At 32.1% G+C, this 115,343-nt stretch carries 103 protein-coding genes, 1 tRNA gene and 2 pseudogenes (2 of these 106 only partly in view); 59 read left to right on the top strand and 47 right to left on the bottom strand.

Annotation, left to right across the window (positions count from 1 at the left end; translation table 11 throughout):
- From pta to priA, 16 genes are all read left to right on the top strand, one after another.
- Positions 1-871, top strand: partial view of a phosphate acetyltransferase gene (gene pta / locus ABEB18_RS01550; protein WP_348797243.1) — the 3' end only. It extends 1,223 nt beyond the left edge of the window; 871 of the gene's 2,094 nt are visible here — the last part of the coding sequence; the start codon falls outside the window, past its left edge; the stop codon is at positions 869-871.
- Positions 872-946: 75 nt separating this feature from the next.
- Entirely contained in the window at positions 947-2,143 is a 1,197-nt protein-coding gene (locus ABEB18_RS01545) for an acetate/propionate family kinase (RefSeq protein WP_348797242.1), read from the top strand.
- A gap of 107 nt (positions 2,144-2,250) precedes the next feature.
- Complete coding sequence (locus tag ABEB18_RS01540) at positions 2,251-4,992, top strand: helix-turn-helix and ligand-binding sensor domain-containing protein (protein ID WP_348797241.1); 2,742 nt, start codon at positions 2,251-2,253, stop codon at positions 4,990-4,992.
- Positions 4,993-5,234: 242 nt separating this feature from the next.
- Entirely contained in the window at positions 5,235-8,240 is a 3,006-nt protein-coding gene (locus ABEB18_RS01535) for a SusC/RagA family TonB-linked outer membrane protein (protein WP_348797240.1), read from the top strand.
- Positions 8,241-8,244: 4 nt separating this feature from the next.
- Positions 8,245-9,699 (top strand): RagB/SusD family nutrient uptake outer membrane protein, encoded by a 1,455-nt coding sequence (locus tag ABEB18_RS01530; protein ID WP_348797239.1) that lies wholly within the window; start codon positions 8,245-8,247, stop codon positions 9,697-9,699.
- An 18-nt stretch (positions 9,700-9,717) separates the two neighbouring features.
- Positions 9,718-10,695, top strand: coding sequence for a LamG-like jellyroll fold domain-containing protein (locus ABEB18_RS01525; RefSeq protein WP_348797238.1), 978 nt, complete (start codon positions 9,718-9,720; stop codon positions 10,693-10,695).
- A 75-nt stretch (positions 10,696-10,770) separates the two neighbouring features.
- Positions 10,771-12,156 carry a glucoamylase family protein gene (locus ABEB18_RS01520; RefSeq protein WP_348797237.1) on the top strand — a complete coding sequence of 462 codons (1,386 nt, stop codon included), beginning with the start codon at positions 10,771-10,773 and terminating at the stop codon, positions 12,154-12,156.
- Between the two features lie 77 nt (positions 12,157-12,233).
- Positions 12,234-14,534 carry a beta-glucosidase BglX gene (gene bglX, locus ABEB18_RS01515; protein WP_348797236.1) on the top strand — a complete coding sequence of 767 codons (2,301 nt, stop codon included), beginning with the start codon at positions 12,234-12,236 and terminating at the stop codon, positions 14,532-14,534.
- A 97-nt stretch (positions 14,535-14,631) separates the two neighbouring features.
- Entirely contained in the window at positions 14,632-15,405 is a 774-nt protein-coding gene (locus ABEB18_RS01510) for a glycerophosphodiester phosphodiesterase family protein (RefSeq protein WP_348797235.1), read from the top strand.
- Positions 15,406-15,424: 19 nt separating this feature from the next.
- Positions 15,425-17,347, top strand: a complete 1,923-nt coding sequence (locus tag ABEB18_RS01505) for a discoidin domain-containing protein (protein WP_348797234.1) — start codon at positions 15,425-15,427, stop codon at positions 17,345-17,347.
- 153 nt (positions 17,348-17,500) lie between these two features.
- Positions 17,501-18,874 carry a M20/M25/M40 family metallo-hydrolase gene (locus ABEB18_RS01500; RefSeq protein ID WP_348797233.1) on the top strand — a complete coding sequence of 458 codons (1,374 nt, stop codon included), beginning with the start codon at positions 17,501-17,503 and terminating at the stop codon, positions 18,872-18,874.
- Positions 18,875-18,968: 94 nt separating this feature from the next.
- Complete coding sequence (nadC, locus tag ABEB18_RS01495) at positions 18,969-19,826, top strand: carboxylating nicotinate-nucleotide diphosphorylase (protein ID WP_348797232.1); 858 nt, start codon at positions 18,969-18,971, stop codon at positions 19,824-19,826.
- A 3-nt stretch (positions 19,827-19,829) separates the two neighbouring features.
- On the top strand, positions 19,830-20,756 hold the full coding sequence (locus ABEB18_RS01490) for a YihY/virulence factor BrkB family protein (protein ID WP_348797231.1): 927 nt from the start codon (positions 19,830-19,832) through the stop codon (positions 20,754-20,756).
- Between the two features lie 109 nt (positions 20,757-20,865).
- Positions 20,866-21,300 carry a DUF2147 domain-containing protein gene (locus ABEB18_RS01485; RefSeq protein WP_348797230.1) on the top strand — a complete coding sequence of 145 codons (435 nt, stop codon included), beginning with the start codon at positions 20,866-20,868 and terminating at the stop codon, positions 21,298-21,300.
- Between the two features lie 18 nt (positions 21,301-21,318).
- Positions 21,319-22,071: a BlaB/IND/MUS family subclass B1 metallo-beta-lactamase gene (gene bla, locus ABEB18_RS01480; RefSeq protein ID WP_348797229.1), complete on the top strand. Its 753-nt coding sequence runs from the start codon at positions 21,319-21,321 to the stop codon at positions 22,069-22,071.
- Positions 22,072-22,079: 8 nt separating this feature from the next.
- Positions 22,080-24,530, top strand: coding sequence for a replication restart helicase PriA (priA, locus tag ABEB18_RS01475; protein ID WP_348797228.1), 2,451 nt, complete (start codon positions 22,080-22,082; stop codon positions 24,528-24,530).
- 10 nt (positions 24,531-24,540) lie between these two features.
- Here the strand turns inward: priA and ABEB18_RS01470 are convergent, their stop codons facing one another.
- Positions 24,541-25,236 carry a LytR/AlgR family response regulator transcription factor gene (locus tag ABEB18_RS01470; RefSeq protein ID WP_348797227.1) on the bottom strand — a complete coding sequence of 232 codons (696 nt, stop codon included), beginning with the start codon at positions 25,234-25,236 and terminating at the stop codon, positions 24,541-24,543.
- Positions 25,237-25,401: 165 nt separating this feature from the next.
- On the opposite strand from ABEB18_RS01470, the gene rpsF reads away from it, so the two are divergent.
- The 5 genes from rpsF (at position 25,402) to ligA (ending at position 29,267) form a co-directional block, all read left to right on the top strand.
- On the top strand, positions 25,402-25,743 hold the full coding sequence (rpsF, locus tag ABEB18_RS01465; RefSeq protein ID WP_348797226.1) for a 30S ribosomal protein S6: 342 nt from the start codon (positions 25,402-25,404) through the stop codon (positions 25,741-25,743).
- Between the two features lie 5 nt (positions 25,744-25,748).
- Positions 25,749-26,045 (top strand): 30S ribosomal protein S18, encoded by a 297-nt coding sequence (gene rpsR, locus ABEB18_RS01460; protein WP_007138295.1) that lies wholly within the window; start codon positions 25,749-25,751, stop codon positions 26,043-26,045.
- A 65-nt stretch (positions 26,046-26,110) separates the two neighbouring features.
- A complete protein-coding gene (rplI, locus tag ABEB18_RS01455; RefSeq protein WP_348797225.1) occupies positions 26,111-26,554 on the top strand; it encodes a 50S ribosomal protein L9 in 444 nt (147 codons plus the stop codon).
- Positions 26,555-26,719: 165 nt separating this feature from the next.
- Complete coding sequence (locus ABEB18_RS01450; protein WP_348797224.1) at positions 26,720-27,193, top strand: DUF6495 family protein; 474 nt, start codon at positions 26,720-26,722, stop codon at positions 27,191-27,193.
- 70 nt (positions 27,194-27,263) lie between these two features.
- Entirely contained in the window at positions 27,264-29,267 is a 2,004-nt protein-coding gene (ligA, locus tag ABEB18_RS01445) for an NAD-dependent DNA ligase LigA (protein ID WP_348797223.1), read from the top strand.
- A 667-nt stretch (positions 29,268-29,934) separates the two neighbouring features.
- Here the strand turns inward: ligA and ABEB18_RS01440 are convergent.
- Both ABEB18_RS01440 and ABEB18_RS01435 read right to left on the bottom strand, forming a co-directional pair.
- The gene (locus tag ABEB18_RS01440; RefSeq protein ID WP_348797222.1) at positions 29,935-30,846 is read right to left on the bottom strand and encodes a bifunctional metallophosphatase/5'-nucleotidase; all 912 of its coding nucleotides are present in this window, start codon (positions 30,844-30,846) and stop codon (positions 29,935-29,937) included.
- A 41-nt stretch (positions 30,847-30,887) separates the two neighbouring features.
- Positions 30,888-31,667, bottom strand: a complete 780-nt coding sequence (locus tag ABEB18_RS01435) for a 5'-nucleotidase C-terminal domain-containing protein (protein WP_348797221.1) — start codon at positions 31,665-31,667, stop codon at positions 30,888-30,890.
- 46 nt (positions 31,668-31,713) lie between these two features.
- Here ABEB18_RS01435 and ABEB18_RS01430 point away from each other — a divergent pair, with 46 nt between their 5' ends.
- The 13 genes from ABEB18_RS01430 to ABEB18_RS01370 all read left to right on the top strand — a co-directional run bounded on the left by ABEB18_RS01430 (position 31,714) and on the right by ABEB18_RS01370 (position 44,404).
- Positions 31,714-32,235, top strand: coding sequence for a DUF6913 domain-containing protein (locus ABEB18_RS01430; protein ID WP_348797220.1), 522 nt, complete (start codon positions 31,714-31,716; stop codon positions 32,233-32,235).
- An 8-nt stretch (positions 32,236-32,243) separates the two neighbouring features.
- Positions 32,244-33,131 (top strand): 4-hydroxy-tetrahydrodipicolinate synthase, encoded by an 888-nt coding sequence (gene dapA / locus ABEB18_RS01425; RefSeq protein ID WP_348797219.1) that lies wholly within the window; start codon positions 32,244-32,246, stop codon positions 33,129-33,131.
- Between the two features lie 129 nt (positions 33,132-33,260).
- Positions 33,261-34,055 carry an outer membrane protein assembly factor BamD gene (locus ABEB18_RS01420; RefSeq protein ID WP_348797218.1) on the top strand — a complete coding sequence of 265 codons (795 nt, stop codon included), beginning with the start codon at positions 33,261-33,263 and terminating at the stop codon, positions 34,053-34,055.
- An 8-nt stretch (positions 34,056-34,063) separates the two neighbouring features.
- On the top strand, positions 34,064-34,381 hold the full coding sequence (locus ABEB18_RS01415) for a DNA-directed RNA polymerase subunit omega (RefSeq protein WP_035634966.1): 318 nt from the start codon (positions 34,064-34,066) through the stop codon (positions 34,379-34,381).
- Between the two features lie 9 nt (positions 34,382-34,390).
- Positions 34,391-35,602 carry a bifunctional phosphopantothenoylcysteine decarboxylase/phosphopantothenate--cysteine ligase CoaBC gene (coaBC, locus tag ABEB18_RS01410; RefSeq protein ID WP_348797217.1) on the top strand — a complete coding sequence of 404 codons (1,212 nt, stop codon included), beginning with the start codon at positions 34,391-34,393 and terminating at the stop codon, positions 35,600-35,602.
- Positions 35,595-36,476, top strand: coding sequence for a type IX secretion system protein PorD (gene porD, locus ABEB18_RS01405; protein WP_348797216.1), 882 nt, complete (start codon positions 35,595-35,597; stop codon positions 36,474-36,476). The genes coaBC and porD overlap by 8 nt, the downstream gene beginning before the upstream one ends.
- A 51-nt stretch (positions 36,477-36,527) precedes the next feature.
- On the top strand, positions 36,528-38,180 hold the full coding sequence (recN, locus tag ABEB18_RS01400; RefSeq protein ID WP_348797215.1) for a DNA repair protein RecN: 1,653 nt from the start codon (positions 36,528-36,530) through the stop codon (positions 38,178-38,180).
- A gap of 74 nt (positions 38,181-38,254) precedes the next feature.
- Positions 38,255-39,445 carry an enoyl-ACP reductase FabV gene (gene fabV / locus ABEB18_RS01395; protein WP_348797214.1) on the top strand — a complete coding sequence of 397 codons (1,191 nt, stop codon included), beginning with the start codon at positions 38,255-38,257 and terminating at the stop codon, positions 39,443-39,445.
- A gap of 89 nt (positions 39,446-39,534) precedes the next feature.
- Positions 39,535-40,341, top strand: a complete 807-nt coding sequence (locus ABEB18_RS01390) for an enoyl-ACP reductase FabI (RefSeq protein WP_348797213.1) — start codon at positions 39,535-39,537, stop codon at positions 40,339-40,341.
- A 112-nt stretch (positions 40,342-40,453) separates the two neighbouring features.
- Positions 40,454-41,452, top strand: coding sequence for a glycosyltransferase family 2 protein (locus ABEB18_RS01385; RefSeq protein WP_348797212.1), 999 nt, complete (start codon positions 40,454-40,456; stop codon positions 41,450-41,452).
- A 1-nt stretch (position 41,453) separates the two neighbouring features.
- Positions 41,454-42,050: a dephospho-CoA kinase gene (gene coaE / locus ABEB18_RS01380; protein ID WP_348797211.1), complete on the top strand. Its 597-nt coding sequence runs from the start codon at positions 41,454-41,456 to the stop codon at positions 42,048-42,050.
- A 59-nt stretch (positions 42,051-42,109) separates the two neighbouring features.
- On the top strand, positions 42,110-43,693 hold the full coding sequence (locus ABEB18_RS01375; protein WP_348797210.1) for a sensor histidine kinase: 1,584 nt from the start codon (positions 42,110-42,112) through the stop codon (positions 43,691-43,693).
- A 3-nt stretch (positions 43,694-43,696) separates the two neighbouring features.
- A complete protein-coding gene (locus ABEB18_RS01370; protein WP_348797209.1) occupies positions 43,697-44,404 on the top strand; it encodes a response regulator transcription factor in 708 nt (235 codons plus the stop codon).
- 243 nt (positions 44,405-44,647) lie between these two features.
- Here ABEB18_RS01370 and ABEB18_RS01365 read toward each other — a convergent pair whose 3' ends face one another.
- Positions 44,648-45,154 (bottom strand): DUF2911 domain-containing protein, encoded by a 507-nt coding sequence (locus ABEB18_RS01365; protein ID WP_348797208.1) that lies wholly within the window; start codon positions 45,152-45,154, stop codon positions 44,648-44,650.
- A 171-nt stretch (positions 45,155-45,325) separates the two neighbouring features.
- On the opposite strand from ABEB18_RS01365, the gene ABEB18_RS01360 reads away from it, so the two are divergent.
- The 5 genes from ABEB18_RS01360 to ABEB18_RS01340 all read left to right on the top strand — a co-directional run bounded on the left by ABEB18_RS01360 (position 45,326) and on the right by ABEB18_RS01340 (position 50,366).
- On the top strand, positions 45,326-47,242 hold the full coding sequence (locus ABEB18_RS01360) for a DUF294 nucleotidyltransferase-like domain-containing protein (RefSeq protein WP_348797207.1): 1,917 nt from the start codon (positions 45,326-45,328) through the stop codon (positions 47,240-47,242).
- Positions 47,243-47,246: 4 nt separating this feature from the next.
- Complete coding sequence (locus tag ABEB18_RS01355) at positions 47,247-47,843, top strand: 3'-5' exonuclease (RefSeq protein WP_348797206.1); 597 nt, start codon at positions 47,247-47,249, stop codon at positions 47,841-47,843.
- Positions 47,844-47,937: 94 nt separating this feature from the next.
- Positions 47,938-49,023 (top strand): DNA polymerase III subunit gamma/tau, encoded by a 1,086-nt coding sequence (dnaX, locus tag ABEB18_RS01350; RefSeq protein ID WP_348797205.1) that lies wholly within the window; start codon positions 47,938-47,940, stop codon positions 49,021-49,023.
- 251 nt (positions 49,024-49,274) lie between these two features.
- Positions 49,275-49,682 carry a DUF8439 domain-containing protein gene (locus ABEB18_RS01345; protein ID WP_348797204.1) on the top strand — a complete coding sequence of 136 codons (408 nt, stop codon included), beginning with the start codon at positions 49,275-49,277 and terminating at the stop codon, positions 49,680-49,682.
- A 126-nt stretch (positions 49,683-49,808) separates the two neighbouring features.
- Positions 49,809-50,366: an acetate uptake transporter gene (locus ABEB18_RS01340; RefSeq protein WP_348797203.1), complete on the top strand. Its 558-nt coding sequence runs from the start codon at positions 49,809-49,811 to the stop codon at positions 50,364-50,366.
- Positions 50,367-50,416: 50 nt separating this feature from the next.
- On the opposite strand, the gene ABEB18_RS01335 is transcribed toward ABEB18_RS01340, so the two are convergent.
- The 19 genes and pseudogenes from ABEB18_RS01335 to ABEB18_RS01245 all read right to left on the bottom strand — a co-directional run bounded on the left by ABEB18_RS01335 (position 50,417) and on the right by ABEB18_RS01245 (position 69,540).
- On the bottom strand, positions 50,417-51,457 hold the full coding sequence (locus ABEB18_RS01335; protein WP_348797202.1) for an o-succinylbenzoate synthase: 1,041 nt from the start codon (positions 51,455-51,457) through the stop codon (positions 50,417-50,419).
- Between the two features lie 33 nt (positions 51,458-51,490).
- Positions 51,491-52,693 (bottom strand): tetratricopeptide repeat protein, encoded by a 1,203-nt coding sequence (locus tag ABEB18_RS01330; protein ID WP_348797201.1) that lies wholly within the window; start codon positions 52,691-52,693, stop codon positions 51,491-51,493.
- 58 nt (positions 52,694-52,751) lie between these two features.
- Entirely contained in the window at positions 52,752-53,429 is a 678-nt protein-coding gene (locus ABEB18_RS01325) for a metal-dependent hydrolase (RefSeq protein ID WP_348797200.1), read from the bottom strand.
- 49 nt (positions 53,430-53,478) lie between these two features.
- Positions 53,479-54,438, bottom strand: coding sequence for a 1,4-dihydroxy-2-naphthoate octaprenyltransferase (menA, locus tag ABEB18_RS01320; RefSeq protein WP_348797199.1), 960 nt, complete (start codon positions 54,436-54,438; stop codon positions 53,479-53,481).
- Positions 54,439-54,539: 101 nt separating this feature from the next.
- Entirely contained in the window at positions 54,540-55,370 is an 831-nt protein-coding gene (locus ABEB18_RS01315) for a 1,4-dihydroxy-2-naphthoyl-CoA synthase (RefSeq protein ID WP_348797198.1), read from the bottom strand.
- A 160-nt stretch (positions 55,371-55,530) separates the two neighbouring features.
- The gene (locus ABEB18_RS01310; RefSeq protein WP_348797197.1) at positions 55,531-56,067 is read right to left on the bottom strand and encodes a hypothetical protein; all 537 of its coding nucleotides are present in this window, start codon (positions 56,065-56,067) and stop codon (positions 55,531-55,533) included.
- Positions 56,068-56,178: 111 nt separating this feature from the next.
- On the bottom strand, positions 56,179-56,715 hold the full coding sequence (locus tag ABEB18_RS01305) for a DUF5009 domain-containing protein (protein ID WP_348797196.1): 537 nt from the start codon (positions 56,713-56,715) through the stop codon (positions 56,179-56,181).
- Between the two features lie 122 nt (positions 56,716-56,837).
- The gene (gene rpsA, locus ABEB18_RS01300; protein WP_348797195.1) at positions 56,838-58,613 is read right to left on the bottom strand and encodes a 30S ribosomal protein S1; all 1,776 of its coding nucleotides are present in this window, start codon (positions 58,611-58,613) and stop codon (positions 56,838-56,840) included.
- A gap of 288 nt (positions 58,614-58,901) precedes the next feature.
- Positions 58,902-59,498, bottom strand: a complete 597-nt coding sequence (hisIE, locus tag ABEB18_RS01295; protein ID WP_348797194.1) for a bifunctional phosphoribosyl-AMP cyclohydrolase/phosphoribosyl-ATP diphosphatase HisIE — start codon at positions 59,496-59,498, stop codon at positions 58,902-58,904.
- A 95-nt stretch (positions 59,499-59,593) separates the two neighbouring features.
- Entirely contained in the window at positions 59,594-60,349 is a 756-nt protein-coding gene (gene hisF / locus ABEB18_RS01290; protein ID WP_348797193.1) for an imidazole glycerol phosphate synthase subunit HisF, read from the bottom strand.
- Positions 60,350-60,382: 33 nt separating this feature from the next.
- Positions 60,383-60,742, bottom strand: coding sequence for a four helix bundle protein (locus ABEB18_RS01285; protein WP_348797192.1), 360 nt, complete (start codon positions 60,740-60,742; stop codon positions 60,383-60,385).
- Between the two features lie 16 nt (positions 60,743-60,758).
- Positions 60,759-61,490: a 1-(5-phosphoribosyl)-5-[(5-phosphoribosylamino)methylideneamino]imidazole-4-carboxamide isomerase gene (hisA, locus tag ABEB18_RS01280; protein WP_348797191.1), complete on the bottom strand. Its 732-nt coding sequence runs from the start codon at positions 61,488-61,490 to the stop codon at positions 60,759-60,761.
- A gap of 53 nt (positions 61,491-61,543) precedes the next feature.
- Entirely contained in the window at positions 61,544-62,125 is a 582-nt protein-coding gene (gene hisH / locus ABEB18_RS01275; protein ID WP_348797190.1) for an imidazole glycerol phosphate synthase subunit HisH, read from the bottom strand.
- Positions 62,126-62,206: 81 nt separating this feature from the next.
- Positions 62,207-63,343, bottom strand: a complete 1,137-nt coding sequence (hisB, locus tag ABEB18_RS01270; RefSeq protein WP_348797189.1) for a bifunctional histidinol-phosphatase/imidazoleglycerol-phosphate dehydratase HisB — start codon at positions 63,341-63,343, stop codon at positions 62,207-62,209.
- Positions 63,344-63,429: 86 nt separating this feature from the next.
- Positions 63,430-63,855 (bottom strand): DUF2846 domain-containing protein, encoded by a 426-nt coding sequence (locus tag ABEB18_RS01265; protein WP_348797188.1) that lies wholly within the window; start codon positions 63,853-63,855, stop codon positions 63,430-63,432.
- 18 nt (positions 63,856-63,873) lie between these two features.
- Entirely contained in the window at positions 63,874-64,920 is a 1,047-nt protein-coding gene (gene hisC / locus ABEB18_RS01260) for a histidinol-phosphate transaminase (RefSeq protein WP_348797187.1), read from the bottom strand.
- A 99-nt stretch (positions 64,921-65,019) separates the two neighbouring features.
- The gene (hisD, locus tag ABEB18_RS01255) at positions 65,020-66,306 is read right to left on the bottom strand and encodes a histidinol dehydrogenase (RefSeq protein WP_348797186.1); all 1,287 of its coding nucleotides are present in this window, start codon (positions 66,304-66,306) and stop codon (positions 65,020-65,022) included.
- A gap of 83 nt (positions 66,307-66,389) precedes the next feature.
- On the bottom strand, positions 66,390-67,247 hold the full coding sequence (gene hisG / locus ABEB18_RS01250; protein WP_348797185.1) for an ATP phosphoribosyltransferase: 858 nt from the start codon (positions 67,245-67,247) through the stop codon (positions 66,390-66,392).
- 317 nt (positions 67,248-67,564) lie between these two features.
- Positions 67,565-69,540: pseudogene (locus ABEB18_RS01245) on the bottom strand (alpha-ketoacid dehydrogenase subunit alpha/beta).
- A 154-nt stretch (positions 69,541-69,694) separates the two neighbouring features.
- Between ABEB18_RS01245 and ABEB18_RS01240 the strand changes: the two are divergent.
- The 5 genes from ABEB18_RS01240 to ABEB18_RS01220 all read left to right on the top strand — a co-directional run bounded on the left by ABEB18_RS01240 (position 69,695) and on the right by ABEB18_RS01220 (position 74,346).
- Positions 69,695-70,645, top strand: coding sequence for an isopenicillin N synthase family dioxygenase (locus ABEB18_RS01240; RefSeq protein ID WP_348797184.1), 951 nt, complete (start codon positions 69,695-69,697; stop codon positions 70,643-70,645).
- A gap of 96 nt (positions 70,646-70,741) precedes the next feature.
- Positions 70,742-71,071 (top strand): translation initiation factor, encoded by a 330-nt coding sequence (locus ABEB18_RS01235; protein ID WP_348797183.1) that lies wholly within the window; start codon positions 70,742-70,744, stop codon positions 71,069-71,071.
- Positions 71,072-71,167: 96 nt separating this feature from the next.
- The gene (locus ABEB18_RS01230; RefSeq protein ID WP_348797182.1) at positions 71,168-72,037 is read left to right on the top strand and encodes a nucleoside phosphorylase; all 870 of its coding nucleotides are present in this window, start codon (positions 71,168-71,170) and stop codon (positions 72,035-72,037) included.
- 107 nt (positions 72,038-72,144) lie between these two features.
- Positions 72,145-73,269 (top strand): SDR family oxidoreductase, encoded by a 1,125-nt coding sequence (locus ABEB18_RS01225; protein ID WP_348797181.1) that lies wholly within the window; start codon positions 72,145-72,147, stop codon positions 73,267-73,269.
- Between the two features lie 144 nt (positions 73,270-73,413).
- Positions 73,414-74,346, top strand: coding sequence for a transglutaminase (locus ABEB18_RS01220; RefSeq protein ID WP_348797180.1), 933 nt, complete (start codon positions 73,414-73,416; stop codon positions 74,344-74,346).
- 21 nt (positions 74,347-74,367) lie between these two features.
- Here ABEB18_RS01220 and ung read toward each other — a convergent pair whose 3' ends face one another.
- Positions 74,368-75,039 (bottom strand): uracil-DNA glycosylase, encoded by a 672-nt coding sequence (gene ung / locus ABEB18_RS01215; RefSeq protein ID WP_348797179.1) that lies wholly within the window; start codon positions 75,037-75,039, stop codon positions 74,368-74,370.
- A gap of 111 nt (positions 75,040-75,150) precedes the next feature.
- On the opposite strand from ung, the gene ABEB18_RS01210 reads away from it, so the two are divergent.
- Both ABEB18_RS01210 and ABEB18_RS01205 read left to right on the top strand, forming a co-directional pair.
- Positions 75,151-77,316 carry an endonuclease MutS2 gene (locus ABEB18_RS01210; protein ID WP_348797178.1) on the top strand — a complete coding sequence of 722 codons (2,166 nt, stop codon included), beginning with the start codon at positions 75,151-75,153 and terminating at the stop codon, positions 77,314-77,316.
- 233 nt (positions 77,317-77,549) lie between these two features.
- Positions 77,550-77,963, top strand: coding sequence for a thiol-disulfide oxidoreductase DCC family protein (locus tag ABEB18_RS01205; RefSeq protein ID WP_348797177.1), 414 nt, complete (start codon positions 77,550-77,552; stop codon positions 77,961-77,963).
- A 216-nt stretch (positions 77,964-78,179) separates the two neighbouring features.
- Here ABEB18_RS01205 and ettA read toward each other — a convergent pair whose 3' ends face one another.
- Together ettA and ABEB18_RS01195 are read right to left on the bottom strand one after the other, a co-directional pair.
- Positions 78,180-79,871 (bottom strand): energy-dependent translational throttle protein EttA, encoded by a 1,692-nt coding sequence (gene ettA / locus ABEB18_RS01200; RefSeq protein ID WP_348797176.1) that lies wholly within the window; start codon positions 79,869-79,871, stop codon positions 78,180-78,182.
- A 367-nt stretch (positions 79,872-80,238) separates the two neighbouring features.
- A complete protein-coding gene (locus tag ABEB18_RS01195) occupies positions 80,239-80,616 on the bottom strand; it encodes a GreA/GreB family elongation factor (RefSeq protein WP_348797175.1) in 378 nt (125 codons plus the stop codon).
- Between the two features lie 500 nt (positions 80,617-81,116).
- Here ABEB18_RS01195 and ABEB18_RS01190 point away from each other — a divergent pair.
- Positions 81,117-81,275: pseudogene (locus ABEB18_RS01190) on the top strand (IS4 family transposase); the annotation flags it as partial.
- Positions 81,276-81,507: 232 nt separating this feature from the next.
- On the opposite strand, the gene ABEB18_RS01185 reads toward ABEB18_RS01190, so the two are convergent.
- The gene (locus tag ABEB18_RS01185) at positions 81,508-81,690 is read right to left on the bottom strand and encodes a transposase (protein ID WP_348797174.1); all 183 of its coding nucleotides are present in this window, start codon (positions 81,688-81,690) and stop codon (positions 81,508-81,510) included.
- A gap of 91 nt (positions 81,691-81,781) precedes the next feature.
- Positions 81,782-81,856, bottom strand: a tRNA-Val gene (locus tag ABEB18_RS01180).
- 209 nt (positions 81,857-82,065) lie between these two features.
- Between ABEB18_RS01180 and ABEB18_RS01175 the strand changes: the two genes are divergently transcribed.
- Positions 82,066-83,853: an ABC transporter ATP-binding protein gene (locus ABEB18_RS01175; protein WP_348797173.1), complete on the top strand. Its 1,788-nt coding sequence runs from the start codon at positions 82,066-82,068 to the stop codon at positions 83,851-83,853.
- A 140-nt stretch (positions 83,854-83,993) separates the two neighbouring features.
- Positions 83,994-85,229, top strand: a complete 1,236-nt coding sequence (locus ABEB18_RS01170; RefSeq protein WP_348797172.1) for an OprO/OprP family phosphate-selective porin — start codon at positions 83,994-83,996, stop codon at positions 85,227-85,229.
- Positions 85,230-85,299: 70 nt separating this feature from the next.
- Here ABEB18_RS01170 and ABEB18_RS01165 read toward each other — a convergent pair whose 3' ends face one another.
- Positions 85,300-86,472: a proline dehydrogenase family protein gene (locus ABEB18_RS01165; RefSeq protein ID WP_348797171.1), complete on the bottom strand. Its 1,173-nt coding sequence runs from the start codon at positions 86,470-86,472 to the stop codon at positions 85,300-85,302.
- A 93-nt stretch (positions 86,473-86,565) separates the two neighbouring features.
- Between ABEB18_RS01165 and aroB the strand changes: the two genes are divergently transcribed.
- The 4 genes from aroB (at position 86,566) to ABEB18_RS01145 (ending at position 90,815) form a co-directional block, all read left to right on the top strand.
- Positions 86,566-87,633, top strand: coding sequence for a 3-dehydroquinate synthase (aroB, locus tag ABEB18_RS01160; RefSeq protein WP_348797170.1), 1,068 nt, complete (start codon positions 86,566-86,568; stop codon positions 87,631-87,633).
- 294 nt (positions 87,634-87,927) lie between these two features.
- A complete protein-coding gene (locus ABEB18_RS01155) occupies positions 87,928-89,325 on the top strand; it encodes a type III PLP-dependent enzyme domain-containing protein (protein WP_348797169.1) in 1,398 nt (465 codons plus the stop codon).
- 108 nt (positions 89,326-89,433) lie between these two features.
- On the top strand, positions 89,434-90,405 hold the full coding sequence (locus ABEB18_RS01150) for a deoxyhypusine synthase family protein (RefSeq protein WP_348797168.1): 972 nt from the start codon (positions 89,434-89,436) through the stop codon (positions 90,403-90,405).
- An 8-nt stretch (positions 90,406-90,413) separates the two neighbouring features.
- Positions 90,414-90,815 (top strand): DNA primase, encoded by a 402-nt coding sequence (locus ABEB18_RS01145; protein WP_348797167.1) that lies wholly within the window; start codon positions 90,414-90,416, stop codon positions 90,813-90,815.
- A 60-nt stretch (positions 90,816-90,875) separates the two neighbouring features.
- Here the strand turns inward: ABEB18_RS01145 and ABEB18_RS01140 are convergent, their stop codons facing one another.
- The 15 genes from ABEB18_RS01140 to ABEB18_RS01070 all read right to left on the bottom strand — a co-directional run bounded on the left by ABEB18_RS01140 (position 90,876) and on the right by ABEB18_RS01070 (position 106,180).
- Positions 90,876-91,307 (bottom strand): hypothetical protein, encoded by a 432-nt coding sequence (locus tag ABEB18_RS01140; RefSeq protein WP_348797166.1) that lies wholly within the window; start codon positions 91,305-91,307, stop codon positions 90,876-90,878.
- Between the two features lie 77 nt (positions 91,308-91,384).
- Entirely contained in the window at positions 91,385-92,257 is an 873-nt protein-coding gene (sucD, locus tag ABEB18_RS01135) for a succinate--CoA ligase subunit alpha (protein ID WP_348797165.1), read from the bottom strand.
- Between the two features lie 86 nt (positions 92,258-92,343).
- On the bottom strand, positions 92,344-92,706 hold the full coding sequence (locus ABEB18_RS01130; RefSeq protein ID WP_348797164.1) for a nuclear transport factor 2 family protein: 363 nt from the start codon (positions 92,704-92,706) through the stop codon (positions 92,344-92,346).
- 2 nt (positions 92,707-92,708) lie between these two features.
- Entirely contained in the window at positions 92,709-93,638 is a 930-nt protein-coding gene (locus ABEB18_RS01125; RefSeq protein ID WP_348797163.1) for a UDP-3-O-(3-hydroxymyristoyl)glucosamine N-acyltransferase, read from the bottom strand.
- A 35-nt stretch (positions 93,639-93,673) separates the two neighbouring features.
- On the bottom strand, positions 93,674-94,240 hold the full coding sequence (gene efp / locus ABEB18_RS01120) for an elongation factor P (RefSeq protein WP_348797162.1): 567 nt from the start codon (positions 94,238-94,240) through the stop codon (positions 93,674-93,676).
- 32 nt (positions 94,241-94,272) lie between these two features.
- Positions 94,273-95,058 carry an acyl-ACP--UDP-N-acetylglucosamine O-acyltransferase gene (lpxA, locus tag ABEB18_RS01115; RefSeq protein WP_348797161.1) on the bottom strand — a complete coding sequence of 262 codons (786 nt, stop codon included), beginning with the start codon at positions 95,056-95,058 and terminating at the stop codon, positions 94,273-94,275.
- Between the two features lie 62 nt (positions 95,059-95,120).
- Positions 95,121-96,509, bottom strand: a complete 1,389-nt coding sequence (locus ABEB18_RS01110) for a bifunctional UDP-3-O-[3-hydroxymyristoyl] N-acetylglucosamine deacetylase/3-hydroxyacyl-ACP dehydratase (protein WP_348797160.1) — start codon at positions 96,507-96,509, stop codon at positions 95,121-95,123.
- Positions 96,502-97,545 (bottom strand): UDP-3-O-(3-hydroxymyristoyl)glucosamine N-acyltransferase, encoded by a 1,044-nt coding sequence (gene lpxD / locus ABEB18_RS01105; RefSeq protein WP_348797159.1) that lies wholly within the window; start codon positions 97,543-97,545, stop codon positions 96,502-96,504. The genes ABEB18_RS01110 and lpxD overlap by 8 nt, the downstream gene beginning before the upstream one ends.
- 127 nt (positions 97,546-97,672) lie before the next feature.
- On the bottom strand, positions 97,673-98,902 hold the full coding sequence (locus tag ABEB18_RS01100) for an HD domain-containing protein (RefSeq protein ID WP_348797158.1): 1,230 nt from the start codon (positions 98,900-98,902) through the stop codon (positions 97,673-97,675).
- Between the two features lie 210 nt (positions 98,903-99,112).
- Complete coding sequence (locus ABEB18_RS01095; protein WP_348797157.1) at positions 99,113-100,114, bottom strand: zinc dependent phospholipase C family protein; 1,002 nt, start codon at positions 100,112-100,114, stop codon at positions 99,113-99,115.
- 106 nt (positions 100,115-100,220) lie between these two features.
- Positions 100,221-101,183, bottom strand: coding sequence for a YeiH family protein (locus ABEB18_RS01090; protein ID WP_348797156.1), 963 nt, complete (start codon positions 101,181-101,183; stop codon positions 100,221-100,223).
- A gap of 70 nt (positions 101,184-101,253) precedes the next feature.
- A complete protein-coding gene (locus ABEB18_RS01085) occupies positions 101,254-102,150 on the bottom strand; it encodes a LysR family transcriptional regulator (RefSeq protein WP_348797155.1) in 897 nt (298 codons plus the stop codon).
- Positions 102,151-102,335: 185 nt separating this feature from the next.
- Positions 102,336-104,363 (bottom strand): hypothetical protein, encoded by a 2,028-nt coding sequence (locus tag ABEB18_RS01080; RefSeq protein ID WP_348797154.1) that lies wholly within the window; start codon positions 104,361-104,363, stop codon positions 102,336-102,338.
- Between the two features lie 88 nt (positions 104,364-104,451).
- Complete coding sequence (gene fabG, locus ABEB18_RS01075; RefSeq protein WP_348797153.1) at positions 104,452-105,198, bottom strand: 3-oxoacyl-[acyl-carrier-protein] reductase; 747 nt, start codon at positions 105,196-105,198, stop codon at positions 104,452-104,454.
- Between the two features lie 127 nt (positions 105,199-105,325).
- Positions 105,326-106,180: an EamA family transporter gene (locus ABEB18_RS01070; RefSeq protein WP_348797152.1), complete on the bottom strand. Its 855-nt coding sequence runs from the start codon at positions 106,178-106,180 to the stop codon at positions 105,326-105,328.
- A 234-nt stretch (positions 106,181-106,414) separates the two neighbouring features.
- On the opposite strand from ABEB18_RS01070, the gene porX reads away from it, so the two are divergent.
- The 5 genes from porX to ABEB18_RS01045 all read left to right on the top strand — a co-directional run bounded on the left by porX (position 106,415) and on the right by ABEB18_RS01045 (position 110,714).
- On the top strand, positions 106,415-107,968 hold the full coding sequence (porX, locus tag ABEB18_RS01065; protein WP_348797151.1) for a T9SS response regulator signal transducer PorX: 1,554 nt from the start codon (positions 106,415-106,417) through the stop codon (positions 107,966-107,968).
- A 156-nt stretch (positions 107,969-108,124) separates the two neighbouring features.
- Positions 108,125-108,532 carry a tRNA (adenosine(37)-N6)-threonylcarbamoyltransferase complex ATPase subunit type 1 TsaE gene (gene tsaE / locus ABEB18_RS01060; RefSeq protein ID WP_348797150.1) on the top strand — a complete coding sequence of 136 codons (408 nt, stop codon included), beginning with the start codon at positions 108,125-108,127 and terminating at the stop codon, positions 108,530-108,532.
- An 8-nt stretch (positions 108,533-108,540) separates the two neighbouring features.
- Positions 108,541-109,017: a GNAT family N-acetyltransferase gene (locus ABEB18_RS01055; protein WP_348797149.1), complete on the top strand. Its 477-nt coding sequence runs from the start codon at positions 108,541-108,543 to the stop codon at positions 109,015-109,017.
- Positions 109,018-109,109: 92 nt separating this feature from the next.
- Positions 109,110-110,303, top strand: coding sequence for an alanine dehydrogenase (locus tag ABEB18_RS01050; protein WP_348797148.1), 1,194 nt, complete (start codon positions 109,110-109,112; stop codon positions 110,301-110,303).
- 36 nt (positions 110,304-110,339) lie between these two features.
- Positions 110,340-110,714, top strand: a complete 375-nt coding sequence (locus ABEB18_RS01045; protein ID WP_348797147.1) for a DUF4258 domain-containing protein — start codon at positions 110,340-110,342, stop codon at positions 110,712-110,714.
- Positions 110,715-110,914: 200 nt separating this feature from the next.
- Here the strand turns inward: ABEB18_RS01045 and ABEB18_RS01040 are convergent, their stop codons facing one another.
- The 3 genes from ABEB18_RS01040 to menD all read right to left on the bottom strand — a co-directional run bounded on the left by ABEB18_RS01040 (position 110,915) and on the right by menD (position 114,846).
- The gene (locus tag ABEB18_RS01040; RefSeq protein ID WP_348797146.1) at positions 110,915-112,528 is read right to left on the bottom strand and encodes a family 43 glycosylhydrolase; all 1,614 of its coding nucleotides are present in this window, start codon (positions 112,526-112,528) and stop codon (positions 110,915-110,917) included.
- Between the two features lie 145 nt (positions 112,529-112,673).
- Positions 112,674-113,015, bottom strand: coding sequence for a DUF2853 family protein (locus ABEB18_RS01035; protein WP_348797145.1), 342 nt, complete (start codon positions 113,013-113,015; stop codon positions 112,674-112,676).
- Between the two features lie 163 nt (positions 113,016-113,178).
- Entirely contained in the window at positions 113,179-114,846 is a 1,668-nt protein-coding gene (gene menD, locus ABEB18_RS01030; protein WP_348797144.1) for a 2-succinyl-5-enolpyruvyl-6-hydroxy-3-cyclohexene-1-carboxylic-acid synthase, read from the bottom strand.
- Positions 114,847-114,941: 95 nt separating this feature from the next.
- On the opposite strand from menD, the gene ABEB18_RS01025 reads away from it, so the two are divergent.
- Positions 114,942-115,343 carry the 5' portion of a GNAT family N-acetyltransferase gene (locus tag ABEB18_RS01025; protein ID WP_348797143.1) on the top strand. It continues 96 nt past the right edge of the window, so the window shows 402 of its 498 coding nt (coding positions 1-402); its start codon is at positions 114,942-114,944; the stop codon falls past the right edge of the window.

Below are 115,343 nucleotides of genomic sequence, written 5' to 3'. Positions count from 1 at the left end.
GGATGTGGTTGATCTTTCGATTATAGGGAATAAAAAACAAATTGAAAATAAAGTTGCCGAATTAGGGTTGGAATTTGATTTTTCTAAAGTTCCTATTATTTCTCCGATTGATTCTGAGCATTACGAAGATTATGTAAATACGTATTTCGAATTAAGGAAAGCTAAAAACGTAACATTAGCAATGGCCAAAGATTTACTCGAAGATGTTTCTTATTTTGGTACAATGATGGTCCATAAAGGTCATGCTGACGGTATGGTTTCTGGAGCTGCTCATACTACTCAACATACTATTTTGCCTGCATTACAATTTATTAAAACCAAGCCAAATTCATCTGTAGTTTCATCTATATTTTTTATGTGTTTAGAGGATAGGGTTTCTATTTTTGGAGATTGTGCAATTAACCCAAATCCAACAGCAGAACAGTTGGCGGAAATAGCCATTTCATCTGCCGATTCAAGTTTAGCATTTGGAATTGAGCCTAAAGTGGCAATGCTATCTTATTCATCAGGTTCGTCTGGTAAAGGTGATGAAGTAGAGAAGGTGAGAGCTGCAACAGAAATTGTTAAACAAAAACGTTCTGATCTTAAAATTGAAGGGCCTATTCAATATGATGCTGCTGTTGATCTTGAGGTTGGACAAAGTAAAATGCCAAACTCAGAAGTTGCTGGTCATGCAAGTGTTCTAATTTTCCCAGATTTAAATACAGGAAACAATACCTATAAAGCCGTTCAAAGAGAAACTGGAGCCTTAGCAATTGGACCTATGTTACAAGGGTTAAATAAACCTGTAAATGATTTAAGTAGAGGTTGTACAATTGATGATATTATAAATACAGTTATTATTACTGCAATTCAAGCACAAGGTCTTTAAATTAATATAAAAATGTAGAGATTGAATGATTTAAAATTGTCTTTTAATTTTTTCAATCTTTTAATAAAATTAAAAATGAAAATAGTAATTATAAATTCGGGAAGCTCCTCTATTAAATACCAATTAATTGAAATGCCAATAGGAGAGGTGATTTGTTCTGGGATAATCGATAGAATTGGTTTAGATGCTTCAAATTTTTCTTATGTCACTCAAACCAATAAGGTAGAAGAGATTTTACCTATTGCAAATCATAAAATCGGCTTGCAAAAGATTGCACAATTCTTAATGGACGAAAAAGTTGGGGTAATACAAAGTACCGAAGAAATAAAAGCTGTTGGTCACAGGGTGGTACACGGAGGGAGTTCTTTTTCGGACACCACATTAATTACCAAAGCCGTAAAAGATGAAATCAGAAAATTATGTGATTTAGCTCCGTTGCATAATCCTGCTAATTTAGAAGGTATTAATGTGGCCGAAGAAATTTTTAGAACTGCAAAGCAGGTAGTGGTTTTTGATACTGCTTTTCATCAAACAATGCCTGTTGAAGCGTATAAATATGCAATACCAAATTATTTGCTGAACGAACATAAAATCAGAGCCTATGGTTTTCATGGGACTTCTCATAAGTATGTTTCAACAAAAGCTATCGAGTATCTAAAAACATCCAACTTGCCTTATCAAAATATAATTTCGATTCATTTGGGCAATGGTTGTAGTATTACTGCAGTAAAAGATGGTAAGTGCATAGAAACGTCTATGGGTTTTACTCCACTTAGTGGACTAATTATGGGGACAAGAAGTGGTGATATTGATGTGTCTGTTATATTTCATTTGATAAAATCATTGAATTATACTGCCGATGAAGTGAATACTTTATTACAAAAACAAAGCGGTATGCTTGGGTTGACAGGTTTTAGTGATTTGAGAGATATTCAAGAGAAGGCTTCCAACGGAGATAAAGATTGTCAGTTGGCTTTGGCAATGAATACGTATCGAATCAAAAAATATATTGGGTCGTATGCTGCAGCCTTAAACGGCCTAGATGCAATTATTTTCACAGCGGGAATTGGCGAGAATTCAGACGAAATTAGGAGATTGGTTTGTACCGATATGGAATTTTTAGGCCTTGAATTGGATGTTGCTAAAAACAAAATTCGTTCAAAGGAAATTCGAGAAATCAATATGCCTCAATCCAAAGCGAAAATCTTAGTTATCCCAACCAATGAAGAGATAGAAATCGCAAACCAGGTATATAATTTGTTATTAAATTAACTGCTTAACCAAACTATTTTAAATGATGATTAGCCTCTGAGTCCAGGGGCTTTTTTTGTGGCTTTTTTTAAAGAAATGTAATTATATTTGATAAAAAAAAATACATTTTGAAAACTAAACTATTTTATATTATTATTTCTGTTTTTTTGACAATCTCTTTGTCGGCTCAAGAATTATTACCTTTTGTAGAGAATTACAACAAATCAAATTACCAAGGAGACAATCAAATCTGGAATATTGTTCAAGGAAAGGACAATGCTATATATTTTGCCAACAATAATTATTTATTGAGATATGATGGTGTAAAATGGGAAAAATATACACTCCCTAATAAAACAATTATACGCTCTATTATGGTAGAGGGAGACAAAATTTATTCGGGCTCATATCAGGAGTTTGGTTATTGGTATCGAAAAGATGCCAAAATGCATTACGTATCTGTATCAAAAGGAAAAGATGTCTTTGATGCTAATAATAATGAGGAAATTTGGAAGATTTTTAAATTTAAAAATAATATTTACTTCCAGTCTTTCAACGGTATTTTTAGATATGATGGTAAGTTAATAAAAGAAATTAAATTACCTTTTCTTATTTCGTATTGTTTTGTTGTCGATAATCAATTGTTGATTGCTTCTGTAGAAAAAGGGGTTTTTAAATTGAATAATGACAAGATTGAAAAAGTAAATGGATTATCACTTTTAGAAAACAATGTAATTCACGCTATACAGAAGTATAAGGACAAAACATATTTTTTTACCAAAAAGCATGGTGTTTTTGTTTTGGAAAACAATGTTTTGAGTCCTTGGCGAAAAGGGTTAAATGAGATTTTAAAATCAGCAAATATAAACGTAGCACAGTTTATCAAAAATGATAAATTGATAATAGGTACAGTAAATGATGGGGTTTATCTTTTGGATTTAAAAGATGATTCGTATAAAAACATTAATAGGAATAATGTTTTAATGAATAACTCAATTTTATGTATTGGTCTTGATAAAGAAAATAATCTTTGGTTAGGGCTCGATAATGGAATTGCTCATATTGAAGTCAATTCACCAATCTCAATATTTTATGATAGTTCAGGGATTTTAGGATCTGTATATTCTGTAGCAAGTATACCTAATGGTTATATGATGGCATCTAATCATGGTGTTTTTAAATACGAAAATAAAAAACTTAAAATGATTCCTGGTACACAGGGACAAGCATGGGATATTAGCGAGATTAAAAATCAGTATCTAATTGGACATAATGAAGGAACGTATGTTTATAAAAATGGAGCTTTTAATAAGTTAAGTTCGATAAATGGTGGTTGGAATTTATCTAAAAGTGCAATTAGTAATACCTATTTACAAGCAACTTACAGTGGAGTTGTGATATATACTAATGCAGATGATTTAAATCAAAAGAATTTTATTACTGGACTATTAAAACCTATTAAGTACTTAGCTCAAAATAGTAAAAATGAAATTTGGGCAGCTGATATAAATCGGGGATTGTATCGGATTGTTTACAACGATAATTATGAAACCAAAGTTGATAATGTTACACAACGTAGCAACATCAAAAACGATTTTGGAGTTAAGATATTTGAGTTTAGAAATGAAATTCTCTTTTTGATTGATAATTCGTGGTATACCTATAACTCAATAACTAATAAATTAGAGTTAAATGAGTTGTTTAATTCTAATTTTAAAAACGTTTCAGATATTGTGGGTATTGATGAAAATCACTTTATGGTTCTTCAAAATGGTCTTCTTTATCATATTTATGCAAAAGAATCGAAATTCATTAGAAATAGTATTCAGGAGAAATATTATAAAGGAAAGATTATCAATAATAATCTAAAAGTTTTTAAGGATAAAAAAAACTATCTATTAAATCTTGATGATGGCTTTATTTCATTAGAATTAAAAGACAATAATAAACAGAAGGCTGATGTTAAGCTTGAGGTTTTTGTTGATAATATTTTAAAGTCAAATTCCGAAAAAATTAAACATGATTCTGAATTGAGAATTGATGTAATTTCAGGTATTTATGGGATTTCAAAACCTGACTTGTTTTTTAGAATTAATGATAAAAAAGAGTTTATTCCAGTAAAAGATGGTGAAATTTTCATGAATACATTAAGTAGTGGTTCGCACAGTATTTCTATCTATAATAATAATGGTTTGTCTTATGATAAAGTAGCAGATTATCAATTTGTTGTAGCAAATCCATGGTATTTTTCGGTCTGGATGATATTGGTGTATCTGATTTTAGTTGCTTTCATATTGTATCTTTATTATAAGTGGAATAAAATGAAATACATTCAGAAATTGAAACTTCAAAAAGAAGAATTAAAGCATCAAAAAGCAATTCTTGAAATGGAGCTAAAGGCAGAAAATGAATTGAATATTCAAGAATATGAAAAACATATTTTAGAACTTGAACTACAGACTAAGTCGTCAGAAGTTGCAGGGAAATCACTTTCTATTGCTAAACAGAGTGAGATGATCGAAAATATTCAAAACATTTTAGAAACAGAATCTGATTTGAATAAGCTGAAAAGCGAGATTAAGAAAGCAATAAAAATAAACGCTGCTAACAAGCACGAATGGGAAATTTTTGAAACTAATCTGAATCAAATTCACAATGAGTTTATTGTTGCACTTTCTAAAAAATTTCCAAATCTTACCCCAAAAGATATTAAACTTTGTGTGTACCTAAAAATGAACTTATCCTCAAAAGAAATAGCTCCATTGATGAATATTTCGTTTAGAGGCGTAGAGTTACATCGTTATCGATTGCGAAAAAAATTAGGTCTTTCTCAGGAAGAAACTCTTTCTAAATTTTTATTATCTATATAATAATGGCTTTTTTTTTATAAAATATTTATTTTTAAACCACTTTTGTTGCAAAATAACAATACATCATTACTACATCATTACTGTTTGAGACACTACTTGTTAATTATTTGCAAACCCTTAATTATAAGGTTTTTTTTGTGCTTTTTTTGACTTTGATGAGTCTATGTAGTAGTGGTAATTCATCAACTACAACGTTGTAATTCTCTAATTTAGCTCCACTAACTAAAACGTTTATCAAACTTATGAGAAATTTTATTTTTAGCTTTTTAGCACTTATTCTACTACCAGCCTACATGTCTGGACAAGTAGTAAAAGGAAAAGTATTGGATCAGGGCGGAATGGGAATACCAGGAGCGTTTATTGTTTCCGGTAATTCATCTGCCGAAACTGATTTTGACGGTAATTTTAATATCAAAGCCAAAGCAGGCGATGTGTTAAAAGTAAGTCTAGTCGGTTTTGAATCTGTGACTGTGACCGCAACAAATGAGCCAATGTCTATAACGTTGTCTGAAGCTCAAGACACCAAACTAGACGAGATTGTTATTATCGGATATGGAACAAGAAAGAAAGTAGATAATACTACAGCAATTTCTTCAATTAAAGCCGAAGAAATCACCAAAACCAAAGTATTGAATGCTTCTCAAGCTATTCAGGGTAAAGCTGCGGGGGTACAAGTTATCGGCTCTGATTTGCCTGGAAGTACTCCATCAGTGGTTATTAGAGGTCTGGGTACGGCATTAGGAGGGCGTAGTCCTTTGTATATTGTAGATGGAATGCCTACCGAAAATATTAATAATATTAATACTAACGATATTACTTCGTATGAGATTCTGAAAGACGCATCTTCTCTTGCAATTTATGGTAATAGAGCCGCAAATGGTGTTATTATTATTACAACCAAAAAAGGAAAAGGAGATAAAATAACAGTAGAGTTGGAAAGTTTTGCTGGAATCCGAAATCCTTTGAAAAAAGTAAAAATGGCAGGAAGCAACAAATATTCGCACTATTCTAATGTGGCTTTGCAATCTACTACTTTTTCACAAGATCAACCCGTAAATACAGATTGGTTTGACGAAATTACAAGAACAGGAACCTATGTTCAAAACAATGCTTCGGTTTCGGGAAGTTCAGAGAATATTAAATACTTTTTTAGTTTAGGAAATTATGACGAAAAAGGAATTCTGAACGGATTAGAATACAATCGTACAACTATTAGAAATAATAATGAATTTAAGATTTCTAAAAAATTAACACTCAATCAAAACCTGAGTTTGACCTCTACAAGATCTACTCCAAAACCTCTTAGTGCATTTACCAATGCTTACAAACAATCGCCGATAGTACCAGTTTATTTTTCAAATGGCGAGTATGGAGTTTCATGGGTTGGTAGCGATGGGTTTGCTGGGGTAACAGGATCATCATTCAATAATGTTGGTAATCCTGTGGCACAACTTGATTATTTTGATGAGCAACAAAAAAGCATCACTCTACAAGGAGGTTTACGATTAGATTATGAAATCATTGAATCATTAAAGTTTACCTCTCAATTTAATGGCGAATATTACAATTGGAAGAACTATAATTTTGAAGCAACTAAATCTATTTGGGAATCTGGTAATAATCCAGGCAATTCAGACATTATTATCTATCCGAGTGATAAGAATCTTAATGTATTGAAAAAAGGAAGAGAGGAATATTTTAATTGGAATTTATCTAATTACTTAACCTATAATAAACTGTTTGCAGATATTCATGATGTTGAAGTAACCGTGGGTATGGAAACATCAGTTAAAGGGGCTAGAGAGAAATTATCTATAGATCGAAAAAATGTAAATACAGATTCAAATTATTGGGCTCTTAAAGATGTTGATTATTCAGGAAATATAATCAGTTACAAAGACGAGGTTTATAATGAAGCTAGATTAGCCTCTTATTTTGGACGTTTTCAATACAAATTGATGGATCGATACTTGTTAACTGGAACATTAAGACGTGATGGATCATCAAATTTTGGTAAAGATTATCGCTGGGGAACCTTTCCTGCTTTTGGTTTAGGTTGGATTCTTACTAAAGAAAACTTCTTGTCAGATTCAAAAAGCATCAATTTGTTGAAATTAAGAGGAGGTTGGGGTAGATTAGGAAATCAAAATGTTCCTCTTAACAATCAAGCCTATACTTCGGGTGTTGATAGTTATTTAGGAGGCTCTATTTTGTATCCAGGAACAACTATTAATTCGCAAATTGATCCAAGTTTGTCTTGGGAAATTACTGAAGAGTTATCTGTGGGTCTTGATTTCGAATTTTTGGATAGTCGATTAAAAGGAACTTTAGATTACTATGACAAAAATACTAATAATGTTATTTTAAATACATTACCATACATAACTTCGGGTATTACTACATCTTCACCTGCACACGTTGGAGAGGTTTCAAACAAAGGTTTTGAAGTGTCCTTGCGTTGGGATGACAAAATAGATGACAACTGGAGTTATTGGATTGGAGGAAACTATTCTAATAACAAAAATGAACTTTCGAGTCTAAAAAATACAACATTAGCTACTCTTAACGGTGGAAGTTTAGGAAATGGTCAAACCACTAAGATATTAGATAACACTTCTATTGGTCAGCCGTTAGGAAGTTTTTATATGTATGAGTATGCAGGTTTTGATCCTACTAATGGTAAAATGTTATACCATACTGCAGCTGGAACAGTTGTTACTCAAGAAGCATTGGATATTAATAAAGACAGAAAATATGTGGGGTCTATTTTACCAACATCAACCTACGGAGTTACTTTAGGTTTGAATTTTAAAAACTTTGATTTTTCAGTTGATGGATATGGTACTGCTGGTGCCAAAGTGTATAACGGAAAAAAAGCGCAACGTTTTACTGGTGAAAATATCGAAGATTCATTGGCAACAGATTTTTGGACAGTAAACAATACTTCAGGTGCTAATCCTGGTCCTTTCAATCAAGTGCCTGTTGCTTCAACTTATTATTTAGAATCAGGTGACTTCTTTAGAATAAACAATATCACTTTAGGATACAAATTACCTTTCAAAGAAGGTGCTTTTGTAAGCTCATGCAGAGTTTATGTAAACGCAATTAACCCATTTATTACTCAAAAATTCTCTGGATTTTCTCCTGAGTTAAATGGAAATGGTAGTCCTTACGAAAGTCAAGGTATTGAGTTGGATGCCTATCCTACTTTGAGATCATTTGTGATTGGTGCTAATTTAAAATTTTAAAACGATGAAAAAGATATATATATCAATGATTGCCTTGACGGCTTTATTATTTACTGCCTGTGGAGATGATTTTTTGGATGTTGATCAAACAGAAACAATCTCTACTAAAGATATAGAAATGTTTAACAACAATGAAGGGGCAGCAACTTTTGTTACGGCTATCTACAATGAGTTTTTGCAATGGGATATGTCTTCTTTTGGATGGATAGGACTTTCAAGTATCACTTCAGACGATGCCGACAAAGGTTCGTCACCAGGAGATACAGGAACTGATAAAGATGTACTGGATGCGTTAACCTACAATGCCTCAAATCCATCTGCCGAAAGTACCTTCAAAGCTAATTATGCTGGAATAAACAGATGTAATCAAGCATTGGATATTCTTCCAAAATTAGACAAAGCCGATGCGTCATTACGTGCTAGGTTAGAAGGCGAAGCAAAATTCCTAAGAGCATTCATGTATTTTACTTTGGTAAAATGTTACGGAGGAGTGCCAATTATAGACCATTTGCCAAATCCTTCTTCAGAAGAGGATAGAATAATGCAATTAACTCGTAAACCAGTTGCTGATGTGTATGCTTACATCGAAAAGGATTTAAATGAAGCTATAGCAGTTTTACCTACAAAAGCATCTTATCCAGCTAGCGAAAAAGCAAGAGCTTCAAAAGGAGCTGCATATGCATTGTTAGCTAAAGTTAGTCTTTATCAAAAAAAATGGCAGGAAGTGATTGATAATTGCAATCTAGTAACAGGTTATAGTTTGGTTACAGATTATGCTTCTATGTTTAGATTAGCAGGGGAGAACGGACCAGAATCTATTTTTGAGATCAACGGTGTTGCAAGCGTGCCTATCAAAGGAATACCTGGATACTCCAATACACAAGGTGCTCGTGGTGCCGGTGGATGGGGATGGGGTTTTAATACACCATCCGAAAGTCTGGTAAACGCTTATGAAGAAGGTGATGTCCGCAAAGACGCAACCATTATTTTTGAAGGAACTACTTTGTATGACGGTAGATTTGTTCCTACATCAGTTGAAAATCCACGATACAACTACAAAGCATATTCATCAACTTTTACGGATGCGTGGGAAACTGATACTAATATCATTTACTTACGATATGCCGAAGTGTTATTAATGAAAGCTGAGGCTTTAAACGAGTTAGGACAAACTTCTCAAGCTATTCTTTTATTAGATCAGATTCGAAATAGAGCTGGTTTAGATGATACTACTTTTAGTTCGCAATCCGATATTAGAACCGCAATTTGGAGAGAGAGAAGGGTAGAAATGGCTTTTGAACATGATAGATTCTTCGATTTAGTGAGAACAGGTCAAGCCAAAACGGCTTTTGAAGCTGATAATAAAGTTTTTACTGTTGGTAAAAACGAATTATTTCCTATTCCAGCATCATTCATAAGAGAAGCAGGTGGATTGTCTGAGCAAAATCCTGGTTATTAATTCCTAAAAAATAGAACAATGAAAAAAAATAAATATATTTTCTTACCTGCTTTAGTGATAGCAACTCAATTTTTTGGAAGTTGTAACGAGGAGAGTATAGATAAACAAAATGATCCAATTCCGTACGAGTCAATCGGTGGTTATGAGAATTCTGATGAAATTGAAGCAGAGCATTTAGTAGCTAAGTTTAGTTTTGAAAATAATTTGACAGATAGTAAAACTAATATTAGTAATGCTACGGGAACAAATATAGGTTATGCTGAAGGGGCAAAAGGAAATGCATATAACGGTTCCAATTCTCAAGAACGTTATTTTGTAGCCGATGCTACAACTGCAATAACTGGCCTAAATAGTTATACTTTTTCCTTTTGGATGAATACAGCTAACACTGTTAATCCTGCAACTCCTGGTCAAGGAAAAGGAGCGCAAGGTATTTTTTCGGTAGTTCGCCCGACTGAGTTTTGGGGAGGCTTAAATGTGTTTTTAGAAAATCCCGATAGTGCATTCCCGAATCGTATCCGTTTGAAATTTAGTATGGAAAATGGTAGAGCAGGAGTTGCTTGGAGAGGACAAGGGGCTATTGTAAATATTGATGGAAACCTTAATAAATGGATTCATGTAGTTTTTTCTTATGATGCTAGTACTAGTATAATTTCAGCTTATATAAATGGGGAATTAGCTACTAATTTAGGAGGTTTCCCTTATGCACCTGCTACAGGTGTAAATGGGACTGCCACTTTATATGCAGATGATCCTGGAAGTTTAGATAATAAAAATGGTGCTCCAAAATATGGAAATCTTGAAATGGTTGGTACTAATGGTAAAATTGTTTTCGGAACTCATCCATTTGAAACAACACCTCCTCAAAATAACGGAAGTCAACAAGATTGGGCTACTAGTTTTGCTGGTTTGTTAGACGAATTTAGAATTTACAATACTGCATTAGCACCAGGAGATGTCCGTTTCTTGTATAAACTAGAAATAGATAATAGATAGAAAATAAAAAGCACACCTGAAAATAATGATAAATCAGGTGTGTTTTTTAAAATCATTAATGCTATATTTTATAAAATGAAAAATCAGCTATTCATATTGCTTTTTTTAGGTTTTTTTCATTCCTGTACTGCTTCGTCTCAAGAGGGCAATAGCGAAGGAACTCCATTGCCTATAACTCCAACTATTCCAAACACACCTTTAACCGATAAAGAAGCAATGGATCAGGTTCAAAAAGATGCTATCAAATATTTCTGGGATTATGCCGAACCAAATTCGAAATTAGGTCGAGAACGCTATCATACTGATAATCCTAGTTTTGAAGCAAATAAAGTTACTACAGGAGGATCTGGTTTTGGATTGATGACTTTGATCGTTGGAATCGAGAGAGGTTTTATCCCAAGAGCCGAAGCGGTTAGCCGAATGACAACTGCTATGAATTTTCTTGAAAAAGCTGAAAGATTCCACGGAGCTTGGTCACATTGGATTGATGGAGCCACTGGTAAAGCGATTACTTTCGGAAATAAAGATGATGGTGGAGACATTGTAGAAACGGCTTTTTTATGCCAAGGTTTAATTGCTGTTCGAGAATATTTCAAGAATGGAAATACTGCCGAAAAAGAATTGGCTACCAAAGCAGATAATTTATGGAAAGGAGTAGAGTGGAGTTGGTACACAAATGGTGAAAACGCTATGTATTGGCACTGGTCACCAACGTATCAATGGGAAATGAAGTTTAAATTAGAAGGCTATAACGAATGTTTGATTGCCTACATTATGGGAGCTGCTTCTCCAACTTATCCAATTCCAAATGAAGCTTATCATGAAGGTTGGACTCGAAATGGAACTATCCAAACTACCAAAACCCAGTATGGGATTCCTTTGGTTTTTAAATATAATACAGTTGGTGGTAATGCTGGACCTTTGTTCTGGGCTCAATATTCTTATTTAGGATTAGATCCCTCTCAATTGTCTGATAAATATGCTAATTATTGGGAATTAACTCAAAATCAAGCCAAAATTATTTACAGTTATTGTGTAGATAATCCAAAAAAATGGAATGGATATTCTGATAAATGCTGGGGTCTCACCGCTAGTTATTCACGAAATACTGATGGCACAACTGGATATTCTGCACACGATACCAATAATGATTTAGGGGTTATCACCCCAACTGCTGCGCTATCTTCGTTTCCGTACACTCCAGCCGAAAGTATGAAATTTTTGCATTATCTATACAACGAAAACAAATCAAAATATGTAGGTATTGCAGGGCCTTACGATGCGTTTTCTCCCCATTACAACTGGGTTACACCTCGTTATCTAGCCATAGATCAAGGTACTATAGCACCAATGATCGAAAATTATCGTACAGGTCTGTTGTGGAAATTGTTTATGAATGCTCCAGAGGTCAAACAAGGCTTGATCAATCTGGGATTTCATTCAGGTAAATACGGATTTTAGAGGTTAAATAAAATAATGACAATTCGAATTGAAAGAACTAGTTTTTTTAATTCGGAAGTCAAAAATACAATACACTTATGAAAAATATAATAGTCTTATTTTTTTTAGGATGCACAGTTTTGGGTTTTGCTCAAAAAAAAGGTGCAAAAAATACAACGAAAATTAAGCCAAAAGCCGAATTTGTAGCTGATTTGCTTTCCAAAATGACATTGGATGAAAAATTAGGGCAATTAAATTTACCAACTTCCGGTGATATTACTACGGGACAGGCCAGTAGTTCAGATGTTGCCAAAAAAATAGCTGAAGGAAAAGTTGGTGGTTTGTTCAATATCAAATCGGTTCAAAAAATTAAAGAAGTACAGCGAATTGCAGTCGAAAAAAGCCGTTTAAAGATTCCATTAATTTTCGGAATGGACGTTATTCATGGGTACGAAACCACATTCCCAATTCCGCTTGGTCTGTCCTGTACTTGGGATATGAAATTGATTGAAAGAAGTGCTCAAATAGCTGCTCAGGAAGCAAGTGCTGATGGTATCAATTGGACTTTTTCGCCAATGGTTGATATCTCTCGTGATCCTCGCTGGGGAAGAGTTTCTGAAGGTTCTGGTGAAGACCCGTATTTAGGAAGTCAAATCGCAAAAGCTATGGTCGAAGGGTATCAACAAAAAGATCTTTCTAAAAACAATACAATTTTGGCCTGTGTAAAGCATTTTGCGCTGTACGGTGCTCCAGAAGGCGGACGTGATTACAATACGGTTGATATGAGTCATATCCGAATGTTTAATGATTATTTTCCTCCTTACAAGGCTGCTGTCGATGCGGGTGTAGGATCAGTTATGGCTTCATTTAATGAAGTTGATGGGATACCGGCTACTGGAAACAAATGGTTGATGACGGATGTATTGAGAAAGAAATGGGGATTCGACGGATTTGTAGTTACCGATTTTACGGGTATTCCAGAAATGATAGCTCACGGAATGGGTGATTTGCAAACCGTTACTGCCTTGGCTCTTAATGCAGGTGTCGAAATGGATATGGTTGGCGAAGGATTTACAACTACTTTAAAAAAATCATTAGACGAAAAGAAAGTGACAATTGAACAAATCAATCATGCTGTTACATTGATTTTGAATGCAAAATATGATTTGGGTCTATTTGAAGATCCGTACAAATACTGTGATGATAAAAGAGCCAAAACTGAAATTTTCACGTCAGCAAGTAGAGATGAAGCCCGAAAAATAGCTGCCCAATCATTGGTATTGTTAAAAAATCAAAATCAATTATTGCCCTTAAAAAAATCTGGAACAATAGCGCTTATTGGACCTTTGGCAGATGCCAAAAACAATATGTCAGGTACTTGGTCAGTTGCGACTAATGGCGAAAAATGTATTTCATTATTAGCAGGAATTCAAGAAGTAGCTGGGAAAAATACAAAAGTGCTTTATGCAAAGGGTAGTAATCTTGATTATGATGAAACTCTTGAAACCAACGCAACCATGTTTGGAAAAACATTAAACAGGGACAAACGCTCTAAAGAGGAAATGTTAGCAGAGGCCTTAAAAGTTGCGAATCAATCTGATGTTATTGTGGCTGCACTTGGTGAATCTGCCGAAATGAGTGGCGAGAGTAGCAGTCGTACGAATTTAGAAATTCCTCAAGCTCAAAAAGATTTATTAAATGAATTGCTAAAGACAGGTAAACCAGTTGTACTTGTGTTATTTGATGGGCGTCCATTAATTTTGAATGATGAAAATGCAACTGTCCCAGCTATTTTAAATGTCTGGTTTGCTGGTAGCGAAGCTGGATATGCGATTGCTGATGTTTTGTTTGGTGATGTAAATCCGTCTGGTAAGCTAACCACAACTTTTCCAAGAAGTGTTGGTCAATTACCTATTTATTATGCGCACAAAAACACTGGAAGACCGCTAATGAATACAGAAGGAAAATTCGAAAAGTTTAGATCTAATTATTTAGACGAAAGAAACGAGCCGTTATTTCCATTTGGGTATGGGATAAGCTACACTTCGTTTGAATACTCAAATCCTAAGATTTCATCTGATAAAATGACTTCTAACGAAAAATTAAAAGTAAGTATAGAGGTTGCTAATACAGGTAATTATGACGGGAAAGAGGTTGTGCAATTGTATATTAGAGATGTTGTAGGATCAGTAACAAGACCTGTTAGAGAGCTTAAAGGATTTCAAAAAATAATGCTCCAAAAAGGAGAAAAACAAACCGTGACTTTTGAAATAAGTGTTGAAGATTTGAAATTCTATAATTCTGATCTGCAATTTGTTGCAGAACCTGGGGAATTTGAGATTTTTATAGGAGGCAATTCAAATGCAGATAAAAAAGTTAATTTCAATTTAGTAAATTAAGTTTGGTTAGTAATTTGGTTAGCCCTTCGTTTTGGTTAGACGAAGGGTTTTTTTAAATTTTTTTATTGGTAAAAGGATGAGCATAAAAAACCTTTTTTTGAAACTTCTTGTTTTAATTGTAGCGATTGTTTTTGTATCGTGTACTGTAAAAAGAAATGGCATTGTTGCTCATAGAGGGGCATGGAAGAAAAATAATTTACCCGAAAATTCTATTGCAGCTTTGCGACATGCGATCGATTTAAAACTTCCTGGTTCGGAATTTGATGTTTGGAGAACGGTTGATGATTCACTTATTATCAATCACGACTCGCATTATAATAAAATGCTTATCGAAACAACTAATTATAATGATTTGGTTCGGTTTACACTTTCAAATGGGGAAAAACTTCCAACATTATACGAATATATTTTAGAAGGGAAACGAAACAACAAACATACTCTTTTGGTTTGCGAAATAAAACCTTCCGAAATAAGTAAAGAACGCGGAAAAGAAACGGCTTTAAAAACAGTTGCGCTAATCAAAAAAATGAAAGCCGATAAAGTGACTTGTTATATAAGTTTTGACTACGGAATTCTGAAGCAAATTAGAGCAGTTGACTCTAAAACTTCATTGCAATATTTAGAAGGAAATAAGTCTCCCAAAGAAATCAAACAAGACGGGATTTCAGGTGTCGATTATCATTATTCAGTTTTCAAGAAGCACCCAGAATGGATTAAGGAAGCCAAAGAAAAAGATGTGATTTTAAATGTTTGGACTGTTAATGATGTAGTGGATATGGATTGGGTTATTCAGCATGAATTCAATTATATAACTACAAATGAACCTGAGATTTTAAAGAATAGAATAAAGCATAAAAAGCAAATTAACTAATTTTATATCTCTATCAATTATGAAAGTAATATTCAAAATAAAAATATTGCGAGTTCTTTTGGTAATGATATTTTTTAATTGCCATCTTACTGCGCAAAATTCTGGAAAAACAGACTGGTTTGATTCAAATAAGCCTGCTACTACATATTGTAATCCGATTAATATAGGTTATAATTACACAACGTATAACCATAACGGAATTCCTGAATCTAGACGTTCTAGTGCTGATCCAGTTATTATTACTTATAAAGGGGAATATTATTTATTTGCTACAAATCAAGCTGGTTTTTTTTGGAGTAAAGATATGTCGGATTGGAATTTTGTTTATGGCAGTTTTCAACGAAAACCAAGCGATGATGATCAGTGTGCACCAGCAGCTTGGGTGGTCAATGATACTTTGTTTTATGTGGGTTCTACTTGGAAAAAAGATCACCCTATCTGGAAATCAGCTGATCCTAAATCCGGACGATGGACACGACATGTAAATACTGCAATGTTACCGACTTGGGATCCTGCTATTTTTCAGGATGATGATAAAAAGGTTTATATGTACTATGGTTCAAGCGGAAAACTACCTCTTGTTGGAGTCGAAGTTGATTATAATACTTGGCTTCCTAAAGGCAATCAAGCTGATTATTCCAAATTATATTCTGCTACCGAAGTTGAAGATATTCAGCAACCTTACGGGCAAGCAAAAGCAGTAGTTGGTTTGGATCCAAAGTTACATGGTTGGGAACGTTTTGGTCCCAATAACGACATGGAACCAGCGCCTTGGGGCAATTTTATAGAAGGGGCTTGGATGACCAAATACAATAGTAAATACTATATGCAGTATGGGGCTCCCGCAACAGAGTTTAAAGGGTATGCCAATGGAGTGCATGTAGGCAATAATCCTTTAGGTCCTTTTATGTATCAAAAACACAACCCAATATCGTATAAACCAGGTGGTTTTGTAATTGGGGCTGGGCACGGAAATACTTTTAAAGATGTTTTTGGTAATTACTGGAATACAGGAACTTGTAAGATTTCAATTAAAGATCGATTCGAACGTAGGATTGACATGTTTCCTGCTGGATTTGATAGCGATGATATTATGTATTCGATTACTGCTTATGGAGATTATCCTACAATACTTCCAGCTGATAAGAGGAATCATGCTCAAGGGGCTTTTTCAAATTGGATGTTGCTTTCTTATAAAAAACCTGTGATAGTTTCTTCTTTTGAAGAATGTAAAGAGGTAGAAACTCATAGGATGGATAATGGTGGAAAAAAAGTATTTGAGAAATTTTGTTACGATGCTTCAAATCTAACCGATGAAAATATTCAGACATATTGGTCAGCAACAACTGATAATCCTGGTGAATGGTTGCAACTTGATTTGAGTAGAAAAATGGAAATTCGTGCTTTACAAATTAACTATGCCGATCATAAAGCAACGCAATATAATAAAGCAATGGATATTTATTATCAATATAAAATTTATATGTCTGATGATGCTCAAAATTGGACATTGGTTGTGGATAAATCTCAAAATGATAAAGATGTTCCTCATGATTATGTCGAATTAATAAAACCGATTAACGCTCGTTATATAAAAATGGTTAATATTCATAATGCATCAGGTTTATTTGCTATTTCGGATTTTAGAGTTTTTGGTAATGGATTGGAAGAAAAACCTAAGTCAGTATCTGATTTTAAAGTTAAAAGAAACGCATCAGATGCACGAAATGCTGTTGTTTCATGGAAAAAAACACCTAATGCAATTGGTTATACCATTTATTATGGAATAGCTCCAGATAAACTATACAACAATATAATGGTCTATGATGATAATTCATATGATTTTAGAGGTTTGGATAAAGAAACTCAATATTATTTTGCAATCGAAGCATTTAACGAAAATGGAATTGGTTCAAGAAGTAAAATTCTTTCGGTGAAATAAAACAACTCAGTAAAAGCAATAACTAAGAAAAACTTTTTTTGAGCTTTTTTTCAAAAGGGAAAGGAAAAATTTCCGAGTTGAAAAGATTTTTGTTCCTTTGTATTGAAGCTGAAAACGGCTACTAATACTAATTCAAAAACGACCTCATACCGTATGAAAAAAAGATTTCTTTTAACCGCTTTGATTTTAAGTGGATTATCTACAGTTGCGCAAACTAATGAAGAAAACAATATCAAATTATTTTATAAAAAAGCCTTGACCGAATCAAAGTGTTATACTTGGTTAGAATATTTATCAAATGATATCGGAAGTCGTTTGTCTGGTTCTGACAATGCAGCAGCAGCCGTTCAATATACCAAATCGCAGTTAGAATCATTAGGATTGGATAAAGTGTATTTACAAGAAGTAATGGTACCGCATTGGGTTCGTGGCGAAAAAGAAATCGCATATATTCTCGATGACAAAACAAAGACCGAAGTTCCTATTTGTGCCCTTGGTGGTTCTGTGGCAACTGCAAAAACAGGGCTTACTGCCGAAGTTATTGAAGTCTTAGGAATTGATGAATTGAAACAGTTAGGCGATAAAGTAAAAGGTAAAATTGTGTTTTTTAATAGACCAATGAATCCAGAAAATATTGAGACTTTTAAATCTTACGGAGCTTGTGTAGATCAAAGATTTGCAGGTGCAAAAGAAGCTGCTAAGTTGGGTGCTGTTGGAGCTATTGTGCGTTCTATGAATTTACGTTTAGATGATTTTCCTCATACAGGAGCTCAAAGTTATGGCGACTTACCTAAGGAACAATATATTCCAACAGCTGCCATTAGTACCAATGGTGCTGAGTTATTGAGCAAATCGTTACAAAATAATCCTGCTTTAAAATTTTATTTCAAACAATCCTGTGAAACTTTGCCAGATGTTTTATCTCACAATGTAATTGGAGAAATTACAGGAACTGAACATCCGGAAAATATAATGGTTGTGGGTGGTCATCTTGATTCTTGGGATTTAGCCGATGGTTCACATGATGACGGAGCAGGTGTTGTACAAAGCATGGAAGTAGTTCGTATTCTTAAGAATTTAAATTATAAACCCAAAAATACGATTCGTGTTGTTTTGTTTATGAATGAAGAAAACGGTGGAAAAGGTGGAGCAAAATATGAGGAAGTTTCCAAACAAAAGAACGAAAACCACATTTTTGCTTTAGAGAGTGATTCTGGAGGTTTTTCTCCCAGAGGTTTTTCAATTGATGCTGATGATCTTAATTTTCAAAAAATAAAAGGCTACAAATCTTTATTCGAACCGTATTTGGCAGATAGTTTTACTATTGGTCATGCTGGTTCAGATATTACACATTTAACTTCTAAAAAAATTGTAAAAGCGGGGTTAAAACCAGATTCTCAACGTTACTTTGATTATCATCATGCTGCCAATGATAAATTTGATGCTATTAATAAAAGAGAGCTCGAACTTGGAGCTGCTACAATGACTACCTTGCTTTATTTGATTGACCAAAAGGGAATCGAATAAACTATAAGATTAGCATAGATATAGCGATTGATTTTTAAATTTTTTTAATGCTCAAAATAAATTTATTTTAGCGTCTCATTTAAAAAATAAAACAATGATTACTGAAGCTCAGTTTCAAAACGAATTAAAACTATTAATTGCAAATTCTATTCGAGAAGATGTAGGTAGTGGTGACTACAGTTCGTTGGCCTGTATTCCTGAGAGGGCTAACGGAAAAGCAAAATTATTGGTAAAAGAAGACGGCATAATTGCTGGTGTTGCTTTTGCAAAAATGATTTTTGAGTATGTAGATCCAAAATTACAAATTGAAACTTTTATTGAAGATGGTGCAGTTGTCAAAAAAGGAGATGTCGTTTTTCATGTTTCGGGAAGTTCACAGTCTATTTTAAAATCAGAAAGAGTGGTGTTAAATTCTATGCAGCGTATGAGTGCTATTGCAACAAAAACAAATAGTTATGTGCAGTTGTTAAAGGGAACTCAAACAAAGGTATTAGATACTCGAAAAACAACACCTGGATTTCGTGTAGCCGAAAAATGGGCTGTAACAATTGGTGGTGGAGAAAATCATCGTTTCGCTTTGTATGATATGGTGATGTTAAAAGACAATCATATTGATTTTGCTGGGGGAATTACATTGGCAATTGCTAAAACCAAAGCTTATCTTAAAGCAAATAATCTGGATTTAAAAATTATAGTTGAAGCTAGAAATCTTGCAGAAATAGAAGAAATTTTAAAGAGCAATGGTGTTTATAGGATTTTAATTGATAATTTTAATTATGAGGACACTCGTACTGCTGTTGCTTTAATTGGCGATAAATGCCAAACTGAATCTTCAGGAAATATTAATGAAACAACTATGCGTCATTATGCCGAATGTGGGGTAGATTATATTTCTTCGGGTGCCTTAACTCACTCTATTTACAATATGGATTTAAGTTTAAAAGCAATTTAAAAGATGACTTTAAAAATTGAAAGTAAACTCGAAAATATTCCTGTCGTAAGAAACTTTATGCATGTTCTAAGAAAAGTAAAATTGCCTGGTTTGGGCGGTTTTTCTCTTTATGATTTATTAGAAATGTATTTTAAAGGGATTCTTGAAGGGGCATTTTCGTATCATGCTAGTGCTGTAGCTTTTAGTTTTTTTATGGCTTTATTTCCATTTGCCTTATTTATTTTAAACTTAATTCCTTACATCCCAATCGAAGGGTTTCAGAATGATTTTTTGCAGTTTGTCAAAGAAGGGGTGCCACCAAATACTTATGATGCTATTGCGACAATTATCAACGATATTCTCAATAATAGTCATTCGGGGTTGGTATCTTCTGGGTTTTTATTGTCAATTTTTTTAATGGCAAATGGAATCAATGGTATTCTGGGTGGATTTGAATCTTCTAAACATGTTTTGGTAAAAAGAGGTTTTCTTAACCAATATTTGACAGCATTGTGGATTTCTTTGTCGTTGTCTATTCTGTTGCTTCTAACGGTTGCTATAATTGTTGTTTTTGAGGTCGCTATTCAAAGTACAATGATTCAAGATGTTTTGAGTGATCAAATTCCGTTAATTATTTTAGGAAGATATGCTTTTGTTATTCTGATGATTTTGATAACAACTTCAATATTATTGCGCTACGGAACAAAACAATCTCACAAGCCTCCTTTTATAAGTATTGGTTCAGTTTTTACAACCATTCTAATTATTGTTTCTTCTTATTTTTTTGGAATATGGGTTATCCGATTTTCAAAATATAACGAATTGTACGGTTCTATCGGAACTTTATTAATCATGATGTTCTATATCTGGATCAATTGCATGATTTTGTTATTAGGATTTGAATTGAATGCTACAATTCATAAATTAAAAAAGAGCAAATCGAAGTATTAAAGTTGGTTTTGAAATCTTTTTTAATTGAAATTTCGTATTCTTGTCTTAAATAATTTTAGTATTGTGTTTTTTGAATAATAAAATTTTAGCATCAATAATTTAGTAAAAAATGAAAAAAGGTATCGTATTTAGTTTGGTTGTGTTCTTTTTGATAATTTTTAATGGACAATGTCAAACGGTTTTGGGTAAATGGAAAACGATTGATGATGAAACAGGACAAGCTAAATCTATTGTTGAAATTTATGAGAAATCAGGGAAGATTTATGGCAAAATTATCGATATTGTAAATGTTGAAAAGCGAAAAGCACTGTGTACTAAATGTTCTGGAGACGATAAGAATGCGCCAATTTTAGGATTAATAGTTATTAAAGGGCTTGTAAAAGACGGAGATGAATACAACGGCGGTAGAATATTAGATCCAGTAAATGGAGAAGAGTACAAATGTTTAATTGCTCTTGAAGGCAAAGATAAACTTAAGGTGAGAGGTTTTGTAGGCTTTTCTTTAATTGGAAGAACACAATATTGGTACAGAGTAAAAAATTAATTGATAAAATATTCAATGATGAGAAAAGCAATATCCTTTTTATTCCTGATTGCTTTGTCAAGTGTTTTTGCACAAACTAAAAATTCGTTATTACAAATAAGTCATCTTACGGGTGACTTTTATATTTACAGAACATTTAATAAATACAAAGGGAATTTGATTTCGGCAAATGCGATGTATCTCGTGACCCAAAAAGGTGTGGTTTTGTTTGATTCACCTTGGGACAAAAACCAATTTCAACCTTTGTTAGATAGCATAAAAGCAAGGCATGGAAAAGAAGTATTAATGTATTTTGCTACACATTCTCATGATGATCGAGCTGGAGGATTTGATTTTTATAGAAAAAAAGGAATTAAAACCTATTCGATACAACAAACAGATGAGATTTTAAAAACAACTAACAAACCTAGAGCTGAAATTGTTATCCGCAATGATACTGTGCTTAATATAGGCGAACATAGTTTTAGAATTTTTTACCCAGGAAAAGGACATGCTCCCGATAATATTGTAGTATGGTTTGATAAAGAAAAAGTACTTTATGGCGGGTGCTTTGTAAAAAGTGTTTTGGCTAAGGATTTAGGTTATTTGGGGGATTCGGATGTTGTAGAATGGGAAAAGTCAATAAAAAATGTTCAAACTAGTTTTTCCAATCCTTTATATGTAATCCCAGGACATGGTGATTGGGACAATGTTAAATCGCTAGATCATACTTTACAATTAATTCAAGAATATAATAAAAGCAATAGGTCTGATCAATCAGATAAAAAGTAAAAAAACGAATGTATTTCATCGAAGTTATTTTACCACTTTCTCTCGCTAAAACTTTTACTTATAAAGTTTTCGAGGCTGAATTCAATTTCCTTAAAAATGGAATGAGAGTAACAGTGCCGTTTGGAAAAAATAAAATCTATACTGCTTTGGTTGTTGAAACTCATAATAATGAGCCCGCTTTATACGAAGCCAAAGATATTCATGAGATTATTGATGTGTTACCAGTTGTTACTGAAATCCAAATCAATCATTGGTTTTGGATTGCCGAGTATTATATGTGTGCCATTGGTGATGTGTATCGCAATGCTATGCCAAGCGCAATGTTGTTAGAGAGCGAAACCATCATTTCTCGTAAAAATGATTTGATAATAGATGATACCTTGTTGTCTAACGATGAATATTTAATTTTTGAGGCTTTACAAACACAGAGTTCCTTGAAGATTCAGGAAATTATTTCAATATTGAATAAGAAAAATATTTTGCCTGTTATTCAAAAAATGATAGATAAGAATATTTTGGTTTTACAAGAAGAAGTTCAGGAAGTGTACAAGCCAAAGTTGGTAAGATATGTTAGATTACATTCTAAATACGACACAGATCAAGGACTTAAAGATTTATTGGGGATTTTAAAAAATGCTAATAAGCAAAAGGAAGTTGTGTTGAATTATTTTCAGTTAAGCGCTTCCGAAAAAAAGCCAGTTACAGTTAAAAAACTGATAGAAACGGCACAATCATCTTCGACAATTGTAAAAACATTAGTGGATAAAGAAATTTTTGAAGAATATTTTTTACAAGAAGATAGGATCAATTTTGCTGGAAAAGCAAGCGAGAATGAATTGCAATTAAGTTCAGATCAATTGCAAGCTTTGGTATCGATAAAAGATAGTTTTAATGAAAAATCAGTTTGCTTACTACATGGAATTACTTCGAGTGGAAAAACTGAAATTTATATTAAACTCATAGAGGAGTATTTAGCAACAGGAAAGCAAATACTGTATTTATTGCCGGAAATTGTCCTGACGACACAATTGGTATCAAGATTAAGGTCGTATTTCGGGAATAAAATTGCTGTTTTTCATTCAAAATATAGCAATAATGAAAGGGTAGAGGTTTGGAATCAAGTTTTGTTGAATGCTTCAAAAGCTCAAATCATAATTGGTGCCAGATCGTCTTTGTTTTTACCTTTTCAGGATTTAGGTCTCATTGTGATTGATGAAGAACATGAACAAACCTTTAAACAATCTGACCCAGCTCCTCGATTTCATGCTCGTGATGCAGCAATTGTTTTAGCAAATTTACATCAGGCAAAAGTGTTATTGGGCTCAGCAACTCCAAGTATAGAATCATATTACAATGCTATGTTGCAAAAATTTGGTTTTGTGCAAATTACCAAACGTTTTGGTAATGCAGTTTTGCCTGAAATTTTGTTGGTAGATTTGAAAGATAAATATTTTCGAAAAAAAATGAATGGTCATTTTAGTGATGTTTTGATTGAAGAAATTACAACGGCATTATCCGCAGGAGAGCAAATCATTTTATTTCAAAACAGAAGAGGGTATTCTCCTGTTGTAGAGTGTATCACTTGTGGTCATGTACCACATTGTCAATCATGTGATGTGAGTTTAACTTATCATAAATATAAGAATCAATTGCGTTGTCATTATTGCGGATATTCTATTGCTAATCCTACACGTTGTCATTCTTGTCATGGAGTCGATTTGACTACGAAAGGATTGGGAACTGAGCAAATCGAACAAGAACTGATGACTATTTTTTCAAATGCTAAGATTGGCAGAATGGATCAAGATACTACTCGTGGGAAATTTGGCTTTGAGAAAATTATTGATGGTTTTAAAAATCGGGAAATCGATATTTTGGTTGGAACACAAATGCTAGCTAAAGGATTGGATTTTCAAAATGTTAGTTTAGTGGGTATTATGAATGCTGATACGATGTTGTATCATCCTGATTTTAGAGCTTTTGAAAGAAGTTTTCAAATGATGAGTCAAGTAGCTGGACGTTCCGGAAGATCTGAAAAAAAAGGAAAAGTCGTTATTCAGACCTATAATCCAAGCCATAATACTATTCAGCAAGTTACAAATTCAGATTATTTGGGCATGTATAAAGAGCAGTTATACGATAGGCAAATCTATAAATATCCGCCCTATTTTAGAATTATAAAGATTACTTTGAAACAACGTGATTTTGATAAATTAAAAGAAGGTTCTATGTGGTTATATCAAGTGTTGAGTCAGAATTTATCTATGCCTGTATTAGGACCTGAAGAACCAGCAATTAATAGAATTAGAAATGAATATATACGAACTATCGTTGTTAAAATTCCACAAAATATTTCAGTTGCAGGAACAAAAAAAACTATCCAGAAAATACTGAATAGTTTTGAAGCTGTTCCTCAATACCGTTCTATAAGGTTAACGGTAAATGTCGATTTTTATTAAAGTATTTTTTTTAAGAATAGGCAAGTGCTTTTACTAAATCTTCTTTTTTATTTCGACTCAAAGGAATTTTTGTTACTCCGATTTCGGCAAATTTGCTGTTAAATCGGTCAATCTTATCAATATTAACAATGTATGATTTATGTACTCTTATAAATTTATCTTTTGACAGGTCATTTTCAAAAGATTTCATTGTCGAAAGGACAAGATTGCTATCATCTTCGGTTACAACTTTTACGTAATCCCCAAAAGCTTCAATCCATTTTATTTTAGAAGTAAATATCTTTAGCTTTTTTAAATTACTTTTAATAAAGATATGTTCTCCTTCGTCTTCTTTGTTTTCTTTTTTAAGAAGAAAGTGATCAATCGCTCTGCGAACAGAAGCATTAAATCGTTCAATAGAGATTGGTTTTTGTAAATAATCGGTTGCGTCATAATCAAATGCTTTCATTGCATATTCAGCTTTTGATGTAATAAAAATAATTTGAGGTTTGGTTTTTAAACCGTCAAGAAAATCAAAACCGTTGATAACTGGCATTTCAATGTCAAGAAATATCAAATCTACGGTATGAACAGTCATGCAGCTTTTGGCCTCAATTGCATTCGAAAAATCACCTACCAAGTTTAAGTTCGTGTGATTATTAACAAGCTTGGCAATAATCATTCTTTGTATTGAACTATCATCAACAACAACACAGTTTAATTTCATAGTATCAAGTTTTTGATTCGGTAAAGTAAAAATAAGTTTTTTTTTCGATTAATTTGAAAAAACGATTTTTTTTTTCGTCGTTCATCGAATAAGATCAAGTAATACTTGTAGGTTCAAAAAAAATGATTACTTTTGCACCCAATTTAACAAATAAATAAAATTTTTATGAATCATTATGAAACTGTTTTCATTTTAAATCCCGTTTTATCTGAGGTTCAGGTAAAGGAAACAGTAAGCAAATTTGAAGATTTTCTTACTAGTAGAGGAGCTGAAATGGTATCGAAAGAAGATTGGGGTCTTAAAAAAATGGCTTACGAAATTCAAAACAAAAAAAGTGGTTTTTACCATTTATTCGAATTTAAAGTTCCAGGAGAAGTTCTTCTTGCTTTTGAAACTGAATTTAGACGTGACGAAAGAGTTATGCGTTTTTTAACTGTAAGTCTTGACAAACACGCTATTGCTTGGGCTGAAAGAAGAAGAGCAAAACTTAAATCTCAAAAAGCTTAATTATCATGGCAACATTACAACAATCTGCTTCAGGAAAAAAAGACGGAGATATCAGATATCTAACGCCTTTAAACATAGAAACTAACAAAACTAAAAAGTATTGTCGTTTCAAAAAATCAGGCATCAAATATATCGATTATAAAGATGCTGATTTCTTATTGAAATTCGTAAATGAGCAAGGAAAAATTCTTCCTCGTCGTTTAACAGGAACTTCATTAAAATACCAAAGAAAAGTGTCTGTAGCTGTAAAAAGAGCTCGTCATTTAGCTTTAATGCCATACGTGGCCGATTTATTAAAATAACATTATTAATCTAGTTGTTGCCTCGCATATGCGGGCTAACTTCTGAAAATTAAAAGGACAACAACATGGAACTTATTTTAAAGAAAGACGTTCAAAATTTAGGATTTAAAGACGATGTGGTAACTGTAAAAAACGGATACGGTCGTAATTACTTAATCCCACAAGGATTTGCTCAATTAGCTACTGCTTCTGCAAAAAAAGTATTAGCTGAAAACCTAAAACAAAGAGCGCATAAAGAAGCTAAAATCGTTGCTGATGCTAAAGCTTTAGCTGAAAACTTAAAAGCTTTAGAAATTAAAATTACTGCTAAAGCTGGTGGTGAGAAATTATTTGGTTCGATCACTAATATTGATATCGCTGATGCAGTTGCTAAAGCAGGTCATGAAATCGATAGAAAATTCATCACTTCTGGTGTTGTAAAACGTATCGGAAAATACAACGCTTCAGTAAGATTACACAGAGATGTTATCGTTGAGTTAACTTATGAAATTATTGCTGAAAAAGCATAATTTTAAAGTTTATAATTTAAAATCCCGATGTAAGTCGGGATTTTTTTGTTTAATTGAATTATAGATTTTTTTAAAATAGAAGCTAAGGTTTTTTGTAAATAGCAAAGAAATATGGTTAAGTTTTCTGAAATCTGACTTATAACTTCTAAAAAATTAACTTTTAAAATGAAATACGCTAGACTTACAAAAGAACAGTTTGAGGAATTGACGCAAGAGTTTACAAATTTTCTAGCAACTCAAGCTATTGATAAAGCCGAATGGGATCAAATCAAATCTGAAAAGCCTGAAGTAGCTGAGCAAGAATTGGATGTTTTCTCTGATTTGATTTGGGAAGGAGTGTTGTCTAAAGCAACTTATTTAGAGTTTTTTTCTAAAAATCATGTTTTTTTGTTTCACTGTTTCGATACTTATGTAGAATCAATTGTTTTAAAATCTTTGAATACAGAAATTGATTTCTTAAGTAAAGAAGGATTGCACTGGCTTAGTGATAATATGTTTACAGACAATATTGAAATGAAAGTCGGAAAAAAGGACTTTACAGAAGAGCGTAATCTCTCAATTTTTCAATTGATTCAACAAGGATCATTTTTAAGTGATGGTCAATTATACAATCAAATTAATACGATTATTAAGTCATAAATTTGATTTTTAATATAAAAAATGGTTATTTTAGTAGATTATTTAATTGACTAGAATAGCCTTTTTTTTTATGAATATATTGCAATCCATTCAAACTCTAAGAGAAGAACTTAATCTTCATAATTATAATTATTACGTATTAGATACACCTAGCTTATCTGATTATGAGTTTGACATGAAATTAAAAGAACTTCAGGATTTAGAAAATAAACATCCTGAATTTTTTGATTCTAATTCACCAACACAAAGAGTAGGAGGTACAATAACCAAAAATTTCAATACTATTCAGCATGAAAATAGAATGTATTCTTTGGATAATTCGTATTCAGAAGAAGATTTGATAGAATGGGAAAAGCGTATTCAAAAGGTTTTAGGTGATGTAAATTTGCAATATACTTGTGAATTAAAGTATGATGGTGCTTCTATAAGTATAACTTATCAAAACGGGAAATTGATTAGTGCAGTTACTCGTGGTGATGGTTTTCAAGGAGATGATGTTACCAATAATATCAAAACAATAAAATCTATTCCGTTGCAATTGAAGGGTAATTTCCCTGATAAATTTGCTATTCGTGGCGAGATTATTTTGCCTTTGGCTGGTTTTGATAAAATGAATCAGGAGTTAATTGAAATTGGAGAAACTCCTTATTCTAACCCTAGGAATACTGCTTCAGGAAGTTTAAAATTACAAGATAGTACCGAAGTAGCTAAACGCCCTTTGGACTGTTTGCTTTATTCGTTAATTGGTAGTGACTTACCCTTTAGCACACAATTTTCGGGTTTAGAATCGGCAAGAAAATGGGGATTCAAAGTTCCAACTCAAACCAAACTAGCTAATAATCTTAATGAAGTTTTTGAGTTTATTAAATATTGGGATATACATCGTCATGATTTGCCTTATGAAACAGATGGGGTAGTAATTAAAGTGAATGATTTTCAACATCAAGATGAATTGGGTTATACAGCCAAGTCTCCTCGTTGGGCTATAGCTTATAAATTTAAAGCAGAGCAGGTTAGTACCCGTTTAAATTCTATTTCATATCAAGTTGGACGTACCGGAGCAATTACACCTGTAGCTAATCTTGAACCAGTGCAATTGGCTGGGACTATTGTAAAAAGAGCTTCTTTGCATAATGCGGATCAAATTGAAAAGTTGGATATTCGAATTGGAGATACAGTTTTTGTTGAAAAAGGTGGTGAAATTATACCTAAAATTGTTGCAGTTGATTTAACTAGGCGTTCCGATAATTGCAAATCAACAAAATATATCACACATTGTCCTGAATGTAATACCGAATTGATTCGAGTTGAGGGTGAGGCGAACCATTATTGCCCTAATTATTGCGGTTGCCCTCCGCAAATTATAGGTAGAATTCAACATTATATTTCTCGAAAAGCAATGGATATAGAGGGACTTGGAGGAGAAACTATTGCGTTGCTATTTCATAACGGACTTGTACATAATTATGCAGATTTATATGAATTAAAGGTTGAAGATATTCTCCCTTTAGAAAGAATGGCTCAAAAATCTGCCGAGAATTTAGTAAAAGGTGTTTCGAATTCTAAAAATATCCCTTTTGAGAGCGTTTTGTTTGCTTTAGGAATTCGTTTTGTAGGTGAAACGGTAGCGAAAAAATTAGCCAAACATTATAAAAGTATAGATGCTTTACAACAGGCTTCACTTATGGATTTGATTTTGGTTGATGAAATTGGAGAACGTATTGCTAAAAGTGTTATTGACTTTTTTGAAAATACCGAAAATCAAAACATTATTCAAAGGTTAAAAAATTACGGAATACAATTTGAAATTATAGAACATATCAATCCAAATGCAACAGATAAATTTAATGGTAAAACTTTTGTTGTTTCTGGTGTTTTTTCAACTTTTTCTAGAGATGAATTAAAAAAAACAATCGAAGATAATGGAGGTAAAGTTGGAAGTTCAATATCGACAAAAACTGATTTTGTAGTTGCTGGAGATAATATGGGGCCAGCAAAATTGGAGAAGGCAAACAAGTTGAATATTGCAATTATTTCAGAAAATCAATTTATAGAAATGTTAAATGAAAGTTAGTACTCCATCGCTTATTTTGTTTTTCATTACTTCAATCTTAGCGATTGTATTTAAATTGTTAGGTTATGACGTATGTGTATTATACGCAAAATCAATTATTATCCCTTCGTTGTTTATTTATTATTTGGTTTGCAACAATTATAAAATATCAGCTTTTAATGTGCTGATTTTTATATTATTTTTTGCGAGAGATGTTTTTAATACCCTGCAAATAAGTCAATCGGCTATCGGTTCCTTTTTGTGTGTTTTAATGGTCTATATATTATTGTTGTATGCAGCTATACGAGATTTGATTTGTATAAAATTTGATTATAAAGATTTCATTTCGATTTTTATTCTTGTTTTTTCAATAGGAACTATCTGTTATTCGGTATTAAATTTAAAGCTTGAAAATTTAGAATTGGATTTTTGGCTCTATGTTTTTTTTGGTATAATCCTAAGCGTTTTAAGTATAGTTTCAATTATTAATTATATCAAAAGCGGAAGCTATGCTTATTTTAATAGCATGCTGATGTGTATATGCTTTATTATTACAGATATTTTTTTTGTATTGTATAAGTTTTATTTTTACAATTACATGTTTACCTTCATTAGTTTAATTACTCAATTTTTATCTTATTTCTTTATGGTTAGTTATTTCTTAGAAGAAAACAATACTAACGAAGATTTAGATAATTATTGATTTTCCCTGTGTTGTTTTTTGTTTGTTTGAGTCAAAGTAAAAATCAATTCGACCGAGATTTAAGCCATAACAACCAACCTGATTTATTAAAACCTCTTTTTGATCTAAATTCTTCATTATTGTAGGTTTATCTAAAAAAGTATGTGTATGCCCTCCGATAATTAAATCAATATCTTTGGTTTGAGCTGCTAATTTTACATCACAAATTTTATTGGGATTGGTTTTGTAATCATAACCTAAATGAGACAGGCAAATAATTAAGTCGCATTTGTTTTCTTGCTTTAGGATGCGAACCATTTCTTGTGCAGTTTCTATCGGGTCATTGTAAATAGTTTCTTTGTAATTTATTTTATCTACTAAACCTGCTAATTCGATTCCTAGACCAAAAACACCAACTTTTATTCCTTTTTTATTAAAGATTTTGAAAGGTTTTACATAATCATCCATAAGGGTATTTTTGAAATCATAATTAGATGAAATAAATTCAAAAGTTGCATGAGGCATTTGCGCAACAAGACCTTCTAATCCATTGTCAAAATCATGATTACCAATTGTGGAAGCATCATATTTCATCATGCTCATTAATTTAAATTCTAATTCTCCTCCGTAGAAATTAAAATATGGGGTTCCCTGAAAAATATCGCCGGCATCAAGTAGTAAAACATTAGGGTTTTCCATCCTGATTTTTTCTATCAATGCTGCTCTTCGTGCGACTCCTCCTTTATTAGGGTTCCTTGGATGATTGGGCGGAAATGGATCTATGTAACTATGAACATCGTTAGTGTGTAAAATTGTTAATTGTTCTATAGTAGAATTGTCAAAGCTACTTAGGGACAAACCTAAGCTTAATAAGGCGGTACTCGATGCTGTTTTTTCTATAAAATCTCTTCTATTCATTTTGTATCTTGTTGAAAAGCTTCCTATAAATCGGCTGAAAATTATTCTTTGATTATCCTGATGTCATTTTTGATTTGCACGGTGTCAACATCAACTAGATAATCGATTAATATGTTTCTTAATTTGTAATCCAAATCAATTCTTTGATTTCCTTTTTTAAAGAAATCCATTTTATCGCCGCCATTGGCAAGATAGTCGTTTGTGGCAACGTAGTAAGTATTGTTGTATTCTAAGGGTTTTCCTTGAATCAAAATATTTTTAGCTGAATTGTTAGTACTAATTACAAATGTCATTCCTGATATAGGGTGAGGCTTTTTGTCTGTTATAATAAAATTTGCCATTTCTTGAATTTGCTCACCTTTTAAGGCAACAACGACTAAACTGTTTTCAAAAGGCATTATTTCAAAAGCATTTCTAGAACTTACATTACCTTTGGGTAAAATAGAGCGAATACCACCGTGATTAAGTAAACAAATGTCAATGTTTTTATTTAACCGTTTGTTTAACACAGGATTTCCTTTGGCTAAGGTAATGTCTGCTAAAAAATTACCAATATTTGTTTGCCATTCACCTTTACTTTTATCCAGCGATTCTGGGTTATAGGCAAGGATTTTGTCTAATTCAGAGTTGATTTTTTCTCTGTAAGGTTTTATGAAGTTATCAATTTCAGAGTTTTGAATCTGATTTTCTGCGATAAGAGTATTTTTCCCTTCAATTTTTGTGATTGTGTATTTTTTTGAATTGCAAGAAATGCAAAAAAACATTGTTAAGATTGTAACAAAAAGTTTTAAAAGTACAATATAGTTTTTTAGATTTGCCATCTTTATGTGACTTAAATAAGTAAATTTGTAACCTTGTAAAAGTACTATGTTTTTAAAATATACAAAGGATTTTATATTAAAAAAAGGTTTAAAAAAGAGTTTACTTGATGTTAAGAAAGAGACTCTCGAATCTGCTATTACAAAGGTTGGTTTGATCGTAGATGAAACAAAATTTAAAGAGACAGAATTATTGAAGCAGGAAATTGTTTCAAACGGAATTGCTACAAACAAGATAAAAACTCTGGTGTTTTCAAATGAGAAAAAAAGAAATGAAACGGTATTAAATTCTGTCTTTGGATACAAAGATTTGAGTTTCAAAGGGGAATTTAGAGAGCTGTCCTCTGTAAAAGTTTTTTTAGAACAAGAATTTGATTTATTGATTAATTATTATGACAATCAGGAACCAATTTTAATGTTTGTAACAAACAATGCTAAATCGAAATTTAAAATTGGTTTTTCAAGTGTTGATAAAAGATTGAATCATCTCTTTATAAATATTGGGCTTGAGGATTATCGAGGTTTTACTCACGAATTATTTCGATACTTAAAAATATTAAATAAAATATAATTTAAATTATGCAATCATTAATAGGAACAGGAGTTGCTCTTGTAACACCGTTTAATAACGATTATACAATAGATGTTGAAGCATTAAGAAGAATAGTTAATTTTTCTATAGATGGAGGAGTGGAATATCTTGTTGTATTAGGAACAACAGCCGAAACAGCAACATTAACAGCAGAGGAAAAAGAGTTGGTTATAAATACAGTCGTCGAAGTAAATGCAGGTCGATTACCATTGGTTTTGGGAGTAGGGGGTAACAATACTTTGAAAGTTGTTGAGGAATTAAAAACAAGAGATTTGAGTTCGTTTGAAGCTATTTTATCGGTTTCACCATATTATAACAAACCAACTCAGGAAGGAATATATCAACACTTTAAAGCAATCGCTGAAGCTTCTTCGATACCAGTAATTTTGTACAATGTCCCAGGCAGAACATCAAGCAATATGTTGCCTTCGACCGTTATTCGATTAGCAAATGATTTCGAAAATGTTGTAGCTATAAAAGAAGCATCAGGTGATATAGTGCAAATAATGCAGCTTATCAAAAATTGCCCTAAAGATTTCTTGGTGATTTCTGGCGATGATATGATTGCGTTACCAGTTGTTTTAGCTGGCGGTGCAGGTGTAATATCTGTAATCGGTCAAGGTTTTCCAAAAGAATTTTCAGAATTGATTCGATTAGGCTTGAATAGAAAAGTTGATGAAGCTTTCAAGCTTCATTATGCATTGTATGATTGTATTAATATGATATTCGAACAAGGAAACCCAGCTGGTATAAAGGAAGTGTTTAAAACACTTAATATTTGCGAAAACACACTTCGTTTGCCATTAGTAACTGTTGATGAATCATTATCGAATAGATTAGAAAATTTTGTTAAAAAAATGGTGAAAAATTCTTAAAAACATATCGTTTTTTTTAACAAAAGAAATATTTTGTAAAAGCTAAATTAATAACTAAATTTGCCACCTATCACAGGTGGCTTTATTGTGTTTCATAGCTAGTGATATAACTAAAATTCGTTTGATATAATGAAAAAAATAATATCTGTATTACTTGTAGTTTTCTTTTTAAGTTCTTGTGGAGAATATCAAGACGCATTAAAAAATGAAGACGTTGCAGTAAAATTTGACTTAGGGACAAGATTATATGATGCAGGTAAATATTCAAAAGCGATACGCCTTTTTGAACAATTAGCTCCATCTTATCGAGGTAAGCCTCAAGGAGAAAAACTGTTTTATATGTATTCTCAATCATTATACAAAACAAAACAATATTATCTTGCAGGTTACCAGTTTGATAGTTTTAATTCGGGCTATCCAAGAAGTGAAAAAGCAGAAGAATGTTCTTTTTTAGGAGCCAAAAGTTATGCGAAACTTTCTCCTGTTTATAGTATTGATCAAACAGATACCTATAAAGCTATTGAGAAAATGCAAGCTTTTATAGATCGCTATCCAAATTCTCAATTTATTGAAGAAGCAAATGAAATTTCAAAAAATCTGAATGGAAAGATTGAGCGCAAAGTATATGAAAATGCTTTAGAATACAATAGAATTTCCAATTACAAATCGGCTTTGATTGCTTTTGATAACTTTATAGCTGATTATCCTGGAACTCCTTTGAAAGAAAAAGCGCTATATTATAAATTAGATTCTGCCTATTTATTAGCTATAAATAGTATTTATATTAAAATGGAAGAACGTTTGATTGTGGCTAAAACCTGCTACAATAATTTAATTAAGTTTAAGCCAGATACTGAATATAGAAGTAAAGCAGACGAAATGTTAGCTAAAATTGATGTTGAATTACAAAAGTTTAATAAATAAAAAAAGTCATGGATTTAAAAAAGACAAATGCTCCAGTAAATACAATAACTTATAACAAAACAGTTATTGAAGAACCTACTGGAAATGTGTATGAGGCGATAACAATTATGGCTAAAAGAGCAAATCAAATCAATTCTGAAATTAAAAAAGAATTGACTGAAAAATTAGAAGAATTTGCCACATATAATGATAGCTTAGAAGAGGTTTTTGAAAATAAAGAACAAATCGAAGTTTCTAAATTTTACGAAAAATTACCTAAACCACACGCCTTAGCTGTGCAAGAATGGTTAGATGGTAAAATTTACCATAGAGAAGCAAATAAATAATATACTAAAATGTCAGTTTTAAGTGGAAAAAAAATTTTGCTGGGTATTTCTGGCGGAATTGCTGCATATAAAACGGCTTCATTAGTTAGACTCTTTATAAAAGCAGGTGCGCATGTCCAAGTGGTAATGACACCTGCTTCTAAGGATTTTATAACTCCACTTACCCTATCTACTTTATCTAAAAACCCTGTTTTTTCAGAATTTTATAATAATGATGAAAAAAATGAACAGTGGAACAATCATGTAGAATTAGGTCTTTGGGCAGACTTAATGATTATTGCCCCAGCTACAGCAAGTACTTTATCTAAAATGGCTAATGGATTATGCGATAATTTGTTAATTGCATGTTATTTGTCAGCAAAATGTCCTGTTTATTTTGCCCCTGCCATGGATTTGGATATGTATACTCATCCTTCTACAATAGAAAGTTTTACTGCTCTAAAAGCATTTGGAAACATAATGATTCCTGCCGAAAAAGGAGAGTTAGCTAGTGGTTTATCAGGTGAAGGTAGAATGGCTGAACCAGAAAACATTATTTCTTTTTTGGAAAAGGATTTAGAAAGTAAATTACCCTTAAAAGGAAAAAAAATATTAATTACTGCAGGCCCTACATACGAAGCTATCGATCCTGTTCGTTTTATAGGAAACCATTCATCTGGAAAAATGGGGTATGACATAGCTCAAAGTGCTGCCAATTTTGGCGCTACTGTGATATTGGTTTCGGGCCCAACACACTTTAAAATCAATAATTCATTAATACAAGTGATTCCTGTAGTTTCTGCGCAAGAAATGTATGATGCCTGTCATGACTATTATCAAGTTATGGATGTAGTAATCGCAGCAGCAGCGGTTGCAGATTATAGACCCAAAAATATTGCCCAACAAAAAATAAAAAAATTAGCTGATGATTTTTCAATTGAGTTAGAAAAAACACAAGATATTTTACTTTCTTTTGGAGAAAATAAAAAAAATCAGTTTTTAATTGGTTTTGCATTGGAAACTGAAAATGAAATTGAAAATGCAAAAGCAAAAATTCAGAAAAAAAACTTAGATTTGATAGTTTTAAATTCACTACAAGACGAAGGCGCAGGTTTTGCCACAGCAACAAATAAAGTAACTTTTATAGATCGGGATTTTAATATTGAAGCATTGGAGCTAAAGTCAAAAGAAGCTGTAGCGGATGATATTTTGAATAAAGTAATTGCACATTTTTATGATTAGATTAGTATTTTTTTTATTTTTTGGATGTGGTTTTTTGCAAGCCCAACAGTTAAATTGTACTGTAACTTTGAACACTCAAAAAATAAGCAATGCTAATCAACAAGTTTTTAAAACATTACAAACAGCGATTAGTGAATTTGTAAACAAAACGGATTGGACGGGGCAGATATTCTCTCAAAAAGAAAAAATAAATTGTTCAATGTTTATTACTCTATCTAATTACAGTTCAGATCAATTTGTTGCCAATATTCAGGTTCAATCTTCAAGAAATATTTACAATTCTACTTATTCATCACCAGTTTTAAATATAAATGACAAAGATTTTACATTTAACTACACTGAGTTCGAAAATCTAACCTACAATCCAACGAGTTACAGCTCTAATTTAATTTCTGTTTTATCCTTTTATGTGTATGTAATTTTAGGAATGGATTCTGATACTTTTGTACCACTTCTTGGAGATCGTTATTTCAAAGAAGCCATGAACATTGCCAATCAAGCGCAACAAGGAGGTTATAAAGGTTGGAATCAGTCAGATGGGCCATTAAGTAGGTATTTTTTGATATACGACTTATTATCACCAACATATTCCGAGATTAGACAATCCAGTGCTCAGTATTATGCAGGCCTTGATACGATGAATCAAGATTTGAAAAAAGCCAAAGAAATAATAAAAGGGTCTTTAATGAATTTGGCAAAACTTAATGAAACTAAACCAAATTCATATTTGTTGCGTATTTTTATGGATTCAAAATCAGACGAAATTGTTTCTATTTTTACTGGAGGTCCAAGTATTCCTATAAACGATTTGGTTGAGAGTTTGAACAGAACTTCTTCTTCAAATGCTACTAAATGGCAACTGTTAAAATATTAGTTCCATAATTATTTTTCATTCAAAATCTATCAATATTTTTATTTTAAATTAATGATAACTTCACTAGCTATAAAAAACTATGCTTTAATTGAAAAATTAACCATCGATTTTTCAAAAGGTTTTTCAATCATTACAGGAGAAACAGGTGCTGGAAAATCGATAATTTTAGGTGCTTTGGGTTTGGCTTTGGGAAAAAGAGCAGATTTAACTTCTTTAAAAAACAAAGAAGAAAAATGTGTAATTGAAGCTCATTTTGAAATATCAAAATACAATTTAACTCCTTTTTTTGAAGAAAATGATTTGGATTATGAACACGATACTATAATTCGAAGAGAGATTTTGCCTTCAGGTAAATCTAGAGCTTTCATAAACGATAGCCCTGTTAATTTGCAAGAATTACAAGAATTAGGTTTGCATTTAATTGATATTCATTCTCAACAACAAACTCAGGAACTATCGGATGAGGAAGTGCAATTCAAGATTATTGATGCAATCGCTAATAATTTTGAAATCATTAATGATTATCAATTAAGATTAAAAAAATACAAAACAAACAAAAATAAATTGACTGTTTTGACCAAAAAAAAGAACGAAGCATCAAAAGAGCAAGAATATAATGGTTTTCTGTTAGAAGAGTTACTGTCAGCAAAACTAAAAACAGGTGAACAGGAAATTCTCGAAGAAAATTATGAACAGCTCAATAATGTTGAAATTATAAAAGAATCACTTGATAAAGCTTTGTCAATTTGTGTTGAAGAGCAAATTGGAGTATTACATAATTTGAGTGAAATTAAAAATACAATTCATAAAGTTTCTAGTTTCTCAAACGAATATAATTCCTTGTATGAAAGATTAGTGAGTTTGAAAATAGAATTTGATGACATTACTACTGAACTAAATCGTTGTTCTGAAAAACTAGTTAATGATCCAGAGCAATTGAGTTATGTTGGTCAAAAATTGCAGTTGATTTATAATTTACAAAAAAAACACCAAGTGGGGTCTGTAGAAGAATTATTAGTGATTCAAACTAATTTAGAAAACACAGCACTCGAATTGGATAATATAGATGAAGAAATTGCAAATTTGACAATATTGGTTAGTACAAGTGAAGCAGAACTGGATGAACTTTGTGATGAAATCTATAAAAATAGACTTGAAGCGATTCCGCAATTAGCACAAAAATTGATTACTATTTTGGAGACTTTAGGAATGCCTAATGTGAGATTTAAAATGGTTTTAAATTCAACTTCGACTTATTTAGCTAACGGAAAAGACGAATTGCAATTTTTAATTTCGGCCAATAAAGGTACCGATTTTGGTTTGCTAAAAAAAGTTGCTTCGGGTGGTGAAATGTCAAGAATTATGCTGGCTGTAAAAGCAATTTTGGCTCAATATTCAAAATTACCTACTTTGATTTTTGATGAAATTGATACTGGAGTGTCTGGTGAAATTGCAAATAAAATGGGCGAAATTATGAAGGAAATGAGTCTGCAAATGCAGGTATTTGCAATCACGCATTTACCACAAATTGCTGCCAAAGGGAATGAACATTTTAAAGTTTTTAAATCGACTATTGGCGATGATACATTGTCAGAATTGAAGTTACTCACTAAAGAAGAGAGAGTTATAGAAATTGCCCAAATGTTATCTGGAACAGTTGTTTCTGATTCTGCCTTAAATCATGCAAAAGCCTTGTTGAACTAAATAATTGGATTATATTTGTCAATCAAATTTGTTTAAAAAAAAAGATATAATATAAATTAACGTACATAAAGAATATGATTATTGAACCAAGAATGAGAGGATTTATTTGTTTGACTGCCCAACCAAAAGGAAGCGAACAAAGTGTAAAAAATCAAATCGAATATGTAAAATCAAAAGGAAGTATTGAAGGAGCAAAAAAAGTACTAGTTATTGGTGCATCTACAGGATTTGGGTTAGCTTCCAGAATTACAAGTGCTTTCGGTTCTAATGCTTCTACAATAGGAGTATTTTTTGAAAAAGAACCTGCAGAAGGAAAAACGGCTTCTCCAGGTTGGTATAACTCAGCTGCTTTTGAAAATGAAGCGCATAAAGCTGGTTTATATGCTAAAAGTATTAATGGAGATGCTTTTTCAAATGAAATAAAAAGACAAACATTAGACTTAATCAAAGCTGATTTGGGTCAGGTTGATCTAGTTATATATAGTCTTGCTTCGCCAGTTCGTTTAAATCCAAATACTGGAATTTTGCACCGTTCGGTTTTGAAACCAATCGGAAATACTTTTACTAACAAAACAGTTGATTTTCACACAGGAAAAGTTTCTGAAGTTTCTATTGCACCTTGCACAGGTGAAGATATTGAAAATACAGTTGCCGTAATGGGAGGTGAAGATTGGGCTATGTGGATTGATGTATTAAAAGCTGAAAACCTTTTGGCTGAAGGAGCTACAACAGTTGCTTATTCTTATATTGGACCTTCATTAACAGAGGCAGTTTATAGAAAAGGTACTATTGGGCGCGCCAAAGATCACTTAGAAGCAACGGCATTTTCTATTACTGATAGTTTAGCCGATATTAATGGAAAAGCTTTTGTTTCGGTAAATAAGGCATTGGTAACTCAAGCTAGTTCTGCAATTCCAGTAATTCCATTATATATTTCTTTATTGTATAAAACAATGAAGGAAAAAGGAATTCACGAGGGCTGCATAGAGCAAATTCAGCGTTTATACCAACAAAGACTATATACAGGTCGACCTGTAATTACTGATGACAAAGGCAGAATTCGTATTGATGATTGGGAAATGCGTGAGGATGTTCAGGCTGAAGTTGCTAAGCTTTGGACAGAAGCAACAACAGAGAATTTAGCCGAAATTGGAGATTTAGAAGGTTATAGAACTGATTTCTATAATTTGTTTGGATTTGGATTTGACGGTGTCGATTATCAAGCAGATACAAATGAAATGGTCGCTATACCAAGTATATCATAATTAGATATCATTTTTATATTTTAAAACACCTTATTCTTGAAAATGAAAGATCAAGTAATTAAGGTGTTTTTTTAATTTTTATAATGCTTATGTATAATTTATTAAAAGGAAAACGCGGAATTATTTTTGGTGCTTTAGATGAAAATTCAATAGCATGGAAAACCGCTGAACGTATTCATGAAGAAGGCGGTGTTTTTGTATTAACAAATGCTCCTGCAGCAATGCGATTAGGAAATATTGATTTGTTAGCAGAGAAAACGAGTGCTCAAGTTATTCCTGCTGATGCAACTTCCGTACAGGATTTAGAAAATTTGGTTGATAGTGCTGTTGAAATTCTTAATGGCAAAATCGATTTTGTTTTACATTCAATTGGGATGTCCGTGAATGTTAGAAAAGGCAATCATTATACAAATCAGAATTATGAGTTTACTGAAAAAGGATGGAATGTTTCGGCTGTATCTTTTCATAAATTAATGCATGTTTTATATAAAAAAGATGCGATGAATGAGTGGGGAAGTATAATCGCATTGTCGTATATGGCAGCACAACGTGTTTTTCCAGACTACAATGATATGGCCGATAATAAAGCCTATCTAGAATCTATTGCTCGTAGTTTTGGCTATTTCTTTGGAAGAGATAAAAAAGTGAGAGTCAATACCATTTCGCAATCTCCAACAGCAACCAGGGCAGGGCAAGGAGTCAAAGGTTTTGGAGGTTTTATTGCTTTTGCTGAAAAAATGTCTCCTTTAGGTAATGCAACAGCTTCTGAATGTGCTGATTATGTTGTGGTTATGTTTTCTGATTTGACTAGAAAAGTAACACTTCAAAACTTATTACACGATGGAGGTTTTTCTAATATGGGAGTGAGTCAGGAAGTAATGGAAATGTTTGAATAAAAGAAAAAAAACTATTTATTTACTATAAGAAGCCATCAGAATTATTTGATGGTTTTTTTATTGATAAAGAGTACCTTTGCCGAAAATTTAAAAAAAATCAATTCTATATATTATGTTGTTTTCATTAATCATTCCTGTTTATAATCGTCCCGATGAAGTTGATGAGTTATTAGAAAGTTTATCTAAAACCAGTTACGATAAAATTTTTGAAATTGTATTAGTTGAGGATGGTTCTACGGATAGATGTCAAGATGTTGCTGAAAAATACGGCGATAGACTTGATATTTCATATTATTATAAAAAAAATTCAGGCCCTGGTGATTCTAGAAACTATGGAATGGAAAAAGCTAGAGGTGATTATTTTTTAATTTTCGATTCTGATTGTATTATACCAAGTAATTATTTAAACGAAGTTGAAAAAGCATTGGCTGAGGATTATGTAGATTGTTTTGGAGGTCCAGATAAAGCATTAGATAGTTTCTCTGATATCCAAAAAGCAATTAATTTTGCGATGACTTCTTTTTTAACAACAGGAGGAGTAAGGGGAGGATCTGAAAAAATTGGTAAATTTCAACCAAGAAGTTTCAATATGGGATTGTCAATTAAAGCTTTTAAAGCTTCAAAAGGATTTGGAAATATTCATCCTGGTGAAGATCCTGATTTAGCTATTCGTTTATTGAATCTTGGTTTTGAAACCAGACTTTTTCCAAATGCATTTGTATATCACAAAAGAAGAATAGATTGGGATAAGTTTACCATACAAGTAACCAAGTTTGGTAAGGCTAGACCTATTCTAAATAGTTGGTATCCAGAACACAATAAATTAACTTTTTTCTTTCCTACTTTTTTTATTGTAGGATTTTTTATATCTTTAGTATTATTAATTTTTAACCAAGATATACTTCTTAAATTTTATTTTGGATATTTTGTGGCATTATTTTTGATATCTTCTATTAAGAATAAGAGTATTAAAATTGGTTATTTATCGATGATTGCTGTTTGGAAGCAGTTTTATGGTTATGGTTTAGGTTTTTTAAAATCGTATATCAAAGTGATTGTTTTAAAGCAAGATCCCAAGAAAGCATTTCCGGAATTATTTTTTAAAATTTGATATGTCTAAAATAATTGGTCTAACAGGAGGTATTGGAAGTGGAAAAACTACAGTAGCCAAAGAATTTGCCTCTTACGGGGTACCTGTTTATATTACAGATTTAGAAGCAAAAAAATTAATGGATTCCCAATTTGTCTTAGAGCAAATTAAAAATGAATTTGGGAATGAAGTTTTTGAGAATGAAATCTTGGTTAGATCAAAATTATCTGAAATCGTTTTTAATAATTCAGAAAAATTAGCAAAACTCAATAAAATAGTACATCCTGCCGTTAAATTACATTTTAAGCAATGGCTTTTAGATCATCAAGAATTTCCTTTTGTTATTTATGAGAGTGCAATTTTATTTGAAAGTGGCAGTTATAAAGAATGTGATTTTTTGATTACAGTAGTAGCACCTCTTGAAATGAGAATCGAAAGAGTTATTGCAAGAGACAATACAACTCGTGAAAAAGTTTTAGCAAGAATAAAAAATCAATGGAATGATGAAGATAAATCATCAAAAAGTAATTTTATCATCAATAATATTAATAGGAACTCAGTTAAGTTAGGAATTGTTAAAATTCTTAAAATTTTAGGAATACAACAAACGAAGTCTTAAATGTTAATCTTTGGTTAATGCTTTATTGACTATATTGTTAAAATATTAATTTTGCTTGAATGAATAAACTATTTTTTAGATTACTTGTAATGTTAATGAGTTTGTCCCTAATTGGGATAATTCTTGTCCAAGTATATTGGTTTAACAGTTCATTTAAGAATAACGATGAACAATTTAAATTTCATGTCAAACAAGTTTTAGGTAATGTTGCTCAAAAGCTTGAACAACAAGAAGTTTATAAATTTTATGACAAAATCAATAAAAAAATTGATAGTACAGGAAAAGCACCTGTAGAAGAAGATTTATTAGAGTTTTATTATGTTCAAAAAAATCCAATAACAAATAAAACTATTGTCTATTCTAATAATGTTAAATCAAAAAATTATAATTTTTCGATTCCGTCATTTGATAAAAAACTTGATAGTAATAAATTCATAAGTTTTAATTCACGTAGAACAACAGAGATTTACAATAACAATTCAATAGATAATTCTTCTGTAAATCAAAGTTTAGTCCCTGATATTAAAGTAGAAAAAATAGGAAATCTTGGTGTATTAAGTAAAGTTGTTTTTGAAATCTCGAATAAAGACATTTTATCAGCCATGCCTCTTGAAGAAAGGGTTTCAAATGACAAACTGAGTAAATTAATAAAAAAAGAATTAGAAGAATACGGTGTTAAGACCAAATTTGAATTTGGAATATTAAGTAATGGACTTGTAACCAAAATTAAATCTGGAAATTTTAAGTATGATAAAGATGCCACTTATTCAATACCAGTATTTACAGATAATGAGGGGAATGAAAAATATAAATTATTAGTTGCTTTCCCTCACAAAAAGAAGTTTTTATTATCGCAGTTGGTCAGTATTACCGTATTGTCAATCATTTTTACATTGATTATCATAGTCGCTTATACAAGTGCTTTGAATCAATTAATCCGTCAAAGACAAATTTCAGAGATTAAAAATGATTTTATTAATAATATGACTCATGAGTTTAAAACGCCAATAGCAACTATAAATTTAGCTTTAGACGCAATTAGAAATCCAAGAATTATTGACGATAAAGATAAAGTTCTTAAATATCTAGATATGATTCGAGATGAAAATAAAAGAATGCATGCTCAAGTTGAAAACGTTTTAAGAATATCTAAATTAGAAAAGAAAGAGTTAAATATAATCAAGGAATCAAGTGATATTGAAGAGGTAATAAATGATGCCATTGAACATGTAAGCTTAATTCTTGAAGACAAAGAAGGAACAATAACAACTCAATTTGGAGCGGTAAGAAAAGTTGTTTTATTGAATGATGTTCATTTTACCAATGTGATTGTGAATGTTTTAGAGAATGCAATAAAATATACACCAGGAGTGCCAAAAATTGAAATTTTCACAGAAAATGTCAAAGATATGGTTCTTATAAAAATAAAAGACAATGGTGTAGGTATGAGTAAAATAGCTCAAAAAAGAATATTTGAGAAATTTTACAGAGAACATACTGGAGATATACATAATGTAAAAGGCCATGGTTTAGGTCTGGCTTATGTAAAAAGAATTGTAGATGACCACAATGGTCAAATATTTGTAGAAAGTGAAAAGGGAAAAGGAAGTACCTTCATTATAAAATTACCTTTAATAAATTAGACTATGGAAAACGCAAATAAAAAAATACTATTAGTAGAAGACGACCTTAATTTTGGCGCTGTTCTGAAAGACTATTTAATGCTAAATGATTTTGAAGTAGTATTAGCTAAAAATGGTATGGAAGGTTTTGAGAAATTTAAAAAAGACATATACGACTTATGTATTCTTGATGTGATGATGCCTTATAAAGATGGTTATACATTGGCAAAAGAAATAAGAGAAAAAAATGATGATGTGCCAATTATTTTTCTTACAGCAAAATCAATGAAAGAAGATGTTTTGAAGGGGTATAAAGCTGGAGCTGATGATTATCTAAACAAACCTTTTGATTCAGAGGTTTTATTAATGAAAATTAAAGCAATTATCCAAAGAAAAGCATCTGATGTAAAAACTGAAGTTGTTCAATATGAATTTAATGTTGGTAAATTTCATCTGAATTCTAAACTTCGTTTCTTGACTTTTAAAGATGAAGAGCCAATTAAATTGTCGCCCAAAGAAAATGAATTGCTTAAAATGTTAATTCTACATGAAAATGATTTAATGCCTAGAGAATTAGCCTTAACAAAAATCTGGAGAGATGATAATTATTTTACTTCAAGAAGTATGGATGTTTATATAGCAAAACTTAGAAAGTATTTAAAACAAGATGAAGATGTTGAGATTTTAAATATTCACGGTGAAGGTTTCAGATTAGTAGTTAAAGCTAAATAGACTAATTTAAAAATTTACAAATACAAGCCATCATAATTTTATCAAAGGATGATTTTATGATGGTTTTTTATTGCATTTTACGAAAATTTTACAATTATACATTTGAACTATAATTTATATTATGTAAAATAGATTTTTGAAAACTCTCTATAAATTACAATTATTTTAAATAATTAGGAATTTGAAATTCTATAAAGAAATTTAAATTTTTAAAGCAAATAAAATTTCTTTATAGAATTCTTATTATTTAACCTCGAAACCAATATTCCAAGTATCCCAACTTAAATTCACGTTGTCGTTGTTAATCTTATAGACTAATTTCTCAACACTTGTTTCTGTAATTTGAGTTTTTACAACTACACGAAGTTGATCTTCTTTGTCGTTATATTTATAAGCTCCCCATTGTTTTGCAATTTTATTGAAAATGATAACAGATTCGCTCAAATTCGGAATTACAAAAAATGAATATTTACCTGCTGGTAATTTAGATCCATTAATAGTGATTTCTTTACTGGTTTCAAAAGTTGTTGCGTCATTTGCGCCAGCTCGCCATACTTGTCCAAGTGGCACTAATTCACCCCATATTTTTCTCCCTTTTACAGATGGACTACTGTAATTAATTTCTATCGTAGCACCATTTATTGTTCCTATAGTCTTTTCAGGTGGACTTTTTGGTTTTTCTTGAGCGCTTGAGATTGTTATTGCAAAAAATGTAAGCAATACAATTGAAAAACTTTTAATAAATTTCATAACTTCTTATTTTTTTGGATTAACTAAATAGAAATTTACGATTATTAGTGTGCTATTACATAGTTATTTATGAAATTTTTAACTTTTGAAAATATAGGTAAATTAAAGATTAATACTTTTATTTTAAATCCTATTTTTATTATTTTTACAAAACTACTTTTCAACTAAACTATGAATACAATCGCAGAAAATATAGCTGACTTTCTAAAAGAATACCCCCCCTTTGATAATTTAACCTTCCAAGAGCTTTCTGTCATAGCAACTAATATTAGAGTGCTAAATCTGGAAAAAAATGAAACATTGTTTCAAATTGATGATAAATTGCATGATAGTTTTTATGTAGTGGCTTCGGGTACAATTCATTTATCTGTAATCGCAGATGCAGAAGAGACACTTTTGAACAAATGCCATGCTGGAGATATTATGGGGTTGAGACCTTTTTTTGCTAAAAACAATTACATGATGACTGCAAAAGCTCGTGAAGACAGTATCATATATGGTATTCCAATTATTACTTTCAGGCCTTTTGTTGCTAATAATCCTAATGTTTTAAACTTTTTATTAGAGAGTTTCGCTACTAATACATGGAATTCAAAGGAAAAAGACAATCTAAGAGGAAAATTAGCAAACGATAATGTCTTTCATTTTGATAAAAAATCGGAAATGCAATATTTTCAAACTTTATCTTACAATAGATCTCCCCTTGTTGCCACTATTAATGATACAGCCAAAAATGTTGCTGTTTTAATGAGTGAAAACCTAGCTACAAGTGTTATTGTTTGTGATAATCATATTCCAATTGGTATTGTTACAGCAACAGATATGTGTTCTAAAATTGCTACAGGACAATTTCCTTTGACAATTACAATGAAAGCAATAATGTCTTCTCCTGTCATTACTGTTGTAGAAAATATTTCTTTGGCTGAGGCGCAACTGATGATGCTGAAGAATAATGTTACTCATCTGTGTGTAACTCATGACGGAACTGATAAATCTGTAGTAAAAGGGGTAATTTCGGAGCATGATTTGATAATCGCTCAAGCAAATAATCCAGGCGTTTTGATTAAAGAAATAAAACGGGCTGAAGGTGCTAAAGAGCTAAAAACCATTAGAGAAAGACTTGCAGAGTTAATTCAAAATTCGATTCATAAAAACATACCACTTTCTAATATCAACAATATTGCTAGCGAAATAAATTTAGCTATTTTGAAACGTGCAGTCGAATTGTCTATTTTAGAATTAGGCTCCCCTCCTGCTCGATTTGTATGGTTGAGTATTGGAAGTCAAGGAAGAAGAGAGCAACTATTACTTACAGACCAAGATAGTATGCTAATATTTGAGGATGTATCTCCTGATAAATATAGAGATGTCAGAGATTATTTTGTCAAATTAGGTAAAAAAGCCACAGGAGTACTTGAAAAAGTAGGTTATGAATTATGTCCAAACGGTCATATGGCAAGTAATATGCTTTGGTGTAAATCATTGACTGATTGGACAAAACAGTATAATAGTTGGATGAATACTCCAGGTGAAAACAGTAATGATTTGAGCAGTATTTTCTTTGATTTAGAATTTGTCTTTGGAGAGAAAAAAATACATGAAGTCATTGAAAATGTAATAGAAAAAGATTTGGATAATAATTCTTTGTTTTTCGATTTCTTAGGAAATGATGCTTTAAGAAAAAATTCACCTCTTACCTTTTTCAAAAAATTTGCTTTAGAGGATGACGAATTGCACAAAGATTCTTTTGATATTAAAACCAGAGCTTTAATGCCATTAATCGACGGTGCTAGGCTGTTTGCTTTGCATTTCAAAATCAAAGGACTTAACAATACGTATTTACGTTTTAAACAATTAGCAATAATTGATTCTAAAAACGCTGATATCTATTTAAATTGCGCCGAAGCTTTTCTAATTTTATCTAAATTTAGAGTGCAAGAAGGTTTGAAAAATGAAGATTCTGGTCAATTTATTAATCTAGAAGAATTAACAAAGTTTGATAAAGAGAAGCTTAAGAATGCGCTAGCTCCAATGAAAGAATTGGAGGAATTAATTAAAAGTAATTTTAAACTAACTCAATTTTCATAGAGAGATGCTTGATTGGTTGAAAAATATAAATAAAGAATACCCAGAGTTTTGGAAAACTTATTTGAGTAAGTTTGATCAAAAATCTAAACGTTATGTGGTTTTTACAACTGAAACTTCTGGATTGAATCCCGAAAAAGACGTTATTTTATCTATTGGAGCATTTGCTATACTGAATAATAAAATTCATATTGGAGATAGTTTTGAATCTACTTTATTACAGTACAAATATTTTCATGATAATGGATTGTCGAATGAATTTATTTTGGAGAGCAAAATGAAAAAATTAAGTGAACCAGAAGCAATTCAAGCTTTTATAGATTATATAGGTAATGCTGTTTTGATTGGTCATCATGTTGATTTTGATGTTGATATGATAAATGTCGCATTGATGCGTTTAGGTTGTGGAAGATTGAAAAATGAGGCTTTAGATATTGATGTCATGTACCGAAAACTAATTGATATTAATGATAAGCAATTTTCATTAGATGAATTATCTGAGATTTTCAAACTACCCAAAAACTATCGTAACTCTCCTCCCGAGAACGCATACACTATGGCATTGTTATTTCTAAAATTGAAAAAGAGATTAGGAATCAAATAGTTAATTTTGAAGAAATCAAGATTAAAAAATTAAAAATCTTGAGCTTGTTTTTTGTGTTTTCAAAACCTATATTTGCTTAGGAATAATAAAATTTATGGAACAATTTGTAGTATCGGCACGAAAATATAGACCTCAAACATTTAAAGATGTTGTTGGGCAAAAAGCGATTACCAATACCTTACTCAATGCCATAGAAAACAATCATTTAGCATCGGCGCTTTTGTTTACAGGACCACGTGGTGTTGGTAAAACGACTTGTGCTCGAATTTTAGCAAGAAAAATTAATCAGCCAGGATATGATGATCCTAATGAAGATTTCGCTTTTAATGTTTTCGAATTGGATGCTGCTTCAAATAATTCGGTTGATGATATTCGAAATTTAATTGACCAAGTCCGCATTCCACCGCAAACAGGACAATATAAAGTATATATTATAGACGAGGTTCATATGTTATCTTCGGCTGCATTTAATGCTTTTTTGAAAACTTTAGAGGAACCTCCAAAGCATGCCATTTTTATTTTAGCAACAACAGAAAAACATAAAATAATCCCGACTATATTATCTCGTTGTCAAATTTTTGATTTCAAAAGAATTACGGTAAAAGATGCTAAAGAGCATCTGGCAGAGGTTGCAACAAGTCAAGGAGTTTCATTTGAAGATGATGCATTGCATATAATTGCACAAAAAGCTGATGGCGCAATGCGTGATGCGTTGTCAATATTTGATAGGGTTGTTTCGTTTTGCGGAAACAACTTAACCCGACAGGCTGTAACTGAGAACTTAAATGTATTGGATTATGAAACTTATGTTTCTGTTACCGATTTAATTATTGAAAATAAAATACCTGATTTATTAATCGCTTTTAATGAAATTCTAGCAAAAGGATTTGATAGCCATCATTTTATTTCGGGCTTAGCAAGTCACTTTAGAGACTTGTTAGTAAGTAAAACTCCGTCAACAATTGTTTTATTAGAAGTTGGTGAACATGCACAAAAACTTTACGGGATTCAAGCTCAAAAATGTAATTCAGAATTTCTATTAAAAGGTATTGAAATTGCAAATGATTGTGATTTAAAATATAAAGCCAGTCAAAATCAACGATTACTTATTGAGCTTTGTTTGATGCAACTTGCCTCTATCAATTTTGATGGAGAAAAAAAAAAGTTGAACAATTTATAATTCCACCCACTTATTTTAGGAAAACCGATTATTCTATTGTAGAGGTTATAAAGAATGTTGATCCTCAAGAAAGTTCAAAAACTGAAATTATAAAGACAGAAATAGCTAAACCTATTGAGTCAGTTGAGCCAATCCAAATAGAAAACACTAAAATTCAAAATCCTACTGCAATTAATACGCAAGGAAATGAGACTAAATTTTCTGCACTATCTCTAAGTAGTATTCGTGCCAAGAAAAATCTTGAGGAGAGTTTGAAAGGCGTTGTAAAAGAAGATCATACAATTCTTCCTTCTGAGGCTTTTACTGAAACCCAAATGATGTTGTATTGGACTAAATATGCAGAACGTCTAGGTAGTAAAGGTTTAAAAATTATGGAATCATTACTTTTGATTAATGATCCTAAATTAGAAGGGACTAAAATAACTTTTGAATTACCCAATGAAGGTTCTAAATTGGATTTTGAAAAAGAAATGATAGGTCTTTTAGGGTATTTACGAGGACATTTACACAATCATGATATCGTAATTGAAGTCAATGTAAATGAAAGTATCGAGATTAAAAGAAGTTTTACCGACCAAGACCGCTATAATCGTCTTTTGGAAATAAATCCAAATATTGAATTACTAAGATCTACTTTTGGATTAGATTTGGATGCTTAGAAAAAATAACTCTGTTTTGTTTTTTTGTTAAATAATCAATTTTGTTACAAAAAAAAGTTTTTAGTAGTTGAGACAATCAACTATAACGTTATATTTAAATTCTATTAACAATCAAAAACAAAAAAAATGGAGAACAAAATTGCAAATCCTGCACCTTTAGGCCTTTTAGGCTTTGGAATGACTACTATTTTATTAAACATCCATAATTTAGGATTTTTTCCTGTTAGCGCTGTGATTATTTCAATGGGGATTTTTTATGGAGGAATAGCTCAAATAATTGCAGGTTTATTATCTTACAAAGCTGGAAAAACATTTGCTGGAACCGCATTTACATCATATGGTTTTTTTTGGCTTACACTGGTTGGAGTATGGCTTTTTCCAAACACTGATTTTGAAATGGCAGGAACTACACCAGCTCCATTTGTGGGGTGTTATTTGACTCTTTGGGGGATTTTTACTGCTTTTATGTGGTGGGGAACTTGGGGAGGCAGCAAAATGTTGCAATTTGTTTTTTTGACATTAACAATTTTGTTTTTTGTATTATCTGTAGAAAAACTTACTGGCAATTTAGCATTAGCACCTGTAGCTGGGGCAATTGGAGTAATCTGTGGTGGAAGCGCATTTTATTTGGCAGTTGCAGAACTATTAGAAGAACAAAAAAACAAGAAGGTTTTACCTTATTAATGATATATATGCTATCTAGTCTTGATTTACAAGACTAGATAGTTTTTAGTTTAGATCAAACCATTGGTATTCCAATCAGTTTTGGGATCGTATCTCAAATGTCCTTGAATAACTTGCAAAGGACAATCAAAATTATTTGTGTATAAAGCTCCTGTCCCAAGACCTTGAGGCATTGGATTATTGAGAGTGTAAGTCCATTGTGCAATTGCGTTTAATCCAATATTGCTTTCTAAAGCCGAAGTGATCCACCAACCAATATTGTGTTTATTTGCTAAGGTAATCCATTCATATGAACCTTTAAATCCACCTATAAAACTTGGTTTTAAAATAATGTATTGAGGTTTAATTTTAATTAGCAATTTTTCTTTTTCGGTCTTTGTAAAAACACCTATAAGCTCTTCGTCTAATGCAATAGGAAAAGGAGTTACTTTACACAATTCTGACATACTGTCAGGTTGTTTTTGTTTAATAGGTTGCTCAATACTATGTATTTCTAAATCAGAAAGTTGATTCAGTTTAATTAAAGCTTCTTTGTAAATAAATGCTCCATTTGCATCTACTCTAATTTCAATTTGTTCAGACGTGAAATTTTGCCTGATAAAACGTAGTAATTGAAGCTCTTTGTTAAAATCTATAGCACCTATTTTGAGTTTTACACATTTGTACCCATCTGCTAATTTCTCTTCTATTTGTTGTTTCATAAAGGACTCTTCACCCATCCAAACTAGCCCATTTATCATTATAGATTGAGTTCCGCTTGTAAAATCAGTAAGAAATAACACAAATGGATTTTTACTTGCTAATGACAAAAAAGCCATTTCTATCCCAAACTGTATTGAAGGAAATTCTAGCAAAGCTTCCCAAAGTTTGTCTTTTCCAAGAGCTATATTAGCACAAACCCACTGGAGTTTTTCTTCATAATCAGGCCTGTCATCAATGCTTAATCCTCTCAAAATTCCGCACTCCCCTATTCCTTTTTTGCCGTTTTGTTCTAAAATGATAAACCAAGTTTCTTTTTCGGTCATTATACCACGTGAAGTCCCTGATGGTTTTTTGAAATTTAGAACGTATTTATGATAACTTGCTTTCATAATTATTAAATATTTACACCAGATACCACAAAACTATTCTTTAAATAATTTTAATACGCGTTCAAAATCATCATTCTGAATTCCTATTTTCTGAAAAGTTTTAAAATCCTGTTCTGTTTTTTGGATCCAACTTAAGCTATCGGTTACATTTTGATGTTGATATTTATTATAAATCTTCTTTGCTTCTTTGTAGTTGTCGTTTAATAAATATGAATGTGCTAAATTCAATTGAAGTAACAACTCTGAAGAGTCATTTTTTTCTCCTTCAAGTAAAAATCTTAATGCTTTACCATACTGTTTAGTTATCAAATAACAATAGCCAATATTACTATAGTCTAAGACTAATGCTTTATTACTATTAATGATTATCGCTAATTTATCTATTGCTAAACCGTATTTGCCATTTTTCATCAAAATGGAAGCTTCCTTGCGTAAATCAGTTGAGTTTGCAATTGAGGCATTCATTTCGGCTAAACAAGTATCACCTGCATCTTTAAAACTCTTATTTCTTTCTATTTGCAATAGTTTTTGAAATTCTTGAAATTTGTATTTGGTTTGAATTTTATCCAATACACAAACGCAAAAAACATCAGAGTTTCCCATTTTTTGCGCTAAATTTGAAGTATTACATTGTTCAATGATAGCTTTTCGGTTTTCTAAAGTCCAACCTCGATTAAGTTTTTTGTCAACCCAAGGAACAACTTCTAGGATTATTTTTTGACTCATAATCCAGTTTTTACTCTCAAAACCAAACCACAACGAATTATTGCTATTATTTAAGCAACTTGACTTATCGATTGAAAGACGCTTCGCATCTTTACTAACTGGCTCGTTTTGAATCAAACAGGATTCTAAAGTTTTACCCGAGTTTTTATATTGAGTTGCTAATTCTTCTTTTGAAAAAATAGCATACGTACATTTATCATCTCCAGATATTTTGGATAATACAAAAACTGCTCCCGCTGAACCTTGGCTAATACCTGTTGGATCAGGAATTGATTTTAAAACAGAAACTAAACTACTAGCGAGTTGTTGATTTTCATCTAAAAGAGTGATTCTGTAAACAATCTCGGTTGTACCAATTGGTAAATCATCAATCTTGATAATGATCCTGTCACGAGCAGAAACTTTGATTTCTTTTGAGGTAGAACGCTCTTTATCCCAATAACCGTCTTGTTGAGCGAAAATTGATGCTGAAAATAGTAATACAAATAGCGTGAATAACTGTTTGTTCATTATAAAATAACAGGTCTGATTAAAATGAAAACAATAACTTAAATTCCGAAAATCTTATTTACAATTCAATTGATTCTCCAATTTCTAACAACATCAAATCTTTCCCTTTGTCAAAGAATTTTTTGATGGACTCTTCGTGATTAATTTCGATGTATCCAAAAGTGTCATAATGATACCCTAATATTTTATCGCATTCTACAAAATCAGAAGCAATTATTGCGTCTTCTACATCCATAGTAAAATTATCTCCTATTGGAAAAATTGCCAAATCAAGTTTGGTTCTCAACGGAATAAGCTTCATATCCATTGTTAATGCTGTATCTCCGGCTATGTAAATATTTTTGTGTTCCCCTTCGATTACAAAGCCACCAGGGTTTCCTCCTCCTGTACCATCTGGGAAAGTACTTGAATGAATTGCATTAACGTATTTAATTTTTCCAAAATCGAAATTCCAACTTCCACCATGATTCATTGGATGTGATTGAAAGCCTTTGTTGGCATAGTAAGTTGCAATTTCAGCATTTGAAACAATAATAGCATTTGTTCTCTTAGCAATGGTTTCAACATCTAAAATATGATCACCATGAGCATGAGTCAATAAAATATAATCAGCTTGCAAAGTATTGATGTCAATTTGAGAAGCTTTGGGGTTTGCAGAGATGTATGGGTCAACAATTATATTTTTGTCACCTACTTTTATTCCTAATGCGGCATGACCGTAGAATGTTATTTTCATGTTTTAATTATTTTAAATTGTCGATTATAGCTTTTATCGATTACTAAAATTATCTTCCCCCTAAAAATACATTTACAAATATGTCAGATATTAATGAAATCATACATACTGATAAAAGTATTGAAAGTAAAAAGGTGCTTAATGCTACTTTTTTTAATTCAGGATCAAGAAGTTTGGGATCTTGGTTTTTAGATACTGTAATCAAGTGTTTTGTTAGTGGAATATATGCCAGTAAAAATAAGTATTGATCGAATCGAAAATCTTCTAGTATCGCAAAAACAATTACCGAAATCATAGCTCCAATAACCAGAAAATAATGATATTTTTTTGCCTTTTCTGCTCCAATTTTCACAACAAGAGTATTCTTGTTTGATTTTGCATCCGAAATTTGATCTCTCATATTATTTAGGTTTAAAACGGCTACGCTTAATAATCCTATTGCAATAGCAGGCAAAAGCAGTGTGTAGTCAAATTGTTTGGAATACAAAAAGTTTACTCCTAGTGTACTTACTAATCCAAAAAACACAAATACAAAAATATCACCGTATCCTTGATATCCATAAGCTGATTTGCCTACAGTATACCGAATCGCTGAAATGATTGCCAAAATTCCTAGTATCAAATAAAATAAAGAGTAAGCTAAATTATCAGCTCCAAATGCTACATAAATCAAAAGAATAGCTGAAAATAATGTCAAGCCAGAAGTGATAAACAAAGCTCTCTTCATAGATTGTGGAGATATCAGGCCACTTTGAATAGCACGTTTGGGGCCTATTCTATCATTGTTGTCGGTGCCCTTGACTCCGTCACCATAGTCATTAGCAAAATTTGAAAGTACTTGTAATCCTAATGTTGTTAATAATGCAAATCCAAAAATAGTCCAGCTAAAAACTTCTGTAGGAGTGTCTATACTGTCTGTTGCTCTTAGGGCATACATACTCCCTACTATAATTCCGGAAACGGATAATGGTAAAGTTCTTAATCTGGCTGCTTCAATCCAATTTTTCATTTTTTGTGTCTGATTTTATATTACAAAGTTTAATTGTTTTATAATTGAAGTTTTAATTGTTACTTAAAAATATAAACTTTAATTACACTCTAAACTTTTAATTATGGTAGCCATTTTTTTTCAAAATTTGGCTTGCGTTTTTCAAGAAATGCATTTCTACCTTCTTTTGCTTCTTCAGTCATATAGGCCAAACGAGTTGCTTCGCCAGCAAATACTTGTTGCCCTACCATTCCGTCATCAGTTAAGTTCATAGCGAATTTTAGCATTTTTATTGATGTCGGAGATTTAGCCAAGACTTCTTGAGCCCACTGGTAAGCTGTATTTTCTAATTCATCATGCGGAATTACTGCATTTACCATTCCCATTTCAAAAGCTTCTTGAGCTGAATAATTTCTACCTAAAAAGAAAATTTCACGAGCTTTTTTCTGTCCAACCATTTTAGCAAGATATGCAGAACCGTATCCTCCATCAAAACTAGTTACATCAGCATCTGTTTGTTTGAAAATTGCATGTTCTTTACTCGCCAAAGTCATGTCACAAACAACATGTAAACTATGCCCGCCTCCAACTGCCCAACCTGGAACTACTGCAATTACTACTTTTGGCATGAAACGAATTAAGCGTTGCACTTCAAGAATATTTAGACGATGTTGTCCGTCATCGCCAACATAACCTTGATGACCACGAGCATTTTGATCGCCACCACTGCAAAATGAATAAACACCATCTTTGGTTGATGGACCTTCAGCTGAAAGTAACACAACTCCTATTGAAGTATCTTCTTGTGCGTCGTAAAATGCTTGATACAATTCGGATGTAGTTTTGGGTCTAAATGCATTTCGAACATTTGGTCTGTTAAATGCAATTCTAGCAACACCATTACATTTTTTATAGGTTATATCTTCAAATTCTCTGGCGGTAATCCATTCCATCATCTGTGTTTTTAAAATTATTTTTAGTGTAAAAATAAGTCATTTTTTTGCATTTCTAAAGTAAAAATATTTTTAGCATTAGGTAGAATTTCCAAATGACACAATTCTAAAAGGATATAACTTTGATAAATATTAAATCTGCAAAGTTGTTTAGGGATCTTTACAAGTGTAATTGAATTTTATATTTATTACATACTTTCATTATCCATAACATTATGGTTGAAAATAAAAATGCCCATAAAATACCAAGAATACCAGAAGTCATATAGTCTGGTAAAAAGTGTATGTTGAAAATAGCTGAGAAATAATATAAAACCCCAGGTAAAATACAAATCAATAATGGGTTTGATGCAGCTGGCATGAAAAAATTAGACCATTTGATTTGTTTTTTTATTTCCATTAACCAGTATAAAAAATAAAATAAAAGATAACAAATAGCGGCAGAATACATTGTCCAAGACGGCGTTCCTTTTATTTTTGATATTCCAAAATACGGACGAAGTAAATACCCTGTTATTAAAAAAAACAAAAACAAACCTATTATTTTCCAATTGAATTCAGGTGAAATTTTTTGATCAAAAAAGAGTAACGAAGTTATGATTCCTGCTGTTACCAAAGTCGCATGAGTTAGATGTCCAGCAACAAAACTTATAATAGGATTAGTAATTCCGTTTTCGATAAGATTAAAAGAGTTCATAATGATGCAAATGAATAAAAAAAGAATCATTGCCCATAACTTTCCTGAAACTAACCAATAGTATAACGCTGTAAACAGATAAGCCCATCCAATAAGTCCTAATATCCCCCATCACTTTGGAGTAATGCCAATTTTTCCTGTATCTTGAATATAAAGAAAATAAAGTGAAATCAGGATTAGTATTCCGCTATATTGCAAGATGTTTTTTTTCCAAATCGAAAAATCATTAGGATATTTATTCCAAATGAGTATTGGTGTAAAATATGCAAAAAATCCCCAGATGGCAGGAGTGATAAGCATTTTAGATGCATCATATCCATATTCTGCATTAACCATAAAAACACCTATAACAACAAGGCTGAATGTTCTTTTAAAAGTTTGAAACCAAATAGTAATAGGGCTATCTCCTTTGCTTAATCGTGTATTTATAGCGAAAGGTATTGACATTCCAACTATAAATAAAAAAGCTGGAAAAACGACATCTACAAATGTCATTGCATCAGCATTTGCAGGCATATGTTTCATCCATTGGGGAACACTTTTAATACTTGCCAATTCATTGACAAAAATCATTACAAAGATTGTGATTCCTCGTAATGCATCTATTGAAAAAATTCTTTTATTCTGTAGGTTTTCTTTTATTTGCATTCTAGTTCTGTTTATTTTCTTTATCAAATATAAAATAACTAACAAAACTTTGTAGAATTTTTAATGTTGCAAAAAAAAAGTCCCGACGAATCGGGACTTTCTATTTATAAAAAATCTAAGAATTATTTTTTCTCAGTTTTTTCCATTTTAGCTTTCAAAGCAGCTAACACATCATTGTTGTCACCTAAAGTCGCAGCTGGTGCGTTAGTAGATGCAGCAGCAGTGTTTTCAGCAGCAGCTTTTACGTTTTTCTCTTCTTCTTCACGGAAGATAGCTGTATGAGAAGCAACTACTCTTTTGAATTCTTTGTTGAATTCAATTACTTTGAAATCAGCTGTATCACCTTTTTTCAATTTCTTTCCGTCTTCTTTTTCAAGGTGACGAGTAGGAATGAAAGCAACGATATCATCTCCGAATTCTACAGTAGCTCCTTTGTCCACGATTTCAGAAATCTCACCGTTGTGGATAGTTCCTACAGCGAAAGAATCTTCATACTGATCCCAAGGATTAGCAGTAGTTTGTTTGTGACCTAAAGATAATTTACGTCCTTCAACATCTAATTCTAATACTACAACATCAAGTTTTTCACCAACGTTTACAAACTCAGATGGATGTTTGATTTTCTTAGTCCAAGATAAGTCAGAGATGTAGATTAATCCATCAATTCCTTCTTCTAATTCTACGAAAATTCCAAAGTTTGTAAAGTTTCTAACGATACCTGTATGTTTAGAACCTACTGGGTATTTAGAAGTAATGTCAGTCCATGGATCCTGAGTCAATTGTTTGATACCTAATGACATCTTACGATCTTCTCTGTCAAGAGTTAAGATAACTGCTTCAACAACATCTCCAACTTTCACGAAGTCCTGAGCAGAACGTAAGTGAGTTGACCATGACATTTCAGAAACGTGGATTAAACCTTCAACACCTTCAGCAACTTCGATAAACGCACCGTAATCAGCGATTACAACTACTTTACCTTTTACTTTATCACCAACAGTTAAGTTAGCATCTAAAGCATCCCATGGGTGAGCGTTTAATTGTTTCAATCCTAATTGGATTCTTGTTTTCTCATCATCGAAATCAAGGATTACAACGTTTAATTTTTGGTCTAATTCAAGAACTTCAGATGGGTGGTTGATTCTTGACCAAGAAAGGTCAGTAATGTGAATCAATCCGTCAACACCTCCTAAGTCAATGAATACTCCGTAAGAAGTGATGTTTTTAACAACACCTTCCAATACTTGACCTTTTTGTAATTGACCGATAATTTCTTTTTTCTGTACTTCAATATCAGCTTCGATAAGAGCTTTATGAGATACAACAACGTTTTTGAATTCGTGGTTGATTTTTACCACTTTGAATTCCATCATTTTGTTTACATATACATCGTAATCTCTAATTGGCTTAACGTCAATTTGAGATCCTGGTAAGAATGCTTCAATTCCGAAAACATCAACGATCATACCACCTTTAGTTCTGCATTTAACAAAACCATTAACGATTTCTCCTGTTTCGTTTGCAGCAATAACTCTATCCCATGATTTGATAGTACGTGCTTTTCTGTGAGATAATACTAATTGACCAGTTTTGTCCTCACGGATGTCAATTAATACTTCTACTTTGTCACCTACTTTTAAGTTTGGGTTGTAACGGAATTCGTTTAATGAAATAACACCTTCCGATTTTGCATTGATATCAACGATAACGTCTCTATCTGTGATTCTCACAACTACTCCTTCTACTACTTCTTCTTGATCCGTAGCGATAAAAGTTTTTGATACTAGTTCTTCGAATTCCAACAAGTTTTTCTCATCTACTGCATCGATACCTTCTTCAAAGTTATGCCAGTTGAAATTTGCTAAAAACTCTTCTTGTGATTTTAATTGTTCAGACATGCTGATTTAATAATTTGTATTCTGTTTTTTTCATGAGTTTCTCCATACAGAAGAAAAATACAGAAGTTGTTTTACATAAATAGTTGATACCTAAAGGAAACTCTTATCTGTCAAAAGGTTTGCAAAATTAATTCTTTTTTATAACATGACAAAATATTTACTATAAGATATTTAGATATATAATAGAATATTTTTTTTAATTCAAGAACATAGAAAATTTGTAAAATTATTTATATAAAAAAACATCATTTCCAACTGGAGATGATGCAAAATATTTGTTGTTGTTTTTTACTTCTGACGTGCTTTCAAAACATTGACAATGTCATTTAATTGATATCCTTTTGCTTGAAGCAAAATCAAATAATGAAACAGTAAATCGGCACTTTCGTTCAAGAATAAATCATCGTTGCTGTCTTTGGCTTCAATCACCACTTCTACCGCTTCCTCTCCCACTTTTTGAGCAATTTTATTGATACCTTTTTCAAATAAAGAAGCTACGTAACTTTTCTCTGAATCGGCATTTTCTCTGCGCTTTTTGATTGTATTTTCTAATTGAGAAATAAAACCAAAATTCTGTTTATTAGGTTCTTGCCAGCAGGTATCTGCACCTGTATGACAAGTTGGACCAACCGGTTTTGCCTGAATTAGAAGCGTGTCACCATCACAGTCATTTTTAATATCGACTAATTCCAGAAAGTTACCGCTCTCCTCGCCCTTTGTCCAAAGTCTTTGCTTAGAACGACTGAAAAAAGTCACTTTTTGTGTTTCAATTGTCTTTTGTAGTGATTCTTCGTTCATATATCCCAGCATTAAAACGTTTTTGGTTTCTGAATCTTGAATAATTGCCGGAATCAATCCGTGGGCACTTTTGATATCTATATTCATTCTTTTTAAAGTATTAAGTTGTAAATATTAAGCATTAAGTGGAAATTAAGAGGATTTTATAAAATACTTAATCCTTCATAATTCATACTTACTCCTTATATACGTACTTCGATATTATTATTTCTAAGTTCTTTTTTCAATGTTTTGATTTCAATTTCCTTGAAATGAAATACGCTCGCTGCCAAGGCCGCATCTGATTTTCCTTCGACAAAGGTATCTACAAAATGCTGCATATTTCCGGCACCGCCCGAAGCAATGATTGGAATGTTTACTAATTCTGATAATCTTGCTAAAGCTTCATTGGCAAATCCGCTTTTGGTTCCATCATTATTCATAGAGGTAAACAGAATTTCTCCGGCTCCTCTTTGCTCTACTTCCTGTGCCCAATCAAATAATTTAATTTCGGTTGGCACTTTTCCACCTACTAAATGTACGATCCATTCGCCGTCAATTTGTTTCGCATCAATCGCCACAACAACGCATTGCGAACCGAATTTATTAGCCAAATCATTAATTAATTGTGGATTTTTGACTGCTGATGAATTGATGGAAACTTTATCAGCTCCATTTTGCAATAAGACTTCAACATCTTCAACCGCTGAAATACCACCTCCAACCGTAAACGGAATATTAATCGTAGCGGCTACTTTTCGAACTAAGTCTACCAGAGTTCTTCTTCTTTCCTCGGTAGCCGAAATATCAAGAAAAACCAATTCATCAGCACCTTCATCTGAATAGATTTTGGCTAATTCTACTGGATCTCCCGCATCTCGCAAATCTACGAAATTAACGCCTTTTACGGTTCTTCCGTTTTTAATATCCAAACAAGGGATTATTCTTTTTGTCAACATTTTCTCTAAGTATTAATTAGTAAGGATGAAGTATTAAGTTTTCTTCTGATTATTTTTAGAAGTAATAATTATACTTTTTATTAATTTCAAAACTTCCACTCCATCACTATTTAAGCTTAAAAATTCTTCATTTGAAAGATAATTAGTTGCTTGTAAAAGTTCTAGCCAATATAAAGTTTCGTCAGTCTCTTTTTGTGAAATTCCCATTTTATGAATAAAATCTGCTTTACTTTCTGCATTCTTTGCTTCACGGATATTTGCACCAATCGAAGTGCCTGATCGTAAAATTTGTTTACTCATCACATATTCATTTCTTGAAACTAATATTTTATACAAATTCACTATTCGAATTGCAAAAGAGAAACTTTTTACTTTTATAATATCTTCGCCCATACTTACAACTTCATGCTTATGACTTACTACTTAAAACGTAGTTTTCCAATTGTTTCAGCGAGATTCTACCTTCGTAAATCGCTTTTCCGATAATTGTTCCTTCACAACCTATTTCGGCTAATTTGGGCAATTCATCAAAAGTTGAAATTCCACCGGAAGCGATTAATTTCAGTCCTTTTGCTTGTTCTAAAATTTTAGCATATAAATCAAAACTTGGGCCTTGTAACATTCCATCTTTGGCAATATCGGTACAGATTACATACTCAATTCCTTTACTTTGATAGTCTTCGATGAATGGAACTAAATCTTCGTTAGATTCTTCCAGCCAACCTGAAACGGCCACTTTTTCGTTATTGGCATCAGCTCCCAAAATAATTTTTTCCGAGCCATATTCAGCAATCCATTTCTCGAAAATCGGACGATTTTTTACCGCAATACTTCCACCTGTAATTTGGTTTGCCCCTGATTCAAAAGCAATTTTCAAATCCGAATCGGCTTTTAATCCTCCACCAAAATCAATTTTTAAACTGGTTTGTGAAGCGATTTTTTCTAATATTTTATAATTGACGATTTTGCTTGATTTAGCACCGTCTAAATCTACCAAATGTAAATATTCTATTCCATGTGCCTCAAATTCTTTGGCTACTTCAAGCGGATTTTCGTTGTAAATTATTTTGGTATTATAATCGCCTTTGGATAAACGAACACATTTTCCTTCAATGATGTCTATGGCTGGTATTATTCTCATTTTAATTAGTCTTAAAGTTTGAAAGTTTAAAGTCGTAAAGTCCTTAACTTAAATTATAATTCAAGAAAATTTGCTAGAATTTTCTCCCCCACATCCCCACTTTTTTCAGGGTGAAATTGAGTTCCGAAAAAATTCTTATTTTCCAATGCTGATGAATATTCTACTTCATAATCGGTTATGGCTATGGTTTCAGCGCAAATTGGCGCATAAAAACTATGAACCAAATACATATATTCTTTTTCGGCAATTCCCTTGAACAAATCGGATTTTAGATTATAAATGACATTCCATCCCATTTGTGGTACTTTTACTTTTGGAGAAAACTTGACAACATTCACATCAAAAATCCCTAAGCCTTGAGTATTGCCTTCTTCCGAATGATTACACATTAATTGCATTCCTAGGCAAATTCCCAAAACAGGTTGCGTCAAAGTTGGAATCAAAGTATCCAAACCACTTTCTTTTAGCATTTTCATGGCATAACTCGCCTCTCCAACTCCCGGAAAAATCACTTTATCTGCCGATTTTATTTCGTCAGGATTATTGCTTAAAACCGCTTTGTATCCCAATCTTTCGATGGCAAACATAATGCTTTGAATATTTCCTGCTCCGTAATTTATAATTACTATTTTCACTTCTATAAGTTTTAAGTTTTAAGTCGTAAGTATTAAGTTTGAAAACTACTTAAACCTTACTAATTACGCCTTATGCCTTAATTAAAGCATTCCTTTCGTACTTGGCAAAATCATTTTCTCTGTATCACGTTTTACAGCTACTTTAATTGCTTTCGCAAAAGCTTTAAAGATGGCTTCAATTTTATGATGTTCGTTGTCACCTTCGGCTTTTACATTCAGATTTGCTTTGGCTCCATCTGTAAATGATTTAAAGAAGTGGAAAAACATTTCCGTTGGCATTTTGCCTACCATTTCACGTTTGAATTCCGTTTCCCAAATCAACCAATTTCTACCGCCAAAGTCAATCGCCACTTGTGCCAAACAATCATCCATTGGCAAACAGAAACCGTAGCGCTCAATTCCTAATTTATTCCCTAATGCTTTAGCAAAAACTTCACCCAAAGCAATTGCAGTATCTTCAATCGTATGATGCTCATCAACTTCTAAATCACCTTTGACTTTGATTTCTAAGTCCATTTGTCCATGACGAGAAATTTGGTCTAACATGTGGTCGAAAAAAGCAATTCCTGTATCGATTTTGCTTTTTCCTGTTCCATCCAAATTCAAATTGATATAAATATCGGTTTCGTGTGTTTTTCTGATAATCGAAGCAGTACGAGCTTCCAACTTTAAAAACTCATAGATTTTCTTCCAATCCATAGTTTGTAAAACGATAGTTGCATCCAATTCTTCTCTTTTCGAACTAATTTCATTGCTTCCAGCACCGTCTGTTGTGTTTAGGAAAATCGCTTTTGCGCCAAGGTTTTTAGCCAATTCTACATCGGTAAGTCTATCACCAAGCACAAAAGAATTAGCCAAATCGTAATTTGGATTGTCGATGTATTTGGTCAACATTCCTGTACGTGGTTTGCGAGTTGGTGCATTGTCTTCTGGGAAAGAACGATCGATAAAAATATCATCAAATAAAACACCTTCGTTTTCAAAAGCTCTCAATATGAAGTTTTGTGTTGGCCAAAAGGTATTTTCTGGAAAACTGTCAGTTCCCAATCCATCTTGGTTGGTTACCATTGCCAATTCGTAATCTAGTTCGTTGGCAATTTTAGCCAAATATTGAAAGGCTTTTGGGAAAAACTCCAATTTTTCCAAACTGTCTAACTGGTATCCTTCCGGTTCTAAAACAATCGTTCCGTCACGATCTATAAAAAGTACTTTTTTCATTGTTTATATTTTTTCAACACGAATTTCACCAATTTACACGAATTTGAAATTACTGAAATTCTAGCTGTCATATTTTATAATATTATTTAGTTACAGTCAGTGTCTTCTTTCATCTGCTCCATTTTATTTTTAGCAGTATTCTCGGTAATTTCTTCACAATAAACATTGTTTACCCATAAACCTGTTTCGAATACAATTTGAACATAAGTTATTTTTCCAGGAGCAACTTCAACTTCAAATTTTTCAGCTCCTTCTTTTGATTTTTGCCCGCCAAATTGAACTGAGCATGTATGCTTTCCTGCTGGAACTTCATGAATTGAATATTTTTTATTATTCAATTTACAAACAAATTTTTCGTCAATAAAAGTTTTGAAAGCCTGAGCTGATCCTGCAAAACCAGTTGAACGCAAAAAATAAATTTTACCTGTCTCAACTTTTTGCTCACTTTCTTGGGCTTTACTTACAGATACAATGGATAACGCTAATACAAATGCGAATACTATTTTTTTCATTATTGGGGCTTTTATATTTTAACTATTTTTTTTTAACGCTTCAATTAAACTCTGATTTTCCTCTTTCGTCCCAATAGTCAAACGCAAGGTGTTTTCGCAAAGTGGTTGTGTCGTTCTGTTACGAATTACGATCCCTTTTGAAATTAGTTCATCATAACGTTTATTGGCATCGTCTACTTTTATCAAGATAAAATTAGCTTCTGTAGGATAAATTTTTTCAACAAAATTTACTTCATTTAAAACTTTAAGTAAAGACTCTCTTTCTACCAAAATAGAAGTAATTTCACTCTTAATCTTAACTGTATCTTTAAGTCTTTCCAAAGCCCTTTGTTGAGTCAATTCGTTTACGTTGTAAGGTGGTTTTATTTTATTCAGAACTGCAATTATTTCGGCAGAAGCATAACAAATTCCCAAACGAATTCCTGCCAAACCATAAGCTTTTGACAATGTCTGTGTAATAATCAAATTTGGATATTGATTCAGTTTTTCTAACCAACTTACTTTATCTGAAAAGTCAATATAAGCCTCGTCAATCACCACAAATCCGTTGAATTTTTCCAATAAAGTAGTTACACTTTCTGCGGTAAAAGAATTTCCTGTTGGATTATTTGGTGAACACAGAAAGATGATTTTGGTATTTTCATCAACAGCTTCTAAAATCTTTTTTACTTGAGGCTGAAAATCTGTAGTTAATAAAACTTCTCTGTTTTCAATATTATTCAGGTTTGACAAAACACTATACATTCCATAAGTTGGAGGCAAAGTGATTACATTATCAATTTTAGGTTCACAAAAAGCTCTGAACAATAAATCCAGTACTTCGTCACTTCCGTTTCCAAGTAAAATTTGGTTTTGATTTACATTATTATTCTTTGCCAAAACCGCTTTTACACTGCTTTGTTGCGGGTCGGGATAACGGTTTACGCCATTTTGATACGGATTTTCATTGGCATCCAAAAAAATCATATCGGCAGTATCAAAATCCTCAAATTCATCACGTGCCGATGAGTACGGTTTCATCAGCTTTACGTTTTCACGGACTAAATTATTTATATCGAAATTCATTGTTTATTTTTTAAGAAGAAAATAGAAAAAAGAGAATAGAATATAGACTTAAAAACTAGTTCAAATCATCTTCAATCAATTTTCTATATTCTTTGTTCATTACTCTCCTATCTTATTCAATCTCAAAGTAACAGCATTCTTATGTGCCTGTAGCCCTTCAGCCTCAGCCATAATTTCAATCGCATTTCCTATATTTTGAATACCTTTTTCGGAAATTTTTTGAAAAGTCATCGACTTCATAAAACTATCCAAATTCACACCGCTGTAATTCTTAGCATATCCATTGGTTGGTAGCGTATGATTAGTTCCCGATGCATAATCACCAGCACTTTCTGGAGTGTAATTTCCAATAAAAACAGAACCTGCGTTGCCAATATTATTCACATAGAAATCTTCGTCTTTGGTACAAATGATAAAGTGTTCTGGACCGTATTCGTCGATTAAATCTAAAGCAATTTTATCGTTTTCTACATAAATCAATTTCGAATTTTCAATAGCTTTCTCGGCGATGGCTTTTCTTGGAAGAACCTCCAATTGAGCCTGCACTTCTTTTTCTACTTCATCGATCAAACGTTTTGAAGTAGAAACCAAAATCACTTGGCTATCTGTTCCGTGTTCTGCCTGAGATAACAAATCGGAAGCTACAAATGAAGCATTAGCTGAATCATCCGCTACAACTAACAATTCTGAAGGTCCAGCAGGCATATCAATTGCTACTCCAAATTGAGTCGCCAATTGTTTGGCTACTGTTACAAATTGGTTTCCTGGCCCAAATATTTTATACACTTTTGGGATAGTTTCGGTTCCGAAAGTCATTCCTGCTATGGCTTGTATCCCCCCCACTTTAAGGATTTTAGTTACACGACATAAATATGCTGCATACATAATTGCTGGATTTATGTTTCCATTTTTATCTGGAGGCGAACACAAAACTACTTCTTTGCAACCTGCTAAATTTGCTGGAACAGCTAGCATCAGAACTGTTGAAAACAAAGGCGCTGTTCCGCCAGGAATATATAAACCAATTTTTTGAATTGGTCTTTTTTCTTGCCAACAGTTAACTCCTTCGGTTGTTTCAATTGCAATTTTATTGGTTTTTTGGGCAGCGTGAAATTTTTCGATATTGGATTTTGCCAATTGAATAGCTTCTTTCAATTCTTTAGAGATCGAAGCGATGGCTATGGCGATTTCTGTTTGTGAAACCTCTAAAACAGGAACCGAAACTCCGTCAAAAAGAGAAGTATATTTTGCTACAGCGAAATCCCCTTTGGCTTGTACTTCCTTAAAAATTCCTTTCACAGTAGCTTCAATATCGTCAACAGTTTTGGTGGGTCTTTCTAAAAGGGCAGACCAAGTTTCGGGTTTTGGATTGTATATTTTGTTCATAAATTTTAGTTTAAAAGTTTAAGGGTTCAAAGTTGTTCAACTCTAAATACTTACTACTTATTACTTACTAATTCATCCTTAAATTAAAGCACCATTTTTTCGATTGGGCAAACCAAAATTCCTTCGGCTCCAACTTCTTTCAACTGGTCAATTACTTCCCAAAAAGTATCTTTGTCTATTACAGAGTGTACACTACTCCACCCTTCCTGAGCCAAAGGTAATACTGTTAAACTTCGTAAAACTGGGAGGATTTTTCCAACCTCCTCTATTTTATCATTAGGAACATTCATCAATATATATCTTGATTTTCTGGCTCTAAGAACAGACTGAATTCTAAATTTTAAGGTATTTATCAGTTTTTGATTTTCGGCATTAATTTTTGGAGAAACAGCTAAAACAGCTTCACTTTTCAAAATAACTTCTACTTCTTTTAAGTTGTTTTTGAATAAAGTACTTCCGCTAGAAACAATATCAACAATACCGTCGGCCAATCCAATATTTGGAGCGATTTCTACCGAACCCGAAATTTGATGAATATCAACAGTCATTCCGAATTTATTGAAATAATCGATTACGGTATTTGGGTAAGATGTCGCAATTCGCATTCCATCAAGGTCTTTAATAGAATTATATTGAAAAGTTTTTGGAACCGCAACCGATACCCTACATTTTGAAAAACCAAGTTTTTCGACAACTTGAATTCCTTTTCCTTTTTCGACCAAAAGATTGTCTCCAACAATGGCTGCATCAACAACACCATCTATCAAATATTGAGGGATATCTGAATTTCTAAGAAATAGAACTTCTAATGGAAAATTGGTTGCTTCGGCTTTCAATTGATCATTTCCGTTGTCAATTGAGATTCCACAGTCTTTAAGGATTTGGATACTTTCTTCGTTTAAACGTCCTGATTTTTGAATCGCAATTTTAAGTGTACTCATTGTCTGTTTCTTGTTTGTGGTTTTAATTAATAGTTTGAGTACAAAGAATTAGGTAATAAAAAACCCGTTTGATTGTACTCAAACGGGTTTTAGATTATTGTGATTTACACGCATACCATTAACACATCGCTTGAGAGCAATTATGTAAATGATGATGATGTAATTGATTTGATAACATAATTTTGTAAAAATTAGATAACTCTTTGTTTCTTTTGCAAATATAGAGTATAAATTTCTTAAAATCCAATTTTTATTTTAACATAACGATATGTATTTGTTAAATTTAAAATTCAACTCTAAGGAATTTGAGTCTCAATTTAATAACTCAATAAAGATTTTAATTCTAATTCGAATCTATTTTTAGGTAAAAATTGATCTTCTAAAGCTCTAGAAAAAGGAATGGGCGAATCTAAACTGGCGATACGTTTGACTGGGGCGTCTAAATATTCAAAACAGTTTTCCATTATTAAAGCCGAAATATCACTAGCAATACCACCAAACAAAGTGTCTTCTTGATAAATTATTGCTTTTCCCGTTTTTCGAACCGATTTGTATATTGCTTCGGTATCCAAAGGTTGTAATGTTCTTAAATCTAAAACATCAGCATTGATATTTGGATTTTCGTTTAAAGTTTCTAAAGCCCAATGCACAGCAGCTCCAAATGCGATTATTGTAATACTTTCCCCTTCTCTTAATAAGGCCGCTTTACCGAATGGAATGGTATAATAATCTTTCGGAACTTCTTGCATTAAACTGCGATATAATTGTTTGTGTTCGAAAAAAGAACGGGATTTGGGTCGTTGATGGCGGTGTTGAGTAAACCTTTTGCATCGTAAGGAAATGTAGGATACACGACTTTTAAACCTGGTGTTTTGGTAAACCAAGCTTCATTAGTTTGAGAATGAAATGGTCCTGCTTGAGTACCTGCTCCACAGGGCATTCGGATTACTACATCGGCTTTTTCTAACCAACGATAATGAGATTTGGCTAATAAATTAACGATTGGGTTGAATCCTGTAGAAACAAAATCAGCAAACTGCATTTCAACAATTGACTTAAAACCATTAATTGACAATCCCATAGCAGCAGAAACAACAGCACTTTCGCAAATAGGTGTATTTCTAACTCTATTTTTACCAAATTGTTCTACAAAACCATCGGTGATTTTAAATGCCCCTCCATATTCAGCAATATCTTGCCCCATGATAACTAATGTTTCATGTTTCTCCATCGATTGACGTAAACTGCTGGAAATAGCATCTATAAATCGAATGTTTTCAACTTCTTGAGATGGTTTAAAGTCCTCATATTCATACGGTTTGTAAACATCATTTAATTCTTCTTCGTACGATGGAATTATTTCTGGTTCTTCGTTTGTTATTGACCAAGATTCGTCAATTTCATTCTTTATTTCTTCTTTTATTTGAGCATCATATTCTGAAGTGAGAATGTCATTTGCAAGCAAATAATTTCTATAATTTTCTACAGGATCTTTGCTTGCCCATTCTGTTATCAATTCCTGAGGGACATATTTTGTACCGCTTGCTTCTTCATGTCCTCTCATTCTGAAAGTTTTAAACTCTAACAATACTGGTCTTGGATTCCGAGATACTGATATTTTTAATTCAGATATTAAATTATACACATCCAGAATATTGTTTCCGTTTACAATATAGCTTTCAATTCCGTATCCAACTCCTTTGTCGGCTAGATTCTGACAGCGATATTGTTCATGAGTTGGTGTAGATAATCCATAACCGTTATTTTCGATGACAAAAAGAACTGGTAAATCCCAAACGGCAGCAATATTTAATGCTTCATGAAAATCGCCTTCGCTAGTTGCTCCTTCTCCAGTAAAAACGGCGGTTAATTTTCCGTTCTTTTTTAGTTTGTTGGCCAATGCAATTCCATCAGCGATACCGAGTTGGGGTCCAAGATGCGATATCATTCCTATAATATTATACTCTTGAGTACCAAAATGAAAACTTCTGTCTCTTCCTTTTGTAAAACCATTGGCTTTGCCTTGCCATTGTGAAAACAATCGGTTCAAAGGGATATCTCTACCAGTGAAAACACCAAGGTTACGATGCATTGGCAAAATATATTCATCGTGATCTAATGCGGCTGTAATTCCAACTGATATCGCTTCTTGTCCAATTCCAGAAAACCATTTGGAGACTTTTCCTTGGCGAATGAGAATTAGCATTTTTTCTTCGACCAATCTTGGCTTAAGAATTCTTTCATATAAATCTAATAGTGCTTCGTTGGATAGGTTTTTTCGATCAAAATGCATTTGAATTTTTTTTGGTTTCTCAAAGATAAAAAATACAACAATATCTAATCCTAATGTTGTATTTTTTTGAAAACTAAAAAAATATATGCCTTATTTTTTTATATTTGTTCTCTCGAAGTTTAAGACTTCATAAGTATTAAATACATTCATAAATATGCAAAACATTCCTAGTGTTGACTTGCGTGATTTCCTTTCGGACGACCCGAAACGTAAACAAAAATTTGTAAATGAAATCGGAAGTGCATTCGAAGATATAGGCTTCGTAGCGCTCAAAGGGCATTTTTTAAACGATCAATTAGTTGATGAGTTGTATGGCGAAATTAGAAAGTTTTTTTCGTTGCCATTAGAAACAAAACACAGCTACGAAATTCCTGACATTGGAGGACAAAGAGGATATGTTTCCTTTGGAAAAGAACATGCTAAAGGCCGAAAAGAAGGGGATTTAAAAGAATTTTGGCATTTTGGTCAATATGTAGATTCTGATTCAAAATATGCCAAAGAATATCCAGAAAATGTTCAAGTAAAAGAATTACCACGCTTTAATATTGTGGGCAAAGAAGCATACCAAATGCTTGAAAAAACGGGTGTTTATGTCCTGAGAGCTTTGGCTTTACATCTTGGATTGGATGAATTTTATTTCGACCAATATGCCAAAGATGGAAATTCGATTCTAAGACCAATACACTACCCTCCTATTACATCAGAACCAGAAAATGCAATCAGAGCAGCTGCTCATGGTGATATCAACTTAATCACTTTGTTGATGGGTGCTCAAGGTAAAGGATTACAGGTTCAAAATCATAATGGAGATTGGATCGATGCGATTGCTGAACCCGATGAATTAGTCATTAATGTTGGCGATATGTTATCAAGACATACGAATAACAAATTAAAATCGACTATTCATCAAGTAGTAAATCCTCCAAGAGAATTATGGGGAACATCTCGATACTCTATTCCATTTTTTATGCATCCTGTGAGTGATATGAAATTAGATTGTTTAGAAAATTGTATCGATGCTGAAAACCCAAAAAAATTCGATGATATTACAGCAGGTGAATATTTATACGAACGATTGGTCGATTTAGGTTTGATTAAAAAATAAAATCTTTCAAAGAATAACTAAAGATTCCAAATATCAATACTATAAATTGGTATTTGGAATTGTTTTTTAAATTTGGTTTCAAAATAAATTATAAAAATGGATTTAAAAGATCAATTAAAGAATCTTTTTCCTGACCACGAGATGGCTCCAGAAGAAGAGATAGAACAAGAAGCACATCAGTTATATGTTCAAAAAGAACCTATGATTTGTAAATACGAAAAGAGAAAAGGAAAAGCCACAACAATCATCGAAGGCTACGAAGGAACTGATGAAGATTTTAAAATTTTGGCCAAAGAAATCAAAACTAAACTAAGTGTTGGCGGGACTTTTAAAGAAGGTTCTATTATCATTCAAGGGGATTATCGTGATAAAATAATGACTATTTTAAAGGACAAAGGCTTTAAAGTAAAACGTGTTGGAGGGTAAAAAAGTTTAACGTTTAAGGTTTGAAGTTGTTTTAAAATAAAGACAACTTTTGAACATTAAACAATATTAAACTTAAAACAATATTAAACTTAAAAAATGATTCAACAATCCGAATTAATACTCAATCCTGACGGGAGCGTGTATCATCTTAACCTGAAACCCGAAAATATTGCCCAAGACATTATTTTTGTTGGGGATCAGGATAGAGTCGAAAAAATTACTAAGCATTTTGATTCGATTGAATTTTCTACTCAAAAAAGAGAATTCAAAACCCAAACAGGCACTTACAAAGGGAAACGCCTAACGGTACTATCAACAGGAATAGGCTCCGATAATATTGATATTGTTCTCAATGAATTGGATGCATTGGTCAATATTGATTTAGAAAACAGAAAACCAAAACAAGAATTAACCTCATTGAATATCATCAGAATCGGAACATCAGGTTCTTTGCAAGCCGATATTCCTGTAGATAGTTTTGTGATGTCGCAGTTTGCTATCGGGCTTGATAATATGCTTCGCTCCTATTTGGTTCATGAAGTTACTAATAAGGAAATTGAAAATGCATTTATGGAACAAACCAATTGGGATTTACGAAAAGGAAGACCAACCGTTGTTTCGTGTTCTTTAATTTTAGCTCAAAATATTTTTAGTGATAAAATATATAAAGGTATAACGGCTACAGCAGGTGGTTTTTATGGTCCTCAAGGAAGAATTTTACGGTTGAATATTCAAGATGAAAATTTAAATTCAAAAATGGATAATTTTCTTTTTGAAGGTAATCGAATAACAAATTTAGAAATGGAAACATCAGCCATATATGGACTATCGGCTCTTTTAGGACACCAAGCATTATCATTAAATGCTATAATTGCTAATCGATCAAACGGTACTTTTAGTCATGATCCGAATAAAGCTATAGAAGAATTAATTCTATATACACTCGATAAAATTTCCTCAAAATAATTATTTTTTTCATTGAATTAGCAACAAAGTTCCCTTTTTAAGTTCTTTTTTTAATGGTGTGGCTATGCTATAAAATTTATATTTGCATTTAAAAAAGTAAATCAACAATGAAAATAATTCTTACCGGTGCTACTGGAGTTTTGGGTTCACATGTAATGTATGAGTTTCTAGAACTATTTGTTAAACAAAATAATGGTGATAAACTGTTTATTCTTGCAAGAAGCAAAGGAAATACAACTGCAATCGAACGCATCAATGAATTATTGACTAGTGATTACACTCCTTCTATTTTGAAAAAAAGTGGTTTAGAAACACTTTATCATTATATTGAAATTATAGATTCAGATTTATCTAATCTTCAGGGTACTTTTTCTGAAAAAATAAAAGGAGCATATTTTATTCATTCGGCAGGGTATGTAAATTTATCTACTGATGAAAAATTGAGAAAGAAAATTTTTGATCAAAATGCCAAAATTACTCAATCTCTTTTCAAAACGTTTCATCCTTTTATTACAAAATTTATTTACATCGGGACAGCATTTTCCTCTGGAATTCGAAAAGGATTGATTGATAATGATTTTCATAATTTAGGTTTTACACCAAAACATCGTAATGCCTACGAAAATGCCAAATTTCATTCTGAAAATTTCATTGCGCAAGAATGTAGAACGTTAGGTTTACCTTTTCAAATACTGAGACCAAGCGTAATTGGTGGAAAAATGTTGGGGAATGAAAGTCTTTATTTTATTCCAAAATATATGGTTTTTTATCTTTTGGCCAAGTTTTTTCACTTTACATCCCAACGCAAAGGCAAACAGGAAAATGTACGTTTTATTATCAATGAAGAAACAGGTTTGAATATTATTCCAGTAGATTATGTTGCCAAAGTAATTGTAAACACTTTTGAACGTAACGATATCGAACAATTAAACATCGTTAATAATAAGAGTTTTAATATCGTAAAAGGTTTACAGCTAATCATGAAAGAAGTAGGTTATACCAATTTTACTTTGATAAAAAATCCATTGGATTTTAAATACACAAACACCATCGAAAAGTTGTACTATGAAAGCATTGGAAAGCACTTAAAACCTTATTTTGTAACCAATGCCAACGAATACGATACTACATTATTGAATTCAATTCTTGAAATTCCAAAGCTGGATAACGAAGCTTTTTCTAATATGATTCGATATGCTATTGCCAATGATTTTAAGGATATAAATGTTTAGTTTTTTTCTGTTTTTAAAGGACTTTTTCCATAAAAGTTTAAGTGTTTCTCATTCAAAAATATTTCAAAACAGTAATTTGAATTAGAAATTATCGCTAAAAAACGGTACTTTTACAAAAAAGCAATCTTCCCGTTTTTGGGTATTATGACACAATTTAGCATAACTAATTTTCAAAATCTAAAATCCAAGTTTCAATTGAAAAAACCTTGGGATAGTTTTGTTATCTTGTTTTTAAGTATCCTTATTACAATACCTTCATTTATTGTTTTTCATCAAAATTTAATAGATCCCCAATGGTACTTCGGATTGGATCGAGTACTATTATTTCTTCTAGTTTTGGGTGCAGTTTATGGAATTTTATATTTATTAAGAACCATTATTATCATTTGTTTGGCACTTTATTTTTTGGTGTTAATATATGGCAGTTTTTTTGGGAATTTTGGTTTCAATTCTGTCTATGATGATTACAATGCCATGTTGTATTCTATGAATAATAATCCGTTTCCTCAGGATATAATTATTGCTAAGTTATTGCCTTTTCCTAACAAAAGTGAAATAGTAAGAGCTATTGAATATAAGAGTCCAAAAGTTCGGAATTTTGCAATAATGGCAACAGTAAAACATTTTAAAGATGTAAAAGGATATCCAGAATATCGAAATTTAATTCAATGTTTTGCAGTTTTCAAAGAAATAAATAGCCGTTGGCATTATGTAAACGATCCTAAAAACGATGATTATATTGCAACTGCCCAAGAATCTTTACATTATTTTTCTGGAGATTGTGACGATCATTCGATATTGATGGCAGCTAGTATCAAATCTATCGGAGGAATGCCAAGGCTTATCCATACCAAAGGGCATATTTATCCAGAAATTTTAATTGGAGGTATTAATGATCTTGAAAAAATAAATTTTTTAATCAAAAATGTCTTGTTTGTTAATGAAAGCCGAAACAAACAACTTAATTATCATATAGACGAACACAATCAGGTATGGTTGAATCTTGATTATACAGCCAAATATCCTGGAGGGCCTTTTATGTACGAAGAGATATTGGGGGCTTTGACTTTGGATTAAAAAAATTATAAAAAATATGGATTAGATCCAATCAATTTTCTTAAAATTATGTTTTTCTAAATATAGATTTGCTTGGCTAAAATGTTTGTTCCCAAACCACTTTCCCTGATTGGCACTCATAGGCGAAGGATGTCCTGATTCTAAGACAAGATGTTTGTTTCTATCAATTTTTACTCCTTTTTTTTGGGCAAAACTACCCCAAAGCATGAAAACAACATTGTCTTTTTTATCCGAAATTTTTTGAATCACAGCATCTGTAAACAAATTCCATTTGAGATGTTTGTGGCTATTTGGGATGTCTTTTCTAACAGTCAATCCAGCATTAAGTAGTAGAACACCTTGTTTGGCCCAATTTTCTAAATTTCCAGATGTAGGCATAAAAATAGAATCCAAATCATCGTTTATTTCTCTAAAAATATTACGTAATGAGGGTGGAATTTTGACAGCATCATTTACCGAAAAGGACAACCCATTGGCTTCTCCAACTCCATGATAAGGATCCTGACCAATGACAACAACTCGCACAGAATCAAAAGTACAGCTATTAAAAGCCGAAAAAATTAACTCTTTTGGAGGAAAACAAACAGTAGTTCGATATTCTTCATCAACAGTTTTTATCAAATCAGTAAAATAAGGTTTAGCTATTTCATCTGATAAAACAGATTGCCAGGAAGAGTTCAAATTGAGATTCATAAAGTATATTTTACCGTAAAGTTCGTAAAGTTTTTGTAAAGACAGCTAAGAAAATGGTTTTTGACTTTTTTACTTTGTAACTTTGAAGCTTTGATTTTGATTTAAATTTAAATGATATCCATTACCGAAAAAACATTACAAGACTTACAATTTCCAACAGTTTTAGAAACCATTTCCGAAATTTGTAATACCGACATTGGAAAACAAAAAGCCTTAGAAATAACCCCGTTTCGAGACAAAGAAACTTTGATGAGTGCATTGTTGCAGACTTCGGAGTATGTCTCGTCTTTTCAAAATAATAATGCAATTCCAAATCATAGTTTTGATGCTATTAGTTATGAAATAAAATTTTTAGCCATCGAAGATAGTTTTCTAGAAGTGGGAAGTTTCAGGAAAATCGCCAATATTTCAGAAACAACAAATGTACTTTTGACTTTCTTAAATAAATTCAACGACTATTATCCTAGTCTTTACACCAAAAGCTCAACTGTAGAGTTAACCAAAGATATAGTCAAATTTATTGATGTGGTGGTTGATAAATACGGAGAAATAAAAGACAATGCTTCTCCTCAACTATCCGAAATTAGGAAAAGTATGAATCTGGTTCGAGGAAAAGTGAATCAGAGTTTTGGAGTTGCTTTGTCTCATTATAATTCATTGGGTTATCTAGATGACATCAAGGAAAGTTTTGTCGAAAATCGTAGGGTTTTAGCAGTTTTGGCTATGTATAGGCGAAAAGTAAGAGGTTCTATTTTGGGGAGTTCTAAAACAGGAAGTATTGCCTATATGGAACCCGAAGCTACTTTGAAATATTCTCGTGAGTTAAGCAATTTGGAATATGAAGAAAAGGAAGAAATTACCCGAATTCTAAAACAATTATCCAATCAAATTCGACCTTTTTTATCTTTGCTCGTTCAATATCAGGATTTCTTGAGTGATATTGATGTAGTGGCTGCCAAGGCAAAATATGCCAATAAAATAAATGGAATTTTACCAACAATTACCGATGAAAGAAGATTGTTTTTTAGAGATGCCTTTCATCCTATTTTGTATTTAAACAACAAAGAAAAAAAGGAAATCACTTATCCGCAAACCATAGAATTAAGTCAAGACAACAGAATTATTGTGATTTCTGGACCTAATGCTGGTGGAAAAACCATTTCGATGAAAACCGTAGGATTACTTCAATTAATGTTGCAGTCTGGGATGTTAATTCCTGTTCATGAACGAAGTGAAACCTTTTTGTTTGATAGAATTTTAACCGATATTGGAGATAATCAATCTATTGAAAATCACTTAAGTACATATAGTTACCGCCTTAAAAACATGAATTACTTTTTGAAAAAATGTAATCGCAAAACGATGTTTTTAATAGATGAATTTGGAACTGGTTCTGACCCTGAATTAGGTGGTGCATTAGCTGAAATTTTCCTTGAAGAATTTTACCATAGAGAAGCTTTTGGGTTAATTACTACTCATTATTCCAATCTGAAAATTCTAGCTAACGAACTACCTTATGCTACCAATGCAAATATGTTGTTTGATGAAAAATCGTTAGAACCCATGTATAAATTGGTTTTAGGACAAGCAGGAAGTTCATTTACTTTTGAAGTAGCTCAGAAAAACGGAATCCCTTTTGGTTTAATCAATCGGGCAAAAAAGAAAATCGAAGTGGGGAAAGTACGCTTTGATAAAACCATTGCAAATCTTCAAAAAGAGCGTTCGAAGCTAGAAAAAACTTCTCTTAATTTAAAAGAAGAAGAAACCCGTGCTCGTGAAGAAAGCAAAAAGATGGAAAACATCAATACAAAAATTCAGCAAAAACTGGAAAGCTATCAAGAGTTATATGATAGTAATCAGAAAATAATTTACATCGGACAAAAAATTGATGATATTGCTGAGAAATATTTTAACAACAAAAACAAAAAAGAACTCATTGGTGAATTTTTGAAAATTGTAGAGATCGAAAATTCGAAACGCAAAAAAATAACTCCTAAAGAAATCAAAGCCAAAGTAGAAAAGAAAAAGGAAATTATTAAAGAAGTAGAAATTAAAGTTGAAGAAATCCGAAAAGAGAAAAAGGAGAAAAAATTAAAACCTGTTGTGGAAAAACCAAAGCCAATTCTAAAAGTAGGAGATCGTGTCCGAATGCTGGATGGAAAATCTGTTGGTAGCATTGATAAAATTGAAAAAAATAAGGCTGTGGTAAATTATGGCTTGTTTACCTCAAAAGTAAGTTTGGAAGAATTGGAATTAGTAGAAGCAGTCAAAAAATAATTTTCAGTCTTCAGCTTTTTGCGGTTAATTATGATTATATTGTTGTAAAAAAATCAAAAATTAAAATTAAGCGATTTAAGTATTGATTTTTAAAATTTCTACTAAGAACATCACAGATTTAAAATACGTCCTTAAAATTGATTTATGAAAGCTGTTTTTATTTAAAAAATTTATACTGAAATTTATTTTGATAGAGAAAATAAATGACGTATTTTCATCTCAATAAAATTAAAATGCTTAATCTTCCACCAAATAAAAAAATAATCCTCTTCGATGGTGTTTGCAATTTGTGTAATTCGGCTGTGCAATTTGTAATTCAGCATGATAAAAATGATATTTTTAGATTTGTAGCATTACAATCTGAATTGGGACAGGAAATTTTAAACTATATCGGAATTGATTCAGCCAATATTGATAGTATTATTTTGTACGAACCTGGAGTTGCTTACTATTATAAATCATCTGCCGCAATTCAAATAGCCAAACATCTTGGTGGGTTTTGGCATTTCGGAACCGTTTTTAAAATCATTCCAAACGGAATCAGAAATTTACTTTATGATTATGTGGCTAAAAATCGTTACAAATGGTACGGTAAAAAAGAAAGTTGCATGATTCCAACTCCTGAATTGAAAGTGAAGTTTTTGTAATTTCTGCACGCAGATTTTAACAGATTTAAGCAGACTTTTTACTGAAAAATTTATTTTGAAACCGAAGCCCTTAGCCCTGATGGGAACGGCATCCTTTTTATTTTTTCTTTAAAAATAAAAAGATACAGTGTACAGCAGGAAATAGCTCCTGAAAAACATAAAAAAGCCTCAAATTTTAATAGAATCTGAGGCTTTCTGATTTATAAAAATCAATTATTATCGAATCAATTTTCTGTATTTGATACGTTTTGGAGTCAAATCACCACCTAAGCGTTTCTTTTTATTTTCTTCATATTCGGTGAAACTTCCTTCAAAGAAATATACTTCAGAATCACCTTCGAAAGCTAAAATGTGCGTACAGATTCTGTCCAAGAACCATCTGTCGTGAGAGATTACAACGGCACATCCTGCAAAATTTTCTAAACCTTCCTCTAATGCTCGAAGTGTATTTACGTCCAAGTCGTTCGTAGGCTCATCTAGTAACAATACGTTTCCTTCTTCTTTCAAAGTCATGGCCAAGTGCAAACGGTTACGCTCACCACCCGAAAGCATTGAAACTTTTTTGTTTTGCTCACCGCCACCAAAGTTGAAACGTGATAAGTAAGCTCTGGAGTTTACTTGTTTACCTCCCATCATGATTAACTCCTGACCGTCTGCGAAGTTTTCCCAGATTGATTTATTTGGATCGATATTAGCGTGTGATTGGTCAACATAAGCGATTTTTACAGTTTCTCCAACAGAGAATTCTCCGCTATCTGTAGCCTGCTCTCCCATAATCATTTTGAAAATAGTCGATTTACCAGCACCGTTAGGCCCTATAATTCCAACGATTCCAGCTTGTGGTAAAGTGAAGTTTAAGTTATCATACAACAATTTATCTCCAAAAGCTTTGGCAACATTTTTCGCTTCGATAACATTAGTTCCCAAACGAGGACCATTTGGAATATAAATTTCTAACTTTTCGTCTAATTGTTTTTGGTCTTCATTCAAGAGTTTGTCGTAGTTCTGCAAACGTGCTTTTTGTTTTGTCTGACGACCTTTAGCTCCCTGACGAACCCAATCTAACTCTCTTTCTAATGTTTTTCTACGTTTTGAAGCTACTTTTTCCTCTTGCTCTAAACGTTTTGATTTTTGATCCAACCAAGAAGAATAATTTCCTTTCCACGGAATACCCTCTCCTCTATCCAACTCTAAAATCCAACCCGCAACGTTGTCTAAGAAATAACGGTCGTGCGTAACGGCAATTACCGTTCCTGCATATTGTGCCAAGTGCTGCTCTAACCAAAGTACCGACTCTGCATCCAAGTGGTTGGTAGGCTCATCTAGAAGCAATACATCAGGCTGTTGTAACAACAAACGACACAAAGCTACACGGCGACGCTCTCCACCCGAAAGGTTTTTGATTGGTGTATCACCATCTGGAGTACGCAACGCATCCATGGCAATTTCTAATTTGGTGTCGATTTCCCAAGCACCCAAAGCATCAATTTTGTCTTGCAAAGCTGCTTGACGCTCCATCAATTTATCCATTTTATCTGGATCTGAATAGTTTTCTTCAAGACCAAATAAATCATTGATTTGGTTGTATTCATCCAAAACAGCCATAGTCTCTGCTGCTCCTTCACGAACAATTTCGATAACTGTTTTTGATTCGTCCAAAATTGGTTCTTGCTCCAAATAACCTACTTTGTATCCTGGCTGAAAAACAACATCTCCCTGGTAGTTTTTGTCAACTCCAGCAATAATTTTTAAAAGAGAAGATTTACCTGAACCATTTAAACCTAAAATACCAATTTTGGCTCCGTAAAAGAAACTCAAATAAATATTCTTAAGTACTGGTTTATCGGCTCCTTGATAGGTTTTGCTCAATTTTTGCATTGAGAAAATGACCTTTTTATCGTCTGACATATCTTATGTATTTTAATTTTTTAAGAATACAAATGTAGTTAATTCCGAAATTTATTTAATATGGTTATTTTAAAACATTTTTACTTTATTAAGAACGGTTTTGTTTTAACTCAAAATTTTAAAAATTTAACACGTTTATAGACAAAAAATGATGCAATAAAGATTTGTTAATTGTTGAGTAATTTTTACAATCATAATCTTTTTTTAAATTGAGAAATGGACAAAAATTATTATAGAATAACTACGTGAAGAACGCTAAAAACTCCAAAAAGCATTCAATATAAAATTAAAAAATAATGATTTAAATACAAAAAGACCTACTCAAATCCATGAGTAGATCTTTATATAGTATCAAAACAGCTTTAAATTAAGCTAACTCTTCTACCTTTAAAATCTCAAGTTTTAGATTTCCTTTTTTAGAGGGCCAGTCTATAAGATTCCCTACTCTATACCCAACCATTGCAATACCCTCGTCAGAAAGTATTGATATCTTACTTTTACTAACTTTCGATTTTTCAGGCCCAACAAATACAACTGTCTTTTCTTCGTTGGTTAAATAGTTTTTGTAGGTTACTTTTCGATTTACAGTAACAATATCATTAGGTAAATCCCTACGTCGTACCTGTGAAGCTTTTTTAAGCTCAGCAATAAGCAAATTTTCTTCCTCTCTCGTTACTCGATTTCTCCTAATATGATCTTTTATTAAATCATATATTCCTGTTGTTAAAATGATATTTTGTAACATAACTTTCTGTTTATACCATTTTCTATAGGTTAGAGCAATTACTCTTCATTAAAAATGACGTAGCACTATGATTTCAATTTAATGAGACCATAACCCAAATGAAAACGGATCGATAAATAAAATTGATTAAGCTACTGTGTAAATTCCCTGTCCAGAGTAATGACAGGGCTTACTAAATAAACTCTTTTGAGTGTTTTAAGAAAGCATCATCATGCAAGTACAATAATGTTTGCATAAGGCAAATCAAACGATTATTAAGTAAATAAAAATTGGAGATCGTCATCAGTACAACTGCTTTTTATGAACTCCTAATATACGCCTTTTTATAGATAATAAGGCTCTAAGATGTTGAAAAAGTTATATAGAAACAAGGTCTAAGATAATAGAGAGAGTAAATGAGTAAATTAAATACTTTGTAGAAACAAAATAATAAGAAAATAAACTCTAAATACAGAAAGTGTAATGGTCATGATTTTTACTAAGAATTTATCAATTACTTATACAAGACTTACGATCATTTTGTGGCCTTAACTTACGGACAGCTCAATAAATGCTATACTTTGAACGATATTTCTACCGGAATCGGTGTTAATGAGACATTTATAGGGGATTTAGGATTATTGCAAAATCCGGCGCGAACCACAATGAGTGATGGTAATCTATTGCTTGCTTTGATAAATAGAACAATAGCAAAAAAGACAAAATCATTCTCTTCTTTAGTTGAAAAAATCAGGATATGCTTAACTTATTACTTGAGTTTGAATTATGTCTGCAATCAAGTTGGTGATGGTGCAAAAAAAATAAGCCCAGAACCAAAATTACAATTCAATTCGGACTTATTTTCAGGATAATTTATATGTCGTACCCTGTTTATAAGGGCTACAGACATTTTTATATAATTATGTAAAACTTTCGGATAGCTGTGATTTTTGCATTAAAAGATTCAGCAGAAGCATTAGTACTTCTGTTGTCAAAATAATTCAAGATTGTTTGATAGTGATCCTCTATAGATCGTGAGATTGTATTAAAGGATTTAAATTTCCCCACAAGTTTTCGTGTTGATCCTTGATCCATTGATCCTAAATAATTCGATATATCCACAAAAGCAAAAATCCGATAAATCTTAAGATTTATCGGATTTCAAAACCATTTGCTGTTAAACTTGTGGGCGATGAGGGGTTCGAACCCCCGACCCCCTCGGTGTAAACGAGGTGCTCTGAACCAGCTGAGCTAATCGCCCTATTTTATTAGGTTGCTATCATTTCGTGATTGCGAGTGCAAATATACAACTAGAACTCGTAATTGCAAGCACTTTTTGAAAAAAAATGACTTTTTTTTTAAAAAAAATCTTTAACACCTCATTATAAGATCATTAATAATTATTGATCCGAATAGTTTTTTTTGCAATCATTTTATATAGCCTTACATTTGTGCTATAAAATAATTACAATGGCACGATTTCAAGAAAATGATTTACCCAAATCTAAAATAACAGCAAGTTCTCTTCAAAAAGCAATTCTAATTTTTAAATACGCAAATAATCATAAATGGAAATTTTATTTAGGCTTACTCTTTTTACTTCTTACTAGCGTTACTGCATTAGCTTTTCCAAAATTTATGGGAATGCTTGTAGATTGTGTTCATAAAAAAGATGGGCATTTAGCCAATCAAATTGCTTTAGGGTTAGGTTTGGTACTACTATTACAATCTTTGTTTTCATTTTTCAGACTTTCATTATTTGTAAATTTTACCGAAAACACATTAGCTAATGTTCGATTGGCTTTATACACTAATTTAATCAAACTACCAATGTCTTTCTTTTCGCAAAAACGTGTAGGCGAATTGAATAGCCGAATAAGCAACGACATTACACAAATTCAAGATACTTTAACAACCACTATTGCCGAATTTTTGCGCCAATTTATCTTAATTATCGGAAGTTTTGTAATGCTAGCCAGCATCAATATCAAATTGACGATTATGATGGTTTCTGTCGTTCCGTTGGTAGGTGTAATTGCTGTAATTTTTGGGCGCTTTATTCGAAAATATTCAAAAAAAGTTCAAGATCAAGTCGCCGAAAGCCAAGTGGTAGTTGAAGAAACCATGCAGGGAATAAGTATCGTGAAAGCTTTTGCCAATGAATGGTATGAGATTGCCAGATACAAAGAAAAAATTAAAGAGGTTGTTAAAATCGGCATTAAAGGGGGGCAATTTAGAGGCTACTTTGCTTCATTTATTATTGTTTGCTTATTTGGGACCATTGTAGGTGTAGTATGGTATGGCGTACAATTGAGTATTGATGGCGAAATTACCGTGGGTGAGTTATTTACTTTTATACTATACTCAAGTTATGTAGGTGCTTCATCGGGAGGGATAGCTGAATTGTATGCTCAAATGCAAAAAGCCATTGGCGCAACTGAAAGGGTCTTTGAATTACTTGATGAAACCCCTGAAAAAATCAATACAACTACTTCGGCTTCTTCTATTACTAAAATAAAAGGAGAAGTTAGTTTTAAAAATGTTGCTTTTAGCTATCCCTCAAGAAAAGAAATTCAGGTTTTGAAAGACATTAATTTCAATGCCAATTTTGGACAAAAAATAGCTCTTGTTGGCCCTAGCGGAATGGGAAAATCAACTATCGCTTCATTGCTATTACGTTTTTATGATATCGATAACGGTCAAATTATGATTGACGGAAAAAACATATACGATTACAATATTGAAGAACTTCGAGGCAATATGAGTATTGTACCTCAAGATGTCATTCTTTTTGGAGGAACCATTAAACAAAACATTGCATACGGAAAACCAAATGCCACTGATGAAGAGATAACAATAGCGGCTAAACAAGCTAATGCTTTAACTTTTATTGAAGGTTTTCCAGAAAAATTTGAAACAATTGTTGGAGAAAGAGGTGTAAAACTTTCAGGAGGACAAAGACAACGAATTGCTATCGCTAGAGCATTACTTAAAAATCCATCTATCTTAATCCTGGATGAAGCCACATCTTCCTTGGATAGCGAAAGTGAAAAACTAGTTCAAGAAGCTTTAGAGATTTTAATGGAAGGCAGAACAAGTATAATCATTGCGCATCGTCTTTCTACCATTCGCAGCGCCGATCAAATCCTAGTTCTTGATAATGGAAAAATTAGCGAACAAGGAACCCATCAAGAATTAATTAACCTAGAAAACGGTCTATATAAAAACCTAAGTAACCTACAGTTTACCAATAATTAATTCTTAAAAAAATATTCTGTAAAATTTTCTTTATAAGAAAAAACAAAAATAACCTAACAAATACTTAAATTTGAGTGTAATAGACAGAGTTATTACACTCTTTTTTTATTAAAAAAAATCAATTTATTTTTTTAAAATTTATGAATTCATCAAGTGTTTTTTTTACTCTCCCAATAAAAATCAACTTAAAATCCTACTTAAGCATTACTCTACTATTCATTTGTCTTTTTACTAATGCCCAACAGGAAAAAGATACCACTAAATTAATGAATGTACGATATGGTAAAAAAGGAATTGAATTAGAAACCAAAGACAAAAAATTTCTTTTTCAATTACAAAGTAGATTGCAATTTCGTTTTGCTACTCCATACGATGTAGATCCGGTAACATACGATGATTATAGCCAGGAAAAACAAACTACTTTCAAAATCAACAGAGCAAGATTAAAAATAGGAGGACATGCTTTTGAACCATGGTTGAAATACTATTGGGAATACGAACTCAGTCAATCTAACTTATTAGATTTTAGAATAATGATTGAAAAATGGGAATGGTTGAGTTTTAAAGTGGGCCAATGGAAAACAGAATACACTCGAGAGCGATTTATAAGCAGTGGCGAACAACAAATGGTTGAGCGATCTATAATAAACAGACCTTTTACCGTTGATAGACAATTAGGGGTCGAGGTGTACGGACATCTCAAAGGAAAAGGGATTGCAGATTTTAATTATTGGGCAGCCGCACTAACAGGTACAGGAAGAGGAAATAGTAAAAACGACGACGAACATTTAATGTATTTCGGTAGAGTGCAATGGAATTTTTTAGGAAGAGAGCTTGATTTTGAAGGCGGTGATTTAGAGTTTCACGAAAAACCAACTGCAATTATCGCATTAAATGCCGTTACCAACCGAAGCCCTTATACTAGATTTTCTCAGTCTGGCGGTGGTTCTTTAGAAGGATTTGAAGACCAAAATATCGGTCAATACAGGGTAAATCAATACAATTTTGAAACTGCATTTATGTATCGTGGTTTTTCTTGGCAAAGCGAATGGCACAATAAAACCATTATCGATAAATACAACAATGACCAATCTACTCATTTACGTGGATACTATGTTCAGGCCGGATATTTTTTCCATACCATTTGGGATTGGGTTCCTGAACGTTTAGAAATTGCAGGAAGACATGCAGAATATCATCCTGATAAGAACCTGAAAGACAATTTGCAAACAGAATCATCGTTGGCTTTTAATTATTTTTTTAAAGGTCACAAAAACAAATTAACCGCAGAGATTAGCCATGCCGAATTTCAGGATGAAGCATTGCCTTATGCAGATGGTTGGCGTTTTAGAATTCAATGGGATATTTCGCTTTAAATCCTAAAAAAAGCCATTTGTTTTATAAACAAATGGCTTTCAAAATCTTTCAATAGCTATTGCCAAAAAATTAGATTTTTCCTTTTCTTCTGTTGCGTTCCGCTTTAATCATTGACAACTCACGACTTGTCTGACCAGCAACCGAAGTATTTTCTTCGGCACGACGAATCAAGTAAGGCATAACATCCTTAACAGGTCCAAAAGGTAAATATTTTGCAATATTATATCCATTTGCAGCTAAGTTATAACTGATATTATCGCTCATTCCATATAATTGACCAAACCAAATTCTGTCATCACTTGAAGAAATCCCTTTAGCTTTCATCAACTCCATTAATTTATAAGTACTCAACTCATTATGAGTTCCTGCAAAAATAGCCATTGTTTCTAAATGTTCGACCATATAAGAAACTGCCGCATCATAATTAATATCCGAAGCTTCTTTTGAAGCACAAATTGGAGTTGGATAACCTTTTTCTTCTGCACGAAGATTTTCTTTTTCCATGTATGCCCCACGAACCAATTTCATCCCAATGAAAAATCCTTCTACTTTTGCTTGCTCATGTAATTTTTTTAAATAATCCAAACGATCCCAACGGTACATTTGAAGCGTATTAAAAACAATTACTTTTTCTTTATTGTATTTTTTCATCATTTCAGTAACAAGATCATCAGCAGCATCTTGCATCCAACTTTCTTCTGCATCAATTAATAAAGCTACATTTTTCTTGTGCGCTTCACTACAAACATAATCAAAACGAGCTAATACCCTATCCCATTCTTCTTGTTCCTTTGAAGTTAACACTTGTTTTTCACCTACCTTCTCGTATAACTCCAAACGTCCTAATCCTGTTGGTTTAAAAACTGCAAACGGAATAGCTTTACGCTCTTTAGCAAATTCAATTGTTTTTAAAGTCATCTCTAAAGCCGCATCAAACTGGTTTTCCTCTTCTTTTCCCTCAACAGAATAATCCAATACCGAAGAAACTCCTTTGGTAAACATTTTATCAACCACCGTCAAACAATCGTCTTCATTTACACCTCCGCAAAAATGATCGAATACAGTTGCACGAATAAGACTCTCAACAGGAAGATTAGCTTTTATTGCAAAATTTGTAACCGCTGTCCCTATACGAACCAATGGCTGACTATTGATTAATTTAAAAAGAAAATAGGCTCTGTCTAACTCCGTATCACTTTTTAATGCAAATGCAATTTGTGAATTATTAAAAATATTATTCATTTTTTGTTATATTTTTTTTGCAAATATAAAGAGAGTAAATCATAATAATTAGCAAATTTTCCCTTATTTTGCGGTTTAAATTAAAATAAAACGATGCTAACTATCCAAGCCAATAATTATCCTGTACATTTTAATGAAACTGGATATGAAAAATTAAACCAACATTTAAGAGAAAATAAATACTCTAATATTTTCATTATTGTTGATAGTAACACCAACGAATATTGTTTACCTAAATTCCTCCCATTATTAGAAACCGATTTGACAATTGAAATTATCGAATTTGAAGCTGGAGAAATTAACAAAAATATTGAAACCTGTATCGAAATTTGGAATGTTTTAACGGAGTTAGGTGCCGATAGAAAAACCTTAATCATCAATGTTGGTGGTGGAGTCGTTACTGATTTGGGAGGTTTTGTCGCTTCTACTTTTAAAAGAGGAGTAGATTTTATCCATGTACCTACCACATTACTTTCGATGGTTGATGCCTCTGTAGGCGGAAAAAACGGAGTTGATTTAGGAAATTTAAAAAATCAAATTGGCGTAATCGTTACTCCAAAAATGGTTTTGGTTGATACCAATTATCTCGAAACTGTTCCTCAAAACGAAATGCGATCTGGCCTTGCCGAAATGCTAAAACACGGATTGATATTTGATAAAGAATATTGGGAATTATTTTTAGACATAAAAGCGATCGATTTTGATCAATTGGATAATTTAATTCATCGTTCGGTAGAAATAAAAAACATAATTGTGATGCAAGATCCTACTGAAAAAAATATTAGAAAATCATTGAATTTCGGACATACCTTAGGACATGCAATTGAAGGTTATTTTTTAGAAAATCAAAATAAAACCACCTTATTACATGGCGAAGCAATTGCTGCTGGAATGATTTTGGAAAGTTATATCTCATTACACAAAAAACTAATCACTGCCGAAGAATACAAGCAAATAAAAAGTACATTAAAATCTATATATGATGATGTAGTTTTTGAAGAAAATGACATAGATCCTATTCTAGAATTACTAATTCACGATAAAAAAAACGAATACGGAACTATACAATTTGCATTAATTGAAGGTATCGGACAAATAAAAATCAATCAAGATGTTGAAAACGAATTGATTCTAAACGCTTTTAAAGATTATAAATCTTAGCTATTTTTTAATAAAAAAGGATTGCTTTGCGTTTATATTATTTTTTACATTTGTGCCAATGAACGAAAACAAAAATACCAAGATATTTTCTAGCAAGAAAACCAGAAGCAATAGAGCTTTTCTAAGCTTATTGAAACGTTTTTTTGGTATAAAAGGTAATTTTAGTTTTGATGTATTTCAATATTTTAAGGCAGATTTTGAAGAATTACAAATTATATATGCCAACATTAGAGTTTGAACTGCAGTTAATTTTATTTTACAAATACAATTAAACTCTAAAACTCTAACAAACAAATGAATACAAAATATTCTGATCTAATCAATCAAACATATTATTTTCCACAAGAAGAATTCAAACTAAACAAAGACAATCTGCAGTTTCACAATATCGATTTAATGAAATTGGTAGAAACTTACGGAACTCCTCTGAAGTTTACATACTTGCCACAAATTTCCAACAACATTAACAAAGCCAAAAGTTGGTTTCGTAAATCGATGGAAAAAAATAAATATGAGGCAAAATATTTTTATTGTTATTGTACCAAAAGTTCACATTTTGAGTACGTAATGAATGAAGCTTTCAAAAACAACATTCATGTTGAAACTTCATCTGCATTTGACATCAATATTGTTGAGAATTTATTAGAAAACGGAAAAATAAACAAAAGCACTTATATTATATGTAATGGTTTCAAAAGAGATCAATATATAGAAAACATTGCTCGTTTAATAAACAACGGACACAAAAATACTATTCCAATTATTGACAATTATGAAGAACTTGATTTGTTACAAGAACAAATCAATGGGAAATTTAAAATTGGAATTAGAATTGCTGCCGAAGAAGAACCTAAATTTGAGTTTTACACCTCAAGATTAGGTATTGGATACAAAAACATTGTTCCTTTTTACAAAAGAGAAGTAAAAGAAAATAAAAATTTGGAACTAAAAATGTTACACTTTTTTATTAATACAGGTATCAATGACAATGCTTATTACTGGAACGAATTAGTAAAGTGTATCAAAGTCTATGTTTCCTTGAAAAAGGAATGTCCTACTCTTGACAGTTTGAACATCGGCGGAGGTTTCCCTATCAAAAATTCATTAGCATTCGAATATGACTACCAATATATGATTGATGAAATTATCAATCAAATTAAAATCGCTTGTGATGAAGCCGAAGTTGATGTACCTCATATTTTTACAGAATTTGGTTCGTTTACAGTTGGTGAAAGCGGTGGAGCCATCTATCAAGTATTGTATCAAAAACAACAAAACGATAGAGAAAAATGGAATATGATTGATTCCTCTTTTATTACAACTTTACCAGACACTTGGGCAATAAATAAGCGTTTTATCATGTTAGCAATAAACAGATGGAACGATACATATGAAAGAGTATTATTAGGCGGAATGACATGTGATAGTGATGATTATTACAACTCTGAGCAAAACATGAATGCAATCTATCTACCTAAATATAATAAGGAAAAACCATTATATCTTGGCTTTTTCAACACAGGAGCTTATCAAGAAACCATTGGCGGTTTCGGAGGATTACAACACTGCTTGATTCCACAACCCAAACATATTTTGATTGATCGTGACGAAAATGGAATATTAGCAACTGAAGTTTTCTCTGAGCAACAAACAGCTGAGGATGTAATGAAAATTTTAGGCTATAACAAATAATAAGTATAAATTAGGTTTAATGAAGTTTGATATTTATAAATTTCTTTTATTTGTAAAATTCAAATCTCATCCAGCCTTTTTGAACATTAAATAAAAAAAAGAAAAAATATGAGTAAAGGACCAATCAGTCAGTTTATTGAAAAGCATTATTTGCATTTCAATTCTGCATCTCTGGTTGATGCTGCAAAAGCTTATGAGCAGCAATTAGCTAATGGTGCCAAAATGATGGTAAGCATGGCTGGTGCGATGAGTACCGCTGAAATTGGAAAGATTTTTGCCGAAATAATTCGTCAAGATAAAGTTCAAATAATTTCTTGTACAGGAGCTAATCTTGAAGAAGATATTATGAACTTAGTTGCACATTCTCATTACGAAAGAGTTCCTCACTATCGTGATTTAACTCCAGAAGACGAATGGGCATTATTAGAAAGAGGACTAAACAGAGTTACTGATACTTGTATTCCAGAACACGAAGCATTCCGTCGTCTTCAAAAGCATATTTATAAAATTTGGAAAGATGCTGATGAAAAAGGCGAAAGATATTTTCCTCATGAGTTCATGTACAAAATGTTGCTTTCAGGAGTTCTAGAAGAGTATTACGAAATAGATTTAAAAGACAGCTGGATGTATGCTGCTGCTGAGAAAAATTTACCAATTATTGTTCCAGGTTGGGAAGATAGTACAATGGGAAATATTTTTGCATCATACGTTATCAAAGGAGATTTAAAAGCTTCTACAATGAAATCAGGTATTGAATACATGACTTTCCTAGCTGATTGGTATCCGAAAAACAGTTCTAATGGAATTGGTTTTTTCCAAATCGGAGGAGGTATCGCAGGAGATTTCCCAATTTGCGTAGTACCAATGCTGTATCAAGACATGGAAATGCATGACGTTCCTTTTTGGAGTTATTTTTGTCAAATATCAGATTCAACAACAAGCTACGGTTCCTATTCAGGTGCGGTTCCAAACGAGAAAATTACTTGGGGAAAACTTGACATCAAAACACCAAAGTTCATTATAGAATCCGATGCTACGATTGTAGCACCATTAATTTTTGCCTATTTGTTAGATTTATAAGAATTTTTATGAAAAGAATAATAGTTGATTACGCCAAATTGACCAACGAAATTTTAAATCTATTGGTTGATAAATTTCCTGATGGTTATGATGATTCTGACATCATTAGATTTAGAAATGCCAAAAATGAATTAATTGAAGCTGTTGAAGTTAGAACCGAAGACACTATCTATTTAGTAAAAGTAAGTACTAAATTAGCTGACAGAATTGGTAATTATGATGATGATGATGAAATTGACGATGTGGTAGAACCAATCAGCGGATTAGAATTAGATGTTGACGATGCTGATGATGACGATGACGAAGATGAAAAAGTTGACAAACCAGATTTAGATGATGAAGACGATGAGGATGATGACCGAAACACTGGAGATGCTGACGATGAAGATGACGAAGATGATGAAGATTAAAACATAAAAAAAAAGGAACTCAAAATTTGAGTTCCTTTTTTTGTACGTATTCAAAAAAGATTAAAAAGCAATATTCCATTTTGGCAATTTACCGTTTTCATCTAAAAAAGCTTGTAAAACTTGTCCTTCTACTGAGGTTGGAATTTCTTTTTTTGACTCATTAAATGTTTCAAACCAATGAACTTCTAACATTTCAATACTTTCCTTTTTCATTTGTGTTGGCCATGAATATTTTCTTGCTGTTTTTGCAAATTGATGGCCATTTACAATTTTATCATATAGTCCACCATTTTTGCTCTTTAAAGTTCCATCATTCTGAACAGTTCCTGTAGAACCAACCATAAGTAATTCTTTTGCACCATTTTCTACTACAGCAAAAACAAGAAAAATTCCGCTTGCAGTTTCTGAAGCATTACATACAATTTCTAAATTATCTTCTTGCGAAAATTTAAAATCTCCTTTTACCGTAAATTTTTCTAACCCTTTATACATAATTTATCTATTAATTAAAATGCCCCACAAAATCGTGAGGCATTTTGAAAATTTATAATCTAAAAATATCTAGGAAATTATCCTAATACTTCTTTTACTTTTTTTCCAATTTCAGCTGGAGAATCAACAACATGAATTCCGTTATCTCTCATAATTTGTTTTTTGGCAGCTGCAGTGTCATCAGATCCTCCAACAATAGCACCAGCATGTCCCATTGTTCTTCCAGCAGGAGCAGTCTCTCCAGCGATAAATCCTACAACTGGTTTACGGTTTCCATCGGCTTTTATCCATTTAGCAGCATCAGCTTCTAATTGTCCACCGATTTCACCAATCATAATGATACATTCAGTTTCTGGGTCATTCATTAATAATTCTACAGCTTCTTTTGTTGTTGTTCCAATAATTGGATCACCACCAATACCAATAGCTGTAGTGATTCCTAATCCTTGTTTCACAACTTGGTCAGCAGCTTCATACGTTAAAGTTCCTGATTTTGAAACGATACCAACTTTTCCTTTTTTGAAAACAAAACCTGGCATAATTCCAACTTTAGCTTCACCTGGAGTAATAACACCTGGGCAGTTTGGACCAATCAATCTTGCATTTCTTTCTTTAACATAATTATTAGCAGTGATCATGTCTGCAACTGGAATTCCTTCAGTGATCGCAATGATAACCTTAATTCCTGCGTCTGCTGCCTCCATAATTGCATCTGCTGCAAAAGCTGGTGGTACAAAAATAATTGATGTATCAGCACCTGCTTGCTCTACTGCATCTTTCACTGTATTAAAAACAGGAAGCTCTAAATGAGTAGATCCTCCTTTTCCTGGAGTAACACCACCAACAACATTTGTACCATATTCGATCATTTGAGTAGCGTGAAATGTTCCTTCACTACCAGTAAATCCTTGAACAATAATTTTTGAATCTTTATTAACTAAAACACTCATGATATATTTTTTATGTAGTTTTTAAAATTGTTACGCAAAAATAAGCCTTTTGTATTTATTTTATGTTTTTTTTTAACTAAAAAATATCACGAAACTTGACTAATTTGATAACCTCTGTATAATTTATTATCCTTTAATTCCCAAATAACCATCATATGAGCCAAAAACATTTCCTCTCTTGGATTTTCGATAGTTTTTACAAAATGATCAAATCGAACAGAAACCATATTACCTTCTTCCAAAATGTGGCTTATCCTTACCTTAGATCGAACGTAAGCTCTACTAATTTCATTTGTTAAATCTAAAATAGCATTGTAATCTCTCTGAATTAATCCTACACTACTATTCCAATCTAAAATGCAATCAGGATGCAAATACTCTTTCATTATTTCAGGATTTAGGAAAGCATCTGATTTGTAAAAGCTTTTTATAATTTCTTTTGCAGACATAACTATTTCAATTTATTTAGAATTCCAGGGATTTTCTTAACATTAGCTAGTTGTTTTAACTTTTCTCTTGATTCTTCAATTGGTGTACCAAAATAGCTTTTTCCTCCTTCAATAGATTTTGTTACACCTGTTTGTCCCATTATTACAGCTTTTGCCCCAATTGTAATACCACTTGTAGTTCCTACTTGTCCCCAAATAGTAACTTCATCCTCAATGATAACACAACCTGCAATACCTGTCTGAGAAGCAATGAGACATTTTTTACCAATCACAGTATCATGACCAACATGTACTTGATTATCTAGTTTACTCCCTTCTCCAATTATTGTATCACCTGTAACACCTTTATCTATTGTACAAAGAGCTCCAATTCCAACATTGTTTTCGATGACAACACGTCCTCCTGAAATTAATTGATCAAATCCATCTGGACGTTTTTTGTAATAAAAAGCATCTGCCCCAAGTATTGTTCCTGCATGAATAATAACATTATCCCCTATTAAAGTATGATCGTAAATCGTAACATTTGGGTGAATCAGACAGTTTTTACCAATTACAACATTGTTTCCAATAAAACAATTTGGCTGAATTATTGTTCCCTCCCCTATTACAGCAGTTGTTGCAACAGCAATTTTTGCAGATTCAAAAGGGCGAAAGTGTTTGGTTAAAATATTAAAATCTCTAAATGGATCATCAGAAATCAACAACGCTTTTCCTTCAGGACAATCAACTTTTTTATTAATTAAAATTATAGTTGCGGCCGAATTTAAAGCTTTTTCATAATATTTGGGATGATCAACGAAAACTATATCACCAGATTCTACGACATGAATTTCATTCATCCCTAAAACCTGAAAAGAAGCATCACCAACATATTCACAGTTGATGATACTTGCTATTTCTTGTAGAGTTTGTATTTGGGAAAATTTCATAATTGCAATTTTGCTGTATTCAGTTTGATTGCAAACTATTCTTTTACACGTTCCATATAAGAACCTGTAGCGGTGTCTATTTTGATTTTATCTCCTTCATTAATAAACAAAGGAACATTTACTGTTGCACCTGTTTCTACAGTTGCAGGTTTTGTAGCATTTGTAGCTGTATTACCTTTTACACCTGGCTCGGCATACGTAACCTCTAAAATTACTGATGGCGCCATATCAACTGATAATGGCAAATCTGTTTCGGTATTGATTTGAATCATTACATTTTCACCTTCTTTCAACAAATCCGGAGAATCTAATACATTTCTGTTTAGTGTGATTTGCTCAAAAGTTTCAGCATTCATAAAATGAAAATCATTTCCTTCTGGATATAAAAATTGAAAAGTGTGTGTTTCTACACGAACAACATCAATTTTGTGTCCAGCAGAAAAAGTATTATCTAAAACTTTTCCGTTTGTCAAAGATTTTAATTTAGTTCTTACAAACGCAGGCCCTTTCCCTGGTTTTACATGAAGAAATTCGATAATTTTATAAATATCATGATTATGTTTAATACAAAGACCGTTTTTAATATCTGATGTAGATGCCATTTTTAAAATAATTTAGTAATTCGTTTTTTTTTTTAATAATTTCCTGTATAACCTTTCATTACTCCACGAGATGAATTTCGAATAAAATCTAATATTTCATCACGTTCTGGAGTAGCTTCCATTTCAGCTTCAATAATCCCAATTGCTTGAGTTGTATTGTAATTTTTTTGATAAAGAATTCTGTATATATCTTGAATTTCTCTAATTTTCTCAGTCGTAAACCCTCTTCTTCTTAAACCAATTGAATTAATTCCAACATAAGACAGAGGTTCTTTGGCTGCTTTGGTATAAGGTGGCACATCTTTTCGTAATAATGAACCTCCAGAAATCATTGCATGATCTCCAATACTAATAAACTGATGAACAGCTGATAAACCACCAATTACGGCAAAATTCCCAACAGTTACATGCCCTCCTAATAAAACTCCGTTTACAATAATAGCATTGTCTCCTACGTGACAATCATGAGCAATATGAGCTGCTGCCATAATTAAACAATTGTTTCCTATAGTTGTTTGTCCTGAAGCAATTGTACCTCTATTAATTGTAACACATTCTCTAATCGTACAATTATCTCCAATTATAGCGAGAGATTCTTCTCCGCCAAATTTCAAATCTTGTGGGACAGCAGCAATTACAGCACCTGGAAAAATATTACAATTTTTCCCTATCCTAGCCCCTTCCATTATTGTAACATTAGAACCTATCCAGGTTCCATCTCCAATAATAACGTTATTATGTATAGTTGTAAAAGGCTCAATTACAACATTTTTAGCGATTTTCGCATCTGGATGAACGTATGCTAACGGTTGATTCATCTACTGTTTTTAATTAAATTAATTAATTATGATTCAATCTATGCAGAAAGATCATGTCGTTTTTATTGTTTTCTAGCAATTTGAGCCATCAATTCAGCTTCAGCAACTAACTTACCATTTGAATAAGCATTTGCTTGCATGTGACAAATACCTCTTCGGATTGGCGTTATCAAATTACATTTAAAAATCAAAGTATCCCCTGGTAATACTTTATGTTTGAATTTAACATTATCAATTTTCATAAAATAAGTCAAATAATTTTCTGGATCAGGAACAGTACTTAAAACTAAAATTCCTCCTGTTTGCGCCATTGCCTCAACAATTAAAACTCCAGGCATAACTGGCGCATTAGGAAAATGTCCTACGAAGAAGCTTTCGTTCATCGTTACATTTTTCATACCTACTACATGACTATCGGACATTTCAATTATTCTATCGATCAATAAAAATGGAGGTCTATGTGGCAACATTGACATAATTTTATGAATATCCATCAATGGTTCTTGATTCAAATCATAAGTAGGAACGTAATTTCTTTGTTCACTCTTAATAATTTTAGCCATTTTTTTGGCAAACTGTGTATTTACAAAATGCCCTGGTTTATTAGCAATAATTTTTCCTTGAATTTTTGTACCAATTAAAGCTAAATCTCCTATTACATCTAGAAGTTTATGTCTAGCTGCTTCATTAGGATAATGTAACGTAAGATTATCTAAAATTCCATTAGGCTTTACTGTAATTTCTTCTTTACCAAAAGCTTTTTTCAAACTTTCCATTGTAGTTTCGGAAATTTCTTTATCTACATAAACAATAGCATTATTTAAGTCCCCCCCTTTTATTAAACCATTCTCTAATAATGCTTCTAATTCGTGCAAAAAACTAAATGTTCTTGCATTTGAAATTTCATCTTTAAAATCATGAATAGTTTTTAGAGTGGCATTTTGTGTGCCCAGAATTTTAGTTCCAAAATCGACCATAGTCGTGATACTATAATGATCACTTGGCATTACCATTATTTCACTTCCAGATGCTTCATCTGTATAAGAGATAACTTCTTTTACAACATATACATTACGATTGAGTTCTTGTTCTTCAATACCCGCTTTTTCTATTGCTTCAATAAAAAACTTTGATGAACCATCCATAATCGGAAGTTCAGAAGCGTCTAATTCTATAATAACATTATCCAAATCAGATCCCATCAATGCTGCCAAAACATGTTCAGGTGTTTGAATTTTGACACCTAATTTTTCTAGATTAGTACCACGTTGTGTGTTAACTACATAATTAGCATCAGCCTCAATAACAGGGTGTCCTTCAAGATCTACTCTAACAAAGGTAAAGCCATTATTAACTGGAGCAGGTTTAAAAGTCATTTTTACTTCTTTCCCTGTGTGTAATCCAACTCCTGTTAGTGAAATTTCTGTTTTGATGGTCTTCTGTTTAACCATTGTTTCCATTTTTTTGGTTTAATATTTGTTTTTTTAACTCTTCTATCTCTTTCAACATTTTGGGCATATTCTTAAAATGAACATACGATTTACTAAAATCTGAATATCCAAATGCTGGAGTTCCTTGTATAACTTCATTATCTTTAATGTTACTAGCTACTCCCGATTGCGCTTGTATTCGAACACTATTCCCTATTGTAAGATGTCCTACAATTCCAACTTGACCTCCAATCATACAATTTTCGCCAATTTTTGTAGAACCCGCAATTCCTGATTGAGCTGCAATCACGGTGTTTTTACCAATTTCGACATTATGAGCAACTTGAATTTGATTATCTATCTTTACTCCAGTTCTGATAATAGTAGAACCTAATGTGGCTCTATCTATTGTTGAATTGGCTCCAACATCAACATTATCTTCAATAATTACATTCCCGATTTGAGGAATCTTATTAAAAGTACCGTCTTCATTTGGTGCATAACCAAATCCATCTGCTCCGATAATTACTCCTGAATGTATAGTACAATTGTTTCCTATAACAGTTTCCGAATAAATTTTGGCACCGGCAAAAATAATAACATTGTTACCAATACTTACATTGTCTCCTATATAACTTCCTGGATATATCTTAACATCATCGCCCAATTTCACATTATCTCCAACATAAGCAAAACTTCCTAAATATAAATTTGAACCATGCGTAGCACTTTGAGATATAAAGGATTGTGGTTCGATACCTGTCTTGTTTAATTTTACTTGATTGTAAAACTCTAATAATTTAGAAAATGCTTTGTAAGCATCTGGCACTTTAATAAGAGTTGTTTTAAGTGGAGATTCTGAAACAAAAGTTTCATTTACAATTGTGATGGATGCTTTTGTAGTATATATGAAATTAGTGTATTTTGGGTTGGATAAAAAAGTAAGAGATCCTTCAGTTCCTTCTTCTATTTTAGACAAACGAGTTACTTCAACATTGGGATCACCAACAATATTCCCCTCTAGTACCCCTGCTATTTGTTCAGCTGTAAATTTCATCTTAGTGTATTGTATTTTTAAACGTTTAAATGAAACGCTTTAGAATTAGCTTTCAAATAAAAATTTAAAAACAGATTGACATATTTAATCGCAACAAAAATATAAAAATAGATTTTAAATATTAATTTTAAAGTAGTTGTTTTGGAAAACAAATATAATACTTAGTAACTAATTTTGATAATGATTTCAAATTCAGCTGATCAGAAGCTTCAACAACATCCTCTATTGTTTTATCTTTATTCAAAATTCGTATCGGTTCTGCAATTTTACTATAGGCTTGACTCTTAATTTTTCCTTTGAAAATAAAATAACTTGACTCTGCCAATGAAATTTGATTTTGAATTGCGAAACGTTCCTTTAAAAGTTGTAATTCTTCAAGTGGTACTTTTTCGCCAGTGAGTTTAATTTTTAATAAATCTCTATTAATAATCATCTTACTTAATGAAGAGAGAATAAAATCATCTTCATTTTCCCAAGCTTTCAAAGCACTTATGACATCAAAATCATCTAGCTTTGCAAATAGATTTAGTGTTTTAGAATCAAATGTTTCAAGCGTTACTTTGTTTTGCATAAAAAACATTAACGGTTTACTACACGGTAAAACAACTCCTCTTTCGGTCAATTCTTTGGCTCTTTTTAAAACTTTTGTCAAAATTAATTCGGCAACCAAACTTGTTTTATGCAAATAAACTTGCCAATACATTAACCTTCTAGACATTAAAAACTTTTCGACAGAGTAGATCCCTTTTTCTTCGATAACCAAAACATCATCTACTACATTCATCATTTGAATCAATCTTTCGGAATTAACATTTCCTTCGGAAACACCCGAGTAAAAACTATCCCGTTTTAAATAATCCATTCGATCCATATCCAACTGACTCGATATCAGTTGCAACATAAATTTCCTATGATATTCACCTTGAAAAACTTTTATAGCGAGACTTAATTGTCCATTAAACTCCAGATTAAGCTGATTCATTAACAATAACGATATTTGCTCATGATGCACGTCTTCAACAATACTACTTTCCATAGCATGCGAAAAAGGGCCATGACCAACATCATGTAACAATATTGCAATGTATAATGCATTTTCTTCCTCAATGCTTATATTAACTTCTTTAAATCGTAATACTTCAACCGCTTTTTGCATTAAATGCATACATCCCAAAGCATGGTGAAATCGGGTATGATTTGCACCTGGGTAAACCAAATAAGACAATCCCATTTGCGAAATTCGCCTTAACCGCTGAAAATAAGGATGCTGAACTAAATCGTAAATTAAAGCATTAGGTATCGAAATAAATCCATAAATTGGATCGTTGAATATTTTTAATTTATTTATTTGAGACACTGTCAATTATTTTTAAGTCAACAAATATACTTAAATATGTATATAGTACTAAAAACGATTTAATATTCTCACAACAAATAGTTCTATCGTTTTTATAAAAAAAACTTTAAAAGCTAGAATCAAAAAAAAATGTATTGTATAGTATATACAAACAATAAAAAAGCCTGCATTATGTACAAATACAGGCTTCCTACTTTGTTAAGAACAACACTAAAAATCATTTTCGCTTTCTAAACCAAATAATTTTCCTTTTTTCCAAAGTTTCAAATCATTTTTTAAGTTCTTTTTATTACGGTTTGTCAATTCTTTTGAATCCAATTCATTCAAATTTGGCTTACCTGCATTTACCCAAGCTGTGTACCAATAATTCGATGTTAGCACAATTGCTTTACGAATCTGTCTTTCAACCATGCCATTCAATGCAGTATGCAATTGAGTAATATATTCTTCAGAATAAATCATGTCACCATATTTACCTTTAGCAACATTTCCTTTTTCATCTTTCACATAAATCTTTTCAGGATCAAAGCTTTCACGAAGTTTTTTATCGGTTTGCAAAAGTAGATCTACCTGACTATGAGAATCATTCAGCATATCCCAAGTAGCGTTCTCTACATTATCAATATATTTAGCTTCACCAGTATAAAAATTATAATTTGCTCCGAACATTTCAGGCATACGCGATTCAAACATTGCGTGTATCCCTTTTTGATTGGTAAGCTGACCATCATGGTTAACCGAAGTATGCAAAGGCATGTTGGCATCACCGATATAATGAGCTAAATCGGCTGCTAAAAGTAAAATTTCTGTTTTTCTTTTTTCTTTCATGGCTTTAGTCAACTTGGCCATAATTTCATTAATATACCAAGGCAAAACACCATTATCATTCAAAAACTTTTCTTCATATTTTTTCTTTGCTTCGTCAAATTGAAGCGGAACAGATTCTTGAGTTCCAAAATTTTCAAAATCAAAATAATGACGTGGCCCTTCGGCTTTATCACGCAAAGTATATTTTCTTAAATCTGGTACAGTTGCTTCCTGAGTTATAAAATCAATATGATTATAAAAAAAGGTTTGTAGTGGTTGCGGCAAAGCCATTACAGCTGAATTGTTAATATGTTCGTGACCAAAAATACCCCAAGACATTGATACAAAAGCGATACCGATCACCGAAAAAGTTAAAGCAATTCTGTTTAATTTTATTTTTTTCATTATATATAATTTATCGAACTGCAAATTTACTTTTTTTAAAAATAATTCAAGCAAATTGACATTATTAATGCATTAATTCAAAACAAAACAACCAAAAAGACTAATCTTAAAGAAACAGAATAGCCAATAAGGACAAAATTGAAATACCAACCCAAAGTATCACCCCTTGTGCTAATGGTAAAATTCCAACTGTTCTTAAAACATTTCGACTTAACCCTGCCCCAATCAAAAACAAAGTAACGGTAAGTCCTGTTTTGGCAATTGTAAGCAAATGAGGCGCAACAATTTTTATTGGAGAAAAATAAGTATTACAAATCATTGCCAACACAAACAATCCAATGAAGTAAGGAATCTTAATTTTACTAGAATTATTTTTAAATGCAACAGTAGTAAATAAAGCAACTGGAACAATCCACAAAGCCCTCGCTAATTTAACGGTTGTAGCCACTTGTAAAGCTTCTGCTCCATATTTATTTGCAGCTCCAACTACCGAACTCGTATCATGAATAGCTATCGCACACCACATACCAAAATCGACTTGAGACATTTTTAACCAATATCCAATGTAAGGAAAAACAAACAAAGCAATAGAATTTAGAATAAAAACCACTCCCAAAGCAACAGAAGTTTGCTTCTCATCGGACTGAACCACTGGCGCTATTGCAGCAATTGCACTACCTCCGCAAATGGCCGTTCCGCACGAAATAAGATGAGAAGTCTTTTTTGGAATTTTAAACCATTTTCCTAACAAAACACCCAATAAAATTGTTATTACAATAGAAGCAATAGTTAAAAGCAACCCATTTTTCCCTACGGCTAAAGCACTATGTACATCCATTCCAAACCCTAAGCCTACAACAGAAATCTGCAACAATAGTTGAGTTGCTTTGTGATTTAAATGAAGATAAGGATGTCCAGAAAGATTAGCTACCATCAATCCCAATACTAATGCGACTACTGGAGAAATGATCGGAAACAAGCAAACGCATAAAAACAAAACAAAAATACCTTGCTGTACGGTTGTATTTACTTTTATTAAAACAGGTGTATTGCTACTTTTTGTACTCATGAGGACTTTACTTTTACACGACAAAGATCGTTTTAAAAGAATCCCCCTACTAATCGAAAAAAATAATCCACTATAACTTTAAGTTATAGAAAGAAGAAATGTTTTTTATAAACAATTCTGATAAAGAATCAGATTTTCCCTGAAGCGTAATAATATAAAAAAAACGTTCAATAATTAAATTATCTACGTCAATAATTTGCAATTCCATGTTTTTCAACTCTTTACTAATTGCATGCACAGACATAAAAGCAACACAATTAGAACTCATTAAGTAAGCTTTAATACTTTCAGTACTCCCCAATTGCATTTCGACTTGTAATTGATCTATTTTAATCTGAAAAGGTTTTAATGCATACTCAATAACTTCAAGTGTTCCAGAACCTCTTTCGCGCATTACAAAACGTAACGATTTTAAATCATCAGGAACAAGCTCTTTTTTTCTTACTAGAGAATTATTAACATTACAAACTAGAACCAGCTCATCCTTAATGAATTGCTCATACTTAATAGCCTGATTTTTAGATTGTCCCTCAACAATACCGATTTCAATTTCTTTATTCAATAAAGCATTTTCAATTTGCTCAGTGTTTCCATTAAGCAAACTTACTTTTACGGATTCTAATTTTTGGTGAAAATGAGCCAATAATGGCGGAATAATATATTGTGAAATTGTAGTACTTGCTCCGATACGTAACAATCCTTTTCGTTCGTTGTGAAAAGTACTCATATCAAAGTCGATTTCCCTATAAATCTCCAAAATGTTTTTAGTATGACTCAATAAAACATCACCAGCATTTGTCAAGGTTACTTTAGAACCATTTCTCTCAAAGAGTTTGATTTTGTATTCCTCTTCAAGTTCGTGAATATGCTTGGAGATTGCAGGCTGAGTAATAAATAATTCTGCAGCCGCTTTCGTAAAGCTTAAGCGTGTTGCAACAGTAAAAAAAACTTTGAGTCTAAAATCCATAGGTTGCATTTTTTTCAAAAATAACGAATATTTTCTTTATCCATTAAATTATTTTCAACAAAAATGAATTTTACACCCACAAAAATCTAAAAAACACTACAAAAAAACTTTTAAAAATTATACCAACGAAAAATCAATCACATCAACAGTGCAAATTATTCCTAACACCATTTATACATGTTTAGTTACAGCATTCCATTGTACTTTCTAACAAACCATTCTGCAGATAACAATAAAACAATTACAACCAATAACCATTTCCAGTCTATCAAAGGAGATTTTGTAATTACATCTTTTTGAACTGCTTTAAATTCATCATTCTCAAGTAATATTTTAATTAAATCACTAACTTGATTGGGATAAAAAACAGAACCTTTGGTTTGAGAAGCCAATTGTTTCAGCTTCTGAACATCTGGGTTTACAAACTGTTTCTCGATATCAAACTCTAGAATTTCAAAATGACCAGAATAAGATTCTTTCGATTTCAATTCTTTTACCAAAAAATTATAACTACCTGCAGCAAGTCCGTCTAGATTTACTTTATAAATATTATTACCTTTAAGAAGATTGTAGTTTTTAACTTGTTTGGTTTTACTATTCGTTACAGCTATAGATAAATGAGCCTTTTCATCAAAATCAAAGTTTTTATTGAAATACTGAGCGGTAATCTCTAAGGATTCTCCCGAATTGTAAAAACTTTCATGATTAACAACCAATGATTTTTTAGCATTATTAGAGGCTAAATATTGAATAATCTTATTAACAAACACATCGTATTGCTCAAATGATTTTGTATCAACATGACTTTGCAAACTCCATTTCCAACTGTTTTCACCAAACAAATACACTGATCTTTTTCCTTGTTGTTCAGCAAAAGCCAATAATGGAGATTTTGTCTCAATATCTCTAATTTTTGAATAAAGCATCACACTCACTTCTCCATTTGGAACTATTGTGCCGAAATCATTTTGTAGTGGTGGAAATTTTTCAAAACCAATATTGTCAATTGCAAATAAATCAAACTGAGAATCAAAATTTGCCAGAAAATCTTCTTCTTGACGACTCATTTTAAAAACAAAATTATTCTGAACTTGGTTTAAAAATGAGAAATCCGTACTTGTTCCAGTAACTATAAAAGTATTTAAATTAGCTTTTACGTTGGTTTCAAAAACAGATTTAAAAGCCGCTGTTGGTTGATACAAAATAAGAACATTGTAATCTTGTAACGAATTGATTTCATTAGGTTTAACCAACACAACCTTATGTTGTAAATTAGATTCAATTGCCCTCTTAAAAACAGCAACATCCGGATGATTAACAGCTGAAACAATAGCCACATTTTTCTTTTGATCAATAACTTCAACAGCAAAATTTTTAATGTTATTGAAACTATTTTTCTCACTTACCGATGATGTGATTTTAGCCTTATAAACCTGCAAACCTACCTTATTTGCCGGCAACAACATATTTACTACAGCTGTTTTTTGAGATTGAGAAAATTGAACAGATTGTTTTCCTAAAACCTCATTTCCTTGTGTAATACTAAAACTAGCCACTACACTTTTAGAGCCTGAATATTGCAAAAACACTTCGACAGGAAATTTATTTTTCAAAAAAGCATACTTATTTACATTTAATTGATTGATTTTCAAATCCAACACCTTAGTCGTATCACCCAAAATCAAAGGATAAACCTTATTATTCTCATTAAAACTATAAACATAATCCTCTCCCGAGGTCTGATTTCCGTCACTAATAATCACTGTTGGATAAAATGCATTCTTATAAATGCTTTTCAAATTTTTAGCTACCAAATCTAAATTTGTCTGACTCCCTTTGAAATTTAAACTATCCGATTGTCTAAAATCAGAATCCAACAAATACGATTGCACTTCAAATTTATCTTGAATTTCTTTATTAGAAATCAATTCTCGAAACAATTCTACTGCTTTTTTATCAGCATTCAGAAAAGCGACAGAACTAGAATTATCAACTACAATTGGCAACGGAGTCTTTACGATTTCAAGCTTATTAGTTGTTATTATTGGATTTATCAACAACAAAAGCAGTAAAAAAAAAGCCAAAAAACGCAAAAAAGTCAAAAACAAAATCAACTTTGATTTGTTTTTGACTTTAAATAAATATTGAAAAAAAGACAAACAACCAGCAATTACCAATGAAAGTATAATTAATAAAATTGTGCTTGTTGTCATTTATTCTAATTTAAAAATTGAAAAATTCTTTTTTATACGAATATATAAATGTTTAAATTCTTAAATTATTAAATCTTTCAATAAAATTCTAAGTTAACATTCCCCCGCAAACATTCAACACTTGTCCAGTTATATAAGCACTCATATCCGAAGCCAAGAATAAACACGCATTAGCAACATCTTCGGTAGAACCTCCACGTTTCAACGGAATTCCCTCTCTCCATCCTTTTACAACATCTTCACTTAATTTTGCAGTCATTTCTGTTTCAATAAAACCAGGAGCAATTGCATTGCAACGAATATTACGAGAACCCAACTCTAAAGCAACAGATTTTGTAAACCCAATAGCACCTGCTTTTGAGGCTGCATAATTTGTTTGTCCAGCATTTCCAGAAACACCAACCACCGAACTAATATTAATAATAGAACCCGAACGCTGTTTCAAGAAGGTTTTCTGAATAGCCTTAGTCATGTTGAAAACTGACTTTAAATTAACATCGATAACTTGGTCAAAATCAGCCTCAGACATTCTCATCAATAAATTATCCTTGGTGATCCCAGCATTATTAATCAAGATATCAACAGTTCCAAAATCAGCCAAAACTGAATCAACAAAAGTTTGCGCTTCATCAAAATCAGCAGCATTCGATTTATATCCTTTAGCTTTAATTCCTAAAGCATTCAACTCATTCTCTAAAGCCTGAGCAGACTCTACAGATGAACTGTAAGTAAAGGCAACATTTGCACCATTTTTAGCAAAAACTTCGGCAATCCCTTTCCCAATTCCACGACTTGCACCTGTAACAATCGCAACTTTTCCTTCTAGTAATTTCATAAGTTAATATTTAATATTCTTTATTGCTATATGCAATTTGCATACTTTTTTTTAACAAACACAGCAATCAAGATTGATTACGAACGCCAAATATACTAATAAAAACAAATAGCAAAAAAATGTATTTTTAATACAATTGAGACACTACAATCAAAGCAATAGCTAACAAAGCCAATAATAACCCTACAATATTGCGTCTAGACATTTTTTCATCAAATACAAAAACTCCTACAATACACCCCAACACTACAACTCCCATATTCATACCAGCAAAAACAGTCGAAGGATTATCCGAAAATACTTTATGCGCTTTTAAATAAAACAATATATTACAAAAATTAAAAATACCAACCAATCCACCAAACAAGATACTTTTAGGATTAAAACACACTTTCTGAAAAATCAACTCATATCCATTACAAATCAACATTACAAAAAGAGCAATAAAAAAAACCACTAATAAAGAAGTCGTAAAAGACACATTCGAATTCAATGCAATTTGTTTAAACAAAAGATCAATAACGCCAAAACCTATCAAAACCAACGCTGGATAACCCCACTTATTTTCGGCATTAGAACTAGGTTTATCTAAAACAAGTATCAAAGCTGGAAATCCTGATATAAAAGCCATTAGCTTAATCAGACTAAACTCTTCCTTAAAAACAAACCAAGCTCCTAAAAGCGAAATTACCAAAGATAAACGCTGCGCAATATCAGTTTTTACAATACCCATGTGTTTTATAGAAGCCGCCAAAAAAAGAAAAACTATCGGCAATAAAACCCCTAAAACAATAAAAACACCCCAAGGCGACGAAGCATCTAAAACGGTTAAATCTGGTTTAAAAAACAAATAACACAAGGCTACAGCAAACACATAATTAAAAGCTACAATTTGCGTACTAACCACTTGATAGTTTCTAGCAATTTTAAAAATAACACCTACCGTAACACTACAAACCACACTTAGAATAAGAAACAACATAATCGCTTTTTTAGTTGGACAAAAATACTCTTTTAAACATTATTTTTTTTCTCAAAAACACTACCTCCTCCATATCTTTTTATCCAAACAAACATGACCGCTCTAAATCAGCCACAAGGATTCTTTTCTACCAATGATTTTTTGAGACTGTTGCAATTTTTTTTAATTCAATTTTATACTATTTTTAATATTTATTAAGTTCTATAAAACTAAATTGCATTAAAATAAATCAATATGGATACTATAAAAATACTTTGGGTCGATGATGAAATCGATTTACTAAAACCACATATTTTATTTCTCGAGAAAAAAAACTACAGCGTAACCACATGCAACAACGGTAGAGACGCTTTAGATGTTTTTGAAGAAAAGAATTTCGATATTGTTTTTCTTGATGAAAATATGCCTGGAATGAGCGGTTTAGAAACATTATCTGAAATGAAAGAAAAAAATTCTTCTATCCCAATGATTATGATTACCAAGAGTGAAGAAGAGTATATTATGGAAGAAGCTATTGGTTCTAAAATAGCTGATTATCTTATCAAACCAGTAAATCCAAATCAGATCTTATTAAGTTTAAAGAAAAACTTAGACAATTCACGCTTGATATCTCAAAAAACAACTTTAGATTACCAAAAGGAATTCCGAAAAATTACTATGGAAATGGCCATGGTAAACTCCTATGAAGATTGGGTTGAATTGTATCGAAAATTAATCTTTTGGGAACTAGAACTCGAAAACATCAATGATCAAGGAATGATTGAAATTCTAGAATCTCAAAAAGTTGAAGCTAATTCTCAATTTGGAAAATACATTGAACGCAATTATGAAGATTGGTTTTTACCAAAAGCCGACAGACCAATACTTTCCTATGATGTATTTAAAGAATTAGTAGTGCCAGAAATTCAGAAAAAAGACAAACCTGTTCTTTTTGTAGTAATAGACAATTTGCGCTATGACCAATGGAAAGCCTTTGAGAGTGTGGTAGGAAATTATTACAAACTCGAAAAAGAAGTTCCTTATTTCTCTATACTCCCAACCGCAACTCAATACGCCAGAAATTCAATTTTCTCAGGATTAACCCCTTTGGAAATGGAAAAACAATTTCCTCAATACTGGAAAAACGACCCAGACGAGGGAGGTAAAAATTTATTTGAAGCCGAATTCTTAACCGCACAAATAAAACGTTTAAGACTAAACATCAAAGAAGATTATTTTAAAATCACCAATATGGCTGGCGGTAAAAAACTAGCCGAAAGTTTCAAATCCTTAAAAGACAACGACCTTGTTACCGTAGTTTACAACTTTGTCGATATGCTTTCGCATGCCAAAACCGAAATGGATGTGGTAAAAGAATTAGCCTCAGACGACAAAGCCTATCGCTCTTTGACTTTAAGTTGGTTTAAAAACTCCCCTCTGTTAGAAATAATTCAACAAGCGCACAAATTAGGCTTCAAATTAATTTTAACTACCGATCACGGCACAATCAATGTCAAAAACCCATCAAAAGTGGTTGGAGACAAAAACACCAGTCTTAATTTGCGTTACAAAACTGGCCGAAGCTTGACTTACGAACAAAAAGATGTTTATGCCGTAAAGGAGCCTAAGCTTATTGGGTTACCCGCTATAAACATGAGCAGTTCTTATATTTTTGCTAAAAATGATTTATTTTTGGCCTATGTAAATAACTACAATCATTATGTGAGCTATTACAAAAACAGCTATCAACACGGCGGAATTTCTTTAGAAGAAATGATTATTCCTTTCTTAGTTTTTAATCCAAAATAAAAAAGAATCAGTGTTCGGTTTTTAGTTGTCAATCATCCTGTCAATGGATAGTTTTGTAAACTTAATGTACTGAATTATTCTAAAAAAAAAAAAAAAAAGAACAATTCTAACTCATAATTTAAACAAAAAAAACTGAACACTGAATACATATAAAAAATGACAATAACATTTTCTTTAGAAAAACTTGAAGAAGTTGCACAGCAAATTTTAAACGCTAACCCCAACAAAGTAATCTTATTTAATGGCGAAATGGGCGTTGGTAAGACAACCTTAATCAAGCAACTTTGCAAAACATTGGGTATAAATGATGCTACAAGTAGCCCAACATTTTCATTAGTAAACGAATATCTAACCCAAAACAATCAAACGGTTTATCATTTTGATTTTTACAGATTAAACAAAGAAACCGAAGCTTTAGACATGGGAGTTGACGATTATTTGTATTCAGGAAATTGGTGCTTTATAGAATGGTCAGAAAAAATATCGAATTTAATTCCCGAACAACACACTGTCATCACAATCGAATTGCTTCCAAATGGTGAACGATTACTTGATTTAAAATAATTCATATTATGGATTCAGAAATAGACAAAGTAACCATTATTCCTTTTAAAAACGAATTAAAAGACGCTATCAAAATATTAAATTTAGAATGGTTACAAAAACATTTCAAAGTAGAACCAATAGATGAATTAGTATTATCGAATCCACAAAGCGAAATAATCGATAAAGGCGGAATGATTTTCTATGCGCAGTACCAAAATCAAATTGTTGGCACCGTTTCGTTAATGAAGATTGACAACACTACTTTTGAGCTTACCAAAATGGCCGTTACACAGGAAAGCCAAGGACTAGGAATTGGTAAAAAACTCATGAACCATTGTATAACTAAAGCCCAAGAAAAAGAGATTCAAAAACTGATTATTTATTCAAATCGAAAATTAGAATCAGCCATTATTTTATATGCAAATTTTGGTTTTAAAGAAATTCCAATAGAAAAGGGTGTTTACGAAAGAGCCGATATCAAAATGGAAAAAAAATTATCTTAATTTTGGTAACTTTTTTATAACTACCAAGTGTTTTAAAAATCATTTACTTTTGAATCTTTTTTGTAAATTGTACCACTAATTCTAACCTACCAATGTCCATTACCCCATTCACAAAAGAACAATTACTCCCACAGGAAGAAAAACTTGAAATAGCAAGACATAAAAGTCATCTTTTCATAGGACTTCCAAAAGAGAATAGCCACCAGGAACGCAGAATTTGCTTAACTCCTGACGCTGTGAATTCCCTTACTTATCAAGGTCATAGGGTTATGATAGAAGCAGGTGCTGGAATTAGCTCTAGTTATAGCGACAAAGAATATTGCGACGCTGGTGCCGAAATCACTCAAGACACTAAAAAAGTTTTTAGCTGTCCGATGATTCTAAAGGTAGATCCTCCTACTCTTGCCGAAATTGAGATGATGAATTCTAAAACAATCTTAATTTCAGCCATACAACTTAAAACAAGAAACAAAGCCTATTTTGAGGCATTGGCCCGAAAAAAAATAACATCCCTAGCTTTTGAATTTCTAAAAGACGAAGATGGTTCCTATCCTGCAGTAAGATCGTTGAGCGAAATCGCAGGAACAGCCTCTATTTTAATCGCAGCCGAATTAATGATCACCAATGAGTTCGGAAAAGGGCTTCTCTTTGGGAATATAACAGGCGTTGCTCCTACCGAGGTTGTTATTCTAGGAGCTGGAACAGCGGGCGAATTTGCCGCCAAAACCGCCATTGGACTTGGAGCTACCGTAAAAGTATTTGACAACTCAATAACCAAACTCCGCCGACTGCAAAACAATTTAAGTCAACGCATTTTTACATCTACCATTCAACAAAAATCACTGCTTAAAGCTCTAAGACGTTGCGATGTTGCCATTGGAGCCATGAGAGGAAAAGAACGTTGCCCAGTAGTGGTAAGCGAAACTATGGTTGAACACATGAAAAGAGGTGCTGTAATTGTTGATATCAGTATTGACACAGGTGGTTGTTTCGAAACTTCTGAAGTTACCACACATGAAAAACCAACTTTTATAAAAAGTAATGTTTTACATTATTGCGTGCCTAATATTCCTTCGCGATATTCTAAAACAGCCTCTCTCTCTATAAGCAACATTATCACACCTTATCTCTTGCAAATTGCTGAAGATGGAGGTATCGAAAGCGCTATCCGTTGCCACTCGGGACTAAAAAATGGGGTTTATCTCTATCACGGAATTTTAACCAACAAGGCTGTAGGCGATTGGTTTGATTTACCAGATAACGATATTAATTTAATTGTATTTTAACTAAACTTTACCCTACCTTTGCCCAAAAATTAATCTATGAATTTTATACAACGTTTCGCCTATTATTTAGTAGGTCTGATAATGGGGTTATTTGTCGTATCTGCAATATTTTCAGGAAAAGACACCCGTTGCAACTATTTTCCTAATGCAAGAGTCCTAAATGATTTAAGAACAAAGCCTTTTTTCTATTCGGACAAAGCCTCACTTATATTATCGCAAAAATGGGTTGATACCACTGATATCAAAAACACCTTAAAATTTGGTGATGTGGACTTTGATCAAAGTAATATCCCTTTCAAAAAAGGAAAACTATACGTAATTGAAGGCAAAACAAAACAAAACCAAGAAATTACAATCAAAATCATCAACTACTCCAACAAGGCAGTACTCGAAGACATCAATAAAAAATAACATTACAAAACCAAACTCTTCCAATGCGAAGAGTTTTTTTTAGGAGCAGCAAGCACCAGCATCCTTGCACACATTGGTCCTGCTCTACGCTTCAATCTTGTAAGCCAAACAATCTATAGCGATAGGCTTACAAGGATTTTCACTTCGATCAGGGCTATTAGCAAGCATAATACCTTTATGTAAGCAATTCAAACCATCACTTAATCATTTTTTACCAGAACAACATCATCAATCACACAAAATGAATTTGCGTCACCCGAGGCCAAAAAACCGATTTCCACGCTTCCATTTTTCACCACAACATCAGAAATAGAAATTGTTTTCCAAACCGAATTGACATCGGTTATTTTCAATTTAAAAAACTTTCCATTACTTTTAGCAAACATTGTCAAATCTGAAAAACCCGCAGTATTTTTAATTTTTGCAGTCAAAGTATAGAAACCGTTCTTCAAATCGACATAAGGCGATGAAGTAATCACTTGCCAAATTTTTCGCTCAAAATTAACTTTGTCACTTATTTGCAAACTTTTTTCGCCAATTACCTCACTTCTATCAGCCTCTGTATTAAAGAAATTCAAAACTGGTGAATTCTCATCGATCGTGCTTATCTTATTTCCTTTGATAATTTCGGTTTTCCATCCTAAAAGTTGCTCTTGAATGGGTTTGAAATTACTTGGTATTTTATTTCTGTCAGCTTCAAAACTTCCATTTTTTGCAAAATTATTCCCCTTTTCAACCTTCCATTCACCAGTAACTTCATTTAAGCTCCAAGAACTTAACGAATTAAAATACGGAACATCAGAATCAAACGAAAGTGGAAACCATTGATTATATCCCAAACCATTTCCTGCAAAATCCGCCCATCTGTCACCACAATACAAAACCGTTTCCTGTTGAGTCCCCTTTATTGTATAAAAAAAACCTGTTTGCGTGATATGTGCATAATCTTGTTCGCTTCCGCTTATAACCTGCATATTATTTGTAGGAGTGTAAGGTCCTCTAATATTATCGGCAACTAAATAATAAGCAAATGAAGAATCCCATCCATAAATATTAGAAGCTGCCATGTAATATTTATTTTTGTATTTAAACATACAATTCCCTTCCCTACTTTCGCCTTGAAAAATTTTAATACAATCTAAGAGATTAACCTTTCCGTCTTTGATCCCAATTTCGGAAACATATATTTTATTACGCCCTTTTCCGTACGAATAAATAAGATACGATTTTCCATCATCATCAGTAAAAACAGTTTGATCTCCAGTATTTGTAGTTCCAATCAAGGGTTCCATATTAATCTTTTGATGCCAAACGAAATTCCCAGTTGGAGAATCAGCTAAAGCTATCAAAACTTGTGAACCATGCTGAACCAACATCGCATATTGATTCAGTTGAGGAATAAAAGCAACCCCTAAGCGCCCAACCCAAGTTGGGTTATTATCAGGAAAAGCCCTCTCTTTTGTCAAAACATTCCCCTCAAAACTCCAGTTTACCAAATCAGTAGAACTGTAACATGTTACGTTCTCAAAAGTGGCATTTTTTAGGGTTACAGCAGGATTTTCCCTGTAAATGGCTGCCTCTTCATACTGTACTCCATACCAAAAATATTTGCTTGTTCCTGTTTTAGGGTCTGGAAAATTGAAAATCCCTCCTCCTTGACTGTAAATAGGTAATCCGTTATGAGTATCCCAAAAAACATCATTTTCAATTTTTTTGAATTGAGCATTGGCCATGCCCGATATCATAACTCCCAAAAGAAACAAACCATAAACTTTAATGCTTTGTATTATTTTCTCCAAAAAATAGCGTCCCATGATCCAAATTATAAATTATTCAATGCAAAATAGAAACACCTCTAAACATATTCATCCTGTAGTATCCTGAAAAATACCTATCTAAATTTTATCCCCCAAAAAAAAAAGCGTCTCAAAAAGACGCTCTTCAAATCATATTAAAATTTTAATTGTAAGCACTTTCTCTTCCAAAATGAAGAGTTAATAAATAATAAACGACAGCACGATATTTACTCGTGTTATTCTTTCCGTATTTTTCTAAAACAGTATCAATACCTGCTTTAAGTTCAGGGCTATCAGGCAAACCTAATTTTTTAATCAAAAAATTCTTTTTAACCGTAATAATTTCGGATTGTTGCGTACCTGCAATTATAGAAGAATCCGGATTATATATTGATGGACCACAACTGGTTGTAACTTTTTCCAATAACTCCATATCTGGCGTAATCCCACATTTTTCTTTCAAGTCGGCTGCATACTTTATAATCAATATATCTTTTGCGCTCATAAAAATAAAATTAAATTATTAGCATTTATAACTATCTCAAATTTAATGATTTATTATTTATGTGTGCGATTTTTATTCATTAATTTTTCATAAAATTTACGAACTTAAAAAAACACTCTCTTAACAAATAAGTATAAAACTACAAAACAACTAAAAACAAATACTACAATTCCACTAATTCTTTAAAATACTGTAATAAAATAGCATTATTCTCTATGGTGGGAGTAAAAACCTCTAAAATAGTTGGTTTATCATTTTGTGCATACATAGAAATTAACCCATTATAAAGACTTTGTTCATCATTTGCAGTATAATAATTCAAATTATACATTTTGGCCAAATGTTCTACTGTAAGCGTATGAGTAGTTTCAAAATAAGTATTGAAAACTTCATTCTCTACATGCCCTGGTAAAATTCTAAAAATTCCTCCACCGCCGTTGTTAATCAAAATAATTTTAAAATTCTTTGGAATATAATGATTCCAAAGTGCATTACTATCATACAAAAAGCCAATATCACCAGTTATAAAAATAGTTTGCTTAGGGCTTGCCAAAGCAGCTCCTATTGCTGTTGATGTACTTCCGTCGATACCACTAGTTCCTCTATTACAATAAACCTCAATAGAACGATCAACGGCAATTAATTGTGCATAACGAATCGCAGAACTATTACTAATTTGCAATTGACTATTCTTTGGCAAACTCTGTATTACTTTTTCAAAAACTTTCAAATCACTAAAAGGAATCTTAGACAAGTACAAATCGTGTTTCTCACTTCGCAAGATTTGAATAGCATTAATTCTAGAAAAATAATCGCTGTTAGTTTTTGTTGTCAATGGTAAAAAGTCACTAAAAAAAGTATTTGGACTTACTTCAAAATGTTTAGTCAAACAACCAAAGGTATCATAAGCTCTTAAAATATCGATATGCCAATGATGTTTTGGCTGATACTTTCGTAAAAATGCTTTGATGCGCTTAGAAACCACCATACCGCCAAATGTAATCAGGATTTCTGGTTGAAAAGCTTCAAAATCATCTGTTGTAAAAGGTGTTATTATGGTATCTATATTATTTACAAAACTATCGTGATGCAAATTTGAAGTATTCTCCGTCATAACAACAACCGAATCATCATTCGCAAATGCATCAATAGTAGATTGGGAAATAGAATCTGGCTCATTCACCCCAACAAGAATCAATTTCTTAGTAGAATTATTCCAAATATTTACATACTGGGATAATTCATCTTTATCAATGGTTTGTTTTTTTTCAGTTGAATTAAAAACAATACTTTGCACACTTAGTTCTGAAACAGTCTCATAAAGTGGTTCCTCAAAAGGAGCGTTGATATGAACTGGGCCTTTCTTATCAATAGAAACATTAATCGCTTCATTTATTTTACTATCGTTCTCCTGAGAGACATCTTCAGTTAAATTAGCATTATACAAAGAATGATTTGCAAACACATTTTCTTGACGAATGGTTTGTCCGTCACCAATATCAATTTTACTTTGTGGCCTATCAGCCGAAATAACAATCAATGGAATTTGACTATAAAAAGCTTCAGCAAATGCGGGATAGTAATTCAATAACGCCGATCCTGAGGTACAAACCAATACCGTTGGCTTCTTAGTTTGTTGTGCAATTCCCAAAGCAAAAAAAGCCGCAGCTCGCTCATCTGCAATACTGTAACATTGAAACTCTGGATTACTGGCAAAACCTATTGTTAGAGGAGCATTTCTTGAACCTGGTGAAATGATTATATTAGTGATTCCTTTGGCTAATAAAATTTGAAGTATGCTTTGTGCTAAAGGTATTTTTGGGTATATCATTGTATAAATTTGAAAGTAACAAAGATACTAAGTTGCGAGGTTTTTTCAGTAGTCTTAAATTGTTTTCTTATTTTTGAGTTGCAAATATTCATCTCATGAAAATCAAATTAAGACCTTACCAGACAAGTGATACTCAAGCCATTTTGGATATCATAAATTATAACATTCTAAATTCAACCGCATTATACGATTATAACATTAGAAGTTATGACCAACAAAAATCAATATTAGAAGATAAAATCAATAAAAAATTCCCTGTCATTTTAGCCGAATATGATGGAGAAATTGCTGGTTTCGGAATGTATAGCGAATTTAGGTTCAGAGAAGCGTATAAATTCACGGTTGAACATTCGGTTTATGTAAATGAAGATTACCATGGAAAAGGAATTGGAAAAGTACTTATGGCCGAATTAATTCAAATTGCTAAAAAACAAAAACTCCATACCATGATTGCAGTAATCGACCAAGAAAACCAAAGCAGTATCGATTTTCATGAA

Source organism: Flavobacterium adhaerens, from assembly GCF_040045115.1.
Classification (GTDB): domain Bacteria; phylum Bacteroidota; class Bacteroidia; order Flavobacteriales; family Flavobacteriaceae; genus Flavobacterium; species Flavobacterium adhaerens.
Note: the sequence above shows the minus strand (reverse complement) of the source record. Positions and strands in the feature narration are given on the sequence as shown.

What these genes read in the sequence shown, in the direction of transcription:
- ABEB18_RS01545 (WP_348797242.1), top strand. Translation starts at nt 947, where the DNA reads ATGAAAATAGTAATTATAAATTCGGGAAGCTCCTCTATTAAATACCAA.
- ABEB18_RS01535 (WP_348797240.1), top strand. Translation starts at nt 5,235, where the DNA reads ATGAGAAATTTTATTTTTAGCTTTTTAGCACTTATTCTACTACCAGCC.
- ABEB18_RS01530 (WP_348797239.1), top strand. Translation starts at nt 8,245, where the DNA reads ATGAAAAAGATATATATATCAATGATTGCCTTGACGGCTTTATTATTT.
- ABEB18_RS01525 (WP_348797238.1), top strand. Translation starts at nt 9,718, where the DNA reads ATGAAAAAAAATAAATATATTTTCTTACCTGCTTTAGTGATAGCAACT.
- ABEB18_RS01520 (WP_348797237.1), top strand. Translation starts at nt 10,771, where the DNA reads ATGAAAAATCAGCTATTCATATTGCTTTTTTTAGGTTTTTTTCATTCC.
- bglX (WP_348797236.1), top strand. Translation starts at nt 12,234, where the DNA reads ATGAAAAATATAATAGTCTTATTTTTTTTAGGATGCACAGTTTTGGGT.
- ABEB18_RS01505 (WP_348797234.1), top strand. Translation starts at nt 15,425, where the DNA reads ATGAAAGTAATATTCAAAATAAAAATATTGCGAGTTCTTTTGGTAATG.
- ABEB18_RS01500 (WP_348797233.1), top strand. Translation starts at nt 17,501, where the DNA reads ATGAAAAAAAGATTTCTTTTAACCGCTTTGATTTTAAGTGGATTATCT.
- nadC (WP_348797232.1), top strand. Translation starts at nt 18,969, where the DNA reads ATGATTACTGAAGCTCAGTTTCAAAACGAATTAAAACTATTAATTGCA.
- ABEB18_RS01490 (WP_348797231.1), top strand. Translation starts at nt 19,830, where the DNA reads ATGACTTTAAAAATTGAAAGTAAACTCGAAAATATTCCTGTCGTAAGA.
- ABEB18_RS01485 (WP_348797230.1), top strand. Translation starts at nt 20,866, where the DNA reads ATGAAAAAAGGTATCGTATTTAGTTTGGTTGTGTTCTTTTTGATAATT.
- bla (WP_348797229.1), top strand. Translation starts at nt 21,319, where the DNA reads ATGAGAAAAGCAATATCCTTTTTATTCCTGATTGCTTTGTCAAGTGTT.
- priA (WP_348797228.1), top strand. Translation starts at nt 22,080, where the DNA reads ATGTATTTCATCGAAGTTATTTTACCACTTTCTCTCGCTAAAACTTTT.
- ABEB18_RS01470 (WP_348797227.1), bottom strand. Translation starts at nt 25,236, where the DNA reads ATGAAATTAAACTGTGTTGTTGTTGATGATAGTTCAATACAAAGAATG.
- rpsF (WP_348797226.1), top strand. Translation starts at nt 25,402, where the DNA reads ATGAATCATTATGAAACTGTTTTCATTTTAAATCCCGTTTTATCTGAG.
- rpsR (WP_007138295.1), top strand. Translation starts at nt 25,749, where the DNA reads ATGGCAACATTACAACAATCTGCTTCAGGAAAAAAAGACGGAGATATC.
- rplI (WP_348797225.1), top strand. Translation starts at nt 26,111, where the DNA reads ATGGAACTTATTTTAAAGAAAGACGTTCAAAATTTAGGATTTAAAGAC.
- ABEB18_RS01450 (WP_348797224.1), top strand. Translation starts at nt 26,720, where the DNA reads ATGAAATACGCTAGACTTACAAAAGAACAGTTTGAGGAATTGACGCAA.
- ligA (WP_348797223.1), top strand. Translation starts at nt 27,264, where the DNA reads ATGAATATATTGCAATCCATTCAAACTCTAAGAGAAGAACTTAATCTT.
- ABEB18_RS01440 (WP_348797222.1), bottom strand. Translation starts at nt 30,846, where the DNA reads ATGAATAGAAGAGATTTTATAGAAAAAACAGCATCGAGTACCGCCTTA.
- ABEB18_RS01435 (WP_348797221.1), bottom strand. Translation starts at nt 31,667, where the DNA reads ATGGCAAATCTAAAAAACTATATTGTACTTTTAAAACTTTTTGTTACA.
- ABEB18_RS01430 (WP_348797220.1), top strand. Translation starts at nt 31,714, where the DNA reads ATGTTTTTAAAATATACAAAGGATTTTATATTAAAAAAAGGTTTAAAA.
- dapA (WP_348797219.1), top strand. Translation starts at nt 32,244, where the DNA reads ATGCAATCATTAATAGGAACAGGAGTTGCTCTTGTAACACCGTTTAAT.
- ABEB18_RS01420 (WP_348797218.1), top strand. Translation starts at nt 33,261, where the DNA reads ATGAAAAAAATAATATCTGTATTACTTGTAGTTTTCTTTTTAAGTTCT.
- ABEB18_RS01415 (WP_035634966.1), top strand. Translation starts at nt 34,064, where the DNA reads ATGGATTTAAAAAAGACAAATGCTCCAGTAAATACAATAACTTATAAC.
- coaBC (WP_348797217.1), top strand. Translation starts at nt 34,391, where the DNA reads ATGTCAGTTTTAAGTGGAAAAAAAATTTTGCTGGGTATTTCTGGCGGA.
- porD (WP_348797216.1), top strand. Translation starts at nt 35,595, where the DNA reads ATGATTAGATTAGTATTTTTTTTATTTTTTGGATGTGGTTTTTTGCAA.
- recN (WP_348797215.1), top strand. Translation starts at nt 36,528, where the DNA reads ATGATAACTTCACTAGCTATAAAAAACTATGCTTTAATTGAAAAATTA.
- fabV (WP_348797214.1), top strand. Translation starts at nt 38,255, where the DNA reads ATGATTATTGAACCAAGAATGAGAGGATTTATTTGTTTGACTGCCCAA.
- ABEB18_RS01390 (WP_348797213.1), top strand. Translation starts at nt 39,535, where the DNA reads ATGTATAATTTATTAAAAGGAAAACGCGGAATTATTTTTGGTGCTTTA.
- ABEB18_RS01385 (WP_348797212.1), top strand. Translation starts at nt 40,454, where the DNA reads ATGTTGTTTTCATTAATCATTCCTGTTTATAATCGTCCCGATGAAGTT.
- coaE (WP_348797211.1), top strand. Translation starts at nt 41,454, where the DNA reads ATGTCTAAAATAATTGGTCTAACAGGAGGTATTGGAAGTGGAAAAACT.
- ABEB18_RS01375 (WP_348797210.1), top strand. Translation starts at nt 42,110, where the DNA reads ATGAATAAACTATTTTTTAGATTACTTGTAATGTTAATGAGTTTGTCC.
- ABEB18_RS01370 (WP_348797209.1), top strand. Translation starts at nt 43,697, where the DNA reads ATGGAAAACGCAAATAAAAAAATACTATTAGTAGAAGACGACCTTAAT.
- ABEB18_RS01365 (WP_348797208.1), bottom strand. Translation starts at nt 45,154, where the DNA reads ATGAAATTTATTAAAAGTTTTTCAATTGTATTGCTTACATTTTTTGCA.
- ABEB18_RS01360 (WP_348797207.1), top strand. Translation starts at nt 45,326, where the DNA reads ATGAATACAATCGCAGAAAATATAGCTGACTTTCTAAAAGAATACCCC.
- ABEB18_RS01355 (WP_348797206.1), top strand. Translation starts at nt 47,247, where the DNA reads ATGCTTGATTGGTTGAAAAATATAAATAAAGAATACCCAGAGTTTTGG.
- dnaX (WP_348797205.1), top strand. Translation starts at nt 47,938, where the DNA reads ATGGAACAATTTGTAGTATCGGCACGAAAATATAGACCTCAAACATTT.
- ABEB18_RS01340 (WP_348797203.1), top strand. Translation starts at nt 49,809, where the DNA reads ATGGAGAACAAAATTGCAAATCCTGCACCTTTAGGCCTTTTAGGCTTT.
- ABEB18_RS01335 (WP_348797202.1), bottom strand. Translation starts at nt 51,457, where the DNA reads ATGAAAGCAAGTTATCATAAATACGTTCTAAATTTCAAAAAACCATCA.
- ABEB18_RS01330 (WP_348797201.1), bottom strand. Translation starts at nt 52,693, where the DNA reads ATGAACAAACAGTTATTCACGCTATTTGTATTACTATTTTCAGCATCA.
- ABEB18_RS01325 (WP_348797200.1), bottom strand. Translation starts at nt 53,429, where the DNA reads ATGAAAATAACATTCTACGGTCATGCCGCATTAGGAATAAAAGTAGGT.
- menA (WP_348797199.1), bottom strand. Translation starts at nt 54,438, where the DNA reads ATGAAAAATTGGATTGAAGCAGCCAGATTAAGAACTTTACCATTATCC.
- ABEB18_RS01315 (WP_348797198.1), bottom strand. Translation starts at nt 55,370, where the DNA reads ATGGAATGGATTACCGCCAGAGAATTTGAAGATATAACCTATAAAAAA.
- ABEB18_RS01310 (WP_348797197.1), bottom strand. Translation starts at nt 56,067, where the DNA reads ATGAACTCTTTTAATCTTATCGAAAACGGAATTACTAATCCTATTATA.
- ABEB18_RS01305 (WP_348797196.1), bottom strand. Translation starts at nt 56,715, where the DNA reads ATGCAAATAAAAGAAAACCTACAGAATAAAAGAATTTTTTCAATAGAT.
- rpsA (WP_348797195.1), bottom strand. Translation starts at nt 58,613, where the DNA reads ATGTCTGAACAATTAAAATCACAAGAAGAGTTTTTAGCAAATTTCAAC.
- hisIE (WP_348797194.1), bottom strand. Translation starts at nt 59,498, where the DNA reads ATGAATATAGATATCAAAAGTGCCCACGGATTGATTCCGGCAATTATT.
- hisF (WP_348797193.1), bottom strand. Translation starts at nt 60,349, where the DNA reads ATGTTGACAAAAAGAATAATCCCTTGTTTGGATATTAAAAACGGAAGA.
- ABEB18_RS01285 (WP_348797192.1), bottom strand. Translation starts at nt 60,742, where the DNA reads ATGGGCGAAGATATTATAAAAGTAAAAAGTTTCTCTTTTGCAATTCGA.
- hisA (WP_348797191.1), bottom strand. Translation starts at nt 61,490, where the DNA reads ATGAGAATAATACCAGCCATAGACATCATTGAAGGAAAATGTGTTCGT.
- hisB (WP_348797189.1), bottom strand. Translation starts at nt 63,343, where the DNA reads ATGAAAAAAGTACTTTTTATAGATCGTGACGGAACGATTGTTTTAGAA.
- ABEB18_RS01265 (WP_348797188.1), bottom strand. Translation starts at nt 63,855, where the DNA reads ATGAAAAAAATAGTATTCGCATTTGTATTAGCGTTATCCATTGTATCT.
- hisC (WP_348797187.1), bottom strand. Translation starts at nt 64,920, where the DNA reads ATGAATTTCGATATAAATAATTTAGTCCGTGAAAACGTAAAGCTGATG.
- hisD (WP_348797186.1), bottom strand. Translation starts at nt 66,306, where the DNA reads ATGAACAAAATATACAATCCAAAACCCGAAACTTGGTCTGCCCTTTTA.
- hisG (WP_348797185.1), bottom strand. Translation starts at nt 67,247, where the DNA reads ATGAGTACACTTAAAATTGCGATTCAAAAATCAGGACGTTTAAACGAA.
- ABEB18_RS01240 (WP_348797184.1), top strand. Translation starts at nt 69,695, where the DNA reads ATGCAAAACATTCCTAGTGTTGACTTGCGTGATTTCCTTTCGGACGAC.
- ABEB18_RS01235 (WP_348797183.1), top strand. Translation starts at nt 70,742, where the DNA reads ATGGATTTAAAAGATCAATTAAAGAATCTTTTTCCTGACCACGAGATG.
- ABEB18_RS01230 (WP_348797182.1), top strand. Translation starts at nt 71,168, where the DNA reads ATGATTCAACAATCCGAATTAATACTCAATCCTGACGGGAGCGTGTAT.
- ABEB18_RS01225 (WP_348797181.1), top strand. Translation starts at nt 72,145, where the DNA reads ATGAAAATAATTCTTACCGGTGCTACTGGAGTTTTGGGTTCACATGTA.
- ABEB18_RS01220 (WP_348797180.1), top strand. Translation starts at nt 73,414, where the DNA reads ATGACACAATTTAGCATAACTAATTTTCAAAATCTAAAATCCAAGTTT.
- ung (WP_348797179.1), bottom strand. Translation starts at nt 75,039, where the DNA reads ATGAATCTCAATTTGAACTCTTCCTGGCAATCTGTTTTATCAGATGAA.
- ABEB18_RS01210 (WP_348797178.1), top strand. Translation starts at nt 75,151, where the DNA reads ATGATATCCATTACCGAAAAAACATTACAAGACTTACAATTTCCAACA.
- ABEB18_RS01205 (WP_348797177.1), top strand. Translation starts at nt 77,550, where the DNA reads ATGCTTAATCTTCCACCAAATAAAAAAATAATCCTCTTCGATGGTGTT.
- ettA (WP_348797176.1), bottom strand. Translation starts at nt 79,871, where the DNA reads ATGTCAGACGATAAAAAGGTCATTTTCTCAATGCAAAAATTGAGCAAA.
- ABEB18_RS01195 (WP_348797175.1), bottom strand. Translation starts at nt 80,616, where the DNA reads ATGTTACAAAATATCATTTTAACAACAGGAATATATGATTTAATAAAA.
- ABEB18_RS01185 (WP_348797174.1), bottom strand. Translation starts at nt 81,690, where the DNA reads ATGGATCAAGGATCAACACGAAAACTTGTGGGGAAATTTAAATCCTTT.
- ABEB18_RS01175 (WP_348797173.1), top strand. Translation starts at nt 82,066, where the DNA reads ATGGCACGATTTCAAGAAAATGATTTACCCAAATCTAAAATAACAGCA.
- ABEB18_RS01170 (WP_348797172.1), top strand. Translation starts at nt 83,994, where the DNA reads ATGAATTCATCAAGTGTTTTTTTTACTCTCCCAATAAAAATCAACTTA.
- ABEB18_RS01165 (WP_348797171.1), bottom strand. Translation starts at nt 86,472, where the DNA reads ATGAATAATATTTTTAATAATTCACAAATTGCATTTGCATTAAAAAGT.
- aroB (WP_348797170.1), top strand. Translation starts at nt 86,566, where the DNA reads ATGCTAACTATCCAAGCCAATAATTATCCTGTACATTTTAATGAAACT.
- ABEB18_RS01155 (WP_348797169.1), top strand. Translation starts at nt 87,928, where the DNA reads ATGAATACAAAATATTCTGATCTAATCAATCAAACATATTATTTTCCA.
- ABEB18_RS01150 (WP_348797168.1), top strand. Translation starts at nt 89,434, where the DNA reads ATGAGTAAAGGACCAATCAGTCAGTTTATTGAAAAGCATTATTTGCAT.
- ABEB18_RS01145 (WP_348797167.1), top strand. Translation starts at nt 90,414, where the DNA reads ATGAAAAGAATAATAGTTGATTACGCCAAATTGACCAACGAAATTTTA.
- ABEB18_RS01140 (WP_348797166.1), bottom strand. Translation starts at nt 91,307, where the DNA reads ATGTATAAAGGGTTAGAAAAATTTACGGTAAAAGGAGATTTTAAATTT.
- sucD (WP_348797165.1), bottom strand. Translation starts at nt 92,257, where the DNA reads ATGAGTGTTTTAGTTAATAAAGATTCAAAAATTATTGTTCAAGGATTT.
- ABEB18_RS01130 (WP_348797164.1), bottom strand. Translation starts at nt 92,706, where the DNA reads ATGTCTGCAAAAGAAATTATAAAAAGCTTTTACAAATCAGATGCTTTC.
- ABEB18_RS01125 (WP_348797163.1), bottom strand. Translation starts at nt 93,638, where the DNA reads ATGAAATTTTCCCAAATACAAACTCTACAAGAAATAGCAAGTATCATC.
- efp (WP_348797162.1), bottom strand. Translation starts at nt 94,240, where the DNA reads ATGGCATCTACATCAGATATTAAAAACGGTCTTTGTATTAAACATAAT.
- lpxA (WP_348797161.1), bottom strand. Translation starts at nt 95,058, where the DNA reads ATGAATCAACCGTTAGCATACGTTCATCCAGATGCGAAAATCGCTAAA.
- ABEB18_RS01110 (WP_348797160.1), bottom strand. Translation starts at nt 96,509, where the DNA reads ATGGTTAAACAGAAGACCATCAAAACAGAAATTTCACTAACAGGAGTT.
- lpxD (WP_348797159.1), bottom strand. Translation starts at nt 97,545, where the DNA reads ATGAAATTTACAGCTGAACAAATAGCAGGGGTACTAGAGGGGAATATT.
- ABEB18_RS01095 (WP_348797157.1), bottom strand. Translation starts at nt 100,114, where the DNA reads ATGAAAAAAATAAAATTAAACAGAATTGCTTTAACTTTTTCGGTGATC.
- ABEB18_RS01090 (WP_348797156.1), bottom strand. Translation starts at nt 101,183, where the DNA reads ATGAGTACAAAAAGTAGCAATACACCTGTTTTAATAAAAGTAAATACA.
- ABEB18_RS01085 (WP_348797155.1), bottom strand. Translation starts at nt 102,150, where the DNA reads ATGGATTTTAGACTCAAAGTTTTTTTTACTGTTGCAACACGCTTAAGC.
- ABEB18_RS01080 (WP_348797154.1), bottom strand. Translation starts at nt 104,363, where the DNA reads ATGACAACAAGCACAATTTTATTAATTATACTTTCATTGGTAATTGCT.
- fabG (WP_348797153.1), bottom strand. Translation starts at nt 105,198, where the DNA reads ATGAAATTACTAGAAGGAAAAGTTGCGATTGTTACAGGTGCAAGTCGT.
- ABEB18_RS01070 (WP_348797152.1), bottom strand. Translation starts at nt 106,180, where the DNA reads ATGTTGTTTCTTATTCTAAGTGTGGTTTGTAGTGTTACGGTAGGTGTT.
- porX (WP_348797151.1), top strand. Translation starts at nt 106,415, where the DNA reads ATGGATACTATAAAAATACTTTGGGTCGATGATGAAATCGATTTACTA.
- tsaE (WP_348797150.1), top strand. Translation starts at nt 108,125, where the DNA reads ATGACAATAACATTTTCTTTAGAAAAACTTGAAGAAGTTGCACAGCAA.
- ABEB18_RS01055 (WP_348797149.1), top strand. Translation starts at nt 108,541, where the DNA reads ATGGATTCAGAAATAGACAAAGTAACCATTATTCCTTTTAAAAACGAA.
- ABEB18_RS01050 (WP_348797148.1), top strand. Translation starts at nt 109,110, where the DNA reads ATGTCCATTACCCCATTCACAAAAGAACAATTACTCCCACAGGAAGAA.
- ABEB18_RS01045 (WP_348797147.1), top strand. Translation starts at nt 110,340, where the DNA reads ATGAATTTTATACAACGTTTCGCCTATTATTTAGTAGGTCTGATAATG.
- ABEB18_RS01040 (WP_348797146.1), bottom strand. Translation starts at nt 112,528, where the DNA reads ATGGGACGCTATTTTTTGGAGAAAATAATACAAAGCATTAAAGTTTAT.
- ABEB18_RS01035 (WP_348797145.1), bottom strand. Translation starts at nt 113,015, where the DNA reads ATGAGCGCAAAAGATATATTGATTATAAAGTATGCAGCCGACTTGAAA.
- menD (WP_348797144.1), bottom strand. Translation starts at nt 114,846, where the DNA reads ATGATATACCCAAAAATACCTTTAGCACAAAGCATACTTCAAATTTTA.